At 69.0% G+C, this 115,343-nt stretch carries 93 protein-coding genes, 4 tRNA genes and 2 pseudogenes (1 of these 99 running past the window's edge); 51 read left to right on the top strand and 48 right to left on the bottom strand.

Annotated elements, in window-relative coordinates; all coding sequences use genetic code 11:
• A protein-coding gene (locus HC028_RS21240) for a helix-turn-helix domain-containing protein (protein WP_168079142.1) crosses the window boundary here: on the bottom strand, nucleotides 1-512 show its 5' portion. Its footprint begins 187 nt before the window's first position; 512 of the gene's 699 nt are visible here — the first part of the coding sequence; it begins with the start codon at nucleotides 510-512; its stop codon lies beyond the left edge, outside the window.
• 157 nt (nucleotides 513-669) lie between these two features.
• Between HC028_RS21240 and HC028_RS21235 the strand changes: the two genes are divergently transcribed.
• Together HC028_RS21235 and HC028_RS21230 are read left to right on the top strand one after the other, a co-directional pair.
• Nucleotides 670-1,098 (top strand): DUF4180 domain-containing protein, encoded by a 429-nt coding sequence (locus HC028_RS21235; protein ID WP_168079141.1) that lies wholly within the window; start codon nucleotides 670-672, stop codon nucleotides 1,096-1,098.
• Nucleotides 1,099-1,348: 250 nt separating this feature from the next.
• Nucleotides 1,349-2,956 carry a restriction endonuclease gene (locus HC028_RS21230; protein WP_168079140.1) on the top strand — a complete coding sequence of 536 codons (1,608 nt, stop codon included), beginning with the start codon at nucleotides 1,349-1,351 and terminating at the stop codon, nucleotides 2,954-2,956.
• A gap of 9 nt (nucleotides 2,957-2,965) precedes the next feature.
• On the opposite strand, the gene HC028_RS21225 is transcribed toward HC028_RS21230, so the two are convergent.
• Genes HC028_RS21225 through HC028_RS21215 form a run of 3 tightly spaced genes read right to left on the bottom strand, consistent with a single transcriptional unit; the run spans nucleotide 2,966 to nucleotide 12,119 of the window.
• A complete protein-coding gene (locus HC028_RS21225; RefSeq protein ID WP_168079139.1) occupies nucleotides 2,966-3,859 on the bottom strand; it encodes a phosphorothioated DNA-binding restriction endonuclease in 894 nt (297 codons plus the stop codon).
• Entirely contained in the window at nucleotides 3,856-8,805 is a 4,950-nt protein-coding gene (locus HC028_RS21220; RefSeq protein WP_168079138.1) for a DEAD/DEAH box helicase, read from the bottom strand. Before HC028_RS21220 ends, HC028_RS21225 begins: the two co-directional genes overlap by 4 nt.
• The gene (locus HC028_RS21215; RefSeq protein WP_168079137.1) at nucleotides 8,802-12,119 is read right to left on the bottom strand and encodes a hypothetical protein; all 3,318 of its coding nucleotides are present in this window, start codon (nucleotides 12,117-12,119) and stop codon (nucleotides 8,802-8,804) included. Before HC028_RS21215 ends, HC028_RS21220 begins: the two co-directional genes overlap by 4 nt.
• A 176-nt stretch (nucleotides 12,120-12,295) precedes the next feature.
• Between HC028_RS21215 and HC028_RS21210 the strand changes: the two genes are divergently transcribed.
• The 4 genes from HC028_RS21210 (at nucleotide 12,296) to HC028_RS21195 (ending at nucleotide 16,910) form a co-directional block, all read left to right on the top strand.
• Nucleotides 12,296-13,063, top strand: coding sequence for a hypothetical protein (locus HC028_RS21210; RefSeq protein WP_168079136.1), 768 nt, complete (start codon nucleotides 12,296-12,298; stop codon nucleotides 13,061-13,063).
• Between the two features lie 3 nt (nucleotides 13,064-13,066).
• Complete coding sequence (locus HC028_RS21205) at nucleotides 13,067-14,164, top strand: hypothetical protein (RefSeq protein WP_168079135.1); 1,098 nt, start codon at nucleotides 13,067-13,069, stop codon at nucleotides 14,162-14,164.
• Nucleotides 14,161-15,612 carry a hypothetical protein gene (locus tag HC028_RS21200; RefSeq protein ID WP_168079134.1) on the top strand — a complete coding sequence of 484 codons (1,452 nt, stop codon included), beginning with the start codon at nucleotides 14,161-14,163 and terminating at the stop codon, nucleotides 15,610-15,612. Before HC028_RS21205 ends, HC028_RS21200 begins: the two co-directional genes overlap by 4 nt.
• Before the next feature lie 149 nt (nucleotides 15,613-15,761).
• Nucleotides 15,762-16,910: an AAA domain-containing protein gene (locus HC028_RS21195; RefSeq protein WP_338091290.1), complete on the top strand. Its 1,149-nt coding sequence runs from the start codon at nucleotides 15,762-15,764 to the stop codon at nucleotides 16,908-16,910.
• 629 nt (nucleotides 16,911-17,539) lie between these two features.
• On the opposite strand, the gene HC028_RS21190 is transcribed toward HC028_RS21195, so the two are convergent.
• Entirely contained in the window at nucleotides 17,540-18,409 is an 870-nt protein-coding gene (locus HC028_RS21190; protein WP_168079133.1) for a hypothetical protein, read from the bottom strand.
• Between the two features lie 4 nt (nucleotides 18,410-18,413).
• On the bottom strand, nucleotides 18,414-19,169 hold the full coding sequence (locus HC028_RS21185; RefSeq protein WP_168079132.1) for a hypothetical protein: 756 nt from the start codon (nucleotides 19,167-19,169) through the stop codon (nucleotides 18,414-18,416).
• 701 nt (nucleotides 19,170-19,870) lie between these two features.
• On the opposite strand from HC028_RS21185, the gene HC028_RS21180 reads away from it, so the two are divergent.
• The gene (locus tag HC028_RS21180; protein WP_168079131.1) at nucleotides 19,871-20,569 is read left to right on the top strand and encodes a PaeR7I family type II restriction endonuclease; all 699 of its coding nucleotides are present in this window, start codon (nucleotides 19,871-19,873) and stop codon (nucleotides 20,567-20,569) included.
• A 12-nt stretch (nucleotides 20,570-20,581) separates the two neighbouring features.
• On the opposite strand, the gene HC028_RS21175 is transcribed toward HC028_RS21180, so the two are convergent.
• The 4 genes from HC028_RS21175 to HC028_RS21160 all read right to left on the bottom strand — a co-directional run bounded on the left by HC028_RS21175 (nucleotide 20,582) and on the right by HC028_RS21160 (nucleotide 23,731).
• Nucleotides 20,582-22,279, bottom strand: coding sequence for an Eco57I restriction-modification methylase domain-containing protein (locus HC028_RS21175; RefSeq protein ID WP_239075461.1), 1,698 nt, complete (start codon nucleotides 22,277-22,279; stop codon nucleotides 20,582-20,584).
• Nucleotides 22,280-22,784: 505 nt separating this feature from the next.
• Nucleotides 22,785-23,153 (bottom strand): nucleotide pyrophosphohydrolase, encoded by a 369-nt coding sequence (locus HC028_RS21170; RefSeq protein ID WP_168079130.1) that lies wholly within the window; start codon nucleotides 23,151-23,153, stop codon nucleotides 22,785-22,787.
• 75 nt (nucleotides 23,154-23,228) lie between these two features.
• Nucleotides 23,229-23,477, bottom strand: coding sequence for a hypothetical protein (locus tag HC028_RS21165; RefSeq protein ID WP_168079129.1), 249 nt, complete (start codon nucleotides 23,475-23,477; stop codon nucleotides 23,229-23,231).
• A 5-nt stretch (nucleotides 23,478-23,482) separates the two neighbouring features.
• A complete protein-coding gene (locus tag HC028_RS21160; protein ID WP_168079128.1) occupies nucleotides 23,483-23,731 on the bottom strand; it encodes a hypothetical protein in 249 nt (82 codons plus the stop codon).
• A 611-nt stretch (nucleotides 23,732-24,342) separates the two neighbouring features.
• Between HC028_RS21160 and HC028_RS27150 the strand changes: the two genes are divergently transcribed.
• Nucleotides 24,343-25,599, top strand: a complete 1,257-nt coding sequence (locus HC028_RS27150; RefSeq protein ID WP_203981319.1) for a hypothetical protein — start codon at nucleotides 24,343-24,345, stop codon at nucleotides 25,597-25,599.
• 1 nt (nucleotide 25,600) lies between these two features.
• Entirely contained in the window at nucleotides 25,601-26,131 is a 531-nt protein-coding gene (locus tag HC028_RS21150) for a flavoprotein (protein ID WP_168079127.1), read from the top strand.
• An 84-nt stretch (nucleotides 26,132-26,215) separates the two neighbouring features.
• Here the strand turns inward: HC028_RS21150 and HC028_RS21145 are convergent, their stop codons facing one another.
• The 4 genes from HC028_RS21145 to HC028_RS21130 all read right to left on the bottom strand — a co-directional run bounded on the left by HC028_RS21145 (nucleotide 26,216) and on the right by HC028_RS21130 (nucleotide 32,591).
• Entirely contained in the window at nucleotides 26,216-27,568 is a 1,353-nt protein-coding gene (locus HC028_RS21145; RefSeq protein WP_168079126.1) for a restriction system modified-DNA reader domain-containing protein, read from the bottom strand.
• Between the two features lie 59 nt (nucleotides 27,569-27,627).
• Nucleotides 27,628-28,179, bottom strand: coding sequence for a hypothetical protein (locus tag HC028_RS21140; RefSeq protein ID WP_168079125.1), 552 nt, complete (start codon nucleotides 28,177-28,179; stop codon nucleotides 27,628-27,630).
• A complete protein-coding gene (locus HC028_RS21135; RefSeq protein WP_275408250.1) occupies nucleotides 28,176-29,255 on the bottom strand; it encodes a ParA family protein in 1,080 nt (359 codons plus the stop codon). The genes HC028_RS21140 and HC028_RS21135 overlap by 4 nt, the downstream gene beginning before the upstream one ends.
• Before the next feature lie 249 nt (nucleotides 29,256-29,504).
• Nucleotides 29,505-32,591 (bottom strand): DEAD/DEAH box helicase, encoded by a 3,087-nt coding sequence (locus tag HC028_RS21130; protein WP_168079123.1) that lies wholly within the window; start codon nucleotides 32,589-32,591, stop codon nucleotides 29,505-29,507.
• 168 nt (nucleotides 32,592-32,759) lie between these two features.
• Here HC028_RS21130 and HC028_RS21125 point away from each other — a divergent pair, with 168 nt between their 5' ends.
• The 10 genes from HC028_RS21125 (at nucleotide 32,760) to HC028_RS21080 (ending at nucleotide 50,350) form a co-directional block, all read left to right on the top strand.
• Nucleotides 32,760-33,248 carry a DUF1707 SHOCT-like domain-containing protein gene (locus tag HC028_RS21125; RefSeq protein WP_168079122.1) on the top strand — a complete coding sequence of 163 codons (489 nt, stop codon included), beginning with the start codon at nucleotides 32,760-32,762 and terminating at the stop codon, nucleotides 33,246-33,248.
• A 101-nt stretch (nucleotides 33,249-33,349) separates the two neighbouring features.
• Complete coding sequence (locus tag HC028_RS21120; RefSeq protein ID WP_168079121.1) at nucleotides 33,350-34,051, top strand: DUF1707 SHOCT-like domain-containing protein; 702 nt, start codon at nucleotides 33,350-33,352, stop codon at nucleotides 34,049-34,051.
• A gap of 238 nt (nucleotides 34,052-34,289) precedes the next feature.
• Complete coding sequence (locus tag HC028_RS21115; protein ID WP_168079120.1) at nucleotides 34,290-39,509, top strand: RecQ family ATP-dependent DNA helicase; 5,220 nt, start codon at nucleotides 34,290-34,292, stop codon at nucleotides 39,507-39,509.
• Nucleotides 39,502-46,074: a helicase-related protein gene (locus tag HC028_RS21110; RefSeq protein ID WP_168079119.1), complete on the top strand. Its 6,573-nt coding sequence runs from the start codon at nucleotides 39,502-39,504 to the stop codon at nucleotides 46,072-46,074. The genes HC028_RS21115 and HC028_RS21110 overlap by 8 nt, the downstream gene beginning before the upstream one ends.
• 232 nt (nucleotides 46,075-46,306) lie before the next feature.
• Nucleotides 46,307-46,627 (top strand): type VII secretion target, encoded by a 321-nt coding sequence (locus HC028_RS21105; protein WP_168079118.1) that lies wholly within the window; start codon nucleotides 46,307-46,309, stop codon nucleotides 46,625-46,627.
• Nucleotides 46,624-47,838 carry a CdiA C-terminal domain-containing protein gene (locus tag HC028_RS21100; RefSeq protein WP_239075462.1) on the top strand — a complete coding sequence of 405 codons (1,215 nt, stop codon included), beginning with the start codon at nucleotides 46,624-46,626 and terminating at the stop codon, nucleotides 47,836-47,838. Before HC028_RS21105 ends, HC028_RS21100 begins: the two co-directional genes overlap by 4 nt.
• 10 nt (nucleotides 47,839-47,848) lie before the next feature.
• Nucleotides 47,849-48,310 (top strand): SitI3 family protein, encoded by a 462-nt coding sequence (locus tag HC028_RS21095; RefSeq protein WP_168079117.1) that lies wholly within the window; start codon nucleotides 47,849-47,851, stop codon nucleotides 48,308-48,310.
• 375 nt (nucleotides 48,311-48,685) lie between these two features.
• On the top strand, nucleotides 48,686-48,994 hold the full coding sequence (locus HC028_RS21090) for a hypothetical protein (RefSeq protein ID WP_168079116.1): 309 nt from the start codon (nucleotides 48,686-48,688) through the stop codon (nucleotides 48,992-48,994).
• A 35-nt stretch (nucleotides 48,995-49,029) separates the two neighbouring features.
• Entirely contained in the window at nucleotides 49,030-49,260 is a 231-nt protein-coding gene (locus tag HC028_RS21085; protein WP_168079115.1) for a hypothetical protein, read from the top strand.
• Nucleotides 49,261-49,300: 40 nt separating this feature from the next.
• Nucleotides 49,301-50,350: a glucose 1-dehydrogenase gene (locus HC028_RS21080; protein WP_168079114.1), complete on the top strand. Its 1,050-nt coding sequence runs from the start codon at nucleotides 49,301-49,303 to the stop codon at nucleotides 50,348-50,350.
• A gap of 12 nt (nucleotides 50,351-50,362) precedes the next feature.
• Here HC028_RS21080 and HC028_RS21075 read toward each other — a convergent pair whose 3' ends face one another.
• Nucleotides 50,363-51,019 carry a SprT-like domain-containing protein gene (locus HC028_RS21075; RefSeq protein WP_168079165.1) on the bottom strand — a complete coding sequence of 219 codons (657 nt, stop codon included), beginning with the start codon at nucleotides 51,017-51,019 and terminating at the stop codon, nucleotides 50,363-50,365.
• A 128-nt stretch (nucleotides 51,020-51,147) separates the two neighbouring features.
• On the opposite strand from HC028_RS21075, the gene HC028_RS21070 reads away from it, so the two are divergent.
• On the top strand, nucleotides 51,148-52,809 hold the full coding sequence (locus tag HC028_RS21070) for a TM0106 family RecB-like putative nuclease (protein ID WP_168079113.1): 1,662 nt from the start codon (nucleotides 51,148-51,150) through the stop codon (nucleotides 52,807-52,809).
• Here HC028_RS21070 and HC028_RS21065 read toward each other — a convergent pair whose 3' ends face one another.
• The 6 genes from HC028_RS21065 to HC028_RS21040 all read right to left on the bottom strand — a co-directional run bounded on the left by HC028_RS21065 (nucleotide 52,810) and on the right by HC028_RS21040 (nucleotide 57,389).
• Nucleotides 52,810-53,448 carry a hypothetical protein gene (locus HC028_RS21065; protein ID WP_239075463.1) on the bottom strand — a complete coding sequence of 213 codons (639 nt, stop codon included), beginning with the start codon at nucleotides 53,446-53,448 and terminating at the stop codon, nucleotides 52,810-52,812.
• Nucleotides 53,449-53,751: 303 nt separating this feature from the next.
• A complete protein-coding gene (locus HC028_RS28230) occupies nucleotides 53,752-54,126 on the bottom strand; it encodes a C40 family peptidase (protein WP_168079112.1) in 375 nt (124 codons plus the stop codon).
• A gap of 574 nt (nucleotides 54,127-54,700) precedes the next feature.
• Nucleotides 54,701-55,360, bottom strand: a complete 660-nt coding sequence (locus HC028_RS21055; protein ID WP_168079111.1) for a haloacid dehalogenase type II — start codon at nucleotides 55,358-55,360, stop codon at nucleotides 54,701-54,703.
• A 7-nt stretch (nucleotides 55,361-55,367) separates the two neighbouring features.
• Nucleotides 55,368-56,294 (bottom strand): FAD-dependent oxidoreductase, encoded by a 927-nt coding sequence (locus tag HC028_RS21050; protein ID WP_168079110.1) that lies wholly within the window; start codon nucleotides 56,292-56,294, stop codon nucleotides 55,368-55,370.
• A 94-nt stretch (nucleotides 56,295-56,388) separates the two neighbouring features.
• Nucleotides 56,389-56,820 carry a TspO/MBR family protein gene (locus HC028_RS21045; protein WP_338091289.1) on the bottom strand — a complete coding sequence of 144 codons (432 nt, stop codon included), beginning with the start codon at nucleotides 56,818-56,820 and terminating at the stop codon, nucleotides 56,389-56,391.
• The gene (locus tag HC028_RS21040) at nucleotides 56,817-57,389 is read right to left on the bottom strand and encodes a MarR family winged helix-turn-helix transcriptional regulator (protein ID WP_168079108.1); all 573 of its coding nucleotides are present in this window, start codon (nucleotides 57,387-57,389) and stop codon (nucleotides 56,817-56,819) included. The genes HC028_RS21045 and HC028_RS21040 overlap by 4 nt, the downstream gene beginning before the upstream one ends.
• 380 nt (nucleotides 57,390-57,769) lie before the next feature.
• Here HC028_RS21040 and ctaD point away from each other — a divergent pair, with 380 nt between their 5' ends.
• On the top strand, nucleotides 57,770-59,518 hold the full coding sequence (gene ctaD / locus HC028_RS21035) for an aa3-type cytochrome oxidase subunit I (RefSeq protein WP_168079107.1): 1,749 nt from the start codon (nucleotides 57,770-57,772) through the stop codon (nucleotides 59,516-59,518).
• Between the two features lie 78 nt (nucleotides 59,519-59,596).
• Here ctaD and HC028_RS21030 read toward each other — a convergent pair whose 3' ends face one another.
• The 4 genes from HC028_RS21030 to HC028_RS21015 all read right to left on the bottom strand — a co-directional run bounded on the left by HC028_RS21030 (nucleotide 59,597) and on the right by HC028_RS21015 (nucleotide 64,639).
• Nucleotides 59,597-59,977, bottom strand: coding sequence for an STAS domain-containing protein (locus HC028_RS21030; protein ID WP_168079106.1), 381 nt, complete (start codon nucleotides 59,975-59,977; stop codon nucleotides 59,597-59,599).
• 126 nt (nucleotides 59,978-60,103) lie between these two features.
• Nucleotides 60,104-60,679: an isochorismatase family protein gene (locus tag HC028_RS21025; RefSeq protein WP_168079105.1), complete on the bottom strand. Its 576-nt coding sequence runs from the start codon at nucleotides 60,677-60,679 to the stop codon at nucleotides 60,104-60,106.
• 17 nt (nucleotides 60,680-60,696) lie between these two features.
• A complete protein-coding gene (locus HC028_RS21020; RefSeq protein ID WP_168079104.1) occupies nucleotides 60,697-61,983 on the bottom strand; it encodes a nicotinate phosphoribosyltransferase in 1,287 nt (428 codons plus the stop codon).
• A 31-nt stretch (nucleotides 61,984-62,014) separates the two neighbouring features.
• Nucleotides 62,015-64,639 carry a LuxR C-terminal-related transcriptional regulator gene (locus HC028_RS21015; RefSeq protein WP_168079103.1) on the bottom strand — a complete coding sequence of 875 codons (2,625 nt, stop codon included), beginning with the start codon at nucleotides 64,637-64,639 and terminating at the stop codon, nucleotides 62,015-62,017.
• A gap of 177 nt (nucleotides 64,640-64,816) precedes the next feature.
• Here HC028_RS21015 and HC028_RS21010 point away from each other — a divergent pair, with 177 nt between their 5' ends.
• From HC028_RS21010 to HC028_RS20985, 6 genes are all read left to right on the top strand, one after another.
• Nucleotides 64,817-66,424 (top strand): dynamin family protein, encoded by a 1,608-nt coding sequence (locus HC028_RS21010; RefSeq protein ID WP_168079102.1) that lies wholly within the window; start codon nucleotides 64,817-64,819, stop codon nucleotides 66,422-66,424.
• Nucleotides 66,425-66,486: 62 nt separating this feature from the next.
• Nucleotides 66,487-66,777 carry an ATP-dependent Clp protease adapter ClpS gene (gene clpS / locus HC028_RS21005; protein WP_168079101.1) on the top strand — a complete coding sequence of 97 codons (291 nt, stop codon included), beginning with the start codon at nucleotides 66,487-66,489 and terminating at the stop codon, nucleotides 66,775-66,777.
• On the top strand, nucleotides 66,777-67,268 hold the full coding sequence (locus tag HC028_RS21000) for a DUF2017 domain-containing protein (protein ID WP_168079100.1): 492 nt from the start codon (nucleotides 66,777-66,779) through the stop codon (nucleotides 67,266-67,268). The genes clpS and HC028_RS21000 overlap by 1 nt, the downstream gene beginning before the upstream one ends.
• A gap of 62 nt (nucleotides 67,269-67,330) precedes the next feature.
• On the top strand, nucleotides 67,331-67,822 hold the full coding sequence (locus tag HC028_RS20995; RefSeq protein ID WP_168079099.1) for a M67 family metallopeptidase: 492 nt from the start codon (nucleotides 67,331-67,333) through the stop codon (nucleotides 67,820-67,822).
• Nucleotides 67,823-67,894: 72 nt separating this feature from the next.
• Complete coding sequence (locus HC028_RS20990) at nucleotides 67,895-68,188, top strand: MoaD family protein (RefSeq protein WP_168079098.1); 294 nt, start codon at nucleotides 67,895-67,897, stop codon at nucleotides 68,186-68,188.
• 4 nt (nucleotides 68,189-68,192) lie between these two features.
• A complete protein-coding gene (locus HC028_RS20985) occupies nucleotides 68,193-69,143 on the top strand; it encodes a PLP-dependent cysteine synthase family protein (RefSeq protein ID WP_168079097.1) in 951 nt (316 codons plus the stop codon).
• An 84-nt stretch (nucleotides 69,144-69,227) separates the two neighbouring features.
• On the opposite strand, the gene HC028_RS20980 is transcribed toward HC028_RS20985, so the two are convergent.
• Nucleotides 69,228-69,668, bottom strand: coding sequence for a hypothetical protein (locus HC028_RS20980; RefSeq protein WP_168079096.1), 441 nt, complete (start codon nucleotides 69,666-69,668; stop codon nucleotides 69,228-69,230).
• Nucleotides 69,669-69,852: 184 nt separating this feature from the next.
• On the opposite strand from HC028_RS20980, the gene murI reads away from it, so the two are divergent.
• The 5 genes from murI to rdgB all read left to right on the top strand — a co-directional run bounded on the left by murI (nucleotide 69,853) and on the right by rdgB (nucleotide 74,045).
• Nucleotides 69,853-70,662, top strand: a complete 810-nt coding sequence (gene murI / locus HC028_RS20975) for a glutamate racemase (protein ID WP_168079095.1) — start codon at nucleotides 69,853-69,855, stop codon at nucleotides 70,660-70,662.
• The gene (locus HC028_RS20970; protein WP_168079094.1) at nucleotides 70,659-71,408 is read left to right on the top strand and encodes an MBL fold metallo-hydrolase; all 750 of its coding nucleotides are present in this window, start codon (nucleotides 70,659-70,661) and stop codon (nucleotides 71,406-71,408) included. Before murI ends, HC028_RS20970 begins: the two co-directional genes overlap by 4 nt.
• Nucleotides 71,409-71,601: 193 nt before the next feature.
• Nucleotides 71,602-72,684 carry a YihY/virulence factor BrkB family protein gene (locus HC028_RS20965; RefSeq protein ID WP_168079093.1) on the top strand — a complete coding sequence of 361 codons (1,083 nt, stop codon included), beginning with the start codon at nucleotides 71,602-71,604 and terminating at the stop codon, nucleotides 72,682-72,684.
• Nucleotides 72,685-72,717: 33 nt separating this feature from the next.
• Nucleotides 72,718-73,443: a ribonuclease PH gene (gene rph / locus HC028_RS20960; protein WP_168079092.1), complete on the top strand. Its 726-nt coding sequence runs from the start codon at nucleotides 72,718-72,720 to the stop codon at nucleotides 73,441-73,443.
• Nucleotides 73,440-74,045, top strand: coding sequence for an RdgB/HAM1 family non-canonical purine NTP pyrophosphatase (gene rdgB / locus HC028_RS20955; RefSeq protein WP_168079091.1), 606 nt, complete (start codon nucleotides 73,440-73,442; stop codon nucleotides 74,043-74,045). The genes rph and rdgB overlap by 4 nt, the downstream gene beginning before the upstream one ends.
• Here rdgB and HC028_RS20950 read toward each other — a convergent pair.
• The 13 genes and pseudogenes from HC028_RS20950 to HC028_RS20890 form a co-directional block, all read right to left on the bottom strand.
• Nucleotides 74,042-75,139: pseudogene (locus HC028_RS20950) on the bottom strand (aromatic amino acid lyase); the annotation flags it as partial. The gene rdgB and the pseudogene HC028_RS20950 sit on opposite strands and share 4 nt — an antisense overlap.
• A pseudogene (gene hutI, locus HC028_RS20945) lies at nucleotides 75,139-76,179 on the bottom strand (imidazolonepropionase); the annotation flags it as partial. The pseudogenes hutI and HC028_RS20950, both read right to left, overlap by 1 nt.
• Nucleotides 76,173-77,486 carry a formimidoylglutamate deiminase gene (locus tag HC028_RS20940; RefSeq protein WP_205861592.1) on the bottom strand — a complete coding sequence of 438 codons (1,314 nt, stop codon included), beginning with the start codon at nucleotides 77,484-77,486 and terminating at the stop codon, nucleotides 76,173-76,175. The pseudogene hutI and the gene HC028_RS20940, both read right to left, overlap by 7 nt.
• Nucleotides 77,483-78,691 (bottom strand): allantoate amidohydrolase, encoded by a 1,209-nt coding sequence (locus HC028_RS20935; protein WP_373313919.1) that lies wholly within the window; start codon nucleotides 78,689-78,691, stop codon nucleotides 77,483-77,485. The genes HC028_RS20940 and HC028_RS20935 overlap by 4 nt, the downstream gene beginning before the upstream one ends.
• Complete coding sequence (hutU, locus tag HC028_RS20930) at nucleotides 78,681-80,339, bottom strand: urocanate hydratase (protein WP_168079088.1); 1,659 nt, start codon at nucleotides 80,337-80,339, stop codon at nucleotides 78,681-78,683. The genes HC028_RS20935 and hutU overlap by 11 nt, the downstream gene beginning before the upstream one ends.
• A 9-nt stretch (nucleotides 80,340-80,348) precedes the next feature.
• On the bottom strand, nucleotides 80,349-81,182 hold the full coding sequence (locus HC028_RS20925) for a MurR/RpiR family transcriptional regulator (RefSeq protein WP_168079087.1): 834 nt from the start codon (nucleotides 81,180-81,182) through the stop codon (nucleotides 80,349-80,351).
• A 347-nt stretch (nucleotides 81,183-81,529) separates the two neighbouring features.
• On the bottom strand, nucleotides 81,530-81,784 hold the full coding sequence (locus HC028_RS20920) for an acyl-CoA thioesterase (RefSeq protein WP_168079086.1): 255 nt from the start codon (nucleotides 81,782-81,784) through the stop codon (nucleotides 81,530-81,532).
• 1 nt (nucleotide 81,785) lies between these two features.
• The gene (locus HC028_RS20915) at nucleotides 81,786-83,414 is read right to left on the bottom strand and encodes an isovaleryl-CoA dehydrogenase (RefSeq protein WP_168079085.1); all 1,629 of its coding nucleotides are present in this window, start codon (nucleotides 83,412-83,414) and stop codon (nucleotides 81,786-81,788) included.
• The gene (locus tag HC028_RS20910) at nucleotides 83,411-84,010 is read right to left on the bottom strand and encodes a TetR/AcrR family transcriptional regulator (protein ID WP_168079084.1); all 600 of its coding nucleotides are present in this window, start codon (nucleotides 84,008-84,010) and stop codon (nucleotides 83,411-83,413) included. The genes HC028_RS20915 and HC028_RS20910 overlap by 4 nt, the downstream gene beginning before the upstream one ends.
• A gap of 126 nt (nucleotides 84,011-84,136) precedes the next feature.
• A tRNA-Leu gene (locus HC028_RS20905) sits at nucleotides 84,137-84,220 on the bottom strand.
• Between the two features lie 87 nt (nucleotides 84,221-84,307).
• Nucleotides 84,308-84,781 carry a thioredoxin-dependent thiol peroxidase gene (bcp, locus tag HC028_RS20900; protein WP_168079083.1) on the bottom strand — a complete coding sequence of 158 codons (474 nt, stop codon included), beginning with the start codon at nucleotides 84,779-84,781 and terminating at the stop codon, nucleotides 84,308-84,310.
• A 4-nt stretch (nucleotides 84,782-84,785) separates the two neighbouring features.
• Nucleotides 84,786-85,502, bottom strand: a complete 717-nt coding sequence (locus HC028_RS20895; protein WP_168079082.1) for a DsbA family protein — start codon at nucleotides 85,500-85,502, stop codon at nucleotides 84,786-84,788.
• Complete coding sequence (locus HC028_RS20890; protein ID WP_168079081.1) at nucleotides 85,499-85,990, bottom strand: MauE/DoxX family redox-associated membrane protein; 492 nt, start codon at nucleotides 85,988-85,990, stop codon at nucleotides 85,499-85,501. Before HC028_RS20890 ends, HC028_RS20895 begins: the two co-directional genes overlap by 4 nt.
• A 153-nt stretch (nucleotides 85,991-86,143) precedes the next feature.
• Between HC028_RS20890 and HC028_RS20885 the strand changes: the two genes are divergently transcribed.
• A complete protein-coding gene (locus tag HC028_RS20885; protein WP_168079080.1) occupies nucleotides 86,144-87,856 on the top strand; it encodes a copper resistance CopC/CopD family protein in 1,713 nt (570 codons plus the stop codon).
• Between the two features lie 85 nt (nucleotides 87,857-87,941).
• Nucleotides 87,942-91,292, top strand: coding sequence for a bifunctional lysylphosphatidylglycerol synthetase/lysine--tRNA ligase LysX (lysX, locus tag HC028_RS20880; RefSeq protein WP_239075464.1), 3,351 nt, complete (start codon nucleotides 87,942-87,944; stop codon nucleotides 91,290-91,292).
• Nucleotides 91,293-91,596: 304 nt separating this feature from the next.
• Here the strand turns inward: lysX and HC028_RS20875 are convergent, their stop codons facing one another.
• Nucleotides 91,597-92,850: a glycosyltransferase 87 family protein gene (locus HC028_RS20875; protein ID WP_168079079.1), complete on the bottom strand. Its 1,254-nt coding sequence runs from the start codon at nucleotides 92,848-92,850 to the stop codon at nucleotides 91,597-91,599.
• A gap of 158 nt (nucleotides 92,851-93,008) precedes the next feature.
• Between HC028_RS20875 and orn the strand changes: the two genes are divergently transcribed.
• Nucleotides 93,009-93,620, top strand: a complete 612-nt coding sequence (gene orn, locus HC028_RS20870; RefSeq protein ID WP_168079078.1) for an oligoribonuclease — start codon at nucleotides 93,009-93,011, stop codon at nucleotides 93,618-93,620.
• A gap of 88 nt (nucleotides 93,621-93,708) precedes the next feature.
• A tRNA-His gene (locus HC028_RS20865) sits at nucleotides 93,709-93,784 on the top strand.
• Nucleotides 93,785-93,850: 66 nt separating this feature from the next.
• Here the strand turns inward: HC028_RS20865 and HC028_RS20860 are convergent.
• The 3 genes from HC028_RS20860 to HC028_RS20850 form a co-directional block, all read right to left on the bottom strand.
• Nucleotides 93,851-94,252 (bottom strand): globin, encoded by a 402-nt coding sequence (locus HC028_RS20860; protein WP_203981323.1) that lies wholly within the window; start codon nucleotides 94,250-94,252, stop codon nucleotides 93,851-93,853.
• Nucleotides 94,249-95,562: an MFS transporter gene (locus tag HC028_RS20855; RefSeq protein WP_168079077.1), complete on the bottom strand. Its 1,314-nt coding sequence runs from the start codon at nucleotides 95,560-95,562 to the stop codon at nucleotides 94,249-94,251. Before HC028_RS20855 ends, HC028_RS20860 begins: the two co-directional genes overlap by 4 nt.
• Before the next feature lie 281 nt (nucleotides 95,563-95,843).
• Nucleotides 95,844-96,968: a mechanosensitive ion channel family protein gene (locus HC028_RS20850; RefSeq protein WP_373313921.1), complete on the bottom strand. Its 1,125-nt coding sequence runs from the start codon at nucleotides 96,966-96,968 to the stop codon at nucleotides 95,844-95,846.
• A 273-nt stretch (nucleotides 96,969-97,241) separates the two neighbouring features.
• Between HC028_RS20850 and HC028_RS20845 the strand changes: the two genes are divergently transcribed.
• The 3 genes from HC028_RS20845 (at nucleotide 97,242) to HC028_RS20835 (ending at nucleotide 98,575) form a co-directional block, all read left to right on the top strand.
• Complete coding sequence (locus HC028_RS20845; RefSeq protein ID WP_168079076.1) at nucleotides 97,242-97,766, top strand: HNH endonuclease; 525 nt, start codon at nucleotides 97,242-97,244, stop codon at nucleotides 97,764-97,766.
• 112 nt (nucleotides 97,767-97,878) lie between these two features.
• Nucleotides 97,879-98,175, top strand: coding sequence for an aa3-type cytochrome oxidase subunit CtaJ (gene ctaJ, locus HC028_RS20840; RefSeq protein ID WP_168079075.1), 297 nt, complete (start codon nucleotides 97,879-97,881; stop codon nucleotides 98,173-98,175).
• Nucleotides 98,162-98,575 (top strand): DUF5130 family protein, encoded by a 414-nt coding sequence (locus HC028_RS20835; protein WP_168079074.1) that lies wholly within the window; start codon nucleotides 98,162-98,164, stop codon nucleotides 98,573-98,575. The genes ctaJ and HC028_RS20835 overlap by 14 nt, the downstream gene beginning before the upstream one ends.
• A gap of 63 nt (nucleotides 98,576-98,638) precedes the next feature.
• Here the strand turns inward: HC028_RS20835 and pepN are convergent, their stop codons facing one another.
• Entirely contained in the window at nucleotides 98,639-101,224 is a 2,586-nt protein-coding gene (gene pepN / locus HC028_RS20830) for an aminopeptidase N (RefSeq protein WP_168079073.1), read from the bottom strand.
• A gap of 211 nt (nucleotides 101,225-101,435) precedes the next feature.
• On the opposite strand from pepN, the gene HC028_RS20825 reads away from it, so the two are divergent.
• From HC028_RS20825 to HC028_RS20805, 5 genes are all read left to right on the top strand, one after another.
• Nucleotides 101,436-102,062 carry a mycothiol-dependent nitroreductase Rv2466c family protein gene (locus HC028_RS20825; RefSeq protein ID WP_168079072.1) on the top strand — a complete coding sequence of 209 codons (627 nt, stop codon included), beginning with the start codon at nucleotides 101,436-101,438 and terminating at the stop codon, nucleotides 102,060-102,062.
• 96 nt (nucleotides 102,063-102,158) lie between these two features.
• A complete protein-coding gene (locus HC028_RS20820; protein WP_168079071.1) occupies nucleotides 102,159-102,602 on the top strand; it encodes a hypothetical protein in 444 nt (147 codons plus the stop codon).
• 82 nt (nucleotides 102,603-102,684) lie between these two features.
• A complete protein-coding gene (locus HC028_RS20815) occupies nucleotides 102,685-103,908 on the top strand; it encodes a DUF1015 family protein (RefSeq protein ID WP_168079070.1) in 1,224 nt (407 codons plus the stop codon).
• 49 nt (nucleotides 103,909-103,957) lie between these two features.
• Complete coding sequence (locus HC028_RS20810; RefSeq protein WP_168079069.1) at nucleotides 103,958-104,236, top strand: hypothetical protein; 279 nt, start codon at nucleotides 103,958-103,960, stop codon at nucleotides 104,234-104,236.
• A gap of 13 nt (nucleotides 104,237-104,249) precedes the next feature.
• Nucleotides 104,250-104,717, top strand: coding sequence for a ribose-5-phosphate isomerase (locus HC028_RS20805; RefSeq protein ID WP_168079068.1), 468 nt, complete (start codon nucleotides 104,250-104,252; stop codon nucleotides 104,715-104,717).
• Between the two features lie 70 nt (nucleotides 104,718-104,787).
• Here HC028_RS20805 and HC028_RS28785 read toward each other — a convergent pair whose 3' ends face one another.
• Complete coding sequence (locus HC028_RS28785; RefSeq protein ID WP_373313924.1) at nucleotides 104,788-105,096, bottom strand: hypothetical protein; 309 nt, start codon at nucleotides 105,094-105,096, stop codon at nucleotides 104,788-104,790.
• A gap of 165 nt (nucleotides 105,097-105,261) precedes the next feature.
• Entirely contained in the window at nucleotides 105,262-106,482 is a 1,221-nt protein-coding gene (locus tag HC028_RS20795) for a GNAT family N-acetyltransferase (RefSeq protein ID WP_168079160.1), read from the bottom strand.
• A 104-nt stretch (nucleotides 106,483-106,586) separates the two neighbouring features.
• Here HC028_RS20795 and HC028_RS20790 point away from each other — a divergent pair, with 104 nt between their 5' ends.
• On the top strand, nucleotides 106,587-108,374 hold the full coding sequence (locus HC028_RS20790; RefSeq protein ID WP_168079066.1) for a protein kinase domain-containing protein: 1,788 nt from the start codon (nucleotides 106,587-106,589) through the stop codon (nucleotides 108,372-108,374).
• Between the two features lie 90 nt (nucleotides 108,375-108,464).
• Here the strand turns inward: HC028_RS20790 and HC028_RS20785 are convergent.
• A tRNA-Gly gene (locus HC028_RS20785) sits at nucleotides 108,465-108,538 on the bottom strand.
• Between the two features lie 186 nt (nucleotides 108,539-108,724).
• Here HC028_RS20785 and HC028_RS20780 point away from each other — a divergent pair.
• The 6 genes from HC028_RS20780 (at nucleotide 108,725) to HC028_RS20755 (ending at nucleotide 114,306) form a co-directional block, all read left to right on the top strand.
• Nucleotides 108,725-108,798 (top strand) — tRNA-Pro (locus HC028_RS20780).
• Between the two features lie 123 nt (nucleotides 108,799-108,921).
• The gene (tig, locus tag HC028_RS20775; RefSeq protein WP_168079065.1) at nucleotides 108,922-110,289 is read left to right on the top strand and encodes a trigger factor; all 1,368 of its coding nucleotides are present in this window, start codon (nucleotides 108,922-108,924) and stop codon (nucleotides 110,287-110,289) included.
• Nucleotides 110,290-110,446: 157 nt separating this feature from the next.
• Entirely contained in the window at nucleotides 110,447-111,079 is a 633-nt protein-coding gene (locus HC028_RS20770; protein WP_168079064.1) for an ATP-dependent Clp protease proteolytic subunit, read from the top strand.
• Between the two features lie 11 nt (nucleotides 111,080-111,090).
• Complete coding sequence (locus tag HC028_RS20765; RefSeq protein ID WP_168079063.1) at nucleotides 111,091-111,747, top strand: ATP-dependent Clp protease proteolytic subunit; 657 nt, start codon at nucleotides 111,091-111,093, stop codon at nucleotides 111,745-111,747.
• Between the two features lie 394 nt (nucleotides 111,748-112,141).
• Nucleotides 112,142-113,434, top strand: coding sequence for an ATP-dependent Clp protease ATP-binding subunit ClpX (gene clpX, locus HC028_RS20760; RefSeq protein WP_168079062.1), 1,293 nt, complete (start codon nucleotides 112,142-112,144; stop codon nucleotides 113,432-113,434).
• 68 nt (nucleotides 113,435-113,502) lie between these two features.
• Nucleotides 113,503-114,306: a carbon-nitrogen hydrolase family protein gene (locus tag HC028_RS20755; protein ID WP_168079061.1), complete on the top strand. Its 804-nt coding sequence runs from the start codon at nucleotides 113,503-113,505 to the stop codon at nucleotides 114,304-114,306.
• A gap of 210 nt (nucleotides 114,307-114,516) precedes the next feature.
• Here the strand turns inward: HC028_RS20755 and HC028_RS20750 are convergent, their stop codons facing one another.
• Entirely contained in the window at nucleotides 114,517-114,774 is a 258-nt protein-coding gene (locus HC028_RS20750) for a hypothetical protein (protein WP_168079060.1), read from the bottom strand.
• Nucleotides 114,775-115,343 lie beyond the last annotated feature (569 nt).

The raw sequence follows: 115,343 nt of genomic DNA, 5'->3' as shown, positions 1-115,343 counted from the left end.
TGGAGATGCGGCAAATCCTGAGCGCGCACGTAGCCCTCCGCGCCGCCCAGCACCATCAGGTCGGCACCGTGTTCGTGGGCGGCGCTGATTCCGCTGGGGATGACCTTCGACTGGTTGAGGAATTCGTGTAGGACGCTCGGGTGTGCATAGAACAGGTATTGCCGAGCACGGTTGCGGAGCGCCGACCGCCACTGCCTCACCGCTTCGGCGTGCTCAAGATGCCGCAGCTCTCGGGCGCGTGCTCGGGCCCGAGACCTTGTCGGAGGGGGCAGGGTCGCGAGTGCGTCATCGATGCCAGCGAGCACTGCAAGCACATGCCAGGCGGACGCGGGCGAGAGCGGCCGGCCGGCGGCGGGGGCGGCGTTCTGTCGGCGCTCGACATCGTTCAGTGACACCAACCAGCGCCCCGCGATCTGCCGGCCGTTTAGGTGGCCCCCTTCGAGGAGCGCGCGGACACGGCGGGGCGATACCTGTAGACGTTGCGCCGCGTCCGCGACGGACAGTTCGCTCATGGCCCACCCCCTCTTTGCCAAAACTATACCGTTGGCGGAATCATTACGTAAATGGTTCCGCCAACGGAATAGTTTAGGTAATCCGCCGACGATTCAGTCCGGCTGGGGCGAGAAAACGGGCGGACGATTCCTGCGGCCGCCGATACGCTCGCTGGTCATGCCCGACATCGTCATGGAACTGCACGGCATGCCTGTCCTGGTCTGCGCTGCCGAGGGGCCGAAGCTCGCCGATGAGGCCGCTGCCCTCGACCTGATCGGTGAGGCGATGTACGCCGGTGCGCAGTGGGTGTCGGTACCGGTGGAGCGGGTCGCGGAGGACTTCTTCCTGCTCCGCACCGGCCTCGCGGGGGAGATCGCCCAAAAGTTCGTGAACTACCGACTGTGCCTCACGATCGTCGGCGACATCTCCCACCATGTGGCCAGCAGTACCGCGCTGCGGGATTTCGTCTTCGAGACGAACCGTGGTCGGCAGCTGTGGTTCGTGACCACGCCGGACGAGTTCGCCGAGCGGCTCAGGCCGAGGACGTCGGGGCCTACGTCCCAGCCTCGGCCTGAGGCTGGCGCTAGCGCTGACAGTGGCGCGTGAGCAGAACACCATGAGTCACCCACATGCCGATCTCTGGGGGCGGATAGCACTTCACCGTACCCGCCAGTAGCCGACCGGCACGGCTGCTTCAGTGGGCGATCGCTATTGGTCGAGACTCCTGGATCGGTTGCGCTTCGTCGTGTCCTCGTCACTTTCGGTTTCGACTGCCACCGTGGTCGTCGGTAGCCTGAGACCACTCCGGCCGGGGTGACCATGCAGAGCGCAACCGCGGACGAATGGGGGGAGCGATATGGCGCGACGGTCGCCAAGCGCTGGCGATTGGCAGCGCTGGCAGCAAGCGCAGGCGCGCGAGGCGTTACGACAGCAGCGAGCCGAGGCGGCAGCACTCAAAGCGGCGCAGCGGCAGCAGCGCGCGGAGTACCTGGCCAGCCGCGAGGCTGAAACAGAGGAGCGCACCAGGCAGCTCCATAATCGGGTGCGAGAACTTGAGAGCGTCCTTCAGGCGGGTCTGCGACGACCGGCACGGATCGATTTCGGTTCGCTCAAGCGAGCTCCGAAGCAGCCGCCATTCTCTCCAGGCCCGTTAGGTTCGCCAATACCGGCACCGAACTGGGAAGAGTTCGAGCCGGCCCGACCTGGCGCCCTCGGGGCCCTGCTCGGTGGGCAAGCGCGGTACGAGCAGCGGCTGGGCCAGGCGCGGGACCAGTTCGAGCATGCCCGGCGTGACTGGGAGCAGGCCGAACAGTGTCGCCTTGAACAATTGGCCGAACACAGGCGTCACAACGAGGCGATCCTGGCCAAGAAGCAGCGCGAGACAGACGAGCACAACGAGCGCGTCGATCGCATGGCGAAGGGACTTCAGTCTCGGGATAAGGCGGCAGTCGAGGGCTACCTACAGCACGTGTTGCGGCGGGTGCCGATGCCGCCGGATTTTCCACATCAATCAGAAGTCGTCTTCAGTCCACAGGCCGAGCAGGCCGTGGTGCGGCTACAACTGCCCGGCCGGGATGTCGTTCCTACCGTTCGCGGCTACACCTACGTCCAGTCCCGCGATGAGATCAAGGCCGTGCCTCGCCCGTCAAAGGAGGCTGGTGACCTCTATCGCTCGCTCGTCGCCCAGGTAGCTCTTCTCGTTGTACGGGATCTCTTCGACGCAGACCCGGCGCTGCAGGAGGTCGCGTTCAACGGGCATGTAGACACCACTGACCCGGCTACCGGCCAGCGCGTATACCCATGCTTGATTAGCTTGAGCGTCGATCGTGAGGCGTTCGAACGGCTGGTACTCGATCAGGTGCGGCCGGAGGTGTGCCTGCGCCACCTCAATGCCCTGGTATCCCAGCATCCGTACGCGTTGGAAGCGATTACCCCGATCCTGGACTTCGACCGCACCAAGTACTCGTTCGTGGAAGGGATGGATGCGGTCGCGACGCTCGACTCCCGGCCCGACCTGATGGCGATGAGCGCAACCGAATTCGAACATCTCGTGCGCCAGATCTTCGAGGCAATGGGCATGCAAGGCTGGACCACCGTGCCGAGCAAGGACGACGGAGTGGACGGGGTGGTGTTCAACCCGACGCCCTTCGTCGGTGGGCTGACGATCGTGCAGGCCAAGCGCTACAAGGACGTTGTGGGAGTCAGCCACATCCGTGAGCTCGCCGGCGCGATGGAGGAGAAGAAGGCCGGCCACGGCATCCTCGTCACGACATCGTGGTTCACCTCAGGCGGGTGGCAGAAGGCACGGGACCACGGTCGGATCGAACTTGTTGACGGCAATCGCCTGGTGCACCTCATCAAGGAACACCTTGGCAAGGACGTCCTGATCGGTATCAAACGGCCCAGGAACGCGAGCACCGGTCCTACCAAGAGCTCAATCCCAGAACAGGGCCACCGGGGATAGCCTCTCCCTTCAAGCGGCCAGCGGCTTGCCCTTGAAAACCTCGCGCCGATGCCAGGAGACATGTCCGTCAGCAGGCACAGCCTTACCTGGCCGCGGCTTCAGCTCCTGGCCGTGCAGGTCGTAAAGTGCCCGCCCGGCTCTCGTCCGTGCCGTGAACACGGTGGACACGTTGATGCGTAGCGAGGAGTCGAGTCCCAGCGCGCCCAGGTCGAACAGCTTGTGGTGCAGCACGCACAGCGCCAGCCCGTTGTCCAGGCTGTCGGGACCGTCGAAGGCGAACCAGCGGATGTGGGCGGCTTCCACGCCGACCGACGCGAACCCCAGCTGCCCGTCGTAGCCGCAGAAGGCGCACTGGCGGTCCCAGGCCTGAAGGACGGCGGCCCGCCAGGCCGGGTCACGGCGCCGCGGGGCGGTGGTGGGCTGGACCTCGACCTGCAGGACGTCGTCGGGATCCAGGCCGACCGCGACGAGTACGTCCGGTGCGACCGTAGCCGGGAAATGGCTGTCCACCAGGGCGCGGGCGGCCGACCGGAGTAGTTGCGGATCCCGGTGTAGCGCCGTCTCCAGCGATACTTCGAGCCGGCCCACGACGTCATCGGCGGCTAGCGGGCGCACCAGGTCCATCGGTACGTCCCGGCTCAGGGTCCAGACACCGTCGCTTCGCCGGCGGGTGAACGGGTACGCGGCGCTCTGCGCCCCTCCCGTCTTCGACTCCGGACCGAACTCGGCAATCAACTTGGCAAGCTGTGATTCAGCCTCCGACCAGGACAGCTCGCTCGACCCCTTGTTGGCGAGGCGACCAAGCGCCAGCAGGACGAGCGGCGGTTTGTGTGGCGCGCGCCGGCCCTGGTACTGGTTCTGGCGCAGTGACGCCAGCCGGTCCAGTACCGCACGCTCATTCATATGGCAACCGCCGTGACTCGGATGGTATCGGGCGGGCCCTGGAGGGAGCTTCCGCACATCGGATGGATGCCCGCTTCGGCGATGCCGGCCTCGTCGTATCGCAGCCAGAGCCGTCCTACCCCGATGGAGCCATCGCAGGACGCGGCGACTATCCGGCCCTCGTAAAGGTCGAGGTGGCTGTTGGCAACGGGCTCGAACACCTCGCCGGGCGCCTCGTTGACCAGGAATCGCGTCGTCAGCTGATCGGCATGGACCAGCTGGTCCATGCTCAGCCGGCGTATGCCGCTAGTGGCTGTTGTCTGCTTCCCGATCAGCCGTCCCAGAACGTCGGCGGCGGCGCCTCGGCGGAGCCGCTCGTGGTACTTCTCGTTACGGAATACCCGCAGGCACCGGTAGCAGCTGGTCTCGGGACCGCATTCGCAGTCCGCGACCGTGTTGAACGCGCGTGCGAGGACCTCTGGCAGATTCTCGGCGATCTTACGAACGTGTCCCGCTCCGCCTGGGACGGTGTCGAAGAGCATCAGTGCCGTCCGGCCGGCGTCCGTAATGAAGACGGTGCCGTCGATGTCGTCGCGGGAGATCTCGAGCTCTTCGCTGGCGCCTTGGACGAGCGCGTACAGCACCGACAGCCAGACCTGGGTATCGAGGCCGAGAACAGCGGTACCTTCGATCGCGAGCTCAAGCACGTCCGTCTGGTACTTGTGGGCAAGTGACAGGTTCTCAAGCCTGCCGCCGCACGCCTTGCCGTTGACGGGGTTGTCATGGCTGCGCGGCGGGCGTTCGATCTGCGGCTGGCCGTAGCCGCACCAGTTGCAGATCAGAAAGCCCTTGCCGCCCGGGCCGTCGCTGACCGCGACGAGTTCGCCTCGGGTGCCGCTGCGCGCGCTGACCCTTCCACCCGGCAGCCCCTGGACGATCTCCTTGACCTCCGCGCCGCGCGATACGACGTAGGTATCGCCGTGCCACGAGCGCTTCGGCGGCCGGCCGCCGGGTTGACGCGACTGCTCTCTGCTGGCGACAAAGCCGAACAGCGGAACCGTGTAGCGGCGCGCGCTCCCGGTGGGCGCCGTACCGCATGACGGGCACGGGTCGTCGAGTCGGTCAAAGCTCTCACGGTAGTAGTTGCAGCTGGTGCACGGCGCGTAGTACCGGCGCTCGGGTTCGCGTTCCGGCAGGCGGTAGATGCCGCCTGACCGCCACAGGCGGCCTCCGGCGACGATTTCGGCGCCGGGAGCGTACTCGTAGATCGCGGTGGTCAGGTTGCGGGAGAGCTCGAGCTTGCTGGCTTCCTCGGGGTCCGCATACGAAAGCTTCAGCTCGACCGTGTCAACCGGAAATCCGTACTTGGGTAGGACGTTGCGATTGCCGAGGAAACCCAGCAGGTCACGACGGGTGATGGTGTTGATCAGCCGTTCGAACATCGACGCCTGGTTGAACTTCCGCGCAGCCGCGGCCTCGTCGAGTTTGTCGGCGTAGATCTTGTAGTCGTGCTCCACCTCGAGGCGGACGGTGTCGAGCAGCTCCACGAGATGATCCACCCAGGCACCGGAGTCGAGGCCGATCTCCTGCTGGACGGCCGGCGGGAGAACGTTGACGAGGGACTCGGTCACGGCGTCGGGTACCGGCCGCAGGTATTCGGCGATCGCGGTGACCGGCGCGGGGTCGCCGTCCGACGGCAGGAAGAATGCACCGACCTGGCGCCACTCCGTTCCGAAGGTGCGGTACTGGTGGCGGAAGAACGCGGCGAGGGCCACCGAGTGCGCGTGCCGGCGGTCGATCCGGACGTTGCCGGCTGGAATGTACGGCGCGCGGACCTGGCCCGCGATCATCTGGCGAGGCTCGGCGAACCGCGACAGGTCGTGCGATCTGCGCTGCGCGTAAGTGGCCACGAGGGCGGCGGAGTCGGTGCGACGGCCGGCGCGGCCAGCGCGCTGCACGTAGTTGGCCGTGGTCGGCGGGACGTTCCTGAGTACGACGGCCTGGAGCTCGCCAACGTCGACGCCGAGTTCGAACGTCGTCGAACATGACAGCGCGTTGACCTCACCCCGGACGAACTGCTGCTGGATCTCGGCCGCCTTCTCACCGGTCCACTGCGCGGTGTGTTCCCGCACGGCGAGGGGAATCGGTTTCATCGAGCGGTAGATCGCCCGGTAGTGGTCGGTATCGGATGTCCTGTCCGGCAGCGACCACGGCACAAGGGCACCGGTGCAGTTCATCGTGGGGCAGACGTCGCGCACGCTGAATGGAACCAGCTTCCGGCAGACCGTGCACTGCCACACCGGGACCTCGTCGGCCGACTCGCAGGTGAGCAGCTCCGACTCCAGCTGGAAGACCACGCCGAGATTGGCTTCTGTCGTCGGGCGGAACCATATCTTCGCCGGTCCCTGAGTCAGGAACCGCCAAGTGCCGTCGAGGAGCTGGGACGGATCGGCCGTGGACCCGAGCCGCTGCAGCAGCCGGGTCAGGTAGTTGAGACGCCGGTTGATGCCGCGCGTGGGGCTCCAGCTGAGTACCTTCCGCTTGGCCTCCGCGCCAGTGCCGCGGATGTAGATGGGCCCGCGTCGTGGGTCGAACGCCTCGTCGCGGGGGTCCACACCCTCAAGCGGGGCGACCGCGCCCTGGGTTCGGACGGTCCGGACAAGTTCGTTGAGCAGGTTCCACGCCTCGTCCTGAGAGAAGCCGAGCTGAACCAGGGGCGGCGGAGCCTGCCAGGCCGGATCGCGCCACATGCTCCACCGGACGAGCCCCGAGCCTTCAAGGGTGAGCCGCTCGTCGAGGCCGACGATCTCCTGCTGCGCCCAGAGCGCCACCTTCCTTTCCCGTGCCTGCTTGGAGTCGCGTGCTTCGAAGACACCGAACTGATGGGCCTCTCTGGCGGCATGGCTGACCACGTCGGGAAGCCGGACGTCCTCGTCGACCCGGAGACCGTTGAGGATGCCCTGGTACAGCAGCCGGCGCCGTTGCAGCCGACCGTAGGACTGGTCGAAGTATGGCGCGAAGTAGGCGGCGGCCTGGCGGCTGTCGCTGAACAGCAGCAGCTTTCGGCCGCCACCCGGGCGTTCGGCCTGCTCGGGCTCGGGCGCCGGCGGCAGCAGCTGGTAGAGCGCGGTAGCGAGTACAGAGACGGCTGCCTCGTTGCCGGTCTGGAACAGCCGGACCAGTGACGAGGATTGGCCGCCGCAGGTAAGGCACGAGGTGAGCTCGTCGGCGCCATCCTTGATGAAACGTACGGGCCGCATCGCGCCGCCGTCGCAGCCCTCCGTCGGGCAGATGCCCGCCGGTCCGACGATGAAGGTTCCGCACCGCGCACATAGCCCGCCCTCTTCGCCGGCGGTCGCCCGCAGCGAGTCGAGCGTGATGTCGTCCTCGTCGGCACCGGGGCTGAGAACGTCGGCGAGGGCCAACCAGACGCGGCGCTCGTCGAAGGTACGCCGGGAGCGGAAGACGGCCTGCGCGCCGACCCGTTCGAGGGCACCGGACAGGTAGACCGTGCCGCAGCGACGGCAGCTACCGAACTCGAAACTGGCGTCGCCGCAGTGCTCGCAGCGTTCGCGTCGGGTCAGGCTGACGTGGGGGCCGTTGCCGCCCAGGCAACTGAACGCGCCTTCGGTCGCCCGGGCGAAAAGGTGGTAGCGGGCGGACAGCACCGGCGTCCCGGTCCGGTCGCCGGTGGCGTTGGCGAGTGCGACGAGGGCGGCCGTGTGCGGTACGGCGTGCTCGTCGCCGAGCATCAGCGCCTGCGCGACCTCGGGCAGCGGTACCGGCCCACCGGCGAGGAGGCTGCGTAGCCGCATGACCCGCTGCTCATGGGCGAGCGCTTCGCCGGGGTCGGTGCTTGTGAAACCCTGGGCGGCTGCCTGGGCTAGAATCTCGGATCCGGGATCGTCGGCGTCGAGCAGCCGTGGGTAGGCGCTGGCCGGCAACGGGCCCCATTCCCGGCCCCGCGGGTGGTCCACTCTGGTGGCACTGACCACGTCCTGGTGGGAGTCGTCGGCTACGTCGTACTCGAAAGGGACGTTGAACAACGACGACGCGAACTGTGCGGCAGAGGCAGGGTCGCCGCCGACGGTGGCGCTCGTCGCGATGCACTGGATGGTGCTGCCGCGAGCCACGCGATCGCGCAGGCGGCGCAGCAGCATCGCGAGCTCCGCGCCGCGGGCGCCGTCGTACACGTGCGCCTCATCCACGACGATGAACCGCCAGTTGCCGGCGTGGTCGCCTTCGAACAGGTGCATGTCCAGCGGGCGTAGGAGTAGGTACTCCAGCATCGCGTAGTTGGTTAGCAGGATATGCGGCGGGTTCGCGCGCATTTCGTCCCGGCTGAGCAGCTCGTTGCTGACCCGGGGTTCTCCAGGGTTCTGGAGCTCGAAGACGCTGGCGGCCTCGCGCGCTGTCTGCTTCGTGTCGCCGGTGTAGCGGCCGAACGTGATGTCAGGCGAATCCCGCAGCAGTACCCTCAGCCGCTTCATCTGGTCGTTCGCCAGGGCGTTCATCGGGTACAGCAGCAGCGCGCGCACCCCTGGCTTGAGGGTGCCCGCCGCTCGTTCGGCCACGAGGTGGTTGAGGATCGGGAGCAGGAAGCTCTCGGTCTTGCCGGATCCGGTGCCGGTCGCCACCACAAGGTTGCGCCCCTGGGTCGCCTTACGGAGGGCCTTCTCCTGGTGGACGTACAGCGTCCGGTCGAGCGGGATTCCTCCGACCAGGCTCGCGAACTCCGGGTGGAGCACCTCCTCGTTGATCAGCTCCCGGGCCGACCTGCCCTGCGCGTACGGCGGGGTCGCCTCCAGGATCGGACCCTTGGTGATGCCTTCGCGGATCGCCCCGGCGATGGCGGCCTCCAAGGCCCCAGCTAGGGCGGGGTCGCGCGGCTCGAGCAGGGTGTGCAGGTAACGCTGGTACGCGTCGACGACGGCTTCCGTCGTCGCGATCGGATCCAGCTTGGTCATAGTTGAGATCCCGTCACGAGGAGTTCGGCGAGTACGACGTCGATGGTGGTGAGCTGCGGCGAGTGGCGCGCGAGTCGCGCGTGGGCTTCGGTCAGCTGTGGCATGAGGGTCGCCAGGTGCTCGTATCCGCGGGCCGCGAGCCGCGATGCCAGGCACAGCGCGATCGACAGCGCGGGCAGCGAGCGCCAGCCGGGACCCTGGTCTCTGGCCCGGACCGCCTGGGCGAGCTCGGCGCCTCCGGCGTTCTCAATAACCGGTACGAGTAACCGCAGGTGCCGCTCGGTCGCCGCCGCGAGACTGACAATTCCGGGCCGGAGACGGGCGTCGAAGAGTTCACGGGCGGCGGATATCCGCTCGTCGCAGTCGAGAAGAGCACCGGGTACGACCGGAGTCGCGGCCCATAACGCGTCCAGGCTGTCGGAGTCCATCTGGGCGAGCAGCTCGGCGCTGGCGTCGAAGCTACCTATGCGGGCGTGGGGATCCGGGTCGCCGATCAGCAGCAGATCGAAGAGCTCCGCACCGCAGACCGTGAGGAGCCGCTCGTGCAGCGGCGACCGGACGATGATGTCATCGAGCTGATGCGCGGAGGCAAGAACCGCGGCCAGGGGATTGATAACCCACAGCGAGACCTCGTCATCGTCGGTCAGGTAGCGCCGCGGCGGGAGCGCCGCAAACCCTGCGTGGATGAGGGGTGCCACAGTGGTGGCCGGCGCCGGCCGTCCCTCCAATATGGATTGCAAAGCGGTGGTGGGCTCCGCCGTGATGAGCTTCGCGGCAACGGCACGCAGGTCTCCGTGCGCACCGAGAGCCTTGAGGTCGTCGGCGCGGTCGTACAGGTTGAACGCCAGCCTGGTGGCGCCGGACGACATCGGCAGGGGACCGGCACCGGCGAGGTACCGCGACAGCGCCACCTCATCGCTGTCACCGCCGTCGGTGGCTCGCCACGGCCGGTCTCGGATCAGGAAGGTGTTGGTGGGCTCGGGCCACCGCGGCCAGTCCTGTGGCACCCACGGATCATCGATCCGCAGGTGTACGACGAGGTCTCCCGCCGCCGTGACGGAGTCCGGCAACGGCGAGCTGCGCAGGTCGCCATGTACGGCCGTCACGTACGGCTCCTGCCATGGCGCGAGGCCCCGGTAGATCCCGGCCGTCAAGCCTTCGGCCGCGGTTGCGCCCGCCACCACGAGGCAGCCGCTGTCGTCGATCCGCACCCCCTTGGCGAGGCTGCGCGGAACGCACTTCGCCACAGGAAACAGCAGGCCGTGTAGGTCGACCTTGAGTTCCGCGGTGCCGAGCGCCTGTACCGTCTCAGCAACGCGGGCCAGTTCGAATCTGGCCGTTCCGGGCCTCGACGCGCCGCTCGCGGGAATCCGCTGCGCCTGCTCCGCGCCGTTGAAGACGACCAAGTCGGCCCGGACGTTGCCCGGCAGCAACACCATCAGGTGGCCCTCGCCGACGGCCTCGGTGTCGAGGCGGAGCGGGCGTAGCGCCCACTCAGCTCTGGCGCCCGTGCCGCCGTGCTGCACCGCAAGATGGGGCGGGGTCACCCGGAGCGCGTACTCCTCGCCGTGGGCGGCGACGATGAAGTCGGCGCTGGCCTGCTCGGGCGCCAGTCGCACGACCGCCGGGTTGAGGTGCAGCTCCGGGTCTGCGGCGGTGGCGCCGACGCTGCACGCCTGAAGCCCGCCGTAACCCAGCTCGCGCCACTCCGGCGTCCACGACGCGGCGAAGCCCTCCGCGAACTCGAACCGCTGCGAGATACCCCGGCCGAGCGGTCCTCGGACGGCGATTTCGTACGCGCCGACAAGCGGGCGCTTCACGCCCTGCCACGGATCGATCCGGGTATCCTCGGACACCTCGATGTCCTGGACGGACAGCGCCTGCGGTGAGCCCGGCCGGCGGATGCGGATCGTCCAGCCCGTCGTGGTGCCCGGGTCAGCCGGGAGAATCAGATTCGGCGCCTCGGTCCACACCGGCGAGTCTAGGCGGCTGCGTACGTGCCGAACCGGGGACGTCAAGTCCAGCTGCGGGCGGCGACCGCCTTCGACGTTTCGCCATGGCTTGTCCCGGAGCCGGATCCGGGCCACGTCGGCGAGATTGACCCGTCGCAACCGCCAGCCGGCCCATCCGTACGGAGCTGCGGGCTCGTCCTCGTGGACGGGTGAGCCACTGAACTCGACCGGGTCCGGGCCGTCGCTATCCTCGCCTCGCGGGTGCATCAGCCACACCGAGGTCGGCGGCAAACTGGCCGACGCCGGGATCCGCCGGCCCTCGTCCGTGAAGACCATGAGCGGGTCCTCGGCGTCGACCACCGGAAGCGCGAGGCTGAGGTCGAATTCGCGCAGGTCCACCTCGACTTCCCGGACCGGCCGGGGGAGCGGCACGCTGACGGCCGGTGCGGTGTCCCTCGCCGCCGGGAGAACCGAGCGGCTCCGAACCGTCTGCGGTTGCCCTCCGATGACGAGGTCCCACTCCACCTGGCCGAGGGGCGCGTCCGGGATCGGGGGCAGCCAGGCCATCAGGCCCCGCCCGTACGGCTCCAGGAGAAGACGGGGGCGGGTCCCCAGCCCCGCACCCGTCTCCCGGGCCGACGAGAGGTTGAGCAACCCCGACTTGGCGAGGTCGAGCGCCTTTGCCACCAGGCTGTCCGGCAGCTGCAGACCGTCGTTGACGAACGCCGGCTCCCGCAGCCGGTCGACCAGCTCCAGACAGCGGTCGACCAGGTCTTCGACATAGACGCCGCCGTGCCAGAGTAGGCGCTGAACCGGCTTGTCGAGGGCGTGGAGCCGAGACTCCCGGCCGGGGCCGGTCGCCCATTCCATGAACTCTTCGGGGGTCAGTACGTCCGGGTCCAATGCCTGCTGACGCAGGAGGGCGTTCAGGAAGTCGCCGAGGCAGAACAGGGGGATCCCGGAGTGCATGAGGATCTCGTCGACATTGATCCTGCTGAAGTTCGTGAAGCGCGCCAGCCCAAACCGGTCCAGCCCGTGTCGGAACGCCTCCCCAAGCAGCTTCTTGTCGTCGTTGTTGAGCTGCATGTCCATCTGGTCGCTGACAGCGGGCCAGAACGCCCCCTGTTGATACTCGACGGCGCCGATCCCCGCCAACCCGACCACGACGCAGGCGGAGAGCCGGTTGAGTAACCGGAGGTGCCGTTCCCGCTCGTACACCTTGGCGTACAGCTCGCCCAGGTGCCACAGGGTTGTCCGTACCTCGTTTTCGGGGATGTCGAGCTCGCAGACGAGCGACACCGCTCGAAGGCGCGGTTGCCAGAGCACTTCCCGCTCCGCGAGTGTCTCTGTCGCCCGTGACAAGACCCCTCCTCCTGCGAAGCCATGTCGGGATCTTGCGATTGCGCTGAATATCCCTTGCGGAAGCTAATTGAGGCACCCTAATTGAGCGGCAGTGTCACTGTATGTAGCCCTGCGGGTGGTGGCCATCATCTGAACTGGTGATTGCTGGAAAACACTGGAACTCGTAGTGTCTGCCGGTGCCCACCCCGGTAGAGACGCTTGAGCGCCGCATCGACGAGCTGCGTACGGCCGTGCGGCAGACCGTCCTGGCCGGCGACCGGGCCCAGGCCAGGGTCCTGCGCGCCGAGCTGCGGCGGGCCGAGCGGGAGTGGGACGCCGCGCTGGACGGGCTCGTTGAAAAGATGCCGGACGCGCCACTGGTCCCGCTCCGTGACCAGGTACACAACGCGCTGACCCTGCTCGGCGCCCCGGCCGCGCCGAAGCTCGTCATCGCCGTACACGAAGCGTTCTTCGCCGGGGAGATCGTCGGCGCGCGGCTCACCAGCCTCCGCCGGGACGAGGAGCGGTCGTTCCGCTCGGCGCCACGGCAGCGCCCGTACTATCTCTGCTCCGCCCTGACCGCCGACCTGCTCGCGCCGGCGCGCGGGCTGCTAGCGGTCTCGACCTGGCCGCTGAGCCGCCGCATCGTCGGGCCGCTCAGTGCCCGCGTCGACTTCCTCACCGCGGCGATCCGCATCGCCGAGCAGGTGGAGCGGGCTCCCGCGGCGACAAAGCTGCTCTGGCGGTTCGCCGAGAACATCCCCGGCGCCGCCGCTCCCGGCTTCGCCGAGGTGCAGCCCGAGGTGGTGGCGCGGGCGGCCCGAGCCGAGCTCGCGGTCCACGAAGACGCCGACCGGTCGCACCGCGAAGCGGCCGCCGAGCGAGCCCGTACCAAACTTGACGACGCGGCGCAGTTGTTCGGCAGCCGAATGCGGGCAGTTTCCCAGGTCAACGGGGGTTTGTGAGTAATGACTAACCTTGAGTGCCTGCGCGGCGCTGCCGCGCCGAAAAGCCACAACGCGCGTACGATCGCCGCGCTCACCACGAACCCGGGATGCTCGCGGCGGGCGGTGATGGACGCGGCCGGCATCGACAAGGAGCGGCTCGCGTCGCACGTGGGGTTCCCGGCGCGGTTCGGCCAGTCGCAGTTCGCCATCACACGGGGCAACGTCTTTGAGGCGCAGCTGAAGGCCAATGGGTGTGCCGAGCTGCTCCGCCTGCTGCGCGAGGTGCTGGCGCTGCCGATCGGGGCCGCGGCGTACGACGACCTGGAGTCGGTCAACCAGCTGGACGCCCGAGCTGACCGGTCGCGGGAGTTGCTGACCCGCGCCGCTGACGGCGACGAGGACGCCGGGACGCTGTTCGACCACCCGCTGCTGCGGCTGGAGGTCGGCGGCCGGTGGGTCTACCTCGAGCCCGACCTGATCGCGCTGCAGTTCGGCGGGAAGTTCTACGTCGTCGAAATCAAGTCGTTCGCTGTGATTGATGGAAAAGCTGACGGTACGAAGGTGTCCGCGGCCGCGACCCAGTCCGCGGTGTACGTGCTCGCGATGCGCCGGCTCCTTGCCGAGGCCGGCTACGACCCCGGTCTCGTTTCGCACGACGTGGTGCTGGTGTGCCCGGAGAACTTCTCCAACCGCCCGGTCGCGACGCTGGTCGACGTGCGGAAGAAGCTTTCGGTACTGGAACGGCAGCTGGCCCGGATGGGGCGGATCGACGCCATCGTCGACGGGCTGTCGCCATCGTTGACCTTTGACCTGCAGGTCGATGACGCCGGCGTGCCGCAGCGACCGGTCGCCGAGCTGGTCGACGGCATGGGGCAGATCGACGCCCGGTACTCGCCGGAGTGCCTGGCCAACTGCGAGCTGGCGTTCTTCTGCCGGCACGAGGCGCGCGGGTCGACGGCCGCTCTGGGGAAGTCGGTACGCGAGGAGCTGGGCGGGGTTTCGTCGGTGTCTCATGCGCTGTCCCTGGCCTCGGGGGCTGTTCCTCCGGCGGAAGACGAGATAGAGGCGGCTGAGATGCTGCGGTTCGCGGCCAAGCTGCGCTCGGAGTGCCTGTCGTGAGCGCGCTGACGGCCCTCGCAAGGGTGTCGGCGGTATCGTCCGGGGTCGCCCAGCCGATCGCGACCGTTCGACATGTGCATCTGTCTTCACGACCGTTGGTGTTTGTGCCGTTGGCGCTCGCGGGGGAGGCGAACGCACCGCTGGCGGCGCTGGTCGGATCGTCGCCTGACGCGCCGCAGTTGCTTTTCGTGCCGCAGCCGCGTAACCGGGATCAACGGTTCGAGTTCGCCGCAAAGCTGGCTGCCATCCTGCTGTCGTATGTGGACAGTTTCTGCGGAGAGACGGAGACCGTGCCGGCCGGTCGGAACACCGAGCCACGGGAACGGTACGTCGACGCGCCGCAGATTCTGGTACCGAACGGTGGTGGCGTCGGGTTCGTGCGGCTGTTCGGGCGGTCGACGCGCTTCCGGCGTACCGAGGGGGAGTACGCGGTCGACGCCTCGGTGCCGTTGCTCGGGCGGTGGCTGACCTTCTTCGCGGAGCGTTCCGAGTACCCTGGCTCGTCCTTGCTTGTGAGCATGACCGGCGCGCTCAGCATGCACTGGGCGACGGGGCAGAGTGCCGTCGAGGACGCCAACCTGGCGGCGCTGGTCGGCTGGATCGACCCGCCTTCCGGTATGTCTGGCGCTGAGGCGGCACTGGAGGCGGAAGATCCGCTGACGTGGCCGCCGGCCGGGCCGGCGACGGACCCGACGTTCGACAACGAGGTGCTGGCGCCGGCGATCGAGGCCGGCTCACTATCCATGTTGGAGTCTGCGCTGCGGTCGCAGTTGATGCCGACGTGGGAGCTGATGTGGCGCGGGGTCTCGCTGCTGCGGGGGCTGCCGCCGGGGGCTCGGGTGGAACAGCGCTGGACCGCGGACCGGGACGCGTTCACCGGGTTCGCGTCGTACGTCGCCGAGGGCGGGTATCCGCAGGCCAAGCGGGATGTGGCGGTCGCGGCGGCGCAACGCCTGGCGCGGCTAGAGCGGGCGCAGGCGCTGTATGACGCGCAGCGGGCGTACGACGACCCGTTGCTGTTGGCGGAGTACCGGCTGTCCGGGGAAGCCTTTGCTGGCACTGTGATTGCTTCCTCGCCTGACCGGATCGACGACAGCGGTAAGCGGAGGGTGCTGCGGCCGCATGTGACTGTGCGGTCTGAGGATCCTGTGCTGTTGGGGCCGGGAGCGTCGGTGGTGTCGCCGGCTCGGCCGTCCCAGACGGGTTCGTTTGTTTCGGTGTCCGGGCCTGACGTGGTGCTTGAGCTGTCGGGCGGGATGGGGCGAGGGCTGACCACGCCGCCGGGGAGCGTGCCCGAGGTGGGGGAGCGGTTGACGTACACGACGCTGACGGAGTCGTACCAGGCGCCGGCGGCCTTCCCGTCGCGGGAGGAGACGCCGTGGACGCACGGCGGGCCGCCGGTGGAGTACGTGCCGGACGACGAGGACGCGGCGGAGGACTGGTCGTGAGCGATGTACTGCCTGCGGTGCTTGCAGACTTGACGTCGGGATTGCATCGGGGGGTTGTCGTCGACTCGCCGCCGGGGGCGGGGAAGTCGACGCTCGTTGTGCGGGCTACTTCTTCGATGGTGTCGTCGGGTCAGCTGCCGCTGATGATTGTGGCGCAGACGAATGAGCAGGTGGACGACCTGATCGCCCGGCTGGTGCCGGCACTGCCGCCGGGGGTGGGGATCGGGCGGCTGTCGGCGCAGGGGTACGTGGCGCCACCGCGGGTCGCTCAGCATGCCTCCGTGACGGTCGGGTCGAAGGTGGCCGACCTCGGACCGGCGCTGATTGTGATTGGTACGGCCGCGAAGTGGGCCACGCTGTCGGAGGGGCAGTGGCCGTGGGCGATCGTGGACGAGGCATACCAGATGCGCTCGGACATGCTGCTGCGCATCGCGAACCGGTTCGATAAGGCTTTGTTCGTGGGGGATCCGGGGCAGCTCGACCCGTTCTCCGTCGTGGAGAGCGAGCGGTGGACCGGGCTGACGTGGGACCCGATGCAGAGCGCGGTGGCGGTGTTGTTGCGGCACAACCCCGATCTGCCGGTGCACCGGCTGCCGGTGTCGTGGCGGCTGCCGTACTCGGCGGCGCCGGTGGTGTCGCAGGCGTTCTATCCGTTCGCGGAGTTCACGTCGGGGACGGGTGAGGGGGACCGTCGGTTGTCGTTGTCCACCTCTGGTGTTGGTGGCGGGGCGGTCGACGCCGCCGTGGAGATGGCGGCTGCCACCGGGTGGGCGCTGTATGAGCTGCCGTCCCAGCACACGCTGCGTACCGATGCCGAGGCGGCTGCGGCGTGTGCTGCGCTGGCTCAGCGGGTGGTGGAGCGCGGGGCTGTGGCGTATTCGGAGGTCGCGCCTGATGGTGCGCCGGTGACGGAGGCTCGGGTCGCGATCGGGGCGGCGCACCGCGACCAGGTGGCGGCGATCCGGTCGTACCTGCCCGAGTCGTCGGAGATCACCGTCGACACGGCGAACCGGCTCCAGGGCCGCGAGTACGACGTGACGATCGTGCTGCACCCGCTCTCGGGGCGGCGCGATGCGACGGCGTTCCACCTGGAGTCGGGGCGGCTGTGCGTGCTGGCGTCACGGCATCGGCACGCGTGCATCGTGGTGGCGCGGGCCGGGATACCGGAGCTGCTGGACGCTCATCCATCGACGGAGCCGGTGCACCTGAACGTGCCGGTGAAGTTCCCAGACGGGTGGGAGGCCAACCAGGCGATCATGGCTCATTTACATGGCCACCGTGTTCGGGATTCTGGCTAAGCGCCTGCCGGCCTGCACCCGGCTGGAAACCGGCCAGCGTCGGCAGTTACTTCCGAACTGGGAGCGGCTTCTGAACGTCTTCGAGGCGGCCCGAGACGGGCCGCCCGCACCGCCGACAGGGCGCCTGGCCGCCGCTCCCGCTCGTGCTCGGCGGCGACCAGGCTCACGCCCATCGGCTGGCGCGAACAGCGCAAAGCCTTCGGGCCGTCGAAGAACGGACAGCGCCGAGGGCAGCTGATGTGAGTGGACCGACAGCCGGCCGGCGGCGAGTTGGGGGCGCGGCGTGGCAGCCACGCCGCGCCGTAGCGCAAGTTGCGCGCCGCGATGGTTGGGCTCTTTGTCTCCCGCGGGGGCGCTCCGGCTCCAGGATGGCCAAGATCCGTAGGCGGGTTGCAGCGGGTGGATGGTTGCTCTAGGCCATCTCGCCCGCCGTCGACCCGGGCAAGCCGAGCAGACCGCCGCCCGGACCGCCAGCATCCGTACCTACCTCACGGTCTGTTCGACGTGGCGGCCCGGGCCGTGCCCGCTCCCCGAAGGGTGGGTCGATGGCGAACGGGATGGCTTCGGGACAGGAGTAGAAGGCGTAGACCCAAACAAGGCGGCCCTAGTGGCCGAACGCGGGCGGGCCGTCAGTCGATCGAGTCGATAACGGCCCGCCCCGTCGGCGACGACGACCGCTGGTCTGAGTGGACGAGTGCCGCTCGTGCAGTCCGGTCGTGCCACGACTCAGCGTCAATGACCACCACGTTTTCATGTGTTGTTTGTCCTCGAAGGAGAGTGGCGGCCACCTGGGCGTCTAACTCAGTCAGGGCGTCGATGAGCCGTTCGGGTTCCGGCAAGTCGGACAGTGACTCTCTAATCGCGTGCACCAACTGGGCAGCTCTAAGTACGTCTATTTGGGCTTTGAGCGTGGCTTCGAGCGGTGATTTTGCTTCCCTCCGCTCGCGTAGTTCAGCTTGTGCCGCCTTCTCTTTTTTCGTTAGTTCTTCGTGTACTAGTCGCGCCCCATGACGCACTTTTCGGTCGGCCCGCGAGCGCGTCATTTCCTGTTCAATGAGGGCGTAGACCTCCGGATCGGCGAGGAAAGCCCGAACCTTCGCCGCGCGCTCCTCAACTGACAGGTTTTGGTCCGCCTTCGAGTCGATTTGTCGCTTTCCAGCGCGAGCTACGGCCTGTCTCACGGTCAAGCCGTCGCGCAGTAGGTCGAGGCGGTCACGCAGATCACGATGGACGGTCCAGGACGCCTTAACTCGCCGGTCAGCCGGCACCTTCAGTGCAACCTCGCGGTATATACGGAACTGCGCAGGATCACTGTCAAGATCCTCGGCAAGTCGTTCAACCAAGTCAAGAGGGATGTTGGTTAAGAAATCACCGAGCGCGAACTTGGGGTCTTCGAAACCGCGGGCAGACTGATCGCTACGGCGGAGTGGCGGCGCGCTGAGTAGTCGCTCCCCCTCCGCTAGCCAGTCGTCCCACTCGTCTGGGAGCAAGGTCTCCATGGGCTCACGCCTGCTCGGCGTCATCAGTGTGATCACGCGTCAGCGCCGCCGCCTGCCGGACATCAGCGTGCCGAATGGATTCCAGCGCCTGCCTTAGCACCACGCTCAGTTGCTTCTCAATGGGTTCCGCGAGCTCGGGGCGGCGCGCGGTTACAAGTCCGAGCTGTGCGTCGAGCTTGCGGGCGGCAGCGAGGAAGCGGGTTCCCGCCGGGGTCGTGTAGTGGTTGAGAATGAGCTGACGATTGGTGGTAAGAAATCGGCCGGTCTCCGTCGTTGGTTCTCGCCTCCCGGTCTCTTCGTTGACCTTCGTGCGAGAGACCGGAGCTTCGCATAGTACGTATCCTAATTCTGCGACCCGCACCTGCACGTATCCGGTAGTGCCGGCGTTCAACCAGCTCCAAAGCGTTTTCTTCAGCTGATCTTGAGCCGCCGCTTCCTCGGGAGTGCGTGGCAATGACTCAACGCCCGGCGCGTTCGGGAGCATCTCGGCGTACAACTCGAACTTTGTGATCGCCCGTTTTGCAAGGTCGCGCTGGCCCTTGGCGACATGCTGGTTAATCATCGCCTCAAGCATGGCGACCTTTAGCTGCATCTCGTCCGAGTACACCTGGCCGTCCTGCTCGCGGCAATAGCCCGCGTCGATGATGGCCTGGGCTTTGATCTTGTTCACCAGGTGGTGATCGACCACAAACGGTTCGACGGAGGGTCCGACCTCGTTGGGGCCGTCCCCGCCTGATTCCGGGAAGATCGGTGCAGACATGAAGCATCGCCTTTCCGGCTCAGCTCAGTTCGCCCGCGACTTGCGGACCTGGCGTGAGCGCCGTCGATACAACTACCCCTGGATGCACTGCGCGTCAAATCTCGAGAGCGCAGTTTTTCGGTGGCAAGCAAGCCAATCCGGGACAAATCAAGGGGCGGTATGCGTCAATGCAGGTCAGATGGTCTTAATGTCATTCGATCTGGCCGTCACCCAGCTTGATCAAGACATGTAGAAGTAATGACCAGGTAATGCTTTCGCGGAGGGCACGAGGAAACCGGCCACTAAGCGGATCTGTGCGACGAGGGCAGCGACAAAGGATTCCTGGTCGAACTCTTCGTGGTCCGCACTGTGGCGAAAGGCCTGCGCCTCGAAGGATGGGCAGGTCCGCAGCCTCCAGGTCATCGCTACGGCTCGACGCTGCCGCTGCCCCGCATCTCCAGACGCTTCGCCGGTGCAGACGGGCACCCGAGCCCGCCAGAGCTCCAGTAGGTGGGTCACGGTCGTGTCGGGGCGGTGCCCCGCGCGGCATCTGCTTCCTGAGGGATGTGCCGACGGCAGACACACCGGCGATAGGCGGTTGCCGTCAAGAGTCACTTGACGCAGATGTGTACCGATCCGCTGACGCACCCTTAAGATCAAGACCTCCATCTGTGTCATGTGTCGATCACCAGGAGTCAACCTTGGCCGTTAACCATGCATCTGTGCCGAGCGATCCGACCCAGGCTGCTGTCTCGCTCTTCTGGACAGCGAGGGCCGATCAACTTGCCGCGCTGCCAGACGGCGGGCTTGCTGGAGGCGGGGCGCGCGCCGCAGGCCACATGAATGGCATCAGAGACCTCGTGGCAAAAATCTTTGTGGACGCGGGACTCCCCGAAGACTCCATCACCTACGAACCCTTCCTTCCTGGCTACTACCGGGCCCGCAAGCGCTGGGATATGGCGATTCGCTACAAGGGCGCTCTCGTCGCCGCCCTTGAGTTCAAATCCCAGGTTGGTAGCGTCGGAAAGAACATCAATAACCGGTTTGAAGAAGCCCTCGGCACGGCAACGGACACATGGGCCGCCCAGAAGAAGTTCGATGCTTTCGGTGAGGTTCCGCCATGGCTTGGCTACGTGTTCGTTCTGCAAGAAACTCAGGAAACCGAACAGTCGAACAGGTCCATTGATGCACTCTTTATGGCCGATCAGACCTTCAAGGGCTTGTCATACAACCAGCGATACCAGGAAATGATTTCCCGCTTCGTGAGTGACAACGTCTACCAGGCTGGCTGGTTTATCACGACGAAGTCCCACGATGACGGGCGCGTCACATATGACGAACCGCTTGCCACTGCAACGGGCAAGAGCTTCCGAGTTGCCGTTCAGGGCCGCGTTAACTATGTGCGGTCTGTACTCGGCTAGATCTTCGCCCTGTCAGCTTTCGTTCCAGTCATAATCAATACCGTAAACCCGCATGGCGACCTCGGTTGCGGCCACAGTGTCTCTCTTCTCGAAAGCATCGGCGAGCATGGCACGGTCCGCATCCGAGATCGTCTCGGGCCGGGGTACGCGGATACGACGTAGATACTGCGCTTGGAAGCGGAGGGTGCCGCCGCGCATCTTGACGGCATAAGCCTCGATGAAGGCCTGGGCCACGCGGGAGATCAGAAGGCCGCCGAGCACACGCAGGTCCCAGTCGTCCGAGACGATGTAGTACAGGTTGTGGTGCGGATACAATCCATCTTCATCCAGGACTGGATGAATGGTGAGCTTCATGTCGGGGAGCAGCAGCTTGGGACGAGCAGTCAGCGCACTATCGACCTTGTCGATTGTCCGATACCAGTGGGCCGGTCGCCTGCCCGCAACATGCCGTCGCTTCAGCGCATCGGCATGCCGCTCGTAATAAGCGCGCAGGAGCGGGTAGGCCTCCAGGTCAACAAGCTTGCCCTGGTCGTCCCAGGGATTAACCAAGTAGCGCCCGGACCAGGTCAGCGTGCCAGAAATCGTGTCGCGGACCATCGATAGTCGCAGTAGGCGGTCCGACTCGACGTCGGCGTCTTTGGTCACAAAGACGCCGTCGGCGCCTGTAGCGACGCCAATGCCGACCCGCGTGCCTGTCGTCTGGTCCTCCAAAAGAGGGAATCGATCGTTCAGTTCCTCGATCAAAGCGAGACGAGCCGGTGAGCCGGCCGGCCACGAATCGGAGCCATCGAACCAGTGGGGCAGTCGCGCGATCTCGAACCGGTCGGTCCTGATTGCATGGGACTGGCCATCCCGGGTCCACGCCAAGACGGTCGCCGCATCATCCGGGCCGAATGATTCACTCGTATCAGCGACGACGGCGGCACCTTGTTGACTACGACGCAGGATCGAGATCGCAGGGTACGCCGACACCTGCTCTTCAAAAGCGTCCACATCGTGCATGATGATCGTCGCCTCAACGCTGAAGCTATCGGCGATGAATTTGCGTAGTTCCCGGCCGTACTGGTTGCGCATCCAACGGTCGGCGCAGATGAAGCCAAGCACTCCGTCACGCTTAAGTGACCGGAGCCCGATTTCGTAGAACCCGACGTACACATCCGATCGCCCTGTCATCGTGGAGCATGCCGCCCGGTACGCCAGCATGCGATCGGTCGGGACATCCTCTAGGCGGATGTAAGGCGGGTTACCCAGCACGAAGTCGACGCCTTCATCCTGGTGGTCAGCAAGGAGGTAGTCGCCCTCCTGCACCCAGTCCTCCGCGCGCGCTATTGCGTCTTCGGCTGGCCAACCGTCGCGGATGAGTACCTTCTCCACCAGGCGCCGGCTGGACTCGACGTTCCGGGGCAAGAGATCGAAAGCGCGGATGGCGCCGGAGGCTTGATCAAGGGTGCGGTTGTGTCGTCGTAACGATTCGCTGAGCCGGACGACCATCGGCTCCAGGAATGCTCCCGTGCCACAGGCTGGCTCAACTGCGACCAGCGACGCGAGATCGCGCTCCTCGTCGTAGCCGGCGAGGTCGAGGATCAGATCGACAACCCATCGACGCGTGAAGATCTCGCCGTGCTCGACGGCCTCCACCGGGATGGCACTTAATGTCGCCATCGTCCCATCAAGCATGAACTGCCGCATTCCTCCTGCTTTCGTGTTCACGCGGCGAGCCTACGCGAGACGACCGACACTCTAGGGCTCCCACTCCGGAAGCAAAGGCCCTCCGCTGCTGTCAGTTGGTCAGACTCACCAGCAGCTTGGGTGGCGGTCGGGCAGAATCCCGGCGAGCCTACTGCGTCGATCCCTTCGTAGGCAGGCGGTGCGGCCAACGACGACAGCAGTGGGCGGCATCCCTGATCGCTCGAACTGGCCAGACCCGCGTCGACGACGCCCTGCGCGAGGATCGGCAGGCTGCGTTCCCACGACCGGCGCTCGGCCTGACCGACGCCGTGGCCGCTCATCCTCAGCTGCTCCGCGATCCGGTCGGCCAGGCTGCCGTCATTGGCGTACTGAAGAAGACCGGCCGCAGAAGTGCGGAGCTCCGACGTTGAGAAGTGCCCCCGGGCACCACGAAGTGATCGTGCGGATGGGGGGCATATCCGGTGCTGCCGGAAGCCCGTCGGACCGCATTGGTTGCCACGACTGTAGCGAGCTGATCAGCGCAGGGCTATGGCGCGGGCGGCTGATCGTGAGGTGCCTTCGCGGCGGATCCCCGGGACGACTCGACCGGGTACCGCTTGGCCGAGTGCTCGAGCTTGTCGAGCGCGGCCTGGACGAGGTCGACGCCCAGAACGTCGGCGAGCCGGGTCAGGTAGATGACGACGTCGCCGAGTTCGGCGCGTACCCGGCCACCGGCCTCCGGATCCTCCATCACGGCGGCGGACTGCTCCGGGGTGAGCCACTGGAACTCCGCGACCAGCTCGCCCATCTCGCCGGCGGCCGCCATGACGAGATTCTTCGGCGTGTGGAACTGACCCCAGTCCCGCTCGTCGGCGAAGGTGCGTAGCCGCTGGGTGAGTTCCTCGACTGATGCCATATGCAGGAGGTTATCGAGCCGTCCTCCCAGGTGGGAAAACGCGGAGGGCGGATGCGCCGGTGGCCGTTATGGGCATTAGCCGTTGACGTACGGGCGGACGAGGTTGGGATCTGGCGCCGGCTGCTCGTCGGTCAGCGCCCACTGGCTGAAATGGTCGACCATCCGCCGGCTGTGCCGCGCTTCGTCGCACGGCCACACTCGGCCGCAGAATCGGCAGCAACCCGTGCAGTCGGCCTGGTGCAGTGCGACGACCCGGTCCCAGTGCGCGACTTGTGCGGTCGCGTATCGGGCGAACGCGACGACCTGTGACTCGTACTCGCCCACGCCGCTCAGTGCCCGCCGCTCGTGGGGGGCGGCTCAGGCTTCGTGCCGGTGACGGCCCAGGCGTAGACGGTGTCCAGGCACGGCCATGCCAGACCGCAACCGGTGCAGGCGCGCCGGACGACGGTGCGCGGCCGGTGAACGTTGAGCAGGCGGCCCGCTTCCATGATGTCCGCCTCGGACGCCATTGAAGCGAGGGAAACGGTGAGTCGCCGTCGCCGTGAGCGTTCGGCGCTGTGGTCGTCGTCATCGTCCACCGTCGGCTCCATTCGGTCGTCGTGAATCCGGCCCTGGCGTTGCATCGCCTCGCATGTCGACTCGAGATCGGCCAGGCTTCCCGGTACTGGTGCCAGCCGCGGCTGTCCATCGGGGTACGGCGATTACCACGGCATCGCGCGCCGTACGTTCACGATCACGGACAGTCCGTGACACGGGAACCCCGAGTTACCGGGAGACAGAGGGGAGAGTTACCGGGAGACGGGTCCTAGATTTGCCGTTTCTGCCGCCTCGCAATGACCTCACAGGAGCGTCTGTCATCGGTCAGGGACACCGGGTCGGGGCTCAGGAGGTGCTTCGCGAATCGACGATTACATGCGCGCCGACTGGCAATAGAAACTGCCTTGACTATGCCGAGTGACAGCCCTCGCTGAGCGCCGAACATGCCCGTCGAGCAGCGCGCACCTGCGAGATGTAACGCCTTGTGAGCGTGCGTTCTCGCTGTCATGCTGGCGCTGTCACCTAGGCGTCGCGACAACTTGTTCGGTGGGGGAGGCTCGGCACGGTGCGCGACTATCGGCAGCTACCGCCGAACAACCAGTTGAGCGACGCTCGGCGTCGTCTGCTCTCTCCCTCAGGTTCTGGGCGGCCAATGTCGCGCCAGGAGTTGGCCGAGGCGGTGAATGCCTACCTGTGGAAAGAGCATCGCCGGAAGGTCACTCTCGACAGCAACTACGTCGGCAAGCTGGAACGCGGACAACATCGCTGGCCAGGCGAACTGTACCGGGAAGCATTCCGAACGGTCCTGAAAGCAGCCAGTGATGCCGACCTCGGCTTCTACATCATCCGGACGTTCGCAGGTGAGTGCGGTGATCCGGTCGCGGCAGGCGATCATGATCTCGGCAACCGAGGATGTTTGGACGACTCCTCTGCCGCTGTGCTTGAAGGGCTGCGCTCTGCCCTGAACGTCTATCGACCACTCACCGATTCCGGTGAATGCGGCCAACCGGTGGGCGCCATCGAGGTCGCCGCTGCGCAGATACATGATGTGTACCAACGCGCTGACTACGACGCGGCGGGTCGCATGCTTCCGGATTTGATTCGTGACGCGCACGAACTGGCGGTCAGGTCCTCGGGAGGCCAGCGGCAGCGGGCTCTTCGTGTACAAGCGGCTACCTACATCGCTGCATCCAAACTGGCGAGCAAGGCTGGGGATGGTCAACTCGCCTGGGTCACTGCGGACCGCGCTGCGACGGCGGCTCAGTTGGCCGAGTCGACGGCGCTGTCGGCTGCCGCCGCCTACCAGGTGGCGTGTGCGCTGCTCAGATTCCCAGACAAGTGCTCCTATGCCGAGGAACTGACAACGACAACGGCGGAAGATCTCGCCCGACCCGGCTGCGCGCCGGACGCCGACCGCCTTTCAACGCGGGGATCGTTGCTGCTACTCGCGGCTCTGATTGCTGCTCAACGTAACGACCGTCAAACAGCGCGACAGTATCTTGCCCAAGCCGCTGCGCTGGCCGAGCGGCTGGGCCGCGATGACAACCGTGTGTGGACGGCGTTCGGACCGACCAACGTTGCTATCCATGAGGTTTCCGTGGCCGCCGCGCTCGGCGACGTGGATAGAGCGACCCAAATAGGCGAGCGGCTCGACACTTCGCGGCTACCGCGTCCTCTGATCGGCCGGCGTGCTCAGGTGCACCTGGACCTTGCCGCCGCGTATGCGCAACGACGGAGCGGGGACGCTCTCGCCGTACTGCATTTGTTGGAGGCGGAACGCATCGCGCAGCAGTCGGTACGCGTCAACGTTGCGGCGCGGACGCTCCTCGCCAAGCTGCTGCGACGTGAACGAAGCGCGGCTACGCCCGGCTTGCGACCACTCGCCGAGCGGGCAGGGGTAGCCGCCTGACATGGACGACCACACACGTGCGGCCGGACGGGTCCTCTATCTCGTGGTGTGCGCAGCCCCGCCGGCGCGAAGCATCGGCGAGCTGATCATTCTCGCGCAGCAGGGGGGCTGGACGGTGTGCGTCATCGCCACGCCGCGGGCCGCGTCCTGGATCGATACTCCGGATCTCATCGAGCGAACCGGTTACCCGGTCCGATCGGATTACAAGCACCCCGACGACCCTGACGTGCTCCCGCGGGCTGATGCGGTTGCCGTCGTACCGGCCACCTTCAACACCATCAACAAATGGGCGGCGGGTATCAGCGACACCTTCGCGTTGGGCGTTCTCAACGAGGCCCTCGGCCTCGGGCTTCCCATCGTCGTCGCTCCGTACGTGAAGGCCGCGCTCGCCGCTCATCCGGCGTTCGCCCGTAGCCTCGGGCTTCTTCGTGACTGCGGTGCTATCGTCACGCCGACCGAAGCAATCCGTCCGGCTAAAGAGGGCGAACCATTTCTGTGGTCTGCTGTGGTTGATGTGTTTTCCAGTAAGTAGGGACCTGGTGCAACGTGTACACCTGCGACCCGTAGAGCCGATGCCATCCAGTCCGTCGAGTACGAAGTACCAACCGTCAACCGGTCATTCACAGTACTCGCGGAGTAACTTATTGATGTTTCGGAGCTTGTCGACCGCGTCCTTCGGCAAGGAGTCCGGATTGAAATGCATAACGTCGTTACGGATCTCGCGTACTTCGTCCAGTCGGTTGATGAATGTGGCGCGGTCCAGTGGCCAGTCAAGCTTCGCCCAGGCCTCGGGGTTTTCAAGGGCTCGTTTGTAGTCGCCCATCGTCAGCTGGTCGAAGGACTCAATTCTCCGCGAGCCCTTCGGGTCACAGAGGCGGATGACGTCGTCGATCTCGAACGTCCGGGAGATGATCCAACGGAGTGACTGGTCGAGTTCGCCGATCAGGAAAAAGGGCGTTGCCATCTCCCCGTAGGCGTGCACCACGTCGGCTGTGGTGACGATGCCGGCGATCGCGTTGTTCTCGTCGCGGACGAACACGAAATTCGACGCTTCCAGGATCGGAAGTACGTCAATCAGGTCCCGGTCGTACCGGACCTCATGTGCGAAGGTGATGGCGTCCCCGAAACTCGCCGATGGCTTCGCGTGCCGGGCCTGCGCGATCGACTTCCAGGTCACAGCGCCGCGCAGGGTGTGACTTCCGGACAGGACCGCGAGCTGGGAGTAGTCGTTGAGCAGCATCATCGTCACCGCCTGTTCGAACGTGGCGGTTGGTGACAACGAGAAAACCCCACCCAGTGCCGATGGAAGGTTGCCGACCGTGAGCCCTACGTTCAGTTCCTCCGGCTCATCGCTGTCCACCGACACCACCTCAGCGACCTGGTTGTTCTCTTCGGGTACCTCCTGTGAGGCCGTGATCAGGTGAACCGTCGAGTCGAGCGTTACCTTGCGGAAGCTCGGCCGGGTTACGAGCCCGTGATTGGCAAGGTCCGCCTCGATTCCGCTGATCTGGTCGCCCCGACCCTTCGCCCCCCACAGCGACAGGAGTTCGCGGACGGAGACCTCCTCCGGGTCGTTGGCATCCGCCCGCATGCGGGCCTCCCGTAAGCGCTCGTGTACTCGTTGGGGGAGAGCGGCCTCGTCATCGATGCGGAGAGCGTCGTCGACCGCTCGCTTGACGGCCTGGTCGAGAAGTTCTTGCCGAAGTGCATCGAGAGGTCGTCCGGTGGACTGGACCACCCAGGCATGCCATCCGTCCACGGCACGCATGCCGGCGGCCACCGCGGCAGCGCGCGAAGGAGATCTGAACTCCTGGCCGTCCTCCAGCCGGACCCGCCCAGTCTCGGTGACCAACGCCCGGTGGGTGACGCCAACGCGGGGCCGGTCGAATCGTAACGATGCTTCCGCCGAGAGAAGCCCTGCCTCGATCAGATCGCGAACCATCACTCTCCGACCGCCGAGCAGGTACATTGACCTCGGTACACGCGGGACCGACGGCGTACCGGAAACCGGTGATTCCGCTCCGTGGACTACCACTGCCGAAGCCCCGCGAACTTGCGTCGAGCACCGATGGCCTGCTCGAGTACCTTCCGCACCAACTCGTCCTTGCGTAGCTTGCTGAGCTTCAGTCCAAGTTCGGCGCCGATCTCCTGCAACAATGCGACCGTTGGTTTCAGCTTGGCCAGGTAGGCTGCGCCGTCCTCGACGGTCTCGAGACCGCGAAGCGTCTCGGCGATCTGTACCGGCTCCGGCCCCGGTGACGACCTGGTGGCAGAGGTGTTGCGCGGGGACGGTGCAGTCGCGACTTTCTTCACGGTTGCGGCCTTCTTGGCAGCTCGCCGTCGGCTGGTGGGAGGAGCCGGGGCGGGTGATGCTTGGCTTTCGGACGAGGCCGCTTCTAGCTCCTGGGGTTGGGGCATGCGAGGCACCGTCGACACCGTCACGCCCTCGGATGCGTGGTCCATGAACGAAAGGGAGAGTCGGCCCTCCGCGAAGGCGACCAGTTGGTCCTCGGGCTGCTGACGCAGAAAGTCAATGATCCGCTGGTTTACTTGGATCAGCAGCGTGGTCACCGCAGTCATGCGGTGTCCTTGTGTCCGGTAAATGCTTTCACGAACTCATTGGTGAGCCGACGGAAGTCCACGGCCACGTCATCATCCATTGGCGCCCGCACCATTGCGGGAATGCCGGACGCGCCGGCGTCGCCGAAGTGGCGCGGACTGTTTCGAAGGACCCCGTTCAGTATTGGTACCTCGGAGTTGAGGCGAACCTGTTCGATGTGGTTCTGCTGTGTCACGATCGGCCGGCCGGCATACGTTTGGATCATAGTGAAGACCACACCCAGAAAGCGTGGGCTAATCTTCTGTCGACCACCGTTGTCGGCTCCGTTGTAGTCGATGTAGTCGTTGTACTCGGCGACCAGCTTGTCGCAGCTACCTGCCAGATAATCGATGCCCAGAGTGGAGAGATAATCAGCTTTCGCCGGCATGAGAACGTGATTGCTGGCTACGATAGCGGTCTTGGTGACCAGCCCGAAGTTCGGTGCGCAGTCGATGAGGACGAGGTCATACTCGCGGAATGCGGGGTCGGACAGGCCGTCGGCGAGACAGCTGTGCAACTGGATGTATTTCCGCTTGGACTCGGCGAGGGTTGTTCCGCCACCGAGCCTCGCTGCAAGTAGAAGGTCGATATCAATCAGGCCCAGGTGCGACGAAATAAGGTCGAGCTGGCCTCCGCTGCCTTGAACGAACTCATTGACTCGCGGTGGAGTGACGACCAACTTGGCTAGTGGTACGTTTCGGCCTGGCATCTCGCCGTCGTACCACCGTTTAATCGTGCGCTCTTTGCGAAGCTCCGACTGCCACTCATCGACGCTATAGAACGAAAAGGTGAGATTGGCCTGAGGGTCCAAGTCGAGCAGGAGCACCTTGTGGCCTCGGTTGGCGATCTCTGCGCCCAGATTCGCGGTGAGGGTTGTCTTGCCGACCCCGCCCTTATAATTCATTACTGAAACGACATGCACAAGGCGCCCCCTGAAGTGGCGGGAGGTGGATTCGGGCTCTGCGAGAGACGCTATCGATGGCCGACTCCGGGGAGTGCGGGGAGTCAGTTTTCTGACTTTGCTCGATAGTGCAAGGTGCAAGCCTTGACAACCCATTGAGAGAATTCGTGTGCTCTCTCGTCTTAACCAGGTTGCTGGCACATGAATCTGCTGTTCCGGTACGTGACCGTTTGGCCGGGCCGGATGTTACCCGGGTGAAGATCCGATCTGGTACGAGACTTGTCACGGCGTTGGTGTTCGGTCGCTAGCAGGAGACGAAGAAGCGAGTTGGAACCTCAGCAGGTGATCAGTGGCGTTACTAGTTCTGCGGCTTAGGCCTCGCCAGTCGTTGGAAGGCCTTCCTGATCAACCCGCCGCGACCCGCGCCGCATGAAACACATCCGCGGGCAACGGTTTCTCCAGTCGCCACAGGATCCGCATCGGCCGGTCTCCGCTGTGCTGCACGTACCGCATCCGCCCTGCGTACAGATACGGCGGCACCCCGAGCGCGCCGTCACTGTCCTTGCTCTCCCGTAGGAACAGGTGCACCGACGACCCCCGCGCCGCGTGCTTCACGTACCGCTGCCCGGTCGGCGACGCCGCGGACGTCGTGCTCTGTGACTCCCACTGGAACAGTTCCGGGGTGATGGCCCGGTCCTCGTACATGGTGGTGGGGGAGTAGTGCTCCAGGGTCTTGTTCAGCGTGACGAAGAAGAGGTCGGCCTGCTCGGCCTCGACCCACTTCACGCCCTCACGAACCGGCTCGGCGACCCCGAAGGCCGCGCGTACCTCGTCACGGCTGTAGCGCGCGTGCAGCGTCAACGGAATCCGGCCGGATAGGTCGACGGGCCGGCCGACCCGGTGGATCCGCGACCGCAGTACCGAAGCCACCTGTCGCAACTCATCGCAGCGCGAAGGAACGGCCCACAGCCGCTCCAAGCCTTCCTCAAACGAACACGCCGAGCCCCACAGCAGCGCGTGCAGCATGGCAGCCAAGCGCCCAGCCGAAGGCCGCGAGCCGTCAGCCAAGGAAGACAGAAGCGATAGTCGCGGGAGGTCGTCGAGGTGCAGCATCCGACCGATCGCCGAACTCAGCACGGCGTCGTCCGGCCCAGGCGAGGAGGTATCGAGCCCTGCGAGGCGCCGCAGGCCGGTCCATCCGCCGCGGCTCTTCGAGCGGTACAGATCCTCCAGCTCAAGCCCGGTCTCCGCGAGGAACGCCCCGAGACTGACGTCCCCGAGCCGGCGCAGCTCCGCGGTAACGTCGTGCCACCGTAGCCGCAGCGCCGCCTGCACGTTCTTCAGCACGACCTGCTTAGCGACCGGGTCCAGCTGGATGTGGCAGCCGGCCGGCAGCGTGGGGAAGTCACGTTCGACGTCGCGAGCCAGTTCACGCCGGCTGATTCCGGTGATCGCGCGGTACCGGAGGTCGAAGCGGAAGTCGGCGTGCTGGCCGCCGATGAAGTCCAGGACGGTCAGGCACGGCTTGTCGTCGGCGAGCCGCAGCCCACGGCCGAGCTGCTGCAGGAAGATGGTCGCGCTCTCGGTCGGCCGCAGCATCAGGATCGTGTCGACCGTCGGCAGGTCGACACCCTCGTTGAACAGGTCGACGGTGAAGAGCGCCTGCACTTCGCCCTTCATCAGCTTCTGCACGGCCTCGCGCTGGCCGGCGAGGTCGAGCCGGGACGTGACCGCGAGCGCCGGTACGCCGGCCCGCTGGAACCAGTCGGCCATGAACTCGGCGTGCTGGATGCTGACGCAGAACCCGAGGGCGCGCATCCGGTTGACGTCGACCTTGTCGTGTACCGCCTGCAGGATGAGCTTCGCTCGGGCGTGGTGGCCGGTGTACAGATTGCTCAGCTCGCCCTGGTCGTACCCTTGCCCGCGCTTCCACCGGATCGCGGACAGGTCGACGTCGTCGTGGATGCCGAAGTACTGGAACGGCGCCAGCAGTTGCCGCTCAAGCGCCTCCCACAGCCGCAGCTCGATCGAGGTGTGCCCGTCGAACCAGACCCGGATGTCCTGACCGTCGGCCCGCTCCGGGGTTGCGGTCAGCCCGAGCAGGACGCGTGGCTTCAGGTGGTTGAGCAGCCGGGTGTACGTCGGGGCCTGGGCGTGGTGGAACTCGTCGACGATGACCATGTCGAACCTGGCCGGGTCGAGCTCATCGAGGTCGAGCCGGTGCAGGGACTGTACGGAGGCGAACACGTGCCGCCACTGGCTCGGCCGTTCGCCGCCCACGAGCGTCTCGCCGAAGCTCCCGTCGCGCAGCACGTGGCGGAACACCGAGCGGCTCTGCTGCAGGATGCGCTCCTGGTGGGCCACAAACAAAAGCGAGTCGACGGCATCGGCCTCACGCAGCCGCTTGTAGTCCAGCGCGGCGACGACGGTCTTTCCGGTGCCGGTCGCCATCACCACCAGGTTGCGCCAGTGGCCGTGGACTTCCCGCTCGGCGGCCAGCTCGTCGAGGATCTCCCGCTGGTAGCCGTACGGGCGCACGTCGAGGCTGGTGATGTCGATGGCCAGCTCAGGGGAGCCGCTGCCGGATTCGATGCGCAGCGCCTGACGGAGCCGGCCGGCGTCACGTTGCGGGATGTACTCCTCGAACGCCGGATCGTCCCAGTACTCGTCGAAGGTGGCCTCGAACGTATCGAGGATGTGCGGCTGTTCGAGCGCGGCGATCCGTACGTTCCATTCGAGGCCGTCGACGAGCGCAGACTTCGACAGGTTCGATGAGCCGACGTACGCGGTACTCGCGCCGGTCTTTCGCCTAAACAGCCAGGCCTTGGCGTGTAGCCGGGTCGTTTTCGTCTCGTACGACACCCGGATCTCGGCGCCCAGTTCGGCGAGCCGGTCCAGCGCCCGCTGGTCGGTGGCACCCATGTACGTCGTCGTGATGACCCTGAGTCTGCCGCCGCGCCCGATGAGGTCCCGGATGGGCTGTTCCAGCAGCCGAAGGCCGTGCCACTTGATGAATGCAACCAGCAGATCGACCTCGTCGGCCGAGGCCATCTCCGTTGCTACCTCGTGGCCGATGCGCGGCTGCCGGCGCCCGTTGACCAGTAGCGCTCCGCTCGACAGCGGGGTCTCGGGGCGAGGGGGGAACACAACATCGGTCGGCGCTGCCGGACGGTCCACGATCGCCCGCAGCAGCAGGTCGGGTGGCGCGGTGACGAAGTCGGCCGGCTCGACGGCTGCGGGGGAGAGGTCGGCTATCGCCTCGGCGATCCGGTTGGCGATCTCCACCTGGCGGGCCAGCCGCTCCTTGTCCTCGCCGGATACGGCTTTCATCGCCCGGTGAGCTAACCCGGCGATGTGACGGGACAGCACGACCTCGGCGTCGGCCGGGTCGAGTCGCTGACGGTCCACCAGGTCGCGGGCGACGGGTAGCAGCTGCTCGTCGAGTCCACGCGTGATGAGGTGCTCGTAGGCGCCACGGGCAAGATCCGTCACCTGGGCAACGTACGTCAGCATCGATGGCCACGTCGATCACCGATCCGCGTTAACACTGCTTGCTAAGCGTGATCAGGTGAGTATGCTGCGTCGGCGGCGTGACATGGAGACTCAGCCGCGGTGGCGCTTCGTGGCCACCCGCGGATCGCATGAGAGGTATCGGGAGCGATGGAAGACGAGCGGGTAGGGAACCAGCAGCGTAACCAGGTTCTCGAGCTGCTCGGCGCCGCCTTGGAACAGGGCTACCTCACGCTCGATGAGTACGAGCAGCGGATGGCCGCGGTGAGCGCGGCAATGACCGTGTCCGCTCTACACAGCCAGGTCGCGGACCTGCCGCCCCAGTTCAGATGGGATCCGCGCCCGGGCGCCCAACGGCCCGCTACGGGGCCGGTGCGTCAGCCTCTCACCGAGGAGAAGGCGCGGACCTTCGCGATCACGGCGCTGGTGTTCGGGATCGCGTCCATACCTCTGACGGTGTGCTTTGTCGGTTGGCTGTTCGGCATCGCCGCTATCGGCTTCAGCATCCCCGGTGTCAAGGGGACCGGTAGTTGGGGCAAGGCCTTCGCGGGCCGTGTCCTCGGGATTCTGGGGATCATATTTGAGCTGGGCTTTGTCGCACTGGTCATCGTCAGTCAGATGGCCAAGCCCGCGCCGTAGCCCGGGAACGTCTCGGTATGCTCCGTCACCGGCGCGGAGCGAAGATCGGCTAACGGTCGCGCCGTTCAGCTCAATCAACGGCACAAGGGGCACCACCAACCATGGAAGACGAGCGGGTAGGGAACCAGCAGCGCTCTCAGGTTCTTGAGCTGCTCAGCGCCGCCGCGGAACAGGGCTACCTGATGCCCGAGGAGTACGAGCAGCGGTGGACCGCCGGTAGTACGGCGAAGACCGTGTCGGTTCTGCGACGTCAGATCGCTGACCTGCCGGCTCAGTTCCGCTGGGATCCGTACCCGCCCGGCAAGCAGCCTCGCGGAAGTGAGGCGATTGAGCCCTCTACCGGCGAGGAAGACGAGCGGGTGGGGCACCAGCAGCGCGGCCAGGTTCTTGAGCGGCTCAGCGCAGCCGCGGGGCAGGGCTACGTGATGCCCGAGGAGTACGAGGAGCGGTCGGCCGCTGCGAGTACGGCGAAGACGGTGTCGGTTCTGCTGGCTCAGGTGGCTGACCTGCCGGTTCAGTTCCAGTGGGACCCGTACCCGGACCGCAAGAAGCCCCGTAAACGCGAGCGCAACGAACCTCCGACCGCCAAGGAAATCGAGAGGTACGCCCTCCTGACGCTCGTGCTCGGCATCCTGTCGGTTCCGCTGGCGTTCTGTTACCTCGGCTGGATATCAGGCATCGGAGCCATCGTGGCCAGTCGTAAGAGTGGCGGCCGATCCGAAGCCAACACCGGCCGTGTCTTTGGAAGCATCGGCATCATCCTCACGGTGATTGTCGTCATCGTCCGCCACGTCGCCAACTAACCCTGAGCGGTAGCGGCGCCGGTCGATTGTACCCCGTTCATCCGTCACGGCTAAACCAATCAGCCGATTTTCGCTCGCCCTATCGTCTCTCCTGTCAGTCAGCGCTTGCGGGTGACAGTGCGCCTCTGCTGAGCTACTCCACGCACGGCAGGCGGCTAGCGCTGGCGGGCAGGCTCGGCGCAGCGCGGTCGGAGGTCATTCAGCACGTGACTGTTCGAAAGATCAGTTCTGTCATTTCATGCCCCTGGCACGCTGCAAGCTGGTACGCACCGGTGGGGAAGTGACCGTGCCGGACGAGAGCATGGCGGCGCCGACGAGCCGGCTGCTGCCCTCCAACCTTGAGCTCGCCCGGGAGCTGATCGTCGCCGGCGGCCCGATGCCCCCGGAGGAACTCGCCGCCGCGCTCCGGGAGAACGGTGTGGTATTCGCCGCCCAGCGGCTGGCGAAGCTGCCGGACCGGTACCCGGACGCCTTCGCGTTCGACGAGCGCGGGCAGCTGACGATCCCCGCACAGGACCACGGCGTCGAGCAGGATGAGATAACCGAGCGGGACGACGACACCCCGGCCTGGCAGCGCGTCCAGCGGCCACCGGCGATCGCGCTCGCCGACCTGGTCGTTGTCGTGACGGAGCCGCCGACCGCGGACCAGCCCGGGGTCGACATCGCGGCATTCCGGCTGCGTGACAGCAATACCGTCCTGATACCCGCCGGCCCCGGCCAGGCCGCGGCGCTACAGCATTTCACCGCCGGGGCGCACGGGTACGTCCACCTTGGAAAGACAGGAGAGGCCCCGCCCGGCCCGCTGATCGACCTGCGCCTGCTCGCCCTGCTCGACGAGCCGAGCCGGCCGAGCCAGCGACTGTCCGACCTGTGCGGCGCGCTCGGGGTCGAAATGGGCGACGGCCTCATCGACCAGGCACACGCCATTGCCGAGTGCCTGCGGATCCTGGTCGAGAAGGCCGACCTGTCGGACGCGTCGTGGCGGCTGGCCACCGCGTGTCTGGTCGCCGGCGGCTCCGACCTCATCCGGGTACTGCCCGACGAGCCGCTACCGCGCGAGGCGACCGACGGGATCGAGTGCGCCGCCGACCCACTGCTCACCAACATAGGGGAGGCGCCGAGCACGGCGTACGAGGCCGTGCGCCAGGTCTTCTCCCGGCTCGCTGATTTCGGGTACGCGCCGCGCCGCTCCCAGCGTGAGATGGCCGACACGGTCGCCGGAGTCCTGGACTCCGGTGGCCTGCTCGCCGTCGAGGCGCCCACCGGGACCGGTAAGTCGCTGGCCTACCTGGTGCCGGCGGCGGGCCGGGCGTCGCGCCGCCGCCAACCGGTGATCGTCGCGACCGCGACCAAGGTTTTGCAGCAGCAGCTCCGGCGCGACGTCGCGCGGCTGCAGGACCAGGAGCTGTTCTCGGTACCGTTCCGGCAGCTGTTCGGGGTGGGCAACTACATCTGCCCCCGCGAGCTGGCGAACGCCCTGCACGCGTCGGACCCCGAGGCCGGGGCCGAGCACTGGCTGGCGCTGGCCGTGGCCGTTCGAGCGCTGGCCACCGGTGCCACCGGGGTATGGGACGAGGTGGCCGACGCCGACGTGTCCCACGGCCGGCCGGACTACCGCGCCACCCGGGAGATTCTTCGCACCGACTCCGACTCCTGCGAGCGCAGCGACTGCGAGTGGGCGGCGAAGTGCCCGCTGTTCACCCGCCTCGCCGGGATGGGGGACCGCCCGGGGGTCGTCGCCGTCAACCACGCGCTCATCGCAGCCTGGGCGAAGCTGGCTCACGAGGGGGCGCGCAGCCCCGGTGACGTCATGGCCGATGGTGTCACGGACCTCATCTTCGACGAGGCACACGAGCTCGAGGACACGCTGACCACCGCCTGGACCGAGTCGGTGGGCCGGCTCGACCTGGTGGCGCTCGCCGCGCGGGTGGACGGGCGGGCGGGGATCGACCGGCAGCTTCGCCGGATCGCGAAGACCGAGGTCGACCTCCGCGGTGACCGGAACCTGCGGGGGCTCAGCCGCCAGCTGCGCAACGACACCGAGACGCTTACCGGCGCGGTCGTCGAGTACCTGCACGAGTACGGGGGCTCCGCCCGGTCCACCGTGCTGCGGTTCGGGCTCGTCCGTGGGCGGCTGGAGTACCGGCAGGTCCGCGAGGCCGGGATTGGGTTGGACCGTACCCTCCAGCAGCTTGCGGCGGAGCTGGCAGACGTGGCGAACGAGGCGCACGGAGCGTCCACGAAAGCATCGGCACGGGACCGCCGGCGGCTGCGGACGGTCGTCGTGCGCGCGACCGGTGCGTCGCGGGCCGCCGAGAAGGCCCGGGAGGTGCTGAGCCGCCTCCGCCACCTGGGCGACGAGCACCTGTGGGTCTACCGGCTGTCCACCGAAGCCGAAGAAACGGGGGAGAGCCCCGACTGGCAGTTCGAGTGCATCCCGATCGACGTCAGCACGGCGTTCGCCGACGGCATCGTCGCCCCGGCCCGCAGCGTGACCCTGACCAGCGCGACGCTGACGACCGGTGGGACGTTCGACTTCCTCCAGTCGCGCCTCGGCATCACGGTCGAACCCGGCAGCAACGAACCCGGGGTGTTCCACGGTCGGCTCCTGCCGAGCCCATTCGACCACGAGCGGCAGTCCGCCCTGGTCCTCACCAACCATCTTCCGGTACCCGTACCGAGCCAGGAGCGCGAGTTCGTCGAGGAGTTCGCCCGCGACCAGGTGGGGTTCCTGTCGCTGACCGGCGGGAAGGCACTGACCCTCTTCGCCGCGAGGCGCCGCATGGAGGCGGTGGCCGCGCTCGTCCGCGACCGGGCCGCCGACCTCGAACAGCGCGGCGTGCAACTACTGCTGCAGGGCGAGGCGGGCCGCGCCGAGATCTCCGAGCGGTTCCGTACCGAACCGGGGACCGTGGTCTACGGGCTCCGCTCGTACTGGCAGGGTTTTGACGCTCCGGGCGAGACGCTGAGCTACCTGGTGATGGAGAAGCCGCCCTACCCGCACCCGGACGACCCGGTGGTCGCGGCGCGGGTGCGTACGATCGCCGACCGGGGCGGCGACCCGTTCCTCGAGTACATGGTGCCCAAGACGGCGATCCTGTTCGCCCAGGGCTTCGGGCGGCTCATCCGTACCGAGAACGACCGCGGGGTGGCCCTGGTCTGCGACCGGCGGATGCAGTCACCCAGTACGGCCAACCGCCTGTTGCTGTCCACGCTGCCCGGCCCCGAGATCCACTACGCGCTCGACCGCGACGACGCCTGGCGGTACGCGTTGCGGTTCGTCACGGGCGAGGAGCCGGACCTGGCGGAGGCCCTGGCGCTCGCCGGCAATGAGGTCAACGCGATCCTCGAGCGGCTGCGCCTGGTCGAGGGGGAGGACCCGGAGGAGAAGCTGCGCGAGGCGGCCCGGCTGCTGTTCGGCATCGAGCACCTCCGCGACGCCCAGCTCCAGCTCATGGTCGCGCACCTGCGCGGTGAGGACACCCTCGGCCTGCTGCCCACCGGCACCGGGAAGTCGCTGTGCTTCCAACTGCCGGCGCTGATCCGGCCCGAGAACCGGGCCACGGTCGTGGTCAGCCCGCTCGTCGCGCTCATCAAGGACCAGCTCGACGACCTGCGGGGCCGCCGGGGCATCTCCTGCGTACAGGGCATCACCGGGAACACGTCCTCGACGGTCCGTACGGAGATCCTGCGCGACGTCGCCGCCGGCAAGGTGCGCCTGCTGTACGTGTCCCCGGAGCGACTGGTCCGCGACCCGGTCCTGCGCCGGGCACTGGAGCGGCAGGAACTGGCCGCGCTGGTGGTCGACGAGGCGCACTGCATCAGCGACTGGGGCCACGACTTCCGGCCCGAGTTCCGGCAGGTATCCGCCGCGGTCGCGCATCTGGGCCGGGCGCCGCGGATGGCGTTGACCGCCACCGCCACCCGGCCGGTGGCCGACGACATCAGCCGGACCCTTGAGCTCGACGACCCGGTGACCGTCGCCCAGCCGTCGGACCGTCCGAATCTGAGATTCCGCATCGTCAACGTCAGCGGGGAACGGGAACGGGCTCGGGAACTCCTGCGCATCGCCACCGCGATGGGCGCGGCGCCGGGGATCGTGTACGCGTCCCGCCGCGCGGTCACCGAGGAGGTCGCGGCCCTGCTCCGGCGGGCCGGCCTGCGGGCCCGGCACTACCACGCCGGGATGGTGCCCGAGCAGCGCGAAGCGGTCCAGGACGACTTCTTCGCCGGTACCACGCAGATCGTCGTCGCCACGAAGGCGTTCGGGATGGGCGTGAACAAGCCCGATATCGGCTGGGTCGTGCACTACGACCTGCCGGAGTCACTCGACGCGTACGTGCAGGAGGCCGGGCGGGCGGCGCGCGCCGCCGACCTGCAGGGCGAGTGCGTGCTGCTGTACAGCGAGGCGGACGTGCGCCGCCGGCGCGCCCATCTGAACGACGACGCGAAGGGAAGGCGGTTCTCCCAGGTCACCGCGCTGCTCGCTGAGCTTGGCAGGCAGCGCCGGCGCGGCGACGACGTGGTGTTCGACCCGGAGGAGCTGGCCGACGCCGTCGGCGTCGAGGTCGACGAGCTGAACGTCCTGCTGGCCTGGCTGGAGCGCACCGGTGCGCTGGAGCAGCAGCCCGACTGTTCGGCCCGGGGCACCGTACACGTGGGCCTGCGCGAACCGGAGGACCCGGTCGAGCGGCGCCGGTTCCGCGACCTGTCGGTGCTGCTGAAGTTCCGGCCACAGGTCGGCAGCCGCATCGACTTCGAGCGGCTGCGCGCCGAGCACGGACTCGACCCCGACGAGCTCGAACACGACCTGGTCGCATGGTCGCTGGACCGGCTGGTCACCTTCTCGTCGTCCCAGCGGTACCGCCGCGTCCGGCTGCTGTCCAACCGGGTCGACGAGCTGGCGCTCAACCGGGAGGTGACCCGGTGGAGCGCGTGGCAGCGGCGGCAGCTGGACGCCATGGTCTCCTACGTGCGCGGCTCGGGCTGCCGGCGCGCGGTGATCGTCAGCTACTTCGGATTCCCTGCGCGCACCTGCGGCCCCGAGGACGAGGCGTGTGACGGCTGCGGCGGCCGGTCGCCGTGGCTCGACCTTCCGGCATCAGCGGTACCCGACCCCGAGCTGCTGGTGAACGTCGATCTGGTGGTACTCCAGGCGGTGTCGTGGGCCGGGTCGCTGCCCAAGGGCCGGTACGGGGAGTTCGGCCTCAAGCAGGCCGTACTCGGGGCCGAGACCATGCCCGGGGGCCGTCCGCTCGGCGCCGGTCTGCAGCGCTGCCCCCAGTTCGGGGCGCTGCGCTACGTACGCGCCAACGACCGCCGCTGGGACGAGGCGGTCCGTGGCCTCATCAAGGGCGGTCAGCTCGCCCGCGAGGAGGTCCAGCGGGAGGGAAAGCCGTACTCCACGCTGACCCTCACCCCGGCCGGCAGGCAGATACTCGGAGGCCCACATGGCTGAGCGGATCAGTGTCGAGAAGACCATCACCGAGGACATGCTCGACAGCGGCGAGATCCCGCTCGGACCGGTCGAGCAGCAGCGGCTGGGGATTCCCGACCGCTCCACCGCGCTCACGCTGATCGCCGACGGGGACGAGCTGCCCGTGGCCTGGTCGGGCGGGCGTCGCCGGCTGACCGGGGAGCCGCTGCTGGAGTACCTCCAGGACACCGGCCGGATCGGCGGCCTCGTCCGGCTCGAAGCGCGCGACGGTGGACAGCTGGAGCTCGTCGTCCTGGCCGACCGTGGCGCCGCCTTCTCGACCCGGTCGTTGTTGGGCGCCTCGCCGGCCGTCCCTCCACAACGGACACAGGCCCCGGCCAAACGCACCCGGCGCGCCAACCGGAGCGGCCGGTACCGGCTGCGTCAGCGCGACGAGTACGCGTGGGAAGGCGGGATCGGCTTCCTCAAGGAGGCGCGGGCGCACCTTGTCAACGCGCTGAAGACCGGTGGTTGGGATCCGGCCGAGGCGGTCGAGGTCCGCCTCGAGGGCGAGCGGCTGGCCACCCTCGACCAGTTCGAAGAGCTGCTCGCCGTCGACGTGGCGAAGATCGAGCACATGCCGCACCAGGAGGCCGCGGCGCGGACGGTACTGGCGCGGATGAACGGGCGCGGGATCCTCGCCGACGAGGTCGGTCTCGGTAAGACCGTCGAGGGCGGCCTGGTTATCAAGGAACTCCTGCTGCGCGGCCTCGCCGAGCGCGTACTCATCATCTGCCCGGCGCCGCTGCGCGATCAGTGGCGCGAGGAGCTGCGCGACAAATTCGGCGAGGACTTCGTGGTCCTCGGCAGTGGCCAGGACCGCGCCGCCTTCACGCAGGACCGCCTGATCATGACCCACCAGCTGGCGATGCGTAACGCGGACCGGATGGACAAGCCGTTCGACCTGGTGATCATCGACGAGGCGCACCGGCTGGCCGGAGCCGGCGCCCGCGTCACCCGCGAAAAGCTCGGCCGGCTGGTGGCCGAAGCGCCAAGGGCGCTGTTCCTGACCGCCACGCCGGTGCAGAACAACCTGCTCGAGCTGTACCGGCTCGTGGAGTTACTGCGCCCCCGCACGTTCCGGTCCGAGCGCGACTTCATCAAGCAGTTCGTGAACCGGTCCGATCCGCGCCGGCCGGTCAACGCGCCCGAGCTGCGCAAGCTGGTCAGCAGCGTCGTCATCCGTACTACGCGGCAGCAGGCGGGGCTGGACAAGGTCCGGCGGATGCCGCCGCTGGACATGGCCGTCAAGTTGAGCGCGCCCGAGCGGCAGCTGTACGACCTGCTTGTCGACGCGCTCAGGCACAAGATGACGCAGCCGGGCGACGCGATGCGCCGCCGCCAGCTCGCCCTGCGCCTGACCGCCTCCCCACGGGCCGTCATGAAGAGCGCGCTGCGGATCGCCGGCACGCACCCCGACTCCGAGGTCAAGCGGGTGATGAGCGAGATCGGCCACCTCGCCGGCGACATCCACCACACCGCCCGCGAACAGGCCGCGCTGCAGGTGCTGCACAAGTGGCTGGACGAGCACGGCCGGGTGCTGATGTTCACCCAGCACACCGACACCCTCGACGGGCTGCTCCGGCTGCTGGCCGCCGAAGGCATACCGGCCGCGCCGTTCCACGGGGCCATGGCACACGCCGCCAAGGGCAGGTCGGTCGCCGATTTCCGGGCCGGTACGGCGAAGGTACTGGTCTCCACCGACGCCGGTGCCGAAGGCATTAACCTGCAGGTCGCCAACTGTGTGCTCAACTACGACCTGCCCTGGAACCCGATGCGGATCGAACAGCGCATCGGCCGGGTGCACCGGTTGACCCAGACCCGCGACGTGTACATCGCCAACCTGTTCGCCCGCGACACCGTCGACGAAGCCGTCTACCGCCTGCTACACGACAAGCTCGCCATGTTCGAGCTGCTCTTCGGTCAGGTGGTCACGGTACTGGGGGAGCTCGACGGCACGCAGGACGCCAGCATGGAGAACCGGGTCCTCGAAGCGCTGTACGCCAAGAGTGACGCCACCATGCAGCAACGGCTCAACGAGCTCGGCAGCCAGCTCGTGCAGGCGCGCAGCCGGGCGCTGGACATGATGCAGGTCGACAACGGCCTCAACGACTGGATCGCCCAGCGCAACCAGGAACGCCAGGAACGCGCCCAGCAGGAGGAGGCCCGCGAGCTGCTGCCGGACCCGGCCAAGCGCGCCCGCCGGCGGCAGCAGGACGTGGAGCAGTTCGTACGGCGTTTCCTGAAGCTCGCCGGAGCCGAGGAGACCTACTCCGCCGATGGCTTCGTCATCGTCCGGCTCCCCGCCGACCTCACCGAGGCGCTGGACGGGCGGGATGAGCTGTACCTCGCGTTCACCAACGCGGCGCTCGAACACCACCCCGAGGCGGAGCTGTGCGTGGTCGGCTCGGAGGTCTTCGACGAGCTGCTGCGGGTGCTGCGCGAGCGCGGCGACCTCACCGGCTCGGTACGCACGCTGCCGGCCGTCCACTCCGATCCGGTCACACCGCACGCGGCCATGGTGCGCCTAGCGGGCCGGCGGATCGAACCGACCGAGGACTGGTCGGCGCGGGCGACGTACCGGGTGCAGGACAGCTCCTCGAGCGGTACCCAGGAGATCGTCACGATCCAGGTCGGCCCGTGGGTGTCCGAGGGCCGGGAGCGCGAGTCGCTCGCCGACGGGGCGGGGCTGCCGGCCGGCCTGACCGCCGTGGACGTCCTGCAGGAGGTGGACCGGCGGACGGTCGCCGACCTCGAGGTCCAGCTCGAAGCATCGCGGAAGGTCGAGCAGCAGCGGGAGGACGAGGCCCGGGAGCGGTTGGTCGAGGACTACCGCCGCCAGGTCGCGGAGGTCGATCACCTGCTCGAGTACTCGGAGAGTGCCGCGCATCCGGTCCTGCGGAAGCGCCGTGAGCAGCTCACGCGCGCGATCGAACAGGCGCGGCAGTCGGTGGCAGTCGGCGGCAACATCGAGATCCGGGCCGAACTCCTGGCCGTCGAGTTCCAGGGCTCGGACGAGCTGCGGGTCGTCGAGCGCTGGGAACACGTCAACGGTGCGGTGCGCGAGATCCGGTACCCGTGGACCGGAGACCTCGCCGACCACAAGCCCGAGTGTGAGGCGACCGGCGTTGCCATCGGCACCTTCGCGCTCTGCGCCGACGGGCACGCCGTCGACGTGTCGGCGCTCGACCGGTGCGGGATCTGCGATCAGGACTGGTGCGACGCGTGCGGGCCGGACCGGGCCGTGGCGACCTGTCCCGGCTGCGGGCGCAGCGCGTGCCGGGGCTGCCGACCGCACGGCGGCCTGTGCGTGGAGTGCCTGGCGCCCGAGCGGGCACCGGAGCTGGACACCACCTGGGAGCGCGGCTGGCGCCTCGGTGGCAGAAGTCGGCTCCTCGTCGGCGCTCGGCACGCCGTACTGCTGAAGGAGGACGGCTCCCGGGTCGACGTCGTCCCCGACGCCGACCTCGATGATCCGGTACGGGGGAAGCTACGCGGGCTGGCCGCCCGGCTGCGGTTGCCGGTTGGCGTCGGCCTGACCACCGCCGCACGCCCGTCCACCGCCGGCCTCACGGAGGGGGCGGCCTGGGCGGACGTCGACGAGTCCGTCTGGTGGACCTGGCAGCCGGACTCCGACGGCACCATCGATGCCGGGGTGGCCGCGCTGCTGCCCGACGTTTCCGGCCCCGAGATGGCGGGGGAGAGCGGCATGGGCATCGCCTCACTGCTGGCGCTCCTCCGAAGTGGAGGCGAGGTACCGCCGGCCCCGGCCGTGGCGGCGATGCCGTTCACCGTCGCGCACCGGGTGGACTGGACCGACGGGCAGTTCGTCTACCGGGAGCTGTGGCGCAGCGGCGACAGTGAGCCGGAGGAGGCCACCCGCGACAGCCGGCCGCTGGCTCCGAGTACCCATGAGACCCTGCCGTTCTGCCGGCCGGTGGCCCAGGCGAAGGTCGGGCCGGTCACCGTGGAGGTCGACCGCCTCCACCGCTCCTACATCGCGCTGCTGACGGACGGGTCCCGTACCGCGACGTCGTTCATCCCCGGTGCGCCGGCCGCCACCGTCGACGCCGAGGAGCAGCTGGCGCGGATGATCGCCGACGCTGGGCTGCCCGCCGACCGGGTAGCGGTACGCCATCCGAGGGCGGGCGCGACGACCGAGTACGGCGCGGCCGCTCCCGGAACCCAGGTGAGCCGCACGGCCACTACCGTCTGGGCGCCGCTCAAGGCCGACGTCGGCGATCCGATGACCGCTCCCGTCGATGGACCGGTGCGGAGCAAGGAGTTCGTCAACCTGCCGGTGTGGGAGGACGACAGCCTGCTCGGTGCGCTGCGCGACCTCGCCGGCCCAACCGTTCCCGTGTCGGTCTCCCCGTGCCTGCGCGTCGACGAGTCGTGGCGCTCCCGGCACGGCAGGGCGCAGCGGACGTATCTGGTGGCCCCCGCCGAGCCGGTCGTCGCCGACCTGCTCGCAGGGCGTTCCCTGGTTTCACCCGACGAACCGGTCATCGGCCGGCTCGACGACGGTGGCCCGATTGAGAGCCTGGTCGGCGTGGACCGCCGTGGGCATCTCTACGCGCCGGAGCGGACGGTCGACTGTCCGGTGTGTACGGAAACATACTGCGTGGCCTGTGGCGATGTCGGGAAGATCGAAGGCTGCCGGACCTGTGGGCGGCCGGCCTGCGGCGAATGCCGGTCCGACACCAAGCCGATGCGAAGCCTCGAGACCTGCGAGCGGTGCGGCGACACGTCCTGCCACGACTGCCGCCGGTACGTGTCGGTCGTGGCGTGTGCGTTGTGCGCGCGCAAGGTGTGCCCCGGCTGTGCCGACGGCACTGTGTGCCGCACCTGCTCAGCTCTCGCTCCCGCCACCGCCGAGGATCTGGCCGGGCTGCCGGCGGACCTGCGTGCCGACGGGCTGGCAGTTGCCGTGGGCCACGACGACGGTGGGACCGTCGCGTTGCTCGTCGGCGCGCACCGGACAGAGTTGGCGGTCTTCTCCGGATCCCAGCTGGATCGCTGGGTGACCGTCCGGGACGAGCCCCCGGAAGTCTTCCGGGTCCGGCTCGCCGCCGCACGGCTGGGCGGCTCCGGCGACGTCGATCTGAAGATCCTGGACGTCCCGCCCCCGCTGGGAGACGCGGACGGTCTGGTTCTCGAACGCCACACCAGCCAGGAGCTGCTGTGGGCAGTCGAGTCGGGAGGCGAGCGGCGCGCAGGCAGCACCCGTCCGCCCGTCGGCTCGCTTGATCGACGGAAGCCGGTTGCTCGCGACGTCGTCGGCCAGCTAGTCCGTACCCTCACCGAGGATGCTCCGGTCGAGCGCGTGCCCCGTCCTGTCTCAGGTGAACGGGCGAGGGTGATTTCGCGGCGTGCGCGGGAGATGGGATCCGCTACGGGCACGGCCGCTGTCACCGCGTGTTTTCAACACATCGTGGACTCACTGGTCATCGACGGTCGCGGCATCGTCCGGCGAACCGTCGTCGGCCACGAGACGCGGGAAGAGGTGGCGAGCTGGGAGACGCCGGAACACACGCCGGAGTGGGCGATCGCCGGCTGGCTCCCCGGTCCTGATGTCCTCGCCACGGCCTCATCGGGCGCGTGGACAGCGGTACTCGCCGCGGTCGGTGGCCATGGTCTCCTAGGCGTTTGTCAGGAAGGTCAGCAGCCACGCTGGTCGTCAGTCACCGAAGGTACCGATCCGGATCTGGTCCGAGCGGCACTGGGGCACGCACTGCTGGGCCGGCCCGCTCTACTGTCGATCGGTCGCGGTACCAGGCCCGGCGACGTCCGTGGGCCCCAGATCGCCGGCGCGGCACTGCGGGACCGGCGCGCCTCTCCGTACCTGGTCGAGGAAGATGGTGCGAAGACGGATACGGCGGCCGCCATGGAGCGTGCCACGTTGGCGGACTACTGGCCCGGCATGCGACCGCAGGCTCCGGAAGGCCGATCGGATCTGCCGCCGTCCCTCGTCGCCGCCCTGCGGGAGCGGATCAGCGGTCGCCCGACCGAGCGGCTGACGCGCGACATCGGCCTGCACATTCGAGAGCAGTGGCAACTGCCGGCAGGTGACATCGCCACCGTCGAGTACCGGGTACCCCCGGGGGAATCCGCGGGCTACCTGACAGACGCCGCGACCGGAGAGCCGCTGTCCGTCGCCCAGCTCTGCCGGTCCCACCATGTCGCCACACGCCTCGACAAGTGCGCGTCGTGTGACGAGCCCACGTGCGCGGCCTGTCCAGACAAAGTACGGCGATGCGCGCTGTGCGCCCGGACGGTGTGCGGACGCTGCATCGCGACGGCCGACGGCCGCTGTGCCGCCTGTTCCACCTTCCGCAAGCTCGGGATGATGGAGCGTCGGCGACTCAAAGTGCCGTGGGGGGCGACCGTCTGGCAGGGCGGAGACACGCAGACGGTCGTAACGGTCGAGCGGGTGAAAGGCGTGTGGAGGCTGGAGCGCGCCAGTGAGCACGGCGTCGTCGAGTTCCCGCTGGAGGGCAAGCGGCTCGAACTCTTCCAACAGATCGTCGGCGAGTCCGCGGGGTGATCGGGAAAGCGGTCAGCCGTTAGCGGCGGCTTTGCCTGCCATCCCGGGTTTGTTTCCCGCTGGCGGGGTCTCCTACATAGACCGATCTCGGTAAAGTGGGCCGCGCAACGCGCTCAGTCGGCAGCAGGCTCCCAGAATGCGCGGGTCACTGAGCGCGGCGTGGGACTGCGAGTGCGGTGACACGGGGAGGTGCGCGCAGCGTGCGGGTCGACACTGTCGAAGGGGAACGCTGATGCCGGCTGGCGACGGTATCGACGTGTCGCCGTCGGATCTGGTGGCACACGCGGGTCATGTCGAGGGCATCGCCGATCAGATCGCGACCGCCAAGCAGGCCGGCGACGCGGTACGGATGGGTGCTGGCGCGTACGGCAAGCTGTGCACGATCGTGCCGGTCCTGATTAATGGTCTGCAGGGTGTACTGGTCGATGGGATCGACACGGCAGCGCATTCGCTGCGCGATACCGGTCAGCGGCTGCGCATCGCCGCGGACGGCTACCGGTCGGCTGACGAGAACAGCCGGGCGCGCCACGACCGGATCCGGGACGCACTGTGACGGTCAACCCGCTGGTCGCCGGCCGGCTGGATAGCCCGCCCGACGCGTGGTCGGGGGTGTGGATCGCCGAGGACATCGAGCTGATCGCCCAGGGCGTGCGCAATGGCAACTGGATTGATAGCAGCCTCGGCGTCGTCGGTGCCGGCCTCGATGCGCTCGCCATGGTGTCCGATCCGGTCGGGGTGCTGCTGCAGTACGGCGTCGCCTGGATCATCGAACACGTCAAACCGCTTAGCGAGGCGTTGGACTGGTTGGCCGGCGATCCCGGGCAGATCGCCGGGCACGCGCAGACCTGGCGCAACGTCGCCGCCTCCCTCCACGAGCAGGCTGCCGACCTCGACCGGGCGGTGCGCTGGGACGTCACCGACTGGGGCGGCACAGCCGGGCAGGCCTACCGGACCTGGTCGAAACAGCAACACGATGCTGTCGTTGGGCTGGCCAAGGGCGCCGAGACGATGGCTGCCATCACCGAGGGTGCCGGGGCACTGATCGCGGCCGTACGCATCCTGGTCCGCGATGCGATAGCCACCTGCGTGTCCCGGCTCATCACGTACGCCGCCGAGGAGGCCTTCTCCCTAGGGCTGGCCACCCCGCTGGTCGTCGAACAGGTTTCGACGCTTGTTGCCTCCTGGGCAGCCAAGATCGCCCGTTGGCTCAAAGGACTGCTCGCCAGCCTCCGGCGGCTGATACCGGACGCCCACCGGCTCAGCGAGCTCATCGATGCGCTTAAGCGACTCCTCCGCAAGTTGCTGCCAGGAGGGAAGCAGGGAAGTGGGGGCACGACGCCGTCACGTAAGCCCGGCCCGAACGCTAAGCCCCGAGGGCCCCGGACCGACGCGCATCCGACGAGGAAACTTGACCGCCCAAAGAGGCGTGAGAACGAAGCGGCCGACACGCTGGCCGAGCATGGGTACGACGTTGAGCAAAATCCACCGCGCAATCCGAATGGCAAGGATCCCGACTATAAGATTGAAGGCGAGTACTTCGACTGTTACGCGCCGCAGACGAAGAACCTCGACAACATTCGTGACGAGGTCAGCGGGAAGGTAAAAGAAGGCCAGGCCGACCGAATCGTGCTAAACCTCGACGACTGTCCGAGATCGGCCGAAGAGATCGCCGGGATACTGGAGCGCAAACCAGTGACTGGTTTGAAGGAGATTCTCGTGGTCGAGGACGGTCAGGTTAGCCGGCTCTATCCACCCACTAGTTAGGGTTAGCGACATGGCAATGGAGTACCGCCTCTACGGCGCGGCCGACATGACGACCGAGGAGATCTTCTCGTTCATGGCCGACGCCATTGACGGATCTGTCTCGCCGGAAGGTTTTGCACAGCGCGAGGGCATGACAGTGACCGCGTATCGAGTGGATTCGGGCGAGGAGGCATCCGCGGCCGGATTGTTTGGCTTCCCTCACCACGTCACAGCGACCTTTCGGTTCTCCAATACCGCGCCCTCTCAGGTAAGGGAGCGCAACACGGCGCTGATGATAGAAGCTGTCCTCCGATTCTTTGACCGATACCCCGGTGATGGAGTTCTGCTGTTCAACGGCGAGGAGGTTGTGCTGCAACGGCTCGCTGGAGACCTCGCGCTTGATCGCGACTGGGAGGACTGGACCGACGTACCAGGTATGAGTGAGGTGATCGCGGGGCGCGAGCAGCGCCTGTTGCCGCAGCCCCTGCTGTGACCGCCGTACTGGCTATGTGGAGGTAAGCCGTGGGGATGGTGGTGACGGCTCGCAAGGTGACCGAGAGCGCGAACGAGATCCGATACGAGTTCGGTCTTGATCGGCAATGCGACCGAGTTCTGGTGATTGACAAGGCAAGCTGGGGGCGAGATCCGAGGATGGCAACTTCGACCCAGCGGCCGGAATGATCGCAGCCAAGATTAGGAAGGCATGGCGAGAGCGGGGCGAGTTCCCGCAGGGCGCGATGTTCGCAAGTTGATATCTACTGCGGTTCGCTCCACCCGACCTGTTGAGGCTGCTCAACCCATTCACGTTGAGAGGCGGCGGCTGGGGGCTATCGGGCGGCCCCATGACAATGCTGAACGAGGGAACGCGGTGAACTGGTCAATCGGTATTTGGGCGCAGGCGCAGCTGCCGCGTGGTGTCATGTATCGCTGGGAAGCCGATGGAGGCGAAGGCGGCACCGGCTTCGTCCTCTTGGAGACCCTGAAACCGACGGTCTGGCCATGTGATGGCAACGGTGATGCTATCGGTGACCTCGTGCTGCACGCGGACAGCGGCAACGCGACCGGCGACGCGGCTGGAATTGACCGAGGTGCCTTTACCAGGGTTACTGCCGCCACCCTCAAGGCATTTCTGAAGACCAGGCAAGTACCGCAGACGGCACACGTGTACTTCGGCTAGGCGAGAAGCGACGTCCTGAACCGCCGGTCCAGGAGATGAGCAACACCGAGTTGGCGGAGGTCGTCCGTGCGGGTGGCCCGAACCGCGGCAAGGCCGTCTTCGAGCTCGGCGACAGGGCCGCGGCCGACGACAAGGCGGCAACCGTCCTCGGCGAGCTGACGATGCTGCCTGTGCTCCGTAACGACCGCCTCCACCTCGGGTCCTTGGCCTGGGCTGCGCTCATCGGGCGGCTGTCTGCGACTGGCCGGTACGCAGCGGTTCCGTAGGGGTATGGAGTGGCAGAGGCCGCCAGCCCGAGGGGGACAGATGCGTGCGCTCACCGTCCGACCCGGAACGCCCAAGTCACTCGCCCTCACCGACCTCGACGACCCGCCCCCGACCGACGGCCGGGTCCTGGTCGAAAGCCTCCAGGTCGGCCTCTGCGGCACCGACGAGGAGATCGTGGCCGGCGAGTACGGCGAAGCCCCTCCAGGCGAAGACCTGCTCGTCCTTGGCCACGAGAACCTCGGCCGCATCATCGAGGCGCCCAAAGACAGCAACCTCAAACCAGGGGACCTCGTTGTCGGGATCGTCCGCCGGCCCGACCCCGTACCCTGCCCCGCCTGCGCGGTGGGGGAGTGGGACATGTGCCGCAACGGCCGGTACACCGAGCACGGCATCAAGGCACTGCACGGCTTCGCCCGGGAGCGCTGGCGTGCCGAGCCGGACGCGATGGTCCGGCTGGATCCCGACCTGGCCGACGTGGGCGCGCTGCTGGAGCCGACCACGATCGTCGCCAAGGCGTGGGAACAGATCGACCGCATCGGCCGCCGAGCCTTCTGGCAACCCGAGACGGCGGCCATCACCGGCGCCGGCCCGGTCGGACTCCTAGCCGCCCTGCTCAGCGTGCAGCGGGGACTGAACACCCACGTCTTCGACATCGTCAAGACCGGACTGAAACCCGAACTGGTGGAACAACTCGGTGCGGCCTACCACTCCGAAACCCTCCCGGACAGCGGCGTCGAAGCGGACATCATCGTCGAATGTTCGGGCGTACCGTCGGTGATTGTGGACGCGATGACGTGCAGCGCGCACAACAGCGTCGTCTGCCTGACCGGGGTGTCCTCGGGCGGTACCCGGATCCCGCTCGACATCGGCGAGATCTCGCGCACCTCGGTGCTGGAGAACGATGTCATCTTCGGCTCGGTCAACGCCAACCGGCGCCACTACCAGGCGGCGACGGTTGCGCTGGCAGCCGCCGATAAGAGATGGCTGTCGCGTCTGATCACCCGTCGGATGCCGCTGGCCGACTTCCTCGACGCGTTCGACAAACGCCCCGACGACGTGAAGGTCGTCCTGGAATTGGCGGCGAAGTGACCGCGATCGGTGTCACGGTAGCTGCGAGATCGGCTCCACGATCCCGAAGGGCGCGCTCAGCATCCCGACCCGGGTCTTCACCTGATACCTGCTCCGCCCGCGCTTCGCGATCGTCCCGACCAACCCGCCGTACTTCCCGCCACCCGTCAACCGCACCGGATCGCCCACCCGCAGCGTCACCGCCGGCAGCAGGACAAGGGACGGAGAACGCCCCTGGATCCGCGCCAACTCGGCGACGTATTTGGGGTGCATCGCAACCGCCTGGCCGCGATACCTCCATTCAAAAATCGCAGCCGCGTCGAACACCGGAGAGCAGCGGTGGCACGACTTGACCCGGATGGGCCGGCGGTGGAGCGTGCTGCGATGACCGGCCGGGCAGACCCCGACCCAGGCGCCCTCGGCCGTCGGCGATTCCGAAGACACACAACGGGCACCGGAGCAGCCGATACGTAACGCCGTCGCCCGCCAGACCTTGTCGTGCCCATGCCCCGCGCCGACCAGAGCGTGCGCGATCTCATGCAGCACGGTGTCGCGTACCTCAGCCTCGGAGTAGAGGCTCATCAAAACCCGCGATAAGCCGATTTCTCTGCAGTCTGACCTGCACACCCCGGCCCGGCTCTTCGCGTTGTCGAACACCAGGCGCCAACCCTTGAGCCCGTGCTGAGCCATCAATTCGGTCGCAAGCACCCGTACCTCGTCCAGGTTCACCCTGCGCTGCTCCTAACCCGAAAGCATGACGATGCAGCCTGACACGAAAACGGCCTAAAGCGGACGCCTGACGCGCCGAAAAGATGCGTGTGAGGGGTGAGACGCGGTTGGTGCTGCTGGGCGGGTACGCGGCGAAGACCTGCCCACGGGCGACCCACAACGAGTACGACATCACCGTGCCCCGGCCCGAGGTCGAGGTGTCACCGGAGCTGCAGCGGTTGTTCGACCTGGGGAGAGATTTCGAAAACGACGTCTTCGCCCAGTGGATCGGCCTCGATAACGACGGCCTGGTAGACCTCCGCGACTACGACCACGACAAGTATGAGCACATTGACGCGACGCTGCGCGCGATGGAGTACGGGGTACCGGTCATTCTCGGTGGCCGGCTGCCCGACGACCCCGATGGCGGCCGGACCGGCAAGCCCGACATCCTGCTCCGGGAAACCGACGGCCCCGGGTACCACCCGGCGGACGTGAAGGCTCACTTCGTACTCGACAAGCGTGAGACCGGCGGGCTCGTCACCTGCCTGCACGCCCCGGCCCTTGCGAACGCGACGGCGCTGTCAGACCATGGGCTGCGCTACCGCGAGCCCGATCTGCTCCAGCTTGCCCACTTCTGGCGGATGCTCGAGGTGTGCGGATACCAGGCGGAGAGCCCGTACGGCGCGATCTGCGGCAACGACCAGTCCGAGGATCCGCTGCTGGCCTGGTACGACCTCACCGAGCCGCTGTTCCGCACCTTCTCCCGCAGCCAGGGGGCGGTGAAACGGAGCGCCCTGGAACGGTACGACCACGAGCACGGCTTCCGGCTGGACGTGGCGAAAGCAGCGGTCCAAAGAAAGGGGAGTGTGGACGACCCCGAGCCTCTCGTCGTTCCCATCGGCCAGCAGGAGTGCGACGAGTGCGTCTGGGCCAGTGTTTGCGTGGACATGTTGCCCGCTAGCGACCTGAGCGGTGGGCTGCGTGGCGCGCTGAGCGTCCGCGAGTACGCCGCGCTCCGCGACGCCGGGATCGGCACCATCGAGCAGTTGGCCGCGAAAAGCGCTGAAGACCTGCTTACGGACGGCTACCTCCAGGACACCGCACACCTGACCAGAAGGGCCTCCCGGCTCCGCCAGGCGATCATCTCCGCCCAGCTCGCCCGCGACGACGCCGTTCTGCGCGTCAAGCCAGAAACGACGATCGACCTACCGAAAGCCGACATCGAGATCGACCTGGACATCGAGTGGAGCGCCGACAACCAGGTGTACCTGTGGGGCGCCCTTCTCACCAGCGAAGATGATTCCCGGTACGTCAGCTTCTTCGACCCGGCGGCCGTCGAAGCGGACCTGGCCCGGCGCTGCCTGGCGTGGCTGCGCGACATCGTCACAAGCGCCCGGGAGCAGGGGCGCAGCCTGCTCGTCTTCCATTACTCCCACGCCGAACGTACCCACGCCCGCCGCATTCTCAGCGAGGAGGACTGGATCCTGGACTCCTGGGTCGACCTCCTGCCGTACGTGCGCGATTCGATCGACAGCCGCTACGGCCACGGGCTGAAGGTCGTCGCCTACCACGGCGCCGGCTTCTCCTGGCGCGACGAGGACCCGGGCGGCCGGCAGTCCCAGATCTGGTACGAGCAGGCGGTCCACGGCGACGCCGCGGCGGCGGCGCGACTGTTGGCGTACAACGAAGACGACGTACGCGCGAGCCTCGCGGTGCGCCGCTGGCTGCGCGGAATCGGTCAGGGCTCCGGGAATCCCGACCAACCGTAGTCAGACAGCCAGGCCGAACGCCCGCTTCGCCCAGCGGCTCGGGCTCAAGGTCATGACCTTGTACGGGCAGCTGCGGTCGGTCAGCATCGTGTACGCCTCCTGCGCCCGCTTGGCCGCGTCCTGGGCCTGCTCGGCAGGGGTGATTCCCTTGCCCTTGTTGCGCAGGAGCGCACTGTAGAACGCCGAGCAGAACACCGTGCTCTCGTACCAGCCGACCTGGGCTGAGGTGCCGATGTAGGTGACGTCCCCGTGCAGGCAGTCGCTGACCGCCTTCTGCCACGCGCCGGTGCCGGTCTTGCAGCCGTCGGCGAGGATCGCGCCGGTCGAGATGCCCCGGCCGCGCTCGGCGGCGGCCTCGCCTAACTGTTCGAGCGAGATGTTGGTCTTCTCGTCGCTGCTGCTGAACGTCGGGGAGGCGGCGACGTAGTCACCGTGCGCCATGACGTGCAGCACGTCACACGAGGCGGTGAAGGCGGTGAGAACGGTCTCCGGGTCACGGGTGCGGACGAAGTCGATGTCGACCACGGGCTCGCCGTAGTGGATGTTGATGTTCGACAGCGTCGACTGGATGAAGGACATGGCCGCGTCGAAGTTGGAGTCCAGACCGATATCGAGCAGGCTGATACGTCTCTTTCTCACACTGTCTCCGTGGTGCTCCGCGCCGCCGAACTCGTCGGTCGCGACCCGGAGCTTACGATGCACCCCCGACAATGGCGGGCGGCCCACGACGTGGATTGAAAGTGACGGAAATCACTCCGGTCTGTCCTTGGCAATGCCCTCCGGGGCGCACCCGCGCGGCAACCCCGCGGCGAAGCGCGGGGTGTAACCGGGTCGTCGCAGACTGGATCCGACCGTCTTCATGAGACTTTCGTTAAATAGGGTTTCTATCAATCTCTGCCGGGTAAGACCCGTGCCATGAGCGGAGCGACCGGCGCGATCGACCTAGGCGTCGCTGACCCGTACGTAGGCGTTGACCTGCCAGGGCAGCGGGCCGGTGCGTACGACGGCGCCGGTGTTCGGGGCTTCGACGGTCCTTCCGGCTCCGATATAGAGCTGGACGTGCCCGTAGTTGTAGAGAAACACCAGGTCACCGGGGAGAAGTTGGTCCCGGGTGACGCGGCTGCCCAGCTTGGCCATCGCGTACGTGCTGTGCGGCAGCAACACGCCCGCCGCCTCCCACGCGCGCATGACCAGGCCGGAGCAGTCGAAGGCCTTGGGGCCGGCGGCGCCGTACACGTACGGCTTGCCGAGCTGGTCCAGGGCGTAGGCGACGGCGATGTCGCGTGGCGACGGTCGAGCGGGTGCCGCGACGGGCACCAGGGCGGGGACCGTGGTCGCGGGCGGGGCCGTTTGAGTGGGGATGGTTGATACAGGGGGGATCGGCGGTACTGCCGGTACCGAGCTGACGACGGGGCTGCCCGAGGGGGATGGGGACAGTGTCGTTATGAGGGGGTTCAGCTCCATACCGGCAGTACCGCCGGCGGCTGACGCCGGGGGATCGGGTTTCGGGCCGGCGGGGAAGGCCGCGTATCTGTGGACTCGCGGACGCTGTTCGACCGCGGCGCCCGGGATCATCGCACCGGCGACCAGGACGAATACGACCATTAACGGGATTGAGCTACGCGCGGCGCGGGTGAGCGCCGCGCGGTGGTGCGCGGGTACCGGCATCGCTGGTCTCCTCATCGATGGCATGGGGTAGCCCGCGCACACCGGGCGCACCACCATCCAGCCGGCCACGTCAATGGCCAGCCGGGCACAGCCAGCAGGGACAACACACGTGCGAACAGCCGTCGGCGATGGCGGCATCGACCGCGTGCCGGTCAGACCCGCCGGGATGGCGCCAGCACAGCACTTGCCAGTACCGGTCCTGCTAAACGCCGGTTGATGAGGACTAATCGGCTAGTAGGGCCGCGACGACCGCGGTCAGATCCGCACCCGTCACCGCGGGCGTCGGGAACATCGCAGGCCAGTGCGGCTGCGAACGCCGTACCCAGCCCGCCGTCAGGCCGGCCGCCGCCGCGCCCGCGCAGTCCCACGGATGCACCGCCACCAGCGCCAGCCGCTGCGGTTCGACGCCGAGTTCGGTGGCCGCGTACCGGTAGGGCTCCGGGGCGGGCTTCCAGCGGCGTACGGCGTCGATGGACAGATTCCGCGACACGTATCGGGTCAGGCCGGCCCGGTCGAGGAGCGCCTGTACGCCCTCGGCGCTGCCGTTGCTGAGCGTGGCCGCCGGGATACCGGCTTCGTGTAGCCGGTACAGCGCCGGCTCGACGTCGTCGTGCGGCGTGAGCTCACGGAACGCCGCGAGCACGGTGGCGACGGCCCGGTTGTCCACGCGCGCGTCGAGGGCGCGCAGGTTGTCCGCGGCCACGGCGGTGAACGGGGTGAAGCAGTCGAGCACGGTCAGGGCGAACCCGTCGCGCAGCACCCCGGCAAACCACAGCGGCACCAGCCCGGGGTCCAGGTCGACGTCGGCGAACGCCTCCCGCAGCCGGTCGAGGGAGAACAGGGTTTCGTTGACGTCGAAAACGACTCCGTCGATCCGGCTCATCGCTCAATCATGCCCGCGTGTCGTCCACTGTGCTCGGTCGTTCGTGGGGCACGTCGTTGCGGGCGTAGTACGCCGTCAGGGCCGCCTCCGCGCCTGATCCGTACGCGGTGAGGATCCGCTGGTACCGCGCGCTGCGCAGGTCGCCCGCGACCAGGATCCGGGGGTGCTGGATGCCGGGAGGGCAGTAGCCCGACGCGTCGGCGCGCACGTCCCCGGCGGGCACGACCGGGTGGCTGCCCAGGTTGAGGTACAGGTTGTCGACGGCGAAGTTGCGCTCCTCGCCGGTGTCGTCGACGGCGCGCAGGCGGAGCAGGCCGTCGGTGCCGTGGCGCAGTTCGAGGTGTGCGGTCGGCAGCAGGGCCACCCGCGGATCATCACGGACCTCGTCGGCCTTGTACTGCTCGGCCGCCGAGTAGAGCACGACCAGGCGCATGTCCACGTCCGGGTGGCTGCGCAGCAGCGTGCCCAGCGGCCGGTCGACGCCGAGCACGAGGACCTGCGCGCCGGGTAGGGGATCGGCTTCCCACAGTGGCTTGGCGGTCAGCTCGCCGTCCTGGTCGATCCAGTCGACCTCGGCCGTGGCCTGGGGCCGTACCCCGGTCGCGACCACCGCGTACGGCGCGTGCAGGGTTTCGCCGTCGTCGAGGTCGACCCGTACGTGGTCGTCGAACGTGCGCACGCCCGCGGCGGCGCGTCCGAGTCGTACCTGGCAGCGCGCGGCCCGGGCCACGTCCGCGGTGATGCGCCCGGCCAGTTTGCCGCCGCTGGCGAAGCCGCCCAGCACGTTCGTGGTCGACGGGATGTGGCGGAGCTTGTGGCACAGCGTGACCGGCTCGACGAGCACGCAGCGCAGGCCCAGGCTGGACGCCATGACGGCGGCCGCGCAGCCCGCCGGGCCGCCGCCCACGATGATCAGGTCCGTATCCCACGCCATCGCTGGTCAGCAAACCATGCCGAACGCTTGACGAACAGGGTGCGGCCGGCGTCACGACCACGAGTTGACGATGAACGCACGGGCTACCAGACGCCTATCGCGTTGCTACCGCAGCCGTGACGGCGGTCATGGCAGCCATCCAGCCGACGTAGGGCAGGAGTTCCACGGCGGCGAGCCGGTCGGCGCGCCAGGCGTGGCGCAACAGGCTGACGTTGGCGGCGTTGAGGACCACGGCGTCGGCCAGCGCGAGCCGCGGTGACCGCGCGCCGAAGAACAGCGCCGACCAGGCGGCGCCGAGGACGAGGCTGGCCGCGTACGCGCGGGCGAACGGGCGCCGCTGCGCACCGGCCGTGCGGTCGAGGACGCGGGCGCCGGCGACCATGGTCAGCGCGTACAGCGGGGTCCAGGCCGCGCCGAGGACCGCCGGGGGAGGCCGCCACCGCGGCCGGTCCAGCGTGGTGTACCACGTCAGTCGAGACTGGGTGTCGGCCATGGGAGGCGCTGTTCCCTGGCGCGCCGCGATCATGCAGGGCTGTGCTGGGGGCCGCGCAGCCGCAGCTCGCGGTACCCCAAGGGGGTGTCGACCAGGTGGCAGTGGTGCGGCTCCGGCGTGCCCGGGTGTGCGTACGGCTCGAAGTGGCGGCAGGTCACGCACATCTTGGTGATCGGGATCTGGCCGCGCCGCTGCGCGCCGATGATCTGGTCGGTGACCGCCTGCAGCAGCCGGCGCTGGTCGTCGTCGCCGAGCTTGGACAGCTCGGTGAGCACGGCGGCCGCCCACTCGAGGAACTCCGGGGTGTGGGCCCGCCCACACTCGGTCAGCTCCACCCGGACGTCATCCGGCGGGCTCGGCTCCATCGTCACCAGGCCTTCACGGTGCAGGCCCGAGAGGGCCGCCTGGGCGGCCGGTACCGGCATGCCGAGCTCGGCGGCGAGGGCGTTCCGGGAGTGTGTCCCCGGCCGGCGGGAGAGCGCGAGGAGCGCCTGTTGCTGGGCGATGGTGCGTTCGAGGGCTTCGACTCGGGTGTGCTGGGCCGCTACCGCGACCCGGACGAGGCCGGTGGTCAGGTAACGGGCGAGCTGATCGAATTCCACGGCAATCGACCCCCCAGTGCGCTCAGTAGCGCGTTCGTCACTGTAGTCACGGGGAAATGTCGAGGGGAAGGGCACGCGACCACCCGGTCGGCCGCCGCGATCACCGCCTCGTCGTGGCTGGAGATCAGCATCGCCATCTCCCGCGATCACCGGGATCGTGCGGAGAGAGAATCATGCGACGGCAGGCCAGTCGGGGCGGATCACTACCAAATCGTGATCTTCTCGGGCGGGTTACCCACGCCACCAAAGCGGCGTTAGACACCTGTCGCCGGACCCCGACCGGATACCGTCTGGTAGTCGGGCTATTCTGCCCACTGGTACGGCCACAGATCGTTACCGACGCACAAGATTCAGCTGGTAACCAGCACAGGAGGCCATTCGTGACCACCGTCGCCCCGAAGCCGATAGTGACGCGGCCGTGGCCGGTCCACCAACCCGCCAAGGGCTCGGCGTTCTCCCGGCTGCTGCGCACGACGGACGCCAAGCAGATCGGGCTGATGTACCTGGTCACGTCCTTCGTCTGGTTCCTGGTCGGCGGCGCGCTCGCCCTGGCCATGCGGGCCGAGCTGGCGAAGCCCGGGCTTCAGATCTTCTCCACCGAGCAGTACAACCAGCTGTTCACGATGCACGGCACGATCATGCTGCTGTTCTTCGCGACGCCGGTTGTGTTCGCGTTCGCGAACTACATCGTGCCGATCCAGATCGGCGCGCCGGACGTCTCGTTCCCACGGCTGAACTCGTTCGCCTACTGGCTCTACCTGTTCGGCAGCACCCTCTCCGTCGCCGGCTTCATCACCCCGGACGGCGCGGCCTCCTTCGGCTGGTTCGCCTACGCGCCGCTGACCAACGCGATCCACTCGCCGGGCGTCGGCGCTGACATGTGGATCGTCGGCCTGGTGATCTCCGGTCTCGGCACGATCCTCGGCGCGGTCAACCTGATGACCACGATCCTGACCCTGCGCGCCCCCGGCATGACGATGTTCCGGATGCCGATCTTCACCTGGAACATCCTCATCACCATGCTGCTGGTGCTGATGGTCTTCCCGATCCTGGCCGCCGCGCTGCTGGCGCTGCTGGCCGACCGGCAGCTCGGCGCGCACGTCTACGACCCGGCCACCGGCGGCCCGATGCTCTGGCAGCACCTGTTCTGGTTCTTCGGCCACCCCGAGGTGTACATCGTGGCGCTGCCGTTCTTCGGCATCATCACCGAGGTCATCCCGGTCTTCAGCCGCAAGCCGGTCTTCGGTTACAAGGGCCTGGTCGGCGCCACCCTCGCGATCGCCGCCCTGTCGATGAGCGTGTGGGCGCACCACATGTTCGTGACCGGCCAGGTGCTGCTGCCGTTCTTCTCGTTCCTGAGCTTCCTCATCGCCGTGCCGACCGGTATCAAGTTCTTCAACTGGATCGGCACCATGTGGCGCGGGCAGATCTCGTTCGAGACGCCGATGCTGTTCGCGATCGGCTTCCTGGTGACGTTCCTCTTCGGTGGTCTGTCCGGCGTGCTGCTGGCCGCTCCGCCGATCGACTTCCACGTCTCCGACACGTACTTCGTGGTGGCGCACTTCCACTACGTGCTGTTCGGCACGATCGTGTTCGCCGTGTACTCCGGCATCTACTTCTGGTTCCCGAAGATGACCGGCCGGATGCTCGACGAGCGCTGGGGCAAGGTGCACTTCTGGCTGACCACGATCGGCTTCCACATGACGTTCCTGATCCAGCACTGGTTGGGTACCCGCGGCATGCCGCGCCGGTACGCCGACTACCTGGCCTCGGACGGCTTCACGACGTGGAACACGATCTCGACGATCGGTGCCTTCATCCTCGGTGCCTCGACGCTGCCGTTCATCTACAACGTGTGGAAGTCGTACAAGACCGGCCAGGTCGTCGAGGTCGACGACCCGTGGGGCCACGGCGCCTCGCTGGAGTGGGCCACGTCCTGCCCGCCGCCGCTGCGTAACTTCGACCGGATGCCGCGGATCCGCTCCGAGCGCCCCGCGTTCGACCTGAAGTTCCCGGAGCACGCGCCCGGCCACTCGCTGCAGAACCCGCCGGAGGGCGGTGCGCTGCCGGGCAGCGCCGAGCAGTACGGCGGCGCTCGCTACACCGAGGACCGCTCCGGCGAGCGGTAGTCGCCTGATCATGTGAAACGCCCGCCCGGGTCGACCGGGCGGGCGTTTCGCGTTGGACGGCTGGGTGGAGCGGGCCGCTCAGGCGACCCGGGAGGCGGGGGAGAGGATCCGCCTCCGCAGGGTGCGTGGCGGCAGACCGGGAGCCGCGGGTATGCCGAGCATCTCGGCCACTCCCATGACCGTCAACAGTCTGGCGATGAAGGGGTTGGGGTCGCAGACCCGGAACTCGACCAAGTGGTCGGCGCAGATGCGCGTGGCCACCACGAGCGTTCCCACGCCCGTGGAGTCCAGGAACGTCACGCCGGCGAGGTCGACGACGATTCTGTCGACGGCACCGGCGTTGAGTGTTGCGGAGATCGTGGCCCGGAGATCAAGGGCCGTGGCGTAGTCGACCTCTCCGTGCAGGGCGATGACGGTCTCCCGGTCACCCCGCCGGCGGGTCTGGATCGACAGGCTCACTGCGTCGCCTCCCGCGTACCAACCACCGAGCGGTGGCCTCTGAGGTGCGGTCAGCGTAGCGGACCCAGGCTCGCCCGCGCTACGTTCCGTATATCTGTGGCTTACTTATTGGCTAAAGGTCGCTACTCATGCCCGGACGACCGGTTCACCCTTCAGCGTCACCCCTGCCGCGCGCAGCTGTGACAGCGCGTCGTCGACCGTAGCCTGCGCCACGCCGGCCGTCAGGTCGAGCAGAACGGTGGTGTCAAAGCCTTCCCGGGCCGCGTCGAGCGCGGTCGCGCGTACGCAGTGGTCCGTCGCGATGCCGACGACGTCGACCGCGTCCACGTCCCGCATCCGCAGCCAGGCCGCCAGGCCGACCCCGCCGGCGTCGCCCTCGAAGCCGGAGTACGCCGCGGCGTGCTCACCCTTCGTGAAGACCGCCTCGATGCGGTCGGTCTCCAGGTTGGGGTGGAACTCCTGCCCGCCCGTACCCACCACGCAGTGGGCCGGCCAGGTCTTGACGTAGTCGGGCCGGTCGGCGAAGTGATCGCCCGGGTCGATGTGGTGGTCCTGGGTGGCGACGACGTGGTCCCACCGCCCATCACCCGCGGCGAGCGCGGACGAGATCGCGCTCGCGACCCCGGCGCCACCGCCGACGGCCAGCGAGCCGCCCTCGCAGAAGTCGTTCTGCACGTCGACGATGATCAGGGCGCGGGTCATGACGTCTCCTTCGCGGTCTACTGGCCTGGCTCCATGGTCACCGGGATGGCCGGGTCGCCCTGGGAGAGCTTCAGGCCCTCCCACGGGATGGAGATCAGGTTACGGCGTAGCAGTTCGCGGGAGTCGGCCAAGGTCGGCAGGTCGGGCACGATTTCCCCACCGCGCACGTACGGGCGCTGCAGCGGACGGTCGTGCGGCTTCGGCTCCGGGGTGCCCTGCGGCACGACGATCTCTTCGACGGCCGTACCCGTGGGCTTGTGCCGGCGTACCGCGGTCTTGCGCCCGCCCACGGTGGCCTTGTTCTCCGAGCGCTTGACCACCGGCTTACCGTCCACCTCGACCAGCTTGTAGACCATCCGGGCGGTCGGCGCGCCGGAGCCGATCACGACGGCGGTACCCGCGCCGTACGCGTCGACCGGCTCGGCGGCGAGCGCGGCGATCGAGTACTCGTCGAGATCGCCGGAGACGACGATCCGGGTATCGGCGGCACCCAGCTCGTCGAGCAGGTTCCGGGACTGCTGCGCCAGGACCGACAGGTCACCGGAGTCGATGCGGACGGCGCCCAGGTCCGGGCCGGCGACGGCGATCGCGTTGCGGATGCCCTGGCTGATGTCGTACGTGTCGACCAGCAGCGTGGTGTCCTTGCTGAACGTGTTCACCTGGGAGGCGAACGCGGCCTTCTCGTCGTCGTGCAGCAGCGTGAAGGCGTGCGCGGCCGTCCCGGCGGTGGGGATGCCGTACCGCTTGCCGGCCGCCAGGTTGGAGGTTGAGGCGAAGCCCGCGAGGTAGGCGGCTCTGGCAGCAGCGACCGCCGCCTCCTCGTGAGTACGCCGGGAGCCCATCTCGATCACCGGTCGGCCCCGGGCGGCGGTGACCATCCGGGCGGCCGCCGCCGCGATGGCGCAGTCGTGGTTGAGCACGGAGAGGATGAACGTCTCCAGCACCACGCACTCGGCGAACGTGCCGCTGACGGTGAGGATGGGGGAGTTCGGGAAGTACAGCTCGCCCTCGGCGTACCCGTCGATGTCGCCGCGGAACCGGTAGTCCCGCAGCCAGTCGGCGGTCCGCTCGTCCACCACCTTGCGATCGAGCAGGAACGCGATGTCGTCGGCGTCGAAGACGAAGTTCCGCAACTGCTCGATGATCCGGCCGGTGCCGGCCACCACTCCGTAACGGCGGCCCAGCGGCAGTCGGCGGGCGAACACCTCGAACACGCAGTGGCGGTCCGCGCTGCCGTCGCGCAGCGCCGCCGCGACCATCGTCAGCTCGTAATGATCGGTGTGCAGGGCCGTATCCGAGTTCACGGGTCACCAGCCTAGTGGGGCGCCGGATCCGTCAATCTTCGGTGGGCAGGGCCCGCAGAGCGCCGCTCAGCTCCGCCCGGCCGGCCACGCCCAGCTTCGCGTACACCCGCAGCAGGTGGTTGTCGACCGTACGCGCGGACAGGTAGAGCTGATCGGCGATCTCCTTGCTGGGTACGCCGGCCGCGGCGAGCTTGGCGATCTGTCGTTCCCGGGTGGTCAACGCCGGCTGCGCCACCGCGAGCGTCGGGCTGTTCACCCCTTCACAGCGGCCCAGGAGCGCGGTCAGCAGCTCCGTGGCCGCCCTGGTCTGCGGGGCCCGGGCGGCACGCAGGACGGGGATCGCGGCGGCGGCGGCCTCCGCCGCGTACAGCGACAGGCCGAGGTTGGCGAACGCCTCCGCCGCGGCGAGTAGCCCATGGCCGTCGCGCGCCGCCGCGGCGCGGGCGTGCCACGCCATGACCGGCGCCAGCGGCCCCTCGACCATGGCGGCCAGTTCGGCCAGGCGCTCGACGGCCTCGCCGGCGCGGCCGAGGCGGACCAGGTCGTGCAGCGCGTGCAGCTCGTGCCCGGCGAACCGGTCGGCTCGCAGCCGGCCGAGCAGCTCGGTAAGCACCTCGAGGCCGGTACGGGTGTCGCCGGCGCAGATCGCGACCCACGCCCGCGCCTGCTCCAGCCACGGGTACAGGATGTTCATGGTCGGCCGGTGGCTCGCGTCGGACTGGGCCATCGCCTCGGCGGCGAGCGCGTGGCCGCCGGAGAGCGCCGCCACGTGCGCCCGCTCCGCGTTCGCCAGCGCGGCGTACACATTGCTGGTCGCCAGCATTGCGGTGGCCTGCCCGGCGAGGCGGCCGGCCTCGTGCAACCGGCCGCGCAGCCGGGCGGCCTGCGCGCGGACCAGCGTGACGTACCCGGAGCCGAGGCGGAACTCGCCGGCGTCGGCCAGGCCGGCGAACTCGGCGGCCACCATGGTCTGCACCGCGCCGAGGTCGCCCGCGAGGATCATCGCGGTGCCACGGGCCAGTTCGACGGCGAGCTGGGTCGCGGGCGCCTCCGCCCGCCACTGCGGCGAGCCGGTGTCGACCGCGGCCATGCATCGCATGGTCTGCACGAAGGCGCCCCGCGCGGCCTGCAGGTGGGCGGCCGTACTGGCGGCGAGCGCCCGGGCCCCGGCGACGCTGTCGGGGCCGTCGAGGACGCTACGGGCCAGCTCCAGCGCGGTCTCGTGCTCGCCGTGGTGCAGGCGCATGAGCGACTCGATGGCCCGTGCCCACGTCGGGGCGCAGCCCTCGGCGAGCAGCGGCCCGTCCTTGGCCAGGTGCTCGGGTGCGGATTCGTCGGACATTCCCCAGTACGCGATGACCGCCCGGGTGCACTGCCACCGGCAGCGCTGCTCGTCGTCGGTGATCAGGTCGGCCACCGAGTCGAGGGTGCTGAGCGCCTCTTGCGGCTGGTCGACCAGCATGAGCAGCGTGCCGAGCGTCTTGGCGGCCTCGAGGCCCGCGCTGGTGGTCATTGCGGCGCGCGCCAGGCGCAGCGCGAGCGGGACGTCGTAGCCGGTGAAGGCCAGCCGGGACGCGTCCAGCAGCTGGCGCGGGTCGCGGACGGTGTCGCTGTCCAGCCGCCAGACCGCGATCCGCAGTAGATCCTCGTCGCGACGCGCGCCGGCCTCCTCGAACAGGTCGGCGAGGTCGGCCAGCAGTCGCCGGAACCGGGTGACCGGGCAGCGCTGGCGCACGATCTCTCCGTACAGCGGGTGGGCGAGCCACACGTCGACCCGGTGGTCGTCGCGGGTCACCCGGATCAGCTGGCGCTCCTCGGCGGTCTCCACGGCCGCCGCGTCGGTGGCCCCTACCAGCAGCGGCAGCCCGATCGGCGCGCCGAACGCGACCAGTTCGAGCACGGCGCGTACCTCGGGGGTGAGCTGGCCGATACGCGAGTCGACCACCTCGGTCAGCGTCGGCGCCAGCTCGAAGCGGCCGGTCCAGCGCCAGACGCCGTACGAGGCGTCGAGGTCTCCGCTGGCGCGGGCGGCGAGGACCAGCTCGCGCAGCAGCAGCGCGTTGCCCTGCGACAGCTGCCTCAGCCGGTCCACCGTCGCGGAGTCCACCGGCCCGCCGAGCACCTGGGTCAGCAGGTCGGCGACCTCCTGCTCGGTCAGCGGGCCCAGTTCGACCCGTTCGACGAGATCATCCGTCCACAGTGCTCGGACCGGGTCGGGGACCGGCTCGCCGGTGCGCACCGTCGCGAGGACCGTGGCGCGCTCGCTGCGGGCCAGGTAGTAGACCAGGGTCGCCGACAGTGGATCGAGCAGGTGCGCGTCGTCGATCGCGAGCACCATCGGTCGCCCGGCGGCCTGCTGGCGCAGCGCGTCCACGGCCCACCGCAGCAGGCCCGAGGTCGAGGCGGGCGCCGGCTGGTCGGCCGGCAGTACCTGGGACAGGCCGCCCAGCGGGAGTCCGGCGGTGGCCGCATTGGCCGTGGTCGACCAGACCGACAGGCGCTCGGCATCCAGGCCCACGACACCCTCGCGGAGCAGCCGGCTCTTCCCGATGCCGGCGGCACCACCCAGAATCAGACCACGGCCAGTGGCGCCTGCGGCCGCCTCGGTCAGTCGGGTCAGCTCCTCGCCACGCCCGACGAAACTCCACGGAGGCACGGTCGCAGCATATAGACGTTCCCGTTACTGTGTGCACCCTCGTATGTCACAAACTTTGAGTAGTGCACCGTCCGTCCTTTGAGTACTGTCTCTCCTGCCCCTGTAAGTGACCGTTCACGTAGCGTTCCGGTGCCGGCCGGCACGGGGTTGGTCGGCCATGAACACGGGAGGCGGCGCATGAAGTCGGCAGTGCCTCGCACGCCGATGGCGACCCTCGGAGCGGCTGCGCCCAGCGGGCCGGCGGAGACGTTCAACGGGCGGATCGAGTCGACGTCACCCGACGGTCGGCTCGCGCCGTCGGCACCTTCGGACGCCGCGAATGTTCCGATGATCGTGGTGGCGGGCGCGCCGCGGTGCGGAAAGAGCTCCGTGACCAACGCGCTGTTGGGTACGTCCACGTCGAGGCCGGCCGGCGGGCCGGTCGTCGATCTCCCGACCACCTCCGCGTACGTGAACTTCCGCCACGGCGAGGAGCTGCGGGCGTACGCGTACGTGCCGGGTCGGCGGGCCCCGCGCCTGCTGAGCGTGGAGCAGTTGCGGGCGGGCGACTCAGGCATGTTCGCGCGCGGCGGCCCGGGTCGCCCGCCGCGCCGCGTGGTGGTACTGCACCCCGCGGAACTGCTGCGGCACGTCAGCCTGGTCGATACGCCGGGCGCCGGCGGGTTCGACGAGGCGTACGCCGAGATCGTCCTCGACGCGCTCGACCATGGCGGTGGGCTGCTCTTCGTGACCGAGGCCTCGACCGCCCTGGGATCCGCGCAGTTGGACTTCCTCGCCGAGGTCGAGCAGCGCGGCGTACCCGTGACGTTCGTCCTGACCAAGATTGACTCCTGCCCGCAGTGGCCGGCGGTGCTGTCGGCCAACCAGAAGCTCGTGCACGACCACGCGCCGCGGCTGGCCACCGCCCCGTGGTACGCGGTGAGCACGCTGCGCGGCGCCGACGACGCCTCGCCCGCGGCGGCGGTGGAGGAGGCGGCGCGCGGCCTCGCCGGGCTGAGCCTGGGCGCGCTGCGGCGCGGCCTCACCGAACCGGCGCCGGGGGAGCGGTCGCCCCGGCAGGCCGGCGCACCTGGTCGGACCGGCGTGCCGGCGCCCGCGCCCGCGCCGCGCGTCGCGGCCGGCGCCACGGATGCGCACTGGACAGAACTTCTCAACCAGGAGATCCGCGCCGGCGGGATCAACACCGCCCGGTACCTGGCCATGGATCTCGAAGCGATCCAGCTCCGGTGCGCACGGGAGACCGACTCGCCGGAGGGCCGCGCGCGCCTCGCGTACGCGGTCGACCGTGAGTTGCACGCGCTGTCGGTGCGGCTCACCCGCGCCGTCGACGAGGTCGCGACCGAGATCATGCGGAAGGTGTTCGGCGAGATCCTGGAGGTGCCGCCCGACCGGGCCGCGGTGGAGCGCGTCCGGGGCGGTGCCCGGCGCGCGGTCGAAGCGGCCGAGCGCGGCGAGCCCGAGTGGGACCGGGCTCTGCTGGTCACGGCCACCGGAGGCGTCGCAGTCTCGGCGGGCGGTGGGGCCGTCGCGAGCCTGTCGGCCATCGAACCGCGGCCGATCGACGCCCAGTTGCTGCCGCCGGTCGGCGTGGGTCTGAGCGCCACCTGCTACTCGGCCCGCGGCCACGACGTCGACGGCAGCCGGTGCCGCGGCTGGCTGGCGAAGACGATGCGGACCCTCGAAGTCGACCTCGGGTGCGAGCTGGCCCAGCGCTTCGAGTACCTGCATGAAGCGCTCGCGGTGGTGGCCGCCGACACGGTCGATCATGGGGTGCTGCTGGCCTGACCTCATAGGGGGCTCAAGACGCGGTTGTCGCTATCCGGGCTGGTACGGGTAAGAATGGCCCTATGGCGGCCCCACAGGTGACACCGGTTGCAACGCCCGACATCGCGGAGGTGCCGGCGACGGACCGGCCCTTCGTGACGATCGTGTGGAATGACCCGGTCAACCTCATGAGCTACGTGACCTGGGTCTTCCAGAAGCTCTTCGGGTACAGCAAGGAGAAGGCCGAGCGGCTCATGCTGGACGTGCACCACAAGGGCAAGGCGATCGTGTCCAGCGGCGCGCGGGAGCGGATGGAGCACGACGCGTCGCGACTGCACGCGTACGGGCTGTGGGCGACGGTGGACCAGTCTTGATGTTCAAGCGAGAAGGTGACGTCTGCGTCGGCCGCTTCGACCAGGCCGAGGCGGCGGTGCTCCAGCAGGTGATGGTCGAGATGGTCACGCTGCTGTCGGAGCGGCTCGACCATGCCGACCCGGTGGTCGCGCGCCTGTTCCCGGACGTGTACCGCGACGATCCCGACGTCTCTGCCGACCTGCGGCGCTACACCGAGGCCGACCTCAAGGCGGCCAAGCTCGACCAGGCGGGGGAGATGCTCGCCGCGGTGCCGCCGGAGGGCGGTGAGGTGCGCCTCGACGACGAGGGGGCCGAGGCGTGGCTGCGGGCGCTGACCGACGCCCGGCTCGCACTGGGCCTACAGCTGGGCATCCGCGACGACACCGATCTGGTCGAGGAGCTGGACGAGGCCGTGGCCCGCGATCCGATTTCGGTACGGGTGGCGCAGTTGTCCGTGTATGCGTACTTGAGTCAGCTGCAGGAGTCCCTGCTCGAGGCGCTCACCGGGTGAGCCGTCCCACGTGGTGACGCTCACCTGCCGGGTGCCGGAGGAAGTTGGGTAATCTAGGGCGCGTGCTGACCATCGACGCCGCGATCCTGGAAGCGATCGTTGCGCACGCCCGCCGGGACCACCCGGACGAGGCGTGCGGGATCGTGGCCGGTCCGATCGGCTCGGACCAGCCGACCCGCCACATCGCGATGGACAACGCCGAGCGCTCGCCGACGTTCTACCGCTTCGACTCGATGGAGCAGCTGCGGGTGTGGCGCGAGATGGACGACCGCGACGAGGAGCCGGTCGTCATCTACCACTCGCACACCGCGACCGAGGCCTACCCGTCGCGGACGGATGTCGGGATCGCGCAGCTTCCGGAAGCGCACTACCTGCTCGTCTCCACGCGGGAACCGGACACCACCGAGATCCGGTCGTACCGGATCGTGGACGGGGTCGTGACCGAGGAGCCGGTGCGCGTCGTCAACGCGGGTGTGGACCAGCACGCCGTCCAGTCCTACATGTTCGGACAGAGCCCGGCGGAGGTCGACTACGAGTGTCCTGCCGGCAGCTGACGCCGCGCGATTCCACCCGAAGTCACCGCTGTCCACCACCTTCTGTTCGACTTATGAGGAGCATCGAAAGTCATGGCCATCGAGGTTCGCATTCCGACGATCCTGCGTTCGTACACCGGCGGCGCCAAGTCCGTCGAGGGCAGCGGTGACACGCTCACCGACCTGCTCTCCGACCTGGACAGCCGGCACGCCGGCATCCGTGGCCGTCTGATCACCGACGAGGGCGCGCTGCACCGGTTCGTCAACATCTACGTCAACGACGAGGACGTCCGGTTCATCGGTGGCCTGGACGCCAAGCTGGCCGACGGCGACAACGTGACGATCCTGCCCGCCGTCGCCGGTGGCTCGCTCGCGATCTGGGCCTAGTCCCATGGCTCGCTACGAGTCTCTGCTGGACGCGTGCGGCAACACCCCGCTGGTCGGCCTGCCCCGGCTGTCGCCCAGCCCGGAGGTGCGGCTGTGGGCGAAGCTGGAGGACCGCAACCCCACCGGCAGCATCAAGGACCGGCCCGCGCTGTGGATGGTGCGGGCCGCCGAGGAGTCCGGAAAGCTGCGCCCCGGTGACACGATCCTGGAGCCCACGAGCGGCAACACCGGGATCGCGCTCGCCATGGTGGCGAAGCTCCGCGGGTACCGGCTGGTCTGTGTCATGCCGGAGAACGTCTCCAGCGAGCGGGTGGCGCTGCTCCGCATGTACGGAGCGGAGATCATCTTCTCGCCGGCGGCCGGCGGTTCGAACCGGGCCGTCGCCATGGCCAAGGAGATCGCCGCCGAGCACCCCGACTGGGTGATGCTGTTCCAGTACGGCAACGAGGCCAACGCCCGGGCGCACTATGAGACCACCGGCCCGGAGTTGCTGCGCGACCTGCCCACGATCACCCACTTCGTGGGCGGGCTGGGCACGACGGGCACGCTGATGGGCGTCGGGCGATACCTTCGCGAGAAGGTCGAGGGCGTCGAGATTATCGCGGCCGAGCCCCGCTACGGCGAGCTGGTGTACGGGCTGCGCAACATCGACGAGGGGTACGTCCCCGAGCTTTACGACGCGACGGTGCTGACCCGCCGGTTCTCGGTCGGCACCCGGGACGCGGTCCTGCGCACCCGGCAGCTCGTCGAGGTCGAGGGGCTGTTCGTCGGCTTCTCCACCGGGGCGGTGCTGCACGCCGCCCTCGCCGTGGCGCACGAGGCGGTCAAGGCGGGCAAGCGGGCGGACGTGGCGTTCGTCGTCGCCGACGCCGGGTGGAAGTACCTGTCGACGGGCGCCTACACCGGCACCCTCGGCGAGGCCGAGGAGTCCCTCGAAGGCCAGCTCTGGGCCTGATCGCGCGCTGGGCCTGATCGCCGCACAGACGTCGAAGCCACGCACCTCACCGCGAGGGGCGTGGCTTCGGACGTTTCATGGATGCTAAGAGAAGTAGGTGCCGACGAGCGCGAGGACCTCGGCCGCCGAGGCGAACCGCATCAGCTTCCAGGGCAATCGGCCTTTGTGGAGGGTGGCGAAGGCGGTGAACGTGGCCACGACCCCGGGGATGCCCATGGCGAATATCAGGAACCAGTACCAGAGCGGCATCTCGGTGAAGATCCCGAACACGACGCGCGCTGCGATGATCAGGCCGAGGGCGCCGAGCACCGCCGACCAGGCGGAGATGCCGAGGAGTTGGCGCATGCGTACGTCCGGATCGGGCGTGCCGGGCATCCGTAGTTGCGCGAGGGCGTCGAGCGCCTCCTCTTGCGAAGGTAACCGGGACCGCAGGTGTGCGACGGCCGCGTTGATCCTGGCCCGCACCGGTACCGGTCTGGCTCTGTGTCTCTTTACCGCCACGGGAGTGGCGAACTCGCCGCTCATCGATCGAGTCCTTCGTTTTGGCTTGATGTCCCGAAAAGTACCGACTGCGTATTTTCACTCACTGCACAGTGAAATGGACCTTGCGTAATGGGTACTGGTCAGCCGTGACCATGGGTGTCACGTTGGCGACATGTGGCGCGTGATGTTGAGAGAGAGACGGGTCCGTCGGCGTAGGCTGCGCTGCGTGACGGACGCGCCCATCGGGATCTTTGACTCAGGCGTCGGCGGTCTGACCGTGGCTCGCGCCATCCTCGACCAGTTGCCGCACGAACAGGTCCTGTACGTCGGAGACACAGCGAATGTGCCTTACGGCCCTAAGCCTATAGCTGACGTGCGCCGTTTCGCGCTCCAGTGCCTGGACCATCTGGTCGAGCAGGGCGTCAAGATGCTGGTGATCGCATGTAACAGCGCCTCCGCGGCCTGCCTGCACGACGCCCGCGAGCGTTACCCGGTGCCCGTGGTCGAGGTCATCGGTCCCGCCGTCCGTCGGGCCGTCGCCGCCACCCGTAACGGACAGATCGGTGTCATCGGCACCAAGACCACGATCAACAGCCGGGCGTACGACGATGCGTTCGCCGCTGCGCCGCACGTCACGGTGCACGGCGTCGCCTGCCCCCAGTTCGTCGACTTCGTCGAGCGCGGCGTCACCTCGGGCCGGGCGCTGCTCGGACTGGCGAGCGGGTACCTGGAGCCGCTGCAGCGCGCCCAGGTCGACACGCTGGTGCTCGGCTGCACCCACTACCCGCTGCTGGCCGGGCTGCTCGGGCTGGTCATGGGCGACGGTGTCACGCTGGTATCGAGCGCCGACGAGACGGCGAAGGACGTCTACCGCGTGCTGACCGAACTCGACCTGCTGCGCCCCGACGACGCGCCGCTGCCGGAGCACCGGTTCCTGGCCACCGGCGACACCGAGAGGTTCGCCCGCCTGGCGCGCCGCTTCATCGGCCCCGAGGTCGGCCTGACCGGTGCCGCTCCCGTCGAGGCGGCGGCATGAGGCTGACCGTCCTTGGGTGTGCCGGCAGCTTTCCCGGCCCGGAGTCGGCCTGCTCGTCCTACCTGCTCGAGGCGGACGGGTTCCGGCTGCTGATCGACTTCGGCACCGGTTCGCTGTCGGCGCTGCAGCGCTTCTCCGGCCTGTACACCGTCGACGCCATCCTGCTGTCGCACCTGCACGCCGATCACATCTTCGACGCCTGCGCCTACGTGGTGGCACGCCGCTACGCGCCGACCGGGCCGCTGCCGACCCTCCCGGTCTACGCGCCGCCGGGCGCCCCGGAGCGGCTGGCCGCGGCGTACGGCGGACCCGACGAGGGGCCGCTCGACGACGTCTACTCCTTCTATGCGCTACAGCCCGGCACGTTCCCGATCGGGCCGTTCCAGGTCACCGTCGACCGGGTCAACCATCCGGTCGAGACCTACGGCGTCCGCATCGAGCACGGTGGGCGGGTGCTCGTGTACTCGGCCGACACCGCGCCCTGCGAGTCGCTGGTACGCCTGGCGCAGGGCGCCGACGCGTTCCTGTGCGAGGCGAGCTACCTCGACGGCATGGACAACCCTCCCGACCTGCACCTCACCGGCCGGGAAGCGGGCGAGCACGCGGCCAAGGCCGGCGTCGGCCGGCTGCTGCTGACCCATCTGGTGACCGCGTGGGGCAGCGAGTCGGAGACGTTCGAGGCCGCGTCGTCGGCGTTCGCCGGGCCGGTCGAAGTCGTCCGCCCGGGCTGCCGGTACGAGATCTGAAATATCTCGTCGCCCACAATTTGCCCGACGTCAACGGCGTCGCGCACTCAGCGCGCGGACATCAGGATCGATGCCGAGATCGAGGCGGCACTGGCCAGGCTTGAGCAACACATTTCGCCGCCGATCACGATCCATTGACGGTTCACCGTGCTCATTTCGGGAACACAAGCGGTAATCCCGGAAGGAGCGCACGGTGGACGAGCGAGACACGCGCGACCGGCGGCAGGACCTGCCTCAGCAACGAGACCGACAGCAGGACCCGGCCGGCCAGCAGGCAACCGACGAAGAGAAGGAGCGGGCCGGTCGGGCGCAGCCCGAGAGCCCGACCGACCTGACCAAACCGAGTTGGAAGGGCGTGCTCAAGCGCACCCTCAAGCAGTTCCAGACCGACAACCTCACCGACTGGGCGGCGGCCCTGACCTACTACGGCATCCTGTCGCTGTTCCCCGGGCTGCTGGCGCTGGCCTCGGGGCTGGGCATGCTCAGCAAGAACGCCCCGGGCACGGTGATCAAGGCCATCCAGCAGTTCCTGCCGCCGCAGGCGCAGCCGGTGATCGGGCCGGCGATCGAGAAGGCGCTGCAGAACGCGAGCGCTGGCGCCGGGATCTTCGCGATCGTCGGTCTGCTCGGCGCGCTGTGGTCGGCGTCGGGCTACATCGGGGCGTTCATGCGGGCCGCGAACGCGATCTACGACGTGCCGGAGGGGCGCCCCTTCTGGAAGACGCTGCCGCTGCGCCTCGGCCTGACGATCCTGATCGGCGCCCTGCTGGTGGTCAGCGCCCTGGCCGTCGTGCTGACCGGCAAGCTCGCCGAGGTGGTCGGCCGCCTGCTGCACGTCGGCAACACGGCCATTCTCGTCTGGAACATCGCCAAGTGGCCGGTCGTGCTCGTTCTGATCAGCCTGGCTTTCGCGCTGCTGTACTACCTGGCGCCCAACGCCCGGCACACCGGGTTCCGCTGGATCACCCCGGGCGGCGTGCTCGCCGTCGTGGTGTGGGTCATCGCCTCCGGCGCGTTCGCGCTGTACGTGTCGAACTTCGGCTCGTACAACAAGACCTACGGTGCCCTGGGCGGCGCGATCGCGGCCCTGGTCTGGCTGTGGATTTCGAACATCGCGATCCTGTTGGGAGCCGAGTTCGACGCGGAACTGGAGCGGCAGCGGGCCATCGTGACCGGCCTGCGGCCGCAAGACAAGGAGCCGTACCTCCCGCTGCGCGACGACCGGAAGGTGGACGAGCACCCGCAGGAGAAGAAGAACAACAAAGGGCTGACGTGAGGACCGTCGCACCCGCACCCTAGGGTGATGGTCATGGCCCGACCCGATGGACGCGCACCGGATCAACTGCGCCCGGTGACCCTGCAACGCAACTGGACCAAGCACCCGGAAGGTTCGGTGCTCGTCCAGTTCGGCGACACCTGGGTGCTGTGCACCGCCAGCGTCACCGAGGGGGTGCCGCGTTGGCGCAAGGGTTCCGGCCTCGGCTGGGTCACCGCGGAGTACGCGATGCTGCCGCGCGCCACCACGACGCGCAGCGAGCGGGAGAGCGTCCGAGGCAAGATCAGCGGGCGTACGCACGAGATCTCCCGGCTGATCGGCCGCAGCCTGCGGGCCTGCGTCGATCTCAAGGCGCTTGGGGAGAACTCGATCGTCCTCGACTGCGACGTGCTGCAGGCCGACGGTGGCACCCGTACGGCGGCCATCACCGGCGCGTATGTGGCGCTGCACGATGCGGTGTCGTGGATGGCCGAGAACGGCTCGTTGAAAAGCTCGGTGGAGAAGGTGATGCACCGATCGGTCAGCGCCGTGAGCGTCGGCATCCTCCGCGGCGAGCCGCGGCTGGACCTGTGCTACGAGGAGGACGTCGTCGCCGACGTGGACATGAACGTGGTCTGCACCGGCGCCGGTGACCTGGTCGAAGTCCAGGGCACCGGGGAGCAGGACGTGTTCAACCGCGCCGAGTTGGACGCGTTGATCGACCTCGGCGCGGCCGGCTGCGCCGAGCTGACCCGCATCCAGCGCGAGGCGCTGTCGTGAGGGTGCTGCTGGCGACGCGGAACGCCAAGAAGCTGCGCGAGCTGCGGCGCATCCTCGACGCGACCGGCGCCGACGTCGAGATCGCGGGGCTCGATGACGTCCCGGCCTACCCGGAGGTCCCCGAGACCGGGTTGACGTTCGAGGAGAACGCGCTGCTCAAGGCGCGCGCCGGCGTGCAGGCGACCGGGCTGCCGACGATCGCCGACGACTCCGGGATCACCGTCGACGTGCTCAACGGCATGCCGGGCGTGTTCAGCGCCCGCTGGGCCGGCCGGCACGGGGACGACGAGGCCAACCTGCGGCTCGTGCTGGGCCAGGTGGCCGAGGTGCCGGACGAACACCTGGGCGCCGAGTTCGTCTGCGCGGCGGCGCTGTGTATTCCCGGCGGCCGCGAGTACGTCACCCACGGCAGGCAGCCGGGCAAGCTGATCCGCGAGCCGCGCGGGGAGAACGGCTTCGGGTACGACCCGATCTTCGTGGCGGCCGGCAACACCCGGACCAATGCGGAGCTCACGGCCGAGGAGAAGGACGCGATCAGCCACCGCGGCCAGGCGATGCGGGCGCTCGCGGACATTCTTCACGAGCAGATCGAGTCCCATTAGCGCAGCGGGCCGACCGCGGCCTCCACGGCAGCGCGCAGCTCAGGGCCGCGGACCAGGTCACGGGCGGCCTCCAGGACCGGCGCGAGAAACAGATCCGGTCCGGGCTGCCCGGCGAACGGTTCGACCATCGAGCTGGCCACCCGGCCGGCCGGCGACGGCGTCAGTGGCGCCCGGAGTTGCAGGCCGCGTACTGACGCCAGCAGCTCGACGGCGAGCAGGCTGGTCAGGTTGTCCAGGACGGTACGCAGCTTGCGGCCCGCCGCCCAGCCCATCGAGACGTGGTCCTCCTGCATGCCGGAGGTCGGGAGGGAGTCCACGCTCGCCGGCGACGCCAGCCGCCGGTTCTCGGCCACGATCCCGGCCGCTGTGTACTGGGCGATCATCAGCCCGGAGTTGACGCCCGCGTCCGGGGTCAGGAACGGCGGCAGGTCGCGCGACCGGCACACGTCGAGCAGCCGGTCGACGCGCCGCTCGGAGATCGCGCCGACCTCGGCGGCGGCGATCGCGAGGAAGTCGCAGGCGAACCCGAGCGGGGCGCCGTGGAAGTTGCCGGTCGACTCGACCCGCCCGTCCGGCAGGACGACCGGGTTGTCCACGATGGACACCAGCTCCCGGGCCGCCACGGTTCTCGCGAACTCCACCGTGTCCCGGGCGGCGCCGGAGACCTGCGGGGCGCAGCGCATCGAGTACGCGTCCTGCACCGCGTGGACGAGGTCGTTGCGGTGCGAGTCCATGATCCGGGAGTCCTGCAGCAGCCGGTAGATGTTGGCGGCGGAGACGGCCTGGCCGGGGTGGGGGCGGATCGCGTGCAGTTCGGGCTGGAACGGCCGGTCCGTGCCGAGCATCGCCTCGATGGCGAGCGCCGCGGTCAGGTCGGCCATGGTGAGCAGGTGGGCGAGGTCGTACAGGGCCAGCAGCAGCATGCCGAGCATGCCGTCGGTGCCGTTGATGAGCGCCAGCCCCTCCTTGGCCGCCAGCTCGATCGGTCGCAGTCCGGCCGACTGCAGCGCCTCCGCCGCACCGAGGCGGGCGCCGTCCTTGCCGAGCGCCCAGCCTTCGCCCATTGCGACCAGGGCGCAGTGGGCGAGCGGCGCCGGCCCACATCGTCGCGGCGCAGCGCCCGCGCACCGCCGGCGGTCGCCGCGTGGACCGCTTCCGCCGGGGTTATCCGCATTTCCCGGACCGCGAGGGCGATGCAGAACGGCATCGACGACGTGTACGACGAGCCGGGGTTGCAGTCGGTGGCGAGGGCGACGGTCACGCCCGCGTCGAGCAGGCGGCGTGCGTCCGGGTACGGCGAGCGGGTCGAGAACTCGGCACCGGGCAGCAGAGCGGCGACGGTGCCGGAGCCGCTCAGCGCCGCGACGTCCTGATCGGTCAGGTGGGTACAGTGATCGGCGCTCGCCGCGCCCAGTTCGACGGCCAGTTGCACACCGGGCCCGGGGCCGAGTTGGTTGGCGTGCACGCGCAGGCCCAGGCCCGCCTTGCGGCCGGCGATCAGGACCGCGCGGGACTGCTCGCCGTCGAACGCGCCGCGCTCGCAGAAGACGTCGACCCATTTCGCGTACGGGCTGCAGGCGGCCAGCATCTCCCCGCACACGTCTTTGACGTAGTCGTCGGGCTCGCGATCGGCGGGCACCACGTGCGCACCGAGGAACGTGGTCTCGTCGGTGAACTCGGCCGCGATCCGCAGCGAGCGGGCCTCGTCGGCGACGCTCAGCCCGTACCCGGATTTGATCTCGATCGTGGTCGTGCCCTGGCGTAGCGCTTCGCGGCGTAGGCGCACCACGTTGGCGCGAAGCGCGTCGTCGCTGGCGGCGCGGGTGGCCGCGACGGTGGTGCGGATGCCGCCGCCGGTGTACGGCTCGCCGGCCATCCGCGCGGCGAACTCGGCCGCGCGGTCCCCGGCGAAGACGAGATGGGCGTGGCTGTCGACGAACCCGGGCAGTCCGGCCCGCCCTTCGGCGTCTCGCCGCTCGTCTGCGGCGGGGGCGGCTGCTGCGTCTCCGATCCAGGCCACGCGCCCGTCCTCGATCACGATCGCGGCGTCGCGGCGCAGTCCGAGCGGCCCGTCGCCCAGCGTTGGATCGTTGGTGACGAGCTCACCGAGGTTGGTGACGAGAAGGCTCACCACAGCGCCCCGATCGACCGGGCGAGTTCGGCGGCAACGTCGATCGACCGGTGAACGCCGTCGCGGACGATCACCCTCCCGTCGACGACCACGTGCGACACGTCTGCCGCGCCGGCGGAGAAGACCACCGCCGGTCCTGCCTCGACGCCAGCGGTGCGGACCGAGTCGAGCCGGACCGTCACCAGATCCGCCCGCGCGCCGGGCGCGATGACGCCCGCGTCGTCCCAGCCCAACGCTTTGTGGCCGGCACTGCTGGCCGCCCGCAACAGCTCGGCGGCGTCGAAGTGGCCCCGGCGCTCGGTGCGCAGCCGTTCGTCCAGCTCGACCGTGCGGGCCTCCTCGAACAGGTCGATCACCGCGTGGCTGTCGCTGCCCAGGCAGAGCGGGCTGCCGGCGTCGGCGAGGGCCCGCGCCGGGCCGATCCCGTCGGCGAGGTCGCGCTCGGTGGTGGGGCAGAGGCAGACGGCCGTTTCGGTGTCGCCCAGCTCGGTACGGTCAAGGTCGGTGAGGTGGGTGGCGTGTACGGCGGTGCTGGCGGGCCCGAGCGCGCCGGCATCGGCGAGCACCTCGGTCGGGGTGCGTCCATAAAACTCTAGGCAGGCGTCGTTCTCGCCGCGCTGCTCCGACAGGTGGAAGTGCAGCGGGGCCCCGCGTTCCGCCGCCCAGTCGGCGACCGTGGCGAGTTGATCGGCGGGTACGGCCCGGACGCTGTGGATCGCGGCGCCGATCTTCGCGTGCGGGGCCGGTTCGATCGTCGCCGCCCGTGCTGTCCAGCGCGAAGCGTTGCCGTCACCGAAGCGGCGCTGCGGGCCCGCCAGCGGTTTCCCGTCCACGCTGGACGTCAGGTAACAGGCGTCGAGCAGCGTGATCCGGATGCCGGCAGCTGCGGCTGCCTGGATCAGCGCCGAGCCCATGGCGTTGGGAAGCGGGTACGGCGAGCCGGTGGGGGAGTGGTGCAGGTAGTGGAACTCGCCCACGCAGGTGACCCCGGCGAGGGCCATCTCGGCGTACGTGGCGCGGGCGAGGGCGTAGTAGCTGTCCGGATCGAGGCGGTCGGCCAGGGCGTACATCCGGTCCCGCCAGGTCCAGAACGTGCCGCTGCCGTCGTGGGTACGGCCGCGCAGCGCCCGGTGGAACGCGTGCGAGTGCGCGTTGGCCAGCCCGGGCAGGGTGAGGCCGGGTAGCCGGACGGCATCCCGATCAGAAGCCCCCGGCGTGACCGCCGTGATCCGCCCGTCGTCGACCTCGATGAGCACGCCCTGAGCCGCAGCGCCGTTGAGCAGCGCGTGTTCGGCCCAGTAGCGATTCAGCACGCCAACTCCTCCAACGTGTCCGCGAGGGCGGTCACCCCGGCCGCGCAGTCGGCGTCGGTGGCGTACTCGGTCGGTGCGTGGGACACCCCGGTCGGGTTGCGTACGAACAGCATCGCCGTCGGTACGTGCGCCGACAGCACGCCGGCGTCGTGGCCGGCGCCGGTCGGCAACACCGGCGCCCCGCCGAGCCGCGCCGCGATCCGGTCACGCAGCCCGGAGTCGAACTCGACGATCGGGCTCTCGGACTCCGCGATCATCGCGAAGCCCGTGCCGACGGCGGCGGCCCGCTCGTTGATCCGTTCCCGCACCGCGGCCACCAGGGATGACAGGGCCTCGGCGGAGGCCGCGCGGGCGTCCAGCCACGCGGCGACCGACGAGGCGATCGCGTTGGTGGCGTTGGGCGTCACCTCGACCCGGCCGATGGTCGCGTGCGCACCCTGCCGGTGGGCCTCTTCGTTCGCGGCCAGTACGGCTGCGGCGAACGCCAGCATGGGGTCGCGCCGGTCGGCCGTCCGGGTCGTACCGGCGTGGTTGGCCTCGCCGGTGAACTCCATCCGCCAGCGGCCGTGCGGCCAGATCGCGCTGCCGACCCCGACGGGCGCGTCCAGGTCGGTCAGCGCGCGGCCCTGCTCGATGTGCAGTTCGACGAAGGCCCCGATCCGGCCCAGCCGCTCGGGGTCGGCGCCCAGGTCAAGTGGTTCGTGGCCGGCCTTCGTCATCGCGTCGGCGAGGGTCAGGCCGTCGCGGTCGGTCAGGGCCCGGGCCCGGGCAGGGTCGATCGCGCCGGTGAGCAGCCGGGAGCCGAGGCAGGCGACGCCGAACCTGGCCCCCTCCTCCTCGGTGAAGACGGCGAGCCCGATGGGGCGCCGGGGCTTGCGGCCCCGCTCGCGCAGTTCGTCGACCGCGAGCAGCGCGGAGACCACGCCGAGGGGGCCGTCGTACGCGCCGCCGTGCGGTACCGAGTCCAGGTGGCTGCCGGTTACCACAGCGTCCCCGGCGGTCGGGTCTCCCCACCAGGCGAACAGGTTCCCGTTGCCGTCGGGGTCGAGCGTCAGGTCGCGGTCGAGCGCCTCCTCGACGAACCACTCGCGGCACTCCAGGTCCGCCGGCCCCCACGAGCGGCGCAGGTACCCGCCGTCGCGCCCGTCCCGGCCGATCGGCAGCAGCGAGCGCCACAGCGCGGCGAAGCGTTCAGGTGACATCATCGGACTCCCGCATCGGTACCCGTACTCCATGCTCGGCGGCGACCTGCTCGGCACGCTCGTACCCGGCGTCGACGTGCCGGATCACGCCCATGCCGGGGTCGTTGGTCAGTACCCGTTCGATCTTCTGCGCCGCGAGGGGAGTGCCGTCGGCGACGGTGACCTGGCCGGCGTGGATGGACCGGCCGATCCCGACGCCGCCGCCGTGGTGAATGCTGACCCAGCTCGCACCGCTCGCCGTGTTGACCAGGGCGTTGAGCAGCGGCCAGTCGGCGATCGCGTCGGAGCCGTCGCGCATCGCCTCGGTCTCCCGGTACGGCGACGCGACCGATCCGCAGTCCAGGTGATCGCGGCCGATCACGATCGGCGCGGTTACGGCTCCGCTCGCGACCAGCTCGTTGAACCGCAGACCGGCCTTGTCCCGCTCGCCGTACCCGAGCCAGCAGATGCGCGCCGGCAGCCCCTGGAACGCCACCCGCTCGCCGGCCATCCTGATCCACCGGGCCAGCGACTCGTTCTCGGGAAAGAGTTCGAGGATCGCCCGGTCGGTGGCGGCGATGTCGGCCGGGTCGCCGGAGAGCGCCGCCCACCGGAACGGCCCCTTGCCCTCGCAGAACAGCGGCCGGATGTACGCCGGCACGAAGCCGGGGAAGTCGAACGCCCGCTCGTAGCCGCCCAGCTTCGCCTCGCCCCGGATCGAGTTGCCGTAGTCGAACACCTCGGTGCCCGCGTCCAGGAATCCGACCATCGCCTCGACGTGCTTCGCCATCGACGCGCGGGCCCGGTCCGTGAACTCCTCCGGCTTCTTCGCCGCGTAGTCCGGCGCGTCGCCCGGGTCGACGCCCTCGGGTACATAGGACAGCGGGTCGTGCGCGCTGGTCTGATCGGTGACGATGTCGACTCCGACGCCGCGGGCCAGGATCTCGGGTACGAGCGTCGCGGCGTTGCCCACCACGCCGACCGACAGCGCCCGGCGCTCCGCCTTGGCCTTCAGGACCGTCGCCAGGGCTTCGTCCAGGTCGCTCGCCACCATGTCGAGGTAGCGGGTGTCGACGCGACGCCGCAGTCGGGCGGCGTCCACGTCGATGACCAGGCAGACCCCGTCGTTCATCGTGACCGCGAGGGGCTGCGCGCCGCCCATTCCGCCGCAGCCGGCGGTCAGCGTGAGGGTCCCTGCCAGCGACCCACCGAACCGTTTCGCCGCCACGGCCGCGAACGTCTCGTACGTGCCCTGCAGGATGCCCTGGGTGCCGATGTAGATCCAGGAGCCGGCGGTCATCTGCCCGTACATGGTCAGCCCGAGCGCCTCCAGGCGGCGGAACTCGGGCCAGGTCGCCCAGTCGCCGACCAGGTTGGAGTTCGCGATCAGCACACGCGGGGCCCATTCATGGGTACGGAACACGCCCACCGGGCGGCCGGACTGCACCAGCATGGTCTCGTCGTCGCGCAGTGACCGGAGCGTGCGGGTCAGCGCGTGGAACGACGGCCAGTCGCGGGCGGCCTTGCCGGTGCCGCCGTACACGACGAGGTCCTGCGGGCGCTCGGCCACCTCGGGGTCGAGGTTGTTGTGCAGCATGCGGAGCGCGGCCTCCTGCTGCCAGCCGAGGGCCGACAGTTCGGTACCGCGCGCGGCGCGGATCGGGTCCACGACTACCTCCTAGGGCAGGAAGACCTGGCGGCGGGCGGCCGACTGCTCGAACGCCTCCAGCCGGGACTGGGTCTGTGCGGGCGCCGCGTCGCACATCGCCTGCAGCAGCACGCCGGCGAGCGCCAGCGGCGCGGTGTGCAGGTCGAACACGAGCCGGGACCCGACCGCGGCGGCCAGCGTCAGGTCGGCGTCGTCGGCGACGGGGCTCACGGGGGAGTCCGTGACGACGATCGTGGACAGGCCGAGGTGCCTGGCCTCCCGTATGGCGTCGTGGGCCTCCCTGGGGTATCGCGGCAGCACGAACGCCAGCATGGCGGTCGCGCCGGCCGCGTGGGCCTGTTCCAGCCGATCCGCGCACGCGCTGCCGCCGGTGTCGAGTACCCGCACGTCCGGGTGCACCTTCGCGGCGAAGTACCCGAAGTAGGCGGCCATCGGCGCGGCGGCGCGCAGTCCGAGTACGGGCAGCGGCCGGCTGGCGGCGAGCAGCTTGCCCGCCTCCTCGACCGGGCGGCGGTCGGCGAGCGACTCGGCGAGCCGGGCGAGGTTGCCGGCCTCGGCGAGGACGGCCCGCTGTGCCTCGTTGTGCTCGTCAGCGGGCCGGGGTGTGCCCGCGGTCAGCTCCCGGAGACGGCGGCGCAGGCCCGGGTACCCGTCGAAGCCCAGCGCCGCGGCGAACCGGGTCACGCTGGGCTGGCTCACCTGGGCCAGCTCGGCCAGCTCACCGCTGGACAGGTAGGCGGCGTCGGCGGCGTGCTCGACCAGGCACTGCGCGATGCGCCGCTGGGCCGGCGTGAGCCGCTGCCCGTCGAACAGCTCCAGCAGTCCTGACGCCGGTCCATTCACAAGGGGACTGTATGCATGGTTTTATTCACCGGTCAATCGCCTGACAACGGGAAATGTGTGACCGGCGTCGGTCGGCTGGTGGCGTCTTGTCCCCATCTCTACCGGCCGGCGCGCTGCGAAAATCCGTGCGCCGGATTTCGTCATCAGTGTTCGTCGCGGTCGGGGATCAGGTCGAGGCGCTCGAGGCCGCTCAACTGGACGGCGTTCTTCCCCTCTTGTTCAGGAGGGTGCCCCTGTTAGCGCTCACGCGGCAACAGGGGCACCCTCTTAACCAACAGGGGCGCTTTCCAGGCCGAAGATCGCCGGGTCGTCGGCGAGGCCGCGCAGGTGGCCGCCCGGATCGGGGATCATCCGGCGCGCGGTGAGAACTCGCAGGTCACGTCGACTTCGTCGCCACCGCGCAGTTCCCGGAAGAACTTGATCGTGGCTTCCAGCTGCACCGGGCCGACCCCGGAGGCGAGCAGCTTGTCCGTGGTTACGCCGGCCGCCTTGAGGTACTCCCAGCGGGCGTGCTCGCCGTACTGGTGGTACACCGCCGAGTTCAGGTGGCCCTGGGTGTCCAGTTCGTACCCACGGACCGTGATCCGGACGGAGAACGGCACGTCAGCTCACTTTCGGGGTAGCGCGGGCGATGATCGCGGCGAAGTCGACGCCGGTCGGCAGGGTGCCGTACGACTGGCCGTGGTCGCCGGCCAGTCGGGAGGCGCAGAAGGCGTCGGCGACGGCCGGGTGGCCGTGCCGTACCAGCAGCGAACCCTGGAGGACGAGCGCGAGGCGCTCGACCACGCGGCGGGCCCGCAGTTCGAGGTCGCCGGGGTCGGACAGGTCGGCCTGGAGTGCGCGTACCGCGGCGTCGAGCCGGGGATCGGCGCCGGCCGCGGCGGCCACCTCGGCCCGGAACGCCTCCATGACCTGCGGCTCGCGTACGAGCGCGCGCAGGACGTCCAGCGCGGCGACGTTGCCCGAGCCCTCCCAGATCCCGTTCAGCGGCGACTCCCGGTACAGCCGGGGCATGCCTGACTCCTCGACGTACCCGTTGCCGCCCAGGCATTCGAGGGCCTCGGCGGCGTGGCCCGGCCAGCGCTTGCAGACCCAGTACTTGCCGACCGCGAGGGCGAGCCGCTTGAACGCCGTCTCGCCGGCGTCGCCGCGCGCGGACCGGTCGGTCGCCCCGGCCAGCCGCATCATCAGCACGGTGGCGGCCTCGGACTCCACCGCGAGATCGGCCAGGACGTTGCGCATCAGCGGCTGGTCGACGAGGTAGCGGCCGAACGCCTGCCGGTGGGTGACGTGGTGGGCAGCCATGATCAGCTCCTGGCGCATCCCGGCCGCCGCGCCGATCACGCAGTCCAGCCGGGTCAGGTTGACCATGTCGATGATCGTGCGGACGCCACGGCCCTCGTCGCCGACCCGCCAGGCGACCGCGTCCTCGTACTCCACTTCGGACGACGCGTTGGACCTGTTGCCCAGCTTGTCCTTCAGGCGCATCAACCGCATCGGGTTGCGCGTGCCGTCGGGCAGGACGCGGGGGACCAGGAAGCAGGTGAGCCCGCCGGGCGCCTGGGCGAGCGTGAGGAAGACGTCGCACATGGGCGCCGAGGTGAACCACTTGTGCCCGACGAGCCGGTAGCTGCCGTCCGGTTCGGGGCGCGCGACCGTGGTGTTGGCGCGTACGTCCGAGCCGCCCTGCTTCTCCGTCATCGACATGCCGGCCAGCAGCCCCTGCTTGGACAGCGGTGCCCGCAGCCCGAAGTCGTACACCGTGCTCGTGAGCAGCGGCTCGTACTGTGAGGCCAGGTCGGGGTTGTGTCGCAGCGCCGGGACCGACGCGTAGGTCATCGAGATGGGGCAGCCGTGGCCGGCGTCCGGGCGCCAGGTGTAGAACTTGGCGGCCCGGGCGACGTGGGCGCCGACGCGGTCGTCGGTCCAGGGCGCGGCGTGCAGGCCGTGGCTGACCGCCGTACGCATCAGGTCGTGCCAGTGCGGGTGGAACTCGACCTCGTCGATCCGGTGCCCGTAGCGGTCGTGGGTACGCAGCGCCGGCGGGTGCTCGTTGGCCAGCCGGCCCCACTCGATCGCCTGCTCGGAGCCGCCGAGCCGGCCGAGTTCGTGCACCTCGGCCGCGGCCCAGCCGGCGCCCTCCCGATGGAGCCCGTCGAGCAGGGCCGCGTCGTCCGCCGCGTCGTAGCCGACCAGCGATGGAACCTGGTTGAACACCTCATGTGTGATCACGTCGACACTCCAAGCGCGCGGTGGGCAAAAGTGATCAGGCCGGGGATGGTGTCCGGGCCCGCGACTCCGGCGGCGAGCGGGCCGACCATGGCCTCGCCGAGGGCGCCGACCAGGGCGGTGGCGGTCAGGTCGGGGTCCTGGCAGGGGAGTTCGCCGCTGGCCACGCCCTCGGCGACGTAGCCGGCGATCGCGTGGGCGTACGCCCGCCGGAAGACCAGCCGCTCGGCGTCGACCGCTGGATCGACCGGCTCGGCGAGCAGGGCGTACGCCAGCCGGGGCGACTTCCACGCGCGGCCGGCGAACGTCTCGATGACCGCGGTGATCCGGTCGGCCATGGTGGTTTCGAGGGCGGCGGCGCGGGTGACCGCGTCGACCTCCCGCTGTGAGGCGATGCGGAAGACCTCGGCGAACAGGTCAGCCTTGGTGGGGAAGTGGCTGTAGACGCTACCGGTCGCCATCCCGGCGCGCTCGGCCACGGCGGCGACGGAGCAGCCGGCGTACCCGTGCTGGGCCATGATCTCCAGCGCCGCGGTGATGATCCGCTGCCGGGAGGCGCTCAGCCGGGCCTTCACACGGTCGGTGCTGCGGTAGGCCATGCAAGAATCGAACCACGGTTCAATCCTTGGCGGCAAGAGGTCTCACGCGGGCGCGGCGCGGTAGTGCGTCGGGCGGTATCTCGCCCGGTCCGGTGCCACTGGCTCAGGTATCCCGGGCGATGAAGATGGTGCGGGAGAGGGGACTTGAACCCCTACGTCCGAAGACACCAGATCCTAAGTCTGGCGCGTCTGCCATTCCGCCACTCCCGCGCGGCGCCACGATTCTAGAGCCATTTTCACGATCTTGGACACTTGGCGGGCCTATGACCCCGCCAAGTGTCCAAGATCGGAAAAGTGCTAGTCGATGCCTAGCTCGCGGCGCAGCTTGGTCACGTGGCCCGTTGCCTTCACGTTGTAGAGCGCCCGCTCCACGCGGCCTTCCTCGTCGAGGACGAAGGTCGACCGGATCACGCCCATGACGGTCTTGCCGTAGTTCTGCTTCTCGCCGTACGCGCCGTACTGGGTCAGCACCGACCTGTCCTGGTCGGCCACGAGAGGGAAGGTCAACGCGTCCCGCTCGACGAACTGGGCCAGCTTCTCCGGCTTGTCCGGCGAGATCCCCACGACCTGGTACCCGGCGCCCTGCAGGGAGGCGAGCGAGTCCCGGAAGTCGCAGGCCTGCGTGGTGCACCCGGGCGTCATGGCCGCCGGGTACGCGTACAGCACGACCTTGCGGCCGCGCAGGTCGGAGAGGGTCAACTGGCCACCGTCAGCGGTGGGCAGCGTGAAGTCCGGGGCCTGGTCGCCCGGGGAGAGCCGAGTCGCGGTCATGTCCTCAACCTACCGGTCCGCCGCCGAGCGCCTGCGTGATGGCGGGCAGCCTCGCCTCGACCTGCTTGCCCTCGACGAACACCGTCGGGGTGCCGGTCACGCCGCGGGACACGGCCGCGTCCGTGACGTGCTGGACCCAGGGCCTGTACTTGCCGTCGCGTACACAGGTGTCGAAGCCCGAGCCGGTGATCCCGGCCCGGTGCGCCAGCTGGATGATCTGGTCGTTGCTCAGGCCCGCGCTGCCCTCGGGCGGCTGGTTGGCGTACATCGCCTGCACGAACTCGGGCAGCTTCCCGGCGTCGGAGGCGCACCCGGCCGCCGCGGCGGACCGCGTCGAGTACTGGGTCGTGGAGGCCCGGTCCAGGAACGCCACCGGGTGGTACACGAGCTTGATCTTGTTGGCGGCGGCCATCTGGTTGAGGCTGGAGCCGCCGGACTCCTCGAAGTTCCGGCAGGCCGGGCAGATGAAGTCGAGGTACAGCTCGACGGTCTTCGGTCCGGCGCCGACGACGAGCCCGTCGCCGTTCGCGGTCGCGTGCGCCGGCGCGGTGAAGCTGGACGAGCGCTGGCTGGAGTACACCCCCCAGCCGACGAGGCCCGCGATCACGAGCACCGCCACGGCCGCGATCGACACCCAGACCCGCCGGGCCCGGGCCCGTTCCCGGGCGATCTGCTCGCGTACCACCTTCGCGGCCTGTTTCTTGTTGGCCCGTGAACTCATGCTGTCTCTCCCCGAAAGAGCCATTCGTCGAGCGCGAGGCGCGTGCGCGGCCAGCTCACCAGGAACCCGGCGACCGCCAGAAAACCGACGTCACGCAGGATCTCCGGGAGGTAATTGGCGTGCTGCCCCGGTGCGAGCTCCCCGCCGCGGCTGAAGCAGCCGCAGTCGATGTTCAGCCCGCGCGCCCATGCGGCCGCGATACCCACGATGTAGACGATGAACAGCGCCGCGGAGATGGCGGCGGCTAGCCGGGTGGCCAGGCCCACCAGCAGCAGTACGCCCAGCGCCAGCTCCACGAACGGCAGCGCCGCGCCGACGACGCGGGCCACCTCCACCGGCATCAGCTTGTAGGCGGCCACCGCCCGCCCCGACGCGGCCAGGTCGCCGATCTTGGTGCCGCCGGCGATCATCCATACGGCGGCGAGTCCCAGCCGGGCGAGCGTGCCGAGCCAGGGACGCGCCTCCACCCAGCGATCCGTGATGCTCACCGGGGTTTGTCGCCTCCTGACCGCCGCTCAGTTCCATGCGTGACCTGTATCACTGACCCGGGAACTTTCCCCGCTTCCCGATCGACTACCAGCAGCGTGAACGTTGACCAGGGCCGGGGTAGCGGCCACGGGCGGATCGTGGAGCATTGGCGCATGACTCGGTGCCGTGCCCTCACCGCGCTGGCGGGACTGCTCTTCGGACTGCTGGCCGTTCTCCTCACGCCCGCCAGCCCGGCGAGCGCCCACGCGGCCCTGTTGCAGAGCGAACCGCAGTCCGGCGCGGTACTGGCGAGTTCGCCGGGCGAGGTGGTGTTGACGTTCAGCGAGCCCGTACGCGTCGTGCCGCAGAAGATCCAAATCATCGGCCCGGACGGGCGCCGGGTCGAGCAGGGCGCACCGACCGTCCAGGGCTCGCAGCTGCACATCCCGATGAAGCAGACCACCGAGCGCGGCAGCTACCTGATCAGCTTCCGGGTGATCTCGGCGGACAGCCACCCCGTCTCGGGTGCCATCCCGTTCTCCATCGGCGCGCCGTCGGCGAACGCGCCGACCACGGCCACCAGCGGCACGCAGAGCGACCCGCTGGTGACCACGCTGTTAGGCGGAGCGCGCTACCTCGGGTACGCCGGACTCGTCCTCGTAGCGGGCCCGGCGCTCTTCCTGGCCCTGCTGTGGCCACGGCGGCTGTCCGGGCGGGGGCCGCTACGGATGGTCAAGGTCGGTGTCGGCCTCGTCGGTGTCTCGGCCCTGGCCGAGCAGTACCTGCAGGCGCCCTATCACGCGGGGACCAGTGTGTTCGGGGCCAGCGCCGCCGACCTGCGCGAGGTGTTCAACAGCCAGTACGGGGCCGCGCACCTGGTGCGGATCGGTGTCATCGCCGCGTTGCTGGTGCTGCTGCCGGCGTTCGCCAACCGACCTGGCACCGAGGACAGCCGCGCGAGCTGGACCGACCGCGCCCTCGTCGCGATCCTCGCCGTGGTCGGGCTGGCCACCTGGCCGATCTCGGGGCATGCCGCCGCCAGTTCCGTGCCGGTCGTCACGACGATCGCCGATGCGGCGCACCTCGGCGCGATGGCGGTCTGGCTCGGCGGGCTGGTCATGCTCTTCGGGTTCCTGCTGCGGCGGGCCAACGCCCGTGAGCTCGCCGCGATCCTGCCGGTCTGGTCGCGGTGGGCGATGATCGCGGTCAGCGTGCTGGTGGTCGCCGGCACCGTGCAGGCGCTGGTCTCGATCGGCTCGCTGCGCGGGCTGTACGACACGACGTACGGCCGGCTGCTCCTGGTCAAGGTCGGTCTGCTGGCGCTGGTGCTCGCTGCGGCCTGGTACTCCCGCCGGCTGACGCGGCGAGTGGCGCAGCCCGCGGCCGAAGAGGTCGACAGGGCCGACACCGTCGACGGCGTCGACGGTGTCCAGCCGTCCCGGCGGCTGCGCCGGTCGGTGCTGGTGGAGGTGGTCGGTGCCGTGGTCGTCCTCGGCCTGACGTCGGCGCTGGTGCAGACCACGCCGGCCCGGGCCGCCCTGGAGCAGGCCTCCCGCCAGGAGAACACGACGTACAACGCGACGCTGACCACGAAGCTGTACTCGCTGCAGGTGCAGCTCGAACCCAAGCACACCGGGGCGAACACCATCCACCTGTACGCCTTCAGCGCAGACGGCGCCGCGCTCGCCGTCAAGGAGTGGAAGGCCACCGCCGCCCTGCCCGGGCAGGGCATCGAGCCGGTGGACCTGCCGGTGCTGCCGGTCTCCGAGAACCACGCCGTCGCGCAGGCCCAGCTGGGTCAGGCGGGAACCTGGCAGCTGCGGTTCACGCTGCGCACCACCGAGATCGACACCGCCACCGTGATCGCGGAGGTGCCGATCACCTGACCCCGGTCATCGATCAGACTTGGGGGGAGCGGCGAGGACACTCGCGCGCATATCTTTGGGCACGTTGGTGGTTTGAGGAGATTTGGTGTCCGAAGCGGCAGAGCGAACAGTGGCGGGGCGGTCGAGCGAGGACCGGCGCGACTGGCGGGAGCGCATACCATCGGTGTTCGCCGGTGCGTTGACGGTGCTCGCCGCGCTCTGCGCGGTCGCCGCGGTCAGCGCCGCGTTCCACCACCGGGTCCAGTGGGTCCGGGTGGCAGTCGACGAGCTGCTCGTACCCGCCCCGGCCAACCTCGGCTACGCCGCCTTCATGGGCGTCCTGGCCGTCGCCGTGGCGCACCGCAAACGGGCCGCCTTCTGGATGCTGGTGGTCGGCTTCGGCCTGCAGGTCGTCGCCGACCTGGTGCTGTTCGGCGTGTACGACCTGATCCGCACGTCTCCGTCGGAGTACTGGGAGACCGACCTCAAGCCGTTCGAGCCGTGGATCGCCGCCGGCAACCTGCTGCTGACCGCCGCCATGCTCGCCCTCCTGACCGTCTCGCACCGGCAGTTCTACGCGCGGGTACAGCGGGCCAGCCTGCGCAAGGCCGTGGCCACGCTGCTGGGCCTGCTGCTGGCCTTCTCGTTGGCCGGGTGGGCGCTGGTCGAGGCGTTCCCGGGTTCGCTGCGCAACGGCGCCGACGAGTTCCTCTACGCCGCCGAGAAGGTCACCGGTGGCGCGTTCGTCTTCGACGTCACCCGAGCGGGCGGCGCCCCCGGCTGGGTCAACCTGGTCCTCGGCCTGTTCGGTGCGATCAGCCTCTTCGCCTCGCTGTACGTGCTGTTCCGCTCCCAGCTCGCCGCCGCGGCCCTCGCGCCCGCCGAGGAGCGCAAGGTACGCGCGCTGCTGGCCGAGTCCGGTGAGCGGGACTCGCTGGGGTACTTCGCGACCCGCCGGGACAAGTCAGTCATTTTCTCGCCCACCGGCAAGGCGGCCATCACCTACCGGGTCGTGGGTGGGGTGTGCCTGGCCAGCGGCGACCCGCTCGGCGACCCGGAGGCGTGGGGGCCGGCCATCGCGTCCTGGCTGGAGATGTGCCGGGCGTACGCCTGGACGCCGGCGGTGATGGGGGCCGGCGAGGAGGGCGCCACCGCGTACGCGCGCGCCGGGCTGCGCGTGATCGAACTGGGTGACGAGGCGATCATCCACGTACGCGACTTCAGCCTAGAGGGCCGGGAGATGCGCCCGGTGCGGCAGGCGGCCAACCGAGTGCAGCGCGCCGGGTACACCGTCCGCATTCGCCGCCACGCCGACATCTCCCGCGACGAGATGGCACACATCATCGACCTCGCCGCCCGCTGGCGCGACACCGAGACCGAGCGCGGCTTCTCGATGGCGCTCGGCCGGCTGGGCGATGTGAGTGACGGCCGGTGCGTGCTGGTCGAGGCGCTCGACGCGAACGGCGAAGAGGCAGCGCTGCTGTCGTTCGTGCCGTGGGGCGTCCACGGCCTGTCGCTGGACCTGATGCGCCGGGACCGTGCCAGCGACAACGGGCTCATCGAGTACATGGTCACCGAGGTGATCGCGGCCTCTCCGGGGATGGGCGTCGAGCGGATCTCGCTGAACTTCGCCATGTTCCGGGCGGTCTTCGAGGAGGGTGCCCGCATCGGCGCCGGCCCGATCATCCGGGCCTGGCGCGGGCTTCTGCTGTTCTTCTCGCGCTGGTTCCAGCTGGAATCGCTGTACCGCTCGAACGTGAAGTACCGGCCGGAGTGGGTGCCGCGCTACGTCTGCTTCGAAGACATCCGGGACATGGCCAAGGTCGGCATCGCCTCCGGCATCGCCGAGGGGTTCGTCGTCGTGCCGAGCCTGCGCACCCTGCTGCGGCGCGGCGCCACGCGGCCGGCCGAGGCGCTGCCGGAGGGCACCGGGGTCGAAGGCACAGCGGTCGAGCCGGAGCAGGTCGTCGTCGAGGAGAAGCCGGCGACCGACCGCGCCACGGCGGTGCCGGAGCAGACGCGGGTACGGCTGGCGAAGCTGGACACGCTGCGGGCGGGCGGGGTCGACCCGTACCCGCCGGGCTTCGCGCGTACCCGTGGGTGTGGCGAGATCAGGTCGGCATATGCGCACCTCGCGCCCGATACCCGGACCGGGGACCGGGTCGCGGTCGCCGGTCGGGTGCTCCTGGAGCGCGACCACGGCGGGCTGGTCTTCGCCACGCTGCGGGACTGGTCGGGCGACGTGCAGGTCATGATCGAGGGCGACACGATCGGTGACTGGAAGTACGCGGTGGACCTCGGCGACCACGTCGGGATCAGCGGCGAGGTGATCACGACGCGGCGTGGCGAGGTCACGGTGCGGGCCGAGGAGTGGGCGTTGACGGCCAAGTGCCTGCGTCCGTTGCCGGACAAGCACCGCGGCCTGGCCGACCCGGAGGCGCTGGTACGTCAGCGGCACCTCGACCTGATCGTGAACCCGAGCGCGCGGGAGATGCTGCGGGTGCGCTCCGCCGCGCTGCACGCGGTACGCACGACGCTGGTCGAGCGCGGGTACCTGGAGGTCGAGACGCCGATCCTGCAGCGCATCCACGGCGGGGCCAACGCCCGTCCGTTCGTCACCCAGAGCAACGCCTACGACATGCGCCTCTACCTGCGTATCGCCCCGGAGCTGTACCTCAAGCGGCTCGCCGTCGGCGGCGTGGAGAAGGTCTTCGAGCTGGGTCGCGACTTCCGTAACGAGGGTGTCGACGCCACTCACAACCCCGAGTTCACGATGCTGGAGGCGTACGAGGCCTACGGCGACTACGTCTCGATGCGCGAGCTGACCCGCGACCTGATTATCGGTGCCGCGACCGCCGCGTACGGGAGGCCCGTGGCCCGCCGCAACGACGTCGAGGTGGACCTGAGCGGTCCGTGGCCGGTCGTGCCGGTGTACGAGGCGATCTCCCTGGCGCTGGGGGAGAAGATCGACCCGGACACGTCGCTGGAGCGCCTGCGGGAGCTGGCGGCGGGGGCGAAGGTGCCGGTGCAGGCGTCGTGGGGGGCCGGGCAGGTCGTGCTGGAGATGTACGAGCGCCTGGTGGAGGCGCAGACCGAGGCGCCGACGTTCTACACGGACTTCCCCACCGAGGTGTCGCCGCTGACCCGGGCGCACCGCGAGGATCCGCGGCTGGCCGAGCGGTGGGACCTGGTGGCCTTCGGGATGGAGCTGGGCACCGCGTACACCGAGCTGATCGACCCGGTGGAGCAGCGACACCGGTTGACGGCCCAGTCCCTGCTCGCCGCCGGTGGCGATCCGGAGGCGATGGAGCTCGACGAGGACTTCCTGCACACCCTCGAGTACGCGATGCCGCCGACCGGCGGGCTGGGCGTGGGCATCGACCGGCTCGTCATGCTGCTGACCGGCCGGGCCATCCGCGAGACGCTGCCGTTCCCGCTGGTCAAGCCGGCCTCCTGAGCCGGGACACGGCCTGAAGGGGCGGGGCCGGGAAACAACCGTGGCCGGAAACAACCGTGGCCCCCGCCGCGACGGAGGCCACTTCGTCACCTGTTGGGGGGGATGGTGACTTTTATAGTTGTCGGCGATCAGGTGCGGGGGGAAGCACCAGACCGTCCGCGACGGCGACGGTGTACATCCGTGCCGTACTTCGTGTCCGTGGGGATCATTTCGGACAAGCCATACGGTAATGCGAGCAAAGCGATCCCGCCAGGTCTGTCTATTTGCGTCAAACTGTGCTATGTCGGCTAGCCGGCTATGGGCTTTAGGTCAGGGCGGGCCGCCCTTCGGTGGGCTCGTCGATCGTCTTTTCGGCCCCCCGCACTGACCGGAAAGGCAGCGTGACCAGCAGCGCGAGCATGAGCAGCACGTACCAGTTGTCGATGAGGAAGCCCGCCAGGCCGGCGTCCGCCGACGGCTTCACGACGCCCCAGTCGTACCAGCTGACCACGCTGAACGCGGCCGTGACATAGAGCACAGCCGCCGTCGTGACCGCCGTACAGCGCCGCCGGCCGGTTCCGTTCCGGTCCAGCGCCGCGTCGACGAGTACGACCAGCGCCGGCGCGAACCACAGCAGGTGGTGGGTCCACGTCACGGGGCTGATCAGGCAGCCGACGAGCGCGGTCAGGATGAGGCCGCTCGGTTCGTCGCCGGCCAGCGCCGCCCGGCGGGCCCGCCACAGCCCGTACCCGGCGACGAGTACGACCATGAGCACCCACGCCGGCTTGTTGGCGGCGCCGTCGCCCAGCCGGGTCAGCGTGCCCATCAGGGACTGGTTCTCCAGTCGGTCCAGGTGGCCGATCCGCTCGGTCCGCCACAGCAGTTCGGTCCAGAACCGCCAGGTGTCGTGCCACATCAGCGCCGCACCGAGGGCGTTCGCCGCGATTGCGGAGATGACCGCCGTGCCGGCGGCCCGCCGCCGACGGGTCAGTAGCAGGTAGAGCACGAAGATGGCCGGCGTGAGCTTGATCGCGGCGGCGAGGCCGATGCCCACCCCGGCCAGCCGGGACCGGCGCGGCACGGCCACCATCAGGTCGATCACGACGAGCCCGAGCAGGATGAAGTTGATCTGCCCGAACGTGAAGCTCTCCCGTACCGGCTCCAACCAGCTCACCAGGGGAACCGTGAGCGCGACCCCGAACCAGGGCGGGTACCCGTGCCGGGCCGCCACCGGGGCGACCAGGAACCAGACGGCCGCGAGCAGCACCGTGACCGACACCGCGCTGAACACCACCTGCGCGGCGCCGAGGGGGAGCGCGGCGAGGGGGCGTAACAGCAGCGCCGCGCAGGGCGGGTAGGTGAAGCCGAGCGAGCCCTGCACCGGATCTGGCTGGCTGTAGGAGTAGACGTGGTGGCCGTCCGCCCACCAGCGCACCGCGCGGTAGTAGATGGTGAAGTCGAAGAACCCGTGCCGGTCGCCGTACCAGACATGGGCGGCGACGGCGGTGGCCCACGCTGCCACCAGGGCGACGAGGTGGCGAGGACCGACTCGCGCGCCGCCGGCGCGTGTCGTGGTCATGCTCGCTCCCAGGTCGGTGCCAACCGGATCCCGGCCACTCTATCGGCCCGCGTTTCCTGATCGCCCGGCTTGGCCACCACGGCGATCGGCGGCGACTCGCCATCGTGACCTGGCACCGGCCGCCACGTGAACGCCCGAACGCGGACTAGGCTGTCTACGTGAGTGATCTTTTGGTCTGGATCGACTGTGAGATGACCGGGCTGGATCTGGCCCACGACGCCCTCATCGAGGTCGCGGTGGTGGTGACGGATCCCGACCTGAAGCTGCTCGACGACGGCCTCGACGTGGTGATCCACGCCGACGACGCCAAGTTGGACGGCATGGCCGAGGTGGTGCGGCAGATGCACGAGCGGTCCGGCCTCACGGATGCGGTCCGGAAGTCGACGGTGACTGTCGCGGAGGCCGAGGACATGGTCCTGGAGTACGTGCGCCGCCACGTCCCGGAGCCGCGGACGGCGCCGCTCTGCGGCAACTCGATCGCCACGGACCGGGGTTTCCTCGCGCGCGACATGCCGCGCCTGGACGCGCACCTGCACTACCGGATGATCGACGTCTCGTCGATCAAGGAATTGACCCGGCGGTGGTACCCGCGGGTGTACTTCGGGCAGCCGGCGAAGGGCCTGGCGCACCGCGCCCTGGCCGACATCCGGGAGAGCGTGCGCGAGTTGGAGTACTACCGGCGCACCGTGTTCGTACCGCTGCCCGGGCCGGACGTCGACACCGCCAAGGCGGTCGCCGCCTCGCTGCTCAGCGCCGAGGACGACGCCTGACACGCCACTGCGGTATCCCACTCGACGCGGCCCGGGGGAGTATGGCTATCATGAGTCGGCGCCGCGGAGCTAGCTCCGCGTCAGCATGGTGGCTGTAGCTCAGTTGGCAGAGCACCGGGTTGTGGTCCCGGGTGTCGTGGGTTCAAATCCCATCAGTCACCCCACGTGGTTAGACAGTTCAGGCCCGGCCCCTTTCGAGGGGCCGGGCCTGAACTGTTGTCGGGGTTACGTCAGGCTTCGTCGTCGAGCGTGTTGACCATGAAGTACGCGGCGCGGGCCAGGTAGTTCCAGAGCTCGGCCTCCTGCTCCGGCGGCAGGCCCAGGGAGTCCACCGCGCGGCGCATGTGACCCAGCCAGGCATCCCGCTCGGCCGGCCCGACCCGGAACGGGGCGTGGCGCATGCGCAGGCGCGGGTGGCCGCGCGTGGCCGAGTACGTGTTGGGGCCACCCCAGTACTGCATCAGGAACAGCGCGAACCGGTCGGCGGCGGGGCCGAGGTCCTCTTCCGGGTAGAGCGGCCGCAGCAGGGGATCGGTGGCGACTCCCGCGTAGAACTCGTCGACGAGCTTGCGGAACGTCGGCTCCCCGCCGACCTGGTCGTAGAACGAGGGGGTCTGGGGTGTCGTCGTCACCCTTTGATTCTGCCAGGCTCGCTCGGAGTGGCTGTCGATTCGCCTTCCTCGTTGTCCCGCCGCGCCCGGTCGATCGCGTCGGCGAGGGCCTCCGGCCGGGGCCAGGCCAGGCTGATCAGCAGCATCAGGACGGTGCCGGCGGCGCCCCACAGGCCCACGACCAGAGGCAGGTGGAAGCGGTTGGCCAGGGCGCCGATGCCGAGGACTGCGCCGGCCTGGCAGAGCTGTACGCCGCTCTGCATCACCCCGAACGCCCGGGCCCGGACCTGGTTGGGCAGGGCCTGCACGAACAGGCCGTTGGCCGCGGGCAGGAGGGCCGCGGTCGCGAAGCCGCTGACCGCCGAGATGAGCGCCACGCCGTAGACGCTGGGGTCGACGAGCGCGCCCACGAGGGCCAGCGGCGCGAGAACCCCGAACGGGCGGATGAGCCGCTGCCGGGTGGAGAGTCCGACCAACCGGTTGACCAGCAGGCTGCCCAGGATGAAGCCGACCGGCATGCTGCACATGATCAGGCCCTGCATCCAGCCCTGGGCCTGCCTGTCCGGCGACAGATGGCCGGCCCACGCCGCCGCGAGGCCCTCCGGGACGATCGCGAACAGCAGCGAGGCGAAGACGACGATCGCGATCGACCGCAGCACGTGGGCGCCGAACACCACGCGGAAGCCTTCGGCCGTCTCGCGTAGCAGGTTGCTCCGCCGGTCCGGCCGTAGCGCCGGCTCGCGGTACCGGATCCCGAGCCCGACGAGGCACGCCGAGATGCCGAACGTCGCGGCGTCCAGCAGCAGCGCCATCCGAGGGCTGTAGGCCGCCATGGCGCCGCCGGTGAAGTAGCCCAGAATCAGCGTCAGTTGGCTGGTCGTCTCGAACAGCGACAGACCCAGGACGTACCGTTCGCCCTCCAGGATCCGCGGCGTCAGGGCGGACCGTGCGGCGCGGAACGGCGGATCGAACAGCGCGGTCATGAACAACAGGGCGAGCAGGGCGCCCAGCGGCACGTCCGGCACCGCGACCAGAGCGATCGTGACCATGCGCGCGAGGTCGCAGACGACCATGGTGCGCCGGTACGGGTACCGCTCGGCCAGTGCCGCGAGCAACGGGCCCAGGCCCAGCCAGGGCAGGAAACTGATGGCGAAGGTGGCCCCGGTCAGCAGCACGGACTTGGTGTGCTGGTAGACGAGAGCGGTGACGGCCGCCCGTGCCATCGAGTCGCCGAGGCTCGACAGCGCCGAGGCGGCGAAGATCGCCCGGAACTCGCCGTTCGCCAGAACCTCGCGGAAGGCCGTAGGGCGACGGTGGTCCGGGACGGGCACCGGTGGGTCCTCCAAGATCGGATCTGACAATGTCCGGTCGGTGCGGTGGTAGAGGTCCCTCGATGGCTTTCGTGCGGAGCGAACTCCGGCGAAAGGGTTTATGTAGTCGGCGGACCTGAACGATCGGACGATAATCCACCGGCCGCCTGACGCGCGAGCCCTCATCCAAAGGTTCATGCCAACATTTCGCAAAAACGACCAAAAGGTTTCGCCCGGCAGGGTATCGAGATCCTGCCGGGCGAGGGCCGGCGGTGATCCTGCCGGCGGGTGGCGACAGCGCGTCAGGGCGCGTGGTCGAGTCCGCTCTCGGTCACCTTGCCGACGGTGCCCAGCGTTTTGGTCGCGCTGTTCGGCGTCAACGGCTCCGCGCCGCTCGGAGTCGAGGGCCGCAGCAGCACCCGCCCGGCGCCGAGCCGCTCGGCGATGCCGGCCCGGTCCAGCGCGTCGGTGAGGCAACGGCGCAGTTCGCGCCCGACCCGCCACTGTGACTCGGACGTGGTCTTGACGGTGGTACGCAGCACCGCGCCGTCCGCGGTGATCTGCTCGACGCCGAGCACCTCCGGCGCCTCGATCAGGTCGTCACTCCACGCCGGGTCGTCCGCCATCTCGCTCGCGGCGGTACGCAGGATCTCGGTTGCCTCCTGCACGCCCGCGAACCCGACTGGGATATCCACCACCACCTGCGCCCAGCCCTGGCTCTTGTTGCCGACGCGGAGGATCTCGCCGTTGCGGATGTACCAGACCACGCCCTGCGCGTCGCGGATCGTGGTGATCCGCAGACCCACCGCCTCGACGGTGCCGCTCGCCTGGCCGACGTCGACCACGTCGCCCACCCCGTACTGATCCTCGAGCAGCATGAACATGCCGGCCACGAAGTCCTTCACCAGGTTCTGTGCGCCGAAACCGATGGCGAGGCCGACGATGCCGGCGCTGGCCAGCAGTGGGGCCAGGTTGATGCTCAGCTCGCCGAGTACCAGCATCAGCGCGATCACGAAGATCGCGGCGGATGTGATGCTGCGCAGTACCGAGCCGAGCGCCTCCGCCCGCTGCCGGCGGCGTTCGGGCAGGGTGCCGGCGGCGTCGCGGAGCAGCGTGCCCGGCACCTTCTCGCGTAACGGACGCAGCAGGGTGGGGGAGGAGACGCCGGTCGTGCTGCGTACCAGCCGGCTGATCATGCGGTGGATCAACGACCGGGCGAGGATCGCCAGCGTGACGATCAGCAGGACCCGCAGCGGCTTCACCAGGAACAGGTAGCTGCCCTCGGCGGCCCAGACCTGGCCGGTCTGCCGGTACACCCACCGGCACAGCTCCTGGGCGTGCTCACAGCTCGGCGACGGACGGGGCGTCGGTGTGGTCGCGATGAGGTCGGTCCGGACCGCGGCGGCGATCTGGTGAAGGGGGGTCACGGAATAGTTTCGTACCTCATCGCCCTCGCCTCCGCCGCATTGCCCCCGGCGGGAGAGACGCGACGGATCTGCAGGATGGTGGTAATTCACCCGGTACCGGGCAACTCTCACTCGCCGTGCCGTCGAGAGCGGAGCCGGCGCTCGTGAACGGCGCCAGCTTCACCCCAGGTCCCACCCTGATTAACGCGTGCAATTCGGCGATCTATCGGGGACGATTGGCCCCAAGACAGTCGAGGCGACGGGAGACCGCATCACCCTGGGAGGGCGGCAGCGATGCCTGACATACGACCCACAGTCGGCACCACCCTGGTACTCAATGCCACGTACGAGCCGCTGTGCGTCGTGTCCGTCAGACGAGCCGCGATCCTGGTCTTATCCGCCAAGGCGGTGTGCGTCACCGACGGCGATGGGGTGCTGCACAGCATCCGTTCCCAGTTGCCCGTCCCGTCCGTCGTGCGGCTCATCCGGTACGTCCGGGTGCCCTACCGCACCCACGTCGTCCTCTCCCGCCGGGCGATCTTCGCCCGCGACGGCAGCCGGTGCGCCTACTGCCGCGGCCCGGCCGAGACGATCGACCATGTGCTGCCGCGTAGCCGCGGCGGCGCCCATGTCTGGGACAACGTGGTCGCGGCGTGTGCCAAGTGCAATCACACCAAGGGCGACCGCACCCTGGCGGAGCTGGGCTGGCGGCTGCACGCGGCACCGAGCGCGCCGAAGGGTACGGCATGGCGGGTACTCGGCCATCGGGCGGCTGATCCGCGCTGGACGGGGTGGCTCGGACTGCCGGAAGTCGCCTAGAGGGGTTCCGGGTACCCCCGACGCGGCGTACGATGCACCGGCCGCTAACGTGAAGCCCGCATATTTGTCTCTTCGACGCCGGGGGGCGCTGGGCTTGTCAACAATTGAGACGGTGCTCATCTACGTCGGCATACCGGTCCTTGTGATCCTGGTCGTCACTGGCCTCGTGTTCGCCGGTGACGTCCGGCGCGGCAAGCGCTACCGGCCGGGCCGGCCGTTCGAGTTCCGCCCGGTCTGGTTCCTGTCGGCGCCGGAGCAGCTGGCCGACGCAACCTCAGGCGAGCACAAGGCGCTGCACGGCACTGCCGCGGCAGCGGCTCTGCCTGCCGGTGGTTCGAGTGCCGCCGAGTGGGCTGCCCGCCCGTCGGCTGAGCAGCGTGTGACTGGAGGCGCAAGTGACCGCTGGTGAGCAGGGGGGACGGCCAACCGGCCGCCCCGAGGTGCTCGACGGCCCGTTCAACACGCGACAGCTGTTGCGACTGGACGAGGCGCTGCGGTTGGCTGACCGGGGCACCGGGCTGACCTTCAGCGTGTACGTGGGCGAACTCGACGAGCCGGTGCGTGGCCACGCCGAGAAGCTGCACGGCCAGTTGGGCGACCCGGACCACTCGGTCCTCGTCGCCGTGTCGCCCAACCAGCGGGTGCTCGAGATCGTCACGGGTTCGGAGGCGCGCAAGCGTATTCCGGACCGCTCGGCCAAGTTAGCCGCGCTCTCCATGGCGGCCGCATTCGGCGGTGGCGACCTCGCCGGTGGCATCGTGTCCGGGCTTGCTCAACTCAGCGACCAGGCGGGTAAGCCGAGCGCCTGACGCGCACGAAAGCAAAAGCAAGGGCGCCCTCCGAATCGGAGGGCGCCCTTGCTGTATCACCACTCAGGAGGTGCTGGCGTCCTTGGCGCGCGCCTTCAGGGCGCGTGCGACGCCGTCACGGCCCTCGGCGACCAGCCGGCGCAGCGGGGCGGGGCTACCCGCGCCCTCGCCGGCGAGCCAGGCGTCGGTGCGCGCCACCGTCTCCTCGCTGACCTGGTAGGCCGGGTACGCCAGGGCCACGAAGTCCTGGGCCGGCTCGCTGTCGAGCGCCGCCCAGACGTCGTTCGCGACTCGGAAGTACTCCGCCGCGTACGGGGCGGTCAGCTCGGTCTGTGCCGCGTGCTGGAAGCCCTGCAGCAGCGACCGCTGCAGCCAGTTGGGCAGCTGGTGGTCGGAGACTAGGCGGCGCCAGGTCTCCGCCTTCGACTCACGCGTCGGCACCAGAGCGCGCGAGAGCGCCGCCTGCCGCTCGCCGCTCGCGGTCCGGTCGTTCTCCAGCTCGGCCTCGATCTCGTCCGGCCGGGCGGCACCGTTGGCGACGAGCGCGTGCAGCAGGCTCCACCGCAGGTCTGACGCGATGACGAGACCCTCCGGCACGTTCTCGCCCCGCAGCCAACCGGCCAGCACGGCGAGGTCGCCGCTCTGCCGGGCCGCGGCCGCGTACGCCCGCGCCCACGCCAGCTGGAAACCGCTGCCCGGCTCGGCCCGGGTGACCGCCTGCTGGGCGCACTGGGCCAGCTGCTGCCAACCCTCGGCGGCCCACGCCGGATCGACGTAGAACGCCAGGGCCGACCGGGCCTGGCCGAGCGTCGCCGTGACCAGGTTGATGTCCTTCTCGCTGGGCAGGCCGCGGATGACCATCCGGACGTAGTCCCGGCCGGCCAGCTCGCCGTCGCGGACCATGTCCCACGCGGCGGCCCAGCACAGCGCCCGCGCGAGCGGGTTGTCGAAGCCGGCGAGGTGGTCGACCACGGTCGCCATCGACCGCTCGTCCAGCCGCAGCTTCGCGTACGTCAGGTCGTCGTCGTTGAGCAGCAGGACGTCGGCGGCGGGGACACCGGCGAGCTGGGGGATCTCCGTACGCGCCCCATCCACGTCCACCTCGATGCGCTCGCGGCGCACCAGCGAGCCGTCCTGCAGGTCGTACAGGCCGATGCCGATGCGGTGGGTGCGCAGCGTCGGATACCTCTCCGGCGCCTGCTGGAGCACGGCGACCGATGCGTACGTCCCGTCCTCGGCCACGGTGAGCTCCGGCCGCAGAGTGTTGACCTGCGCGGTCTCCAACCACTGCGCGGCGAACTTGCGCAGCTCCTTACCGGAGGCCGCCTCCAGCGCGGTGAGCAGGTCGTCGAAGGTGGCGTTGCCCCAGGCGTGCTTGGCGAAGTAGGCCCGCAGCCCCGCCACGAACGGCTCGATCCCCACGTACGCGACGAGTTGCTTGATGACGCTCGCGCCCTTCGCGTACGTGATGCCGTCGAAGTTGACCTCGACCGCGTCCACGTCGGGGATCTCGCAGTAGACCGGGTGGGTCGACGAGAGCTGGTCCTGCCGGTAGCCCCAGTTCTTGCGGACCGACAGGAAGGTCGTCCAGGCGTCGCTGAAGCGGGTGGCCCCGGTGTTGGCCCAGTGGCTGGCCCACTCGGCGAACGACTCGTTGAGCCACAGGTCGTCCCACCAGCGCATGGTGACCAGGTCACCGAACCACATGTGGGCCATCTCGTGCAGGATCGTGTTGGCTCGCTGCTCGTACTCGAAGTCGGTGACCTGGTTGCGGAAGATGTAGTGCTGCTCGGCGTGCACCACGCAGCCGAAGTTCTCCATCGCGCCGGCGTTGAAGTCCGGGCTGTAGATCTGGTCGTACTTGGGCAGCGGGTAGCGGACGCCGAACTCGCGGTGGAAGAAGTCGAAGCCCTGCTTGGTGATCAGCAGGATGTCGTCGGCGTCGAGGTACCGGCTCATCGATGCCCGGCAGAACACGCCCAGGTCGATGCCGTCGTGGGTGTCGCGCACCTCGTGGTACGGGCCGCCGCAGATCGCCGTGACGTACGTGCTCATCCGCGGCGACCGGGCGAAGTGCACAACCTTGGCGCGCTCCATGCCAGCGGCCGGCTCCTCGCGCTCGATCGGCATGTTCGACACCAGCCGCCAGTGGGCGGGGGCGGTGACGTGCCAGGTGAACTCGGCCTTGAGGTCCGGCTGGTCGAAGCAGGCGAACACGCGCTGCGCGTCGGCGGTCTCGAACTGGCTGTAGAGGTAGACCTCCTTGTCGACTGGGTCGACCGAGCGGTGCAGGCCCTGTCCGGTCGACGAGTACGCGCAGTCGGCGTCGACGACGAGCACGTTCTCCGCGGCGAGGTCGGGAATGACCAGACCCTTGTCCGCGGCCCAGCCGGAGATGTCCAGCGGTGCGCCGTTGAGGGTGGCGCCGCGCAGCGAGTCGGCGGCGATCTCGATGAACGTGCTCGCGCCCGGTTCGCGGCAGCTGAAGCGCACTTCGGTCACCGAGCGGAACGTCCCCTCGCCCGGGAAGCCGGTGCCGTCAGTGAGGTCCAGGCTGATGTCGTACGCCGAGACGTCGAGCAGGCGGGCCCGCTCGGCGGCCTCCACCTGCCTGAGGTTGCGAACTCCGGCCACGGTCTTTGTCTCCATCTGTTGCGAAATCTTGGTTCGAGAGGGGCTTTCGCAGCCGCCATCCGAGCCGAGTGGTAAGAAACGATCCTTTCATAACCGGTCAGCGGCCATGAAGTGGCACAGGTCACGGTACGGCAGTTCCGCTGTGGTCGCCGGCTGGCGTAAGGATCGGTAGTGGACCCAGTACTTGCTGGACCGCTGTCACATTTGAAGATCGTGAGGAGCTGCCGTGACCGAGCGCGTCACCGCTGATATGTGGTTCGACCCCGCCTGCCCGTGGGCGTGGATCACCTCCCGTTGGCTGCTCGAGGTGGAGAAGGTCCGCCCGGTCGACCTCCGCTTCCACGTAATGAGCCTGGCCGTGCTGAACGACGGCCGTGACGACCTGCCCGAGGAGTACCGGGAGTTCCTGAAGACCGCCTGGGGGCCGGTACGGGTGGCGATCGCCGCCGAGCAGAAGTACGGCAACGACGTCCTCCGCTCGCTGTACACCGCCCTGGGCACCCGCATCCACATTGGCAAGGAGGAGCGGGGTCGGGCGCTGTACGAGGCGGCCCTGGCCGACGCCGGCCTGCCCGTCGAGCTCGCCTCGGCCGCCGAGTCCACCCAGTACGACGAGGCCCTGCGGGCCAGCCACGAGGCGGGCATGCGGCCGGTCGGCATGGACGTCGGTACGCCGGTGATCCACGTGCCGGGCCCCGACGGCGCGCAGATCGCCTTCTTCGGCCCGGTCGTCACGCCGGCGCCCAAGGGGGAGGCCGCCGGCCGACTGTGGGACGGCACGCTGCTCGTCGCCGGTACTCCCGGCTTCTTTGAAATCAAGCGAACGCGGGACGTGCCTCCGTCTTTCGAATAAACCTAATTGTCCGAATTCTGGGCATTACTCGCGTGACGCCGCTGTATCGCTCATCGTTGCTTCTCGACGAGAGCTTTTCCTGCCCGAGGAGGACCGGTGTCGACCGCTGCGGATGTGAAGCCCAGTGAGGCTGTCGTCGCCGACGACGTGGCGGCCGCAAGTCCCGCCGCGTGCTGGTCGGTCCGTGAGTGCGACTGGCGAGACGAGGTGCCCGCGGAGGTCGCGGCGCTGCTCGCCCCGCCGGTGATCGTCTCGGCCGAGGCCTTCGCTCCGGCGCCGGCTTCGGTGGATGTCGTCCCGGCTTCGGTGGATGTCGTCCCCGCGCAGGGCGCCGTGGACGCCGTTCCGGCGCCGGTTTTCCAGGAAGTCGCCGCGGCGCTGGTGCTGGAGGGCGCCGTCGCGGCTGCGGAACCCGAGTCGGAGACCGGCAACGGCGAGCCCGCCTACAGCCCCCGGCACGCCGCGCCGGAGGAGCCCCGGGGTCGTTTCCGGCCGAGCCTGCCCCGGCTGCGTCGACGGCGCTCCACGAACGCGGCCTGAGTACCGCGCTGCCGGCGTCCATCCAGTGGATGGGCGCCGGCCGGCGGGGAGTGATCCGCCTCGAACCGATAACGTCGCGCTCATGACGATCGCGCACCCGATCGCCCGGGCCTGGCTGACGACCGGCGGACGCGCCGGGCAGACCACCGCGGCGCAGAACTACGACGAGTTCGCCGACGACGCCGAGATTACCGCGATCATCGCGGCCAATCCGTTCAGCGCCCTCGGCGTCGAGATGCCCCACCGCGCTCCGGAGAGTGTGGGGCGCGCCTTCGCCGACTGCCTGCCCGACGCCGTCGCGCGCCTGGCCGCTGCCAAGGAGCAGGGTCACTACGCCGAGAGCGACGACGTGGCCGTCCTGTACCGGATCACCGCGCCCGACGGCGCGACCGCGTACGGCGTGTGGACGATGGTGGAGACGGGGCAGATCTCCACCAGCGCCGAGGAGCCCGGCCTGGTCATCCGCAACGAGGACGTGTTCATCGAGAAGGTGCGCGAGCGGGTCGCCCTCGCGCAGGCCGTCGGGCACCTGCTCTCACCCGTACTCCTCCTGCAGACCGCGCGCGGTGCCGACCTGCACGCGGCGCTCGCCGAGGCCATCGCGGAGGCGGGTGACGCGGCGGCGAACGACACCGACGCGGCCGGGCGTGTCCACGAGATCTGGCCGCTCGGGCCCGGTGAGGCCCGGGACCGGGTGCTGGCCCTGGCGGGCGGCGGGGAGTTGGTCGTGGCAGACGGCAACCACCGCAGCCTCGCCGCCCAGACCGCCGGCCTGCCGCGCTTCCTCGCGGTGGTCACCACGCCCGAGTCGGTGGCGATCCAGCCCTACAACCGCCTGGTCAGTGAGCTGGGTATCGCCCCGGAGGAGCTGATCACGCGCCTGACGGCCGCCGGTGCGACGGTCACGCCGGTGACGGGTACGCCCGAGGTGCCGGCCAGCGGTGGCACGGTCAACCTGTACACGAGGGCCGGTGCCTGGACGGTGACCTTGCCCACAGCCGGAACGGGCAGCGTCGTAGAAAACCTCGATCACGCGCTCGTCGAGCGGCGCGTCCTCGGTGACGCCCTCGGCCTCGACCCGGGGGACAAGCGGATCACCTACGTCGGTGGCGACTACCCGGCCGCCTGGCTGCGGGGAGAGGTGGACGCGGGCCGCGCCGAACTCGCCGTCCTTATCGCGCCGGTCACCGTCGACGACTTCGTGGCCGTCAATTTGGCGAGGCTGAAGATGCCGCGCAAGAGCACCTGGTTCACGCCGAAGGCGCGAGCCGGATTGGTTGCTGTCGATATCGCGCCGGAGGCGTAAGCCGTAAACTACCCAGACCGCTGATCGACGGTCCTGGGGGTTGGAAGGCATGCGCTTTTTGGTGGCGCTGGTGGTGTTCACGTTCGGGCTGGGGCTGTACGCGGTGGCGGCGCTGCTGTTCGACCGGCGCGGGGTGCTACGCGGATGGCACGCGGCTCGCCGCGCCCAGGCCGCGGGCGAAGCATCCGAGGCCGCCGAGGCGATGAGCCGGGCGCCGAGGGTGGTGCGGGCGGTCAGCACGTTCCCGCCGGCGACCATGATCGTGGGCTCTCTTGTTGTCGGCACCATCCTGATGCTTGGGTCGTGCGCGGGCCTGATCCTGTGGTGACAGACTCTGTCGCATGCGCGTTTACCTTGGCTCCGACCACGCCGGATATGAACTGAAGGTGCACCTCGCCAGCCACCTCGGCACGCAGGGGTACGAGGTCGTCGACGTGGGACCGTTCTCGTTCGACCCCGATGACGACTACCCGGCGTACTGCTTCCACACCGGTGCCCGGGTGGTCGCCGACCCCGGTTCGCTCGGCGTGGTGATCGGCGGCTCCGGCAACGGCGAGCAGATCGCGGCGAACAAGGTCCCCGGGGTGCGCGCGGCACTGACCTGGAGCGTCGAGACGGCGCGGCTGGCCCGTGAGCACAATGACGCCAACGTGGCGGGGGTCGGCGCCCGGATGCACACCCTCGACGAGGCGACCCAGATCGTCACCGCGTTCTTGACGACGCCGTTCTCGCGGGGCGAGCGGCACATGCGGCGCATCGCGCAGATTGCCGAGTACGAGAAGACCCACGAACTGCCCCCGCTGCCGTAGCGCCCGCCTCCCCCGCGATCGTGGACACCTAGGCCGCCTATAACCGGTCTAGGTGTCCACGATCGCCAATTCAGCGGCGCGGGCCCCGGGCCGGCAGGTCCTCGCGCGGCACCCACCCGCGACGGACGATCACCAGCTCCGCCTCGGCCGCCGCGAAGTCGGCCGCGGAGGGGCGGGCGGCGTCCCGCGCCCGAAGCGCCGCGTCAACGCTCACCTGTGAGGAACCCCCACCGACCAGACCGCGCAGGCCGCGCTCGGCATGCGGATCATCGGCCGGGCGGGCGTGGCCGGTCGGCTCGTCAGCTCCCCAGTCGGAGGCTTCACCGCGTACGCCGGTCGCTGCCGGATCGTCGTCGGGGTCGAGCACCCCGGCGGTCATCGCGAACGTGCCGCCCAGCTCTGCGATGTCGTGCGGGGTGGGGGAGCGGGGCGCCACCTCGGCTGCCTCGTCCTCTGCGCCGGGCGCCGGCGAGTCGACCGCCCAGGCGGACCGGGATGCTCGCCGCATCCGGCGGCGTCGCCGCTCGGTACCCATGCCCCGACTCTAGAAGATGTCGAGTGCGGACGGTGCCCGATGCCAACCGAACCGCGGTGCGACGGCTGCTACGGCCCCGGGGCGCAGTTCGCGTACGCGGCCCGCGGCGGCCAGCGCGCCGAGCCCGGTGCCGCCGAGGTACACCGCTCCCAGATCGGCGACGTCGCAGGCCAGATCCGCCGCGTCCGTCGTCGGCGTGCAGGCCGCGCCGGTCGCGTCGCCGGTCAACCGCCATCGCCCGGCATTGTCGGGTAGCAGGGCGTCGGTCACGTCGATCACCACGTCGACCGGTGCGGCGAACCGGCGGGTCGACAGCGCGGCCGGCACATCCACCAGCCGTACCCACAGCGAGTCCGCGACCCGGTCGCCGAGCGCTCGTGGCTCGTTGACCAGGTAGCGCAGCGGCTCGTCGGGGGCGGCGAAGGGGTAGCGCACCGTGCGGGCCAGATCCACCGAGAACAGGAACTCCCACAGCGCCAGGTACGCCTCCGGCGTCGCCGCGACCACCTCGGCCACGTTGACTTCGCCCTTCGGGCCGGTCTCGGCCCAGTCGCCCTTACGCCGCCACAGCGCGTACCCGTCGACGCGAGCGGGCCCTTCGAACAGCAGCGCGCGGCGCGAGGTGTAGCCCTGGCGGCGGCTTGGTGAGTCGTCCAGCAGTCGGCTCCACCAGTTCTCGTCCCGGCTCGACCAGCCGGGGCGCTCCGGGCGTACCCGCTCGTACACCTGCTGCAGGTCCTTGCGCACCTGCTCGGGGGAGGCGTCGCGCAGGCGGCCCGCCTCCGGGGTGGACGAGCGGTTCAGCCGGATCTCCCGCTTGTCGGCACCGGGGATGATGTGGCGCAGGGCGGCGATCCCGTAGCCGAAGCGTTGGTAGATGCGGCCCTCGCTGGCCCACAGCATCGCGACCGGCTCGCCGTGCTCGCGAACGTCGCGCAACTGATGTGCCATAAGGCGGGTCAGCAGTCCCCGGCGCCGGTGCGTCGGGCGGACGCCGACCAGCGTGACGTGTGCCGCCGGGATCACCCCGCCGGGCACCGTAACCTCCCGGGTGTAGGCGGCCGCGTGCGCCACCATCCCGTCGTCATCGTGCTCGATCACGTGGGAGCGGCGCGGTTCGAAGACCGACCGGGTTGTAGCCAGGTCCTCCGCCGGGAAGTCCTCGCCGAAGGCGGCCGCGAGGACGTCCAACACGCGGGTGAAGTCGTCGATCGACTCGAGGGTGCGCAGGTGGTACGGATCATCAGCCACCGACTCTGTCTACCGCGCGCGGCGGTTGTCCGCGAGGGATTTGACCGGCCGCTACGCTGAGGTTCGCCCGAGGGGGAGGTTGGATGACTGCGAACGGCGCGCGGTTGCTGGATCTTGTCTGTGGCCCGGCCGGTCCGCTGCCGGAGACCTACCAGCGCTACCGTCTCGTCGCGCACCTCGGCTCCGGTGGGCAGGCTGACGTCTACCGCGCGGTGCGGCTGTGCGGGGGAGTGTCGTCGGCTCCGCTCACGGTCAAGGTCTTCCGGGTCGACCCGCGCCGGCCGCTCGTGGACGAGCTGCGTTCATGGGACAAGGGCGACGCGGCCCTGATGGACCTGAACAACCGGGGCGTCCAGGCGATCTGCCGGCGCGCCGACGGCTTCTACGGACCGCCGCCGCACCGCCCCGGAGAGCTCCCCGACGCCGGTGACGCGGTGCCCTACCAGGTGTACGACTACCTGCACGGGATCAACCTGCGCGAGTACGTGTCCAACCGGGCCGGGCTGGCCGCTGGCGCCCGCCGGCTCAACGCCGTCGCCGCGCTGGACACGCTCGCCGGGGTGCTGCGTGCGCTGCACCATCCCCAGGAGCCCGGCGCCACCCCGGTGCTGCACATGGACGTGAAGCCGTCCAACGTGATGGTGCTGGCGACCGGGGAGGTGAAGCTGATCGACTTCACCGGCGCGCGGTACTGGCGGCCCGAGGAGATCACCCAGATTGCGTACACGCCGGAGTCCGGCGGCCCGGAGGCCTTCGGCGGCACCGCGCAGGTCGGGCCCGCGTACGACGTGCATGGCTTCGGAGCCGTCGCCTACTTCCTGGTGACCGGCGAGTACCCACGGGAGCCGGGCCGCCAGTCGCAGGCCGGCGAGGAGGCGCCCCCGGCCTGGTCCGTGCTGCGCCGCCACCCCGTACTCGAGCAGGTGCCCGCTCTGCGCGACCACCTGCACCACATCCTCGCCGATCGGCCCGGTGACCGGCCGTCCACGCTTGAGCTGCCGGCCTGGACCGATCGCCTCGCCGAGCTCGTGCGCCGCTGCGGCATCCCCGACTCAGGGGTCGACTGGGGCGAGCCGGAGACCGCGCGGGCGGTCGGCAGGGCCAAGCCCCGGCCTCCGGTCGCGGGTACCGAGACCGGAGCCTTCCAGCGGATCGAGAAACTTGAGCGCGAACTGGTCGAACTGCGCGCCGCCCTCGGTGCGCCCGATGACCTCGCCACGCCCGCAGCGGTCGCGAACGGGGCCGCCGTTCCCGCCCGCACCCGGGTCGCCTCCGAGCACCGGTTCGAAGCGCTCGACGGCCCCACCGGCGAGCAGCAGCGCGTTTCTGCGGTACGGCCGGGGCCGCAGGCCGCGGCTTCATCCGCGGCTGCGGCCCCGGTGCCGGTGTCCCCGGCTGCGCCTCCCGGCTCCGCGCCGGCAGGGCCGGCTCAGATCCGGGGACGGGCGAGCGTCCCGCCGCCCAAGCATGTGGACCCGACCGAAGCAGCGCTCGACCAGGGGAGCGGGCAGTGGCCCGGGGGGTCCGAGCGGCCCCGGGAAGAGCGTGGGATGCTCAAGCGGGGCTGGGAAATGTCGGGAATTGGGGCTTTCTTCGCCTTCATTTGTTGGGGAATCTGGGCGGCGAGCGCGCGCGGCCGGCTCGCGGGGCCGCTGTTGGCGTTCTGCCTCGTCCTCCTGGTCGCGGCCGGCGTCTTCGCGGTTTCCCGGCTGGTGGGCCGGGTCATCCTGGTGAACCGGCTGGGCCGGGTGCGGCGCAGCGCCAAGGGCGCTCACGCGATCACCGGAGCCTTCCTGGTCATCGCCGGGATCGCCTACCTACAGCAGACGCCGTGGGTCATGCAGGTGTACCGGTGGGTGAGCGGTACGTGATGATCGGCGCGCGGTCCGCTGGGTCGATGTCCGTTGACATGACGAAGGCCCAGGGCTGGCAATCGCGCCAATGACCTGGGCCTTCGTTCGTGGAGCGGGCGACGGGAATCGAACCCGCACCGTCAGTTTGGAAGACTGAAGCTCTGCCATTGAGCTACGCCCGCGTCGCCACGCGTGTGCGCGGCGCGGCACCAAGGGTACCGAATACTCGCGGCCCTGTGCGCGGGGGCTGTGCCCGAGATCTCGAGACGTCGCACCCGCGTCCGAGGCCGGCATCGAAGGCGACGGTCGCAGATGCGGTGGGCGGCGCGACGGGAGGTCGCGCGAACGCATACACTTCACGACGCCACCGGGGTGTGGCGCAGCTTGGTAGCGCACTCGCTTTGGGAGCGAGGGGCCGTGGGTTCAAATCCCGCCACCCCGACCGAGACCGCCGGCGGATGTCCCGCCGGCGGGGGTATAGCCCGTCCGTGAAGATCTCGGGCCGGCTCGCCTAGACTTTTCGCGGCCGATGCGGCCTTGTCCGTCACATTACCGAGGAGTACCTGTGAAGAGCACCGTCGAGACTCTCAGCCCGACCCGCGTGCGGCTGGCCATCGAGGTGCCGTTCGCCGAGCTAGAACCGAGCCTCAAGAAGGCCTACCGCGAGATCGGCGCGCAGGTCACCGTCCCGGGCTTCCGGCGGGGCAAGGTGCCGACGGCGGTGATCGACCAGCGAGTCGGTCGCGGTGCCGTGTTGAACGAGGCCGTGCAGGACGCGATCCCGACACAGATCCTCGCCGCGGTGCGCGAGCACGAGGTGAAGACGCTCGGCCGCCCGGAGGTGGAGATCACCGAGTTCGCCGACGGCTCACCGCTGAAGTTCACCGCCGAGGTCGACGTACGGCCGGAGATCACGCTGCCGGCGCTCGACGAGATCGAGGTGACCGTCGACGAGATCCAGATCGGTGACCAGGAGATCGACGAGCAGCTCGCCGGCCTGCGGGACCGCTTCTCCACGCTGAAGACCGTCGAGCGGGCCGCCGCCAACGGCGACTACGTGCAGCTCGACCTGGCCGCGACCGTGGACGGCGAGGAAGTGCCGGGCGGCACCGCGACCAACGTCTCCCACGAGGTGGGCAGCGGACAGCTGCTCCCGGGCCTTGACGAGGTCCTGGTCGGGATGTCCGCCGACGAGTCGACCACCTTCACCACCCAGCTCGTCGGTGGCGAGTACGCCGGCCGCGAGGCCGAGGTGGCGGTGACCGTCCGTACCGTCAAGGAGAAGCAGCTTCCCGAGCTCGACGACGACTTCGCCCAGCTGGCGAGCGAGTTCGACACGCTCGAGGAGCTGCGCGGCGACCTGCGTACCCGGCTGGAGCGGGTCAAGCGCGTCGAGCAGCTCTACGACGCCCGGGACAAGGCGCTGAAGGCGCTGGTCGAGGCCGCCGACGTGCCGGCGCCGGAAGGCGTCGTGCGCGAGGAGGTCGAGCAGCGCAAGGAGGCGATGAACGACCAGCTGCAGCGCATCGGCGCTTCGATGGACGAGTACCTTCAGTCCGAGGGCAAGGCCCAGGAGGATCTCGACAACGAGCTGGCCGAGGCGGCGGTCGAGGGTGTGCGGATCCAGCTCGTGCTCGACACGCTCGCGGACGCCGAGCAGGTCCAGGTCTCCGACGACGAGTTCGGCCACGAGGTCGTCCACCGCGCGCAGCGCGCCGGTGTCTCGCCGCAGCAGTACTACGACCAGCTCGTCCGGTCCGGCCTTGCCGCCGCCGTCTTCGGTGACGTTCGCCGGGGCAAGGCGCTTTCCGTGGTCATGGAGCGGGTCAAGCTCCGCGACGCCGCGGGTAACCCGCTCTCGCTCGATGACCTCCGTGGTCCCGCCGAGGAGGGCGAGCACAATCACGACCACGACCACGACCACGAGGGCTGACATTTAACGACGTAACACCCGCCTCGGCGGGTGTTACGTGTTTCAGCAGGGTTTACGCGGGCAGGTGCGCTCAGAGCGAACAACCTGCCCAGGCGGAAGCTCGTGTCGGCACCAGAGGTTACTGTCGGCATATCAAGAACTCTTCCGAAGGGCTGCCATGACCGACCTTCACATTCCAGCGACGCCGGTCGCTCGAGGCGCCGATTCCGGCCTCGGTGCCCTTGACGACTCGGTCTACAACCGGCTGCTCAAGGAGCGGATCATCCTGCTCGGCAGCGAGGTCAACGACCAGGTCGCCAACCGGATCTGTGCGCAGCTGCTGCTGCTGGCCGCGGAAGACCCGGACCGCGACATCAACCTCTGGATCAACTCGCCCGGTGGCTCGGTCACGGCCGGCATGGCGATCTACGACACCATGCAGTTCGTCGGTAACGACGTCGTGACGGTCGCGATGGGCCTGGCTGCTTCGATGGGCCAGCTGCTCCTGTGCGCCGGCACCAAGGGCAAGCGGTTCGCGCTGCCGCACGCCCGGATCATGATGCACCAGCCGTCCGGTGGCATCGGCGGCACCGCGTCCGACATCGCGATCCAGGCGGAGCAGATGCTTTACACCAAGCGGATGTTCCAGGATCGTGTGGCCTTCCACACCGGCCAGACCCAGAGCCAGATCGAAGCCGACTCGGACCGCGACCGTTGGTTCACCTCCCAGGAGGCGCTGGACTACGGCTTCATCGACCATGTTGTGACCGGGGCGCGCCAGGTGCCAGCCGGCGCCGGGACCCGGGACTGAGGAGAAGCACGATGACTGACCTGAGCCTGTCCTCGGGCATGCGTGAGGTTCACAACCGCTACATCCTGCCGTCGTTCGTGGAGCGCACGTCGTACGGGATCAAGGAGATGAACCCGTACAACAAGATGTTCGAGGAGCGGATCATCTTCCTCGGCGTCCAGATTGACGACGCGTCGGCGAACGACGTGATGGCCCAGTTGCTCACGCTCGAGTCGATGGATCCGGACCGCGACATCGTCATGTACATCAACTCGCCGGGCGGTTCGTTCACGGCCATGACGGCGATCTACGACACGATGCAGTTCGTCCGGCCGGACATCCAGACGGTCTGCCTGGGGCAGGCCGCCTCGGCGGCGGCTGTGCTGATGTCCGCGGGTACGCCCGGCAAGCGGATGGCCCTTCCCAACTCGCGGATCATCATCCACCAGCCGGCCACCGAGGGCGGCTACGGGCAGGGGTCCGATATCGAGATCCAGGCTCGTGAGATCCTGCGGATGCGCACGCTTCTGGAGGACCTGCTGGCCCGGCACTCCGGCCAAAGCCCCGACAAGGTCCGCAAGGACATTGACCGGGACAAGATCCTCACCGCTGAAGAGGCCAAGGACTACGGCCTGGTCGACCAGGTGCTCGCCAGCCGCAAGAAGTCGACGCTCACGCCGGCTCGCTGACGACTGCGGGGGAGGGGCGGACGCCATTGGCGATCCGCCCCTCCCCGTCCGGGCATTAGTGGCGGAATTGAGCGGCAAATCCGGTGCTCGGCCCTCTCGTCGAAGCGCCGCTGACCGGTACCATCAGCGTTGAAGACGTCGGGTGCCCCGACCTCGCCCCAGTGGCGTTGTCGACCGATGGGCGCTCCGCCGGGGTCGTTCAGCCGGATTTGCGCGTAACGCATCCGACGACGAACGGCAAGTGAGAAGACACCGCACAGCAGGGGTCGGATAAGCGCCCGTAACCGGGTAACGTCGAGGCAGCGGCTGGCACCAGGGGCCGACAAGCGCCGGGCGTTCCGGCGGTGGGCAAGACCGGACGATGGTCCGGCCGTGAAGGCAGGGAGATACGTAGGTGGCACGGATCGGCGACGGTGGCGACCTACTCAAGTGCTCGTTCTGCGGCAAATCGCAGAAGCAGGTGAAGAAGCTCATCGCGGGGCCTGGCGTCTACATCTGCGACGAGTGCATCGACCTGTGTAACGAGATCATCGAAGAGGAGCTCGCGGAGTCCGGCGACGTCAAGTGGGACGAGCTGCCCAAGCCGATGGAGATCTGCTCCTTCCTTGACCAGTACGTCGTGGGCCAGGAGCAGGCCAAGAAGGCGTTGGCCGTTGCGGTCTACAACCATTACAAGCGGATCCAGGCGGATACCGCGGGCGCTGCCGGCCCCGACAACGTCGAGCTCGCAAAGTCCAACATCCTCCTCATCGGCCCCACGGGATGCGGCAAGACGCACCTGGCGCAGACCCTCGCGCGCATGCTCAACGTGCCGTTCGCCATCGCTGACGCCACCGCGCTGACGGAGGCGGGCTACGTCGGCGAGGATGTCGAGAACATCCTTCTCAAGCTGATCCAGGCGGCCGACTACGACATCCGTCGCGCGGAGACCGGCATCGTCTACATCGACGAGGTCGACAAGATCGCCCGGAAGTCGGAAAACCCGTCGATCACCCGCGACGTCTCCGGTGAAGGTGTTCAGCAGGCCCTCCTAAAGATCATCGAGGGCACGGTGGCCAACGTTCCTCCGCAGGGCGGCCGAAAGCACCCGCACCAGGAGTTCATTCAGATCGACACCACGAACGTGCTCTTCATCTGCGGGGGCGCGTTCGCCGGGCTCGACCGAATCATCGAGTCACGGGTCGGCAAGAAGGGGCTCGGGTTCGGCGCTCACCTGCGATCGGTCTCGGAGCGCAACCTCGACGACATCTTCGCCGAGGTCATGCCGGAAGACCTGCTTAAGTTCGGCATGATCCCCGAGTTCATCGGCCGGCTCCCGGTGATCACCAGTGTGCGCAGTCTCGACCGCCCGGCCCTGGTCCGCATCCTGACCGAGCCGCGCAACGCCCTCGTCCGGCAGTACCAGCGCCTCTTCGAGCTCGACGGCGTCGAGCTCGAGTTCGCCCCCGAGGCTCTGGAGGCCATCGCCGATCAGGCGATCCTGCGAGGCACGGGCGCGCGTGGCCTCCGCGCGATCATGGAAGAGGTTCTCCTCTCCGTCATGTACGAAGTGCCGAGCAACCCCGATATCGGCCGCGTTCTGATCACCCGCGAGGTCGTGCTGGAGAAGGTCATTCCGACCATCGTTCCCCGCGACCTGGCTCGCCAGACGGTGCGCAGGCACCAGCGCGAGGAGAAGTCCGCCTGACCCTCTTGCGGTCCGGTACATGCGGGTAGCAATGGAACCGCTGTTGCTACCCGCATAGGCTGCACGTCATGAGGGTGGCGGTTTGTCAGCTGAACGCGCGCGATGATCGTGCGCAGAACCTGCGTGTGGCACGGGACCTGCTCGAGCGGGCGGCTGCCGCCGGCGCCGAAATGGCGGTGCTCCCGGAGTACGTCGATTACCTCGGGCCGGCGCGGGGAGCGCCCAAGCCGGAGCCGGTCGACGGGGAGTTCGGCGCGTTCTTCGCGGACGCCGCCCGCGGCCTCGGCATGTGGGTCCACGCCGGGTCATTCCACGAGGTCGGACCTGAACCCGAGCGGACGTACAACACATCTCTGGTCTTCGCGCCGGACGGAACGCTCGCCGCGACCTATCGCAAGATCCATTTGTACGACGTCGAAATCCCCGGACGGGTTTCCTACCACGAGTCGCGCGCCGTGGCCCCCGGTGCAGAGACCGTCGTAGCAGACGTCAGCGACCTGCGACTCGGCCTATCCATCTGTTACGACCTGCGCTTCCCGGAGTTGTACCGGCGGCTGGCGCTTGCGGGCGCCAACGTCCTGGTCGTGCCAGCCGCTTTCATGATGCACACCGGTCGGGACCACTGGGAGGTGTTGCTGCGGGCCCGCGCGATCGAAAACCAGTGCTACGTACTCGCCGCTGGCCAGATTGGTGATCACGACCCGGGCCGTACCTGCTACGGGCGCAGCATGATCGTCGACCCGTGGGGGACCGTCATCGCTCAAGCGCCTGACGCCGTGGGGGTCACCGTCGCCGATCTCGACCTTGACCGGCTGAGCACGATCCGCGCAGAGTTGCCGAGCCTCGCCAACCGGCGGCTGACAACGAGCTGAGCAAGCGCCACTGTCCCGCGCCGTCGGCATGCGCGTCGGTCGTGGCACCGCCACCCGCCTCGGAATATCCGGTACCGAGGGGTGTTGTAACCTTCGCGGCCCGGTGGGGTGTGCGGTGAGCGTCGGACGGTGAGGTGCCGGGGGCGCGCCGCGTGGAATACCTCTGCTGGCCGGGTGGTTATAACTGGTACGACCCACTGTGATCGGTGATCAGCGTCCGCTGGTCAGAACGCCGATGACGGCGAGACTGACGACGGCTGCTGCAGTCACGAGGAGTGCGGTGGTCATCCGCGACCGTCCGCGGCGTGCAAGCCGCACGGACGCGGCGACAAGGCAGACAAGCACGCAACCTCCGATCACGATCTGCCAGATCGGTGCGAGGGTAGCGAGTAGACCATCACCAGCGATGGTCGTCGTCGCGCGGTCAACCTCTTCGGAAGTGACAGTGCCGGGATACGCCGGGCTCATGTGCCCATTGAACTGCGTAGACCGGTGGAGCGGAAGGAGAGTGCCGCGTTCGGAAAGTGCACGTGACCGGGAACATTCAGCGCCGATTTGACGTTGAGACCCAAGGACACGTAACTTTCTCTCTGCCCGCGGGGCACCGGACGGAAACCGGCCGGATCCGCGAGTTCCACCTCCTGGTAATGGAAGTGGATGTTGAGCCGATCGCAGGCGAAATCCTGATGGACTTGCGGTTGCGATGTGGCTCGGCTAAAGTTGGCAAGCCGGCAGGAGCCGGGCGGGTGTTGCGCCGCGACAGTGGTGCCGCCGGCCGGTCTGTTGGATACCTATACCAACGATCACCGTGATGGTGAGCGTTGGTATGCGCGGTGGCAAGCCCAAGGAAAGTCCGAACGAGGATTTGACGCAGGGATTCCGATCGCGTAGCGTTAGGAAGTTGCCCCGGTTGTGGCCACTGGATGGTGGTTGTGGCGGGTGTGTGGTTGTTCTTTGAGAACTCAACAGGGTGCTTGTAAAGCCAGTGCCAAAGTTTATTTGATACCCCGGCCGGCTGTCTTTTGAAGATGGTTGGC

Source organism: Planosporangium flavigriseum (assembly GCF_011947225.1).
GTDB classification, from domain to species: Bacteria; Actinomycetota; Actinomycetes; order Mycobacteriales; family Micromonosporaceae; genus Planosporangium; species Planosporangium flavigriseum.
The sequence above is the reverse complement of the archived record's forward strand: the minus strand, read 5'-3'. Positions and strand labels throughout refer to the sequence as shown.

Excerpts from the sequence above, each read along its gene's own strand:
- HC028_RS21235 (WP_168079141.1), top strand. The coding sequence starts at position 670 with ATGCCCGACATCGTCATGGAACTGCACGGCATGCCTGTCCTGGTCTGC.
- HC028_RS21230 (WP_168079140.1), top strand. The coding sequence starts at position 1,349 with ATGGCGCGACGGTCGCCAAGCGCTGGCGATTGGCAGCGCTGGCAGCAA.
- HC028_RS21225 (WP_168079139.1), bottom strand. The coding sequence starts at position 3,859 with ATGAATGAGCGTGCGGTACTGGACCGGCTGGCGTCACTGCGCCAGAAC.
- HC028_RS21220 (WP_168079138.1), bottom strand. The coding sequence starts at position 8,805 with ATGACCAAGCTGGATCCGATCGCGACGACGGAAGCCGTCGTCGACGCG.
- HC028_RS21205 (WP_168079135.1), top strand. The coding sequence starts at position 13,067 with ATGACTAACCTTGAGTGCCTGCGCGGCGCTGCCGCGCCGAAAAGCCAC.
- HC028_RS21190 (WP_168079133.1), bottom strand. The coding sequence starts at position 18,409 with ATGGAGACCTTGCTCCCAGACGAGTGGGACGACTGGCTAGCGGAGGGG.
- HC028_RS21185 (WP_168079132.1), bottom strand. The coding sequence starts at position 19,169 with ATGTCTGCACCGATCTTCCCGGAATCAGGCGGGGACGGCCCCAACGAG.
- HC028_RS21170 (WP_168079130.1), bottom strand. The coding sequence starts at position 23,153 with ATGGCATCAGTCGAGGAACTCACCCAGCGGCTACGCACCTTCGCCGAC.
- HC028_RS27150 (WP_203981319.1), top strand. The coding sequence starts at position 24,343 with ATGTCGCGCCAGGAGTTGGCCGAGGCGGTGAATGCCTACCTGTGGAAA.
- HC028_RS21150 (WP_168079127.1), top strand. The coding sequence starts at position 25,601 with ATGGACGACCACACACGTGCGGCCGGACGGGTCCTCTATCTCGTGGTG.
- HC028_RS21145 (WP_168079126.1), bottom strand. The coding sequence starts at position 27,568 with ATGTACCTGCTCGGCGGTCGGAGAGTGATGGTTCGCGATCTGATCGAG.
- HC028_RS21140 (WP_168079125.1), bottom strand. The coding sequence starts at position 28,179 with ATGACTGCGGTGACCACGCTGCTGATCCAAGTAAACCAGCGGATCATT.
- HC028_RS21135 (WP_275408250.1), bottom strand. The coding sequence starts at position 29,255 with ATGGGTTGTCAAGGCTTGCACCTTGCACTATCGAGCAAAGTCAGAAAA.
- HC028_RS21125 (WP_168079122.1), top strand. The coding sequence starts at position 32,760 with ATGGAAGACGAGCGGGTAGGGAACCAGCAGCGTAACCAGGTTCTCGAG.
- HC028_RS21120 (WP_168079121.1), top strand. The coding sequence starts at position 33,350 with ATGGAAGACGAGCGGGTAGGGAACCAGCAGCGCTCTCAGGTTCTTGAG.
- HC028_RS21115 (WP_168079120.1), top strand. The coding sequence starts at position 34,290 with ATGCCCCTGGCACGCTGCAAGCTGGTACGCACCGGTGGGGAAGTGACC.
- HC028_RS21110 (WP_168079119.1), top strand. The coding sequence starts at position 39,502 with ATGGCTGAGCGGATCAGTGTCGAGAAGACCATCACCGAGGACATGCTC.
- HC028_RS21105 (WP_168079118.1), top strand. The coding sequence starts at position 46,307 with ATGCCGGCTGGCGACGGTATCGACGTGTCGCCGTCGGATCTGGTGGCA.
- HC028_RS21095 (WP_168079117.1), top strand. The coding sequence starts at position 47,849 with ATGGCAATGGAGTACCGCCTCTACGGCGCGGCCGACATGACGACCGAG.
- HC028_RS21085 (WP_168079115.1), top strand. The coding sequence starts at position 49,030 with ATGAGCAACACCGAGTTGGCGGAGGTCGTCCGTGCGGGTGGCCCGAAC.
- HC028_RS21080 (WP_168079114.1), top strand. The coding sequence starts at position 49,301 with ATGCGTGCGCTCACCGTCCGACCCGGAACGCCCAAGTCACTCGCCCTC.
- HC028_RS21075 (WP_168079165.1), bottom strand. The coding sequence starts at position 51,019 with ATGGCTCAGCACGGGCTCAAGGGTTGGCGCCTGGTGTTCGACAACGCG.
- HC028_RS21055 (WP_168079111.1), bottom strand. The coding sequence starts at position 55,360 with ATGAGCCGGATCGACGGAGTCGTTTTCGACGTCAACGAAACCCTGTTC.
- HC028_RS21050 (WP_168079110.1), bottom strand. The coding sequence starts at position 56,294 with ATGGCGTGGGATACGGACCTGATCATCGTGGGCGGCGGCCCGGCGGGC.
- HC028_RS21045 (WP_338091289.1), bottom strand. The coding sequence starts at position 56,820 with ATGATCGCGGCGCGCCAGGGAACAGCGCCTCCCATGGCCGACACCCAG.
- HC028_RS21025 (WP_168079105.1), bottom strand. The coding sequence starts at position 60,679 with ATGACCCGCGCCCTGATCATCGTCGACGTGCAGAACGACTTCTGCGAG.
- HC028_RS21010 (WP_168079102.1), top strand. The coding sequence starts at position 64,817 with ATGAAGTCGGCAGTGCCTCGCACGCCGATGGCGACCCTCGGAGCGGCT.
- clpS (WP_168079101.1), top strand. The coding sequence starts at position 66,487 with ATGGCGGCCCCACAGGTGACACCGGTTGCAACGCCCGACATCGCGGAG.
- HC028_RS21000 (WP_168079100.1), top strand. The coding sequence starts at position 66,777 with ATGTTCAAGCGAGAAGGTGACGTCTGCGTCGGCCGCTTCGACCAGGCC.
- HC028_RS20990 (WP_168079098.1), top strand. The coding sequence starts at position 67,895 with ATGGCCATCGAGGTTCGCATTCCGACGATCCTGCGTTCGTACACCGGC.
- HC028_RS20985 (WP_168079097.1), top strand. The coding sequence starts at position 68,193 with ATGGCTCGCTACGAGTCTCTGCTGGACGCGTGCGGCAACACCCCGCTG.
- HC028_RS20980 (WP_168079096.1), bottom strand. The coding sequence starts at position 69,668 with ATGAGCGGCGAGTTCGCCACTCCCGTGGCGGTAAAGAGACACAGAGCC.
- HC028_RS20970 (WP_168079094.1), top strand. The coding sequence starts at position 70,659 with ATGAGGCTGACCGTCCTTGGGTGTGCCGGCAGCTTTCCCGGCCCGGAG.
- rph (WP_168079092.1), top strand. The coding sequence starts at position 72,718 with ATGGCCCGACCCGATGGACGCGCACCGGATCAACTGCGCCCGGTGACC.
- HC028_RS20935 (WP_373313919.1), bottom strand. The coding sequence starts at position 78,691 with ATGTCACCTGAACGCTTCGCCGCGCTGTGGCGCTCGCTGCTGCCGATC.
- HC028_RS20910 (WP_168079084.1), bottom strand. The coding sequence starts at position 84,010 with ATGGCCTACCGCAGCACCGACCGTGTGAAGGCCCGGCTGAGCGCCTCC.
- bcp (WP_168079083.1), bottom strand. The coding sequence starts at position 84,781 with ATGACCGCGACTCGGCTCTCCCCGGGCGACCAGGCCCCGGACTTCACG.
- HC028_RS20895 (WP_168079082.1), bottom strand. The coding sequence starts at position 85,502 with ATGAGTTCACGGGCCAACAAGAAACAGGCCGCGAAGGTGGTACGCGAG.
- HC028_RS20885 (WP_168079080.1), top strand. The coding sequence starts at position 86,144 with ATGACTCGGTGCCGTGCCCTCACCGCGCTGGCGGGACTGCTCTTCGGA.
- HC028_RS20875 (WP_168079079.1), bottom strand. The coding sequence starts at position 92,850 with ATGACCACGACACGCGCCGGCGGCGCGCGAGTCGGTCCTCGCCACCTC.
- HC028_RS20845 (WP_168079076.1), top strand. The coding sequence starts at position 97,242 with ATGCCTGACATACGACCCACAGTCGGCACCACCCTGGTACTCAATGCC.
- pepN (WP_168079073.1), bottom strand. The coding sequence starts at position 101,224 with ATGGAGACAAAGACCGTGGCCGGAGTTCGCAACCTCAGGCAGGTGGAG.
- HC028_RS20815 (WP_168079070.1), top strand. The coding sequence starts at position 102,685 with ATGACGATCGCGCACCCGATCGCCCGGGCCTGGCTGACGACCGGCGGA.
- HC028_RS20810 (WP_168079069.1), top strand. The coding sequence starts at position 103,958 with ATGCGCTTTTTGGTGGCGCTGGTGGTGTTCACGTTCGGGCTGGGGCTG.
- HC028_RS20805 (WP_168079068.1), top strand. The coding sequence starts at position 104,250 with ATGCGCGTTTACCTTGGCTCCGACCACGCCGGATATGAACTGAAGGTG.
- HC028_RS28785 (WP_373313924.1), bottom strand. The coding sequence starts at position 105,096 with ATGACCGCCGGGGTGCTCGACCCCGACGACGATCCGGCAGCGACCGGC.
- HC028_RS20790 (WP_168079066.1), top strand. The coding sequence starts at position 106,587 with ATGACTGCGAACGGCGCGCGGTTGCTGGATCTTGTCTGTGGCCCGGCC.
- HC028_RS20770 (WP_168079064.1), top strand. The coding sequence starts at position 110,447 with ATGACCGACCTTCACATTCCAGCGACGCCGGTCGCTCGAGGCGCCGAT.
- HC028_RS20765 (WP_168079063.1), top strand. The coding sequence starts at position 111,091 with ATGACTGACCTGAGCCTGTCCTCGGGCATGCGTGAGGTTCACAACCGC.
- HC028_RS20755 (WP_168079061.1), top strand. The coding sequence starts at position 113,503 with ATGAGGGTGGCGGTTTGTCAGCTGAACGCGCGCGATGATCGTGCGCAG.
- HC028_RS20750 (WP_168079060.1), bottom strand. The coding sequence starts at position 114,774 with ATGAGCCCGGCGTATCCCGGCACTGTCACTTCCGAAGAGGTTGACCGC.